General features: G+C 60.0%; 91 protein-coding genes, 3 tRNA genes, 1 other RNA gene and 2 pseudogenes (1 of these 97 running past the window's edge). 27 read left to right on the forward strand and 70 right to left on the reverse strand.

Annotated elements, in window-relative coordinates; translation table 11 throughout:
* The 3 genes from ampE to JN524_RS18120 all read right to left on the reverse strand — a co-directional run.
* Positions 1–22, reverse strand: partial view of a regulatory signaling modulator protein AmpE gene (ampE, locus tag JN524_RS18110; RefSeq protein WP_202370218.1) — the 5' portion only. Its footprint begins 818 nt before the window's first position; the window shows 22 of its 840 coding nt (coding positions 1–22); its start codon is at positions 20–22; its stop codon lies off the left edge, out of view.
* The gene (gene ampD / locus JN524_RS18115; protein ID WP_202370219.1) at positions 19–579 is read right to left on the reverse strand and encodes a 1,6-anhydro-N-acetylmuramyl-L-alanine amidase AmpD; all 561 of its coding nucleotides are present in this window, start codon (positions 577–579) and stop codon (positions 19–21) included. Before ampD ends, ampE begins: the two co-directional genes overlap by 4 nt.
* Before the next feature lie 64 nt (positions 580–643).
* A complete protein-coding gene (locus JN524_RS18120; RefSeq protein WP_202370220.1) occupies positions 644–2830 on the reverse strand; it encodes a DUF1631 domain-containing protein in 2187 nt (728 codons plus the stop codon).
* Between the two features lie 292 nt (positions 2831–3122).
* On the opposite strand from JN524_RS18120, the gene nadC reads away from it, so the two are divergent.
* The gene (gene nadC / locus JN524_RS18125; protein WP_003221558.1) at positions 3123–3971 is read left to right on the forward strand and encodes a carboxylating nicotinate-nucleotide diphosphorylase; all 849 of its coding nucleotides are present in this window, start codon (positions 3123–3125) and stop codon (positions 3969–3971) included.
* Between the two features lie 51 nt (positions 3972–4022).
* Here the strand turns inward: nadC and JN524_RS18130 are convergent, their stop codons facing one another.
* Both JN524_RS18130 and JN524_RS27350 read right to left on the reverse strand, forming a co-directional pair.
* The gene (locus JN524_RS18130; protein WP_098967158.1) at positions 4023–4322 is read right to left on the reverse strand and encodes a DUF6388 family protein; all 300 of its coding nucleotides are present in this window, start codon (positions 4320–4322) and stop codon (positions 4023–4025) included.
* 245 nt (positions 4323–4567) lie between these two features.
* Positions 4568–4696, reverse strand: coding sequence for a hypothetical protein (locus tag JN524_RS27350; protein WP_272929688.1), 129 nt, complete (start codon positions 4694–4696; stop codon positions 4568–4570).
* Between JN524_RS27350 and JN524_RS18135 the strand changes: the two genes are divergently transcribed.
* Positions 4659–5093 (forward strand): hypothetical protein, encoded by a 435-nt coding sequence (locus JN524_RS18135; RefSeq protein WP_442964285.1) that lies wholly within the window; start codon positions 4659–4661, stop codon positions 5091–5093. The two genes, JN524_RS27350 and JN524_RS18135, sit on opposite strands and share 38 nt — an antisense overlap.
* Before the next feature lie 6 nt (positions 5094–5099).
* Here the strand turns inward: JN524_RS18135 and JN524_RS18140 are convergent.
* The 16 genes from JN524_RS18140 to rlmE all read right to left on the reverse strand — a co-directional run bounded on the left by JN524_RS18140 (position 5100) and on the right by rlmE (position 20653).
* Positions 5100–5175, reverse strand: a tRNA-Thr gene (locus tag JN524_RS18140).
* Positions 5176–5367: 192 nt separating this feature from the next.
* A complete protein-coding gene (pnp, locus tag JN524_RS18145) occupies positions 5368–7473 on the reverse strand; it encodes a polyribonucleotide nucleotidyltransferase (RefSeq protein WP_007961443.1) in 2106 nt (701 codons plus the stop codon).
* 193 nt (positions 7474–7666) lie between these two features.
* Positions 7667–7936, reverse strand: coding sequence for a 30S ribosomal protein S15 (gene rpsO / locus JN524_RS18150; protein WP_003221553.1), 270 nt, complete (start codon positions 7934–7936; stop codon positions 7667–7669).
* Positions 7937–8051: 115 nt separating this feature from the next.
* Positions 8052–8969, reverse strand: coding sequence for a tRNA pseudouridine(55) synthase TruB (gene truB, locus JN524_RS18155; protein ID WP_024011571.1), 918 nt, complete (start codon positions 8967–8969; stop codon positions 8052–8054).
* A 4-nt stretch (positions 8970–8973) separates the two neighbouring features.
* Positions 8974–9372, reverse strand: coding sequence for a 30S ribosome-binding factor RbfA (gene rbfA, locus JN524_RS18160; RefSeq protein WP_003221549.1), 399 nt, complete (start codon positions 9370–9372; stop codon positions 8974–8976).
* Between the two features lie 160 nt (positions 9373–9532).
* Positions 9533–12052 (reverse strand): translation initiation factor IF-2, encoded by a 2520-nt coding sequence (gene infB, locus JN524_RS18165; RefSeq protein WP_202370222.1) that lies wholly within the window; start codon positions 12050–12052, stop codon positions 9533–9535.
* A gap of 27 nt (positions 12053–12079) precedes the next feature.
* Positions 12080–13561, reverse strand: a complete 1482-nt coding sequence (nusA, locus tag JN524_RS18170) for a transcription termination factor NusA (protein WP_202370223.1) — start codon at positions 13559–13561, stop codon at positions 12080–12082.
* 47 nt (positions 13562–13608) lie between these two features.
* Positions 13609–14067: a ribosome maturation factor RimP gene (rimP, locus tag JN524_RS18175; protein WP_007973115.1), complete on the reverse strand. Its 459-nt coding sequence runs from the start codon at positions 14065–14067 to the stop codon at positions 13609–13611.
* Positions 14068–14205: 138 nt separating this feature from the next.
* Positions 14206–14282, reverse strand: a tRNA-Met gene (locus JN524_RS18180).
* A 97-nt stretch (positions 14283–14379) separates the two neighbouring features.
* Positions 14380–14465 (reverse strand) — tRNA-Leu (locus JN524_RS18185).
* 22 nt (positions 14466–14487) lie between these two features.
* The gene (gene secG / locus JN524_RS18190) at positions 14488–14874 is read right to left on the reverse strand and encodes a preprotein translocase subunit SecG (protein ID WP_027610782.1); all 387 of its coding nucleotides are present in this window, start codon (positions 14872–14874) and stop codon (positions 14488–14490) included.
* A gap of 4 nt (positions 14875–14878) precedes the next feature.
* A complete protein-coding gene (gene tpiA, locus JN524_RS18195; protein ID WP_202370224.1) occupies positions 14879–15634 on the reverse strand; it encodes a triose-phosphate isomerase in 756 nt (251 codons plus the stop codon).
* Between the two features lie 65 nt (positions 15635–15699).
* Complete coding sequence (gene glmM, locus JN524_RS18200) at positions 15700–17037, reverse strand: phosphoglucosamine mutase (protein ID WP_027610781.1); 1338 nt, start codon at positions 17035–17037, stop codon at positions 15700–15702.
* 16 nt (positions 17038–17053) lie between these two features.
* Positions 17054–17905 carry a dihydropteroate synthase gene (folP, locus tag JN524_RS18205; RefSeq protein ID WP_027610780.1) on the reverse strand — a complete coding sequence of 284 codons (852 nt, stop codon included), beginning with the start codon at positions 17903–17905 and terminating at the stop codon, positions 17054–17056.
* 8 nt (positions 17906–17913) lie between these two features.
* On the reverse strand, positions 17914–19821 hold the full coding sequence (gene ftsH / locus JN524_RS18210; RefSeq protein WP_045122149.1) for an ATP-dependent zinc metalloprotease FtsH: 1908 nt from the start codon (positions 19819–19821) through the stop codon (positions 17914–17916).
* A 202-nt stretch (positions 19822–20023) separates the two neighbouring features.
* A complete protein-coding gene (gene rlmE, locus JN524_RS18215) occupies positions 20024–20653 on the reverse strand; it encodes a 23S rRNA (uridine(2552)-2'-O)-methyltransferase RlmE (protein ID WP_003221536.1) in 630 nt (209 codons plus the stop codon).
* A gap of 101 nt (positions 20654–20754) precedes the next feature.
* Between rlmE and JN524_RS18220 the strand changes: the two genes are divergently transcribed.
* Positions 20755–21063, forward strand: coding sequence for a YhbY family RNA-binding protein (locus JN524_RS18220; RefSeq protein WP_003221534.1), 309 nt, complete (start codon positions 20755–20757; stop codon positions 21061–21063).
* 9 nt (positions 21064–21072) lie between these two features.
* Here the strand turns inward: JN524_RS18220 and JN524_RS18225 are convergent, their stop codons facing one another.
* The 8 genes from JN524_RS18225 to grpE all read right to left on the reverse strand — a co-directional run bounded on the left by JN524_RS18225 (position 21073) and on the right by grpE (position 31544).
* The gene (locus JN524_RS18225) at positions 21073–21477 is read right to left on the reverse strand and encodes an MFS transporter (RefSeq protein WP_202370225.1); all 405 of its coding nucleotides are present in this window, start codon (positions 21475–21477) and stop codon (positions 21073–21075) included.
* 28 nt (positions 21478–21505) lie between these two features.
* The gene (gene greA, locus JN524_RS18230; RefSeq protein WP_003221530.1) at positions 21506–21982 is read right to left on the reverse strand and encodes a transcription elongation factor GreA; all 477 of its coding nucleotides are present in this window, start codon (positions 21980–21982) and stop codon (positions 21506–21508) included.
* Positions 21979–25200: a carbamoyl-phosphate synthase large subunit gene (gene carB / locus JN524_RS18235; protein WP_202370226.1), complete on the reverse strand. Its 3222-nt coding sequence runs from the start codon at positions 25198–25200 to the stop codon at positions 21979–21981. Before carB ends, greA begins: the two co-directional genes overlap by 4 nt.
* A 126-nt stretch (positions 25201–25326) precedes the next feature.
* A complete protein-coding gene (gene carA / locus JN524_RS18240; RefSeq protein ID WP_027610776.1) occupies positions 25327–26463 on the reverse strand; it encodes a glutamine-hydrolyzing carbamoyl-phosphate synthase small subunit in 1137 nt (378 codons plus the stop codon).
* A gap of 257 nt (positions 26464–26720) precedes the next feature.
* Complete coding sequence (gene dapB, locus JN524_RS18245) at positions 26721–27527, reverse strand: 4-hydroxy-tetrahydrodipicolinate reductase (RefSeq protein WP_202370227.1); 807 nt, start codon at positions 27525–27527, stop codon at positions 26721–26723.
* Between the two features lie 9 nt (positions 27528–27536).
* Entirely contained in the window at positions 27537–28661 is a 1125-nt protein-coding gene (gene dnaJ, locus JN524_RS18250) for a molecular chaperone DnaJ (RefSeq protein ID WP_003221522.1), read from the reverse strand.
* A gap of 297 nt (positions 28662–28958) precedes the next feature.
* Positions 28959–30875, reverse strand: coding sequence for a molecular chaperone DnaK (gene dnaK / locus JN524_RS18255; protein WP_003221521.1), 1917 nt, complete (start codon positions 30873–30875; stop codon positions 28959–28961).
* A 102-nt stretch (positions 30876–30977) separates the two neighbouring features.
* Positions 30978–31544, reverse strand: a complete 567-nt coding sequence (gene grpE / locus JN524_RS18260; RefSeq protein ID WP_007961425.1) for a nucleotide exchange factor GrpE — start codon at positions 31542–31544, stop codon at positions 30978–30980.
* A 240-nt stretch (positions 31545–31784) separates the two neighbouring features.
* Between grpE and recN the strand changes: the two genes are divergently transcribed.
* Positions 31785–33458 carry a DNA repair protein RecN gene (recN, locus tag JN524_RS18265; protein ID WP_202370228.1) on the forward strand — a complete coding sequence of 558 codons (1674 nt, stop codon included), beginning with the start codon at positions 31785–31787 and terminating at the stop codon, positions 33456–33458.
* Between the two features lie 75 nt (positions 33459–33533).
* On the opposite strand, the gene fur is transcribed toward recN, so the two are convergent.
* The gene (fur, locus tag JN524_RS18270; RefSeq protein ID WP_003221515.1) at positions 33534–33938 is read right to left on the reverse strand and encodes a ferric iron uptake transcriptional regulator; all 405 of its coding nucleotides are present in this window, start codon (positions 33936–33938) and stop codon (positions 33534–33536) included.
* Between the two features lie 97 nt (positions 33939–34035).
* Here fur and JN524_RS18275 point away from each other — a divergent pair, with 97 nt between their 5' ends.
* On the forward strand, positions 34036–34563 hold the full coding sequence (locus tag JN524_RS18275) for an outer membrane protein assembly factor BamE (protein WP_182403794.1): 528 nt from the start codon (positions 34036–34038) through the stop codon (positions 34561–34563).
* A gap of 61 nt (positions 34564–34624) precedes the next feature.
* Here the strand turns inward: JN524_RS18275 and JN524_RS18280 are convergent, their stop codons facing one another.
* The 3 genes from JN524_RS18280 to JN524_RS18290 are packed head-to-tail and all read right to left on the reverse strand — an operon-like array spanning position 34625 to position 36777.
* Positions 34625–34939: an RnfH family protein gene (locus JN524_RS18280; RefSeq protein WP_202370229.1), complete on the reverse strand. Its 315-nt coding sequence runs from the start codon at positions 34937–34939 to the stop codon at positions 34625–34627.
* The gene (locus JN524_RS18285; protein ID WP_003221509.1) at positions 34932–35366 is read right to left on the reverse strand and encodes a type II toxin-antitoxin system RatA family toxin; all 435 of its coding nucleotides are present in this window, start codon (positions 35364–35366) and stop codon (positions 34932–34934) included. The genes JN524_RS18280 and JN524_RS18285 overlap by 8 nt, the downstream gene beginning before the upstream one ends.
* Before the next feature lie 7 nt (positions 35367–35373).
* A complete protein-coding gene (locus tag JN524_RS18290; RefSeq protein ID WP_007961408.1) occupies positions 35374–36777 on the reverse strand; it encodes a sodium-dependent transporter in 1404 nt (467 codons plus the stop codon).
* A gap of 119 nt (positions 36778–36896) precedes the next feature.
* On the opposite strand from JN524_RS18290, the gene smpB reads away from it, so the two are divergent.
* Positions 36897–37379 (forward strand): SsrA-binding protein SmpB, encoded by a 483-nt coding sequence (gene smpB, locus JN524_RS18295; protein ID WP_003221505.1) that lies wholly within the window; start codon positions 36897–36899, stop codon positions 37377–37379.
* A 102-nt stretch (positions 37380–37481) separates the two neighbouring features.
* Here the strand turns inward: smpB and JN524_RS18300 are convergent, their stop codons facing one another.
* Positions 37482–38249, reverse strand: a complete 768-nt coding sequence (locus JN524_RS18300) for a GntR family transcriptional regulator (RefSeq protein ID WP_103367755.1) — start codon at positions 38247–38249, stop codon at positions 37482–37484.
* Positions 38250–38510: 261 nt separating this feature from the next.
* Here JN524_RS18300 and JN524_RS18305 point away from each other — a divergent pair, with 261 nt between their 5' ends.
* From JN524_RS18305 to ssrA, 7 genes are all read left to right on the forward strand, one after another.
* Complete coding sequence (locus JN524_RS18305; protein ID WP_202370230.1) at positions 38511–40205, forward strand: lactate permease LctP family transporter; 1695 nt, start codon at positions 38511–38513, stop codon at positions 40203–40205.
* A 150-nt stretch (positions 40206–40355) separates the two neighbouring features.
* Positions 40356–41180 (forward strand): (Fe-S)-binding protein, encoded by an 825-nt coding sequence (locus tag JN524_RS18310; RefSeq protein WP_202370231.1) that lies wholly within the window; start codon positions 40356–40358, stop codon positions 41178–41180.
* Complete coding sequence (locus tag JN524_RS18315) at positions 41177–42631, forward strand: LutB/LldF family L-lactate oxidation iron-sulfur protein (protein ID WP_202370232.1); 1455 nt, start codon at positions 41177–41179, stop codon at positions 42629–42631. The genes JN524_RS18310 and JN524_RS18315 overlap by 4 nt, the downstream gene beginning before the upstream one ends.
* Positions 42631–43302 (forward strand): LutC/YkgG family protein, encoded by a 672-nt coding sequence (locus JN524_RS18320; RefSeq protein WP_202370233.1) that lies wholly within the window; start codon positions 42631–42633, stop codon positions 43300–43302. Before JN524_RS18315 ends, JN524_RS18320 begins: the two co-directional genes overlap by 1 nt.
* The gene (locus tag JN524_RS18325; RefSeq protein WP_202370234.1) at positions 43299–46109 is read left to right on the forward strand and encodes an FAD-binding and (Fe-S)-binding domain-containing protein; all 2811 of its coding nucleotides are present in this window, start codon (positions 43299–43301) and stop codon (positions 46107–46109) included. The genes JN524_RS18320 and JN524_RS18325 overlap by 4 nt, the downstream gene beginning before the upstream one ends.
* A gap of 129 nt (positions 46110–46238) precedes the next feature.
* Positions 46239–46517: a hypothetical protein gene (locus JN524_RS18330; RefSeq protein WP_007961392.1), complete on the forward strand. Its 279-nt coding sequence runs from the start codon at positions 46239–46241 to the stop codon at positions 46515–46517.
* Positions 46518–46613: 96 nt separating this feature from the next.
* Positions 46614–47003, forward strand: a transfer-messenger RNA (tmRNA) gene (ssrA, locus tag JN524_RS18335).
* A 177-nt stretch (positions 47004–47180) separates the two neighbouring features.
* Here ssrA and JN524_RS18340 read toward each other — a convergent pair.
* Both JN524_RS18340 and JN524_RS18345 read right to left on the reverse strand, forming a co-directional pair.
* Entirely contained in the window at positions 47181–47858 is a 678-nt protein-coding gene (locus JN524_RS18340; RefSeq protein ID WP_337248661.1) for a hypothetical protein, read from the reverse strand.
* Between the two features lie 33 nt (positions 47859–47891).
* Positions 47892–48932, reverse strand: coding sequence for a DMT family transporter (locus JN524_RS18345; protein WP_202370235.1), 1041 nt, complete (start codon positions 48930–48932; stop codon positions 47892–47894).
* 205 nt (positions 48933–49137) lie between these two features.
* On the opposite strand from JN524_RS18345, the gene JN524_RS18350 reads away from it, so the two are divergent.
* Both JN524_RS18350 and JN524_RS18355 read left to right on the forward strand, forming a co-directional pair.
* Positions 49138–49572 (forward strand): hypothetical protein, encoded by a 435-nt coding sequence (locus tag JN524_RS18350; protein ID WP_202370236.1) that lies wholly within the window; start codon positions 49138–49140, stop codon positions 49570–49572.
* A 95-nt stretch (positions 49573–49667) separates the two neighbouring features.
* On the forward strand, positions 49668–51074 hold the full coding sequence (locus JN524_RS18355; RefSeq protein WP_202370237.1) for a DUF2252 domain-containing protein: 1407 nt from the start codon (positions 49668–49670) through the stop codon (positions 51072–51074).
* Positions 51075–51164: 90 nt separating this feature from the next.
* On the opposite strand, the gene JN524_RS18360 is transcribed toward JN524_RS18355, so the two are convergent.
* Complete coding sequence (locus JN524_RS18360) at positions 51165–51737, reverse strand: GNAT family N-acetyltransferase (protein ID WP_202370238.1); 573 nt, start codon at positions 51735–51737, stop codon at positions 51165–51167.
* 142 nt (positions 51738–51879) lie between these two features.
* On the opposite strand from JN524_RS18360, the gene rimJ reads away from it, so the two are divergent.
* Both rimJ and JN524_RS18370 read left to right on the forward strand, forming a co-directional pair.
* Positions 51880–52467 (forward strand): ribosomal protein S5-alanine N-acetyltransferase, encoded by a 588-nt coding sequence (gene rimJ, locus JN524_RS18365; protein ID WP_202370239.1) that lies wholly within the window; start codon positions 51880–51882, stop codon positions 52465–52467.
* Positions 52468–52497: 30 nt separating this feature from the next.
* Entirely contained in the window at positions 52498–53976 is a 1479-nt protein-coding gene (locus JN524_RS18370; RefSeq protein ID WP_202370240.1) for an ArnT family glycosyltransferase, read from the forward strand.
* Between the two features lie 77 nt (positions 53977–54053).
* Here JN524_RS18370 and JN524_RS18375 read toward each other — a convergent pair whose 3' ends face one another.
* The gene (locus tag JN524_RS18375) at positions 54054–54725 is read right to left on the reverse strand and encodes a histidine phosphatase family protein (RefSeq protein WP_202370241.1); all 672 of its coding nucleotides are present in this window, start codon (positions 54723–54725) and stop codon (positions 54054–54056) included.
* A 288-nt stretch (positions 54726–55013) separates the two neighbouring features.
* Between JN524_RS18375 and JN524_RS27565 the strand changes: the two are divergent.
* Positions 55014–55994: pseudogene (locus tag JN524_RS27565) on the forward strand (methyl-accepting chemotaxis protein); the annotation flags it as partial.
* 309 nt (positions 55995–56303) lie between these two features.
* Positions 56304–56900: pseudogene (locus JN524_RS27570) on the forward strand (methyl-accepting chemotaxis protein); the annotation flags it as partial.
* A gap of 291 nt (positions 56901–57191) precedes the next feature.
* Here the strand turns inward: JN524_RS27570 and JN524_RS18385 are convergent.
* The 6 genes from JN524_RS18385 to JN524_RS18410 form a co-directional block, all read right to left on the reverse strand.
* Positions 57192–58565 carry a DUF1329 domain-containing protein gene (locus JN524_RS18385; RefSeq protein ID WP_097090452.1) on the reverse strand — a complete coding sequence of 458 codons (1374 nt, stop codon included), beginning with the start codon at positions 58563–58565 and terminating at the stop codon, positions 57192–57194.
* Positions 58566–58713: 148 nt separating this feature from the next.
* Positions 58714–60672 (reverse strand): DUF1302 domain-containing protein, encoded by a 1959-nt coding sequence (locus JN524_RS18390; protein WP_202370242.1) that lies wholly within the window; start codon positions 60670–60672, stop codon positions 58714–58716.
* A gap of 47 nt (positions 60673–60719) precedes the next feature.
* Positions 60720–62009 carry a phospholipase gene (locus JN524_RS18395; protein WP_202370243.1) on the reverse strand — a complete coding sequence of 430 codons (1290 nt, stop codon included), beginning with the start codon at positions 62007–62009 and terminating at the stop codon, positions 60720–60722.
* A 229-nt stretch (positions 62010–62238) separates the two neighbouring features.
* On the reverse strand, positions 62239–63807 hold the full coding sequence (locus JN524_RS18400) for an FGGY-family carbohydrate kinase (protein WP_202370244.1): 1569 nt from the start codon (positions 63805–63807) through the stop codon (positions 62239–62241).
* Between the two features lie 20 nt (positions 63808–63827).
* Positions 63828–65423, reverse strand: a complete 1596-nt coding sequence (locus tag JN524_RS18405; RefSeq protein ID WP_202370245.1) for a glycerol-3-phosphate dehydrogenase/oxidase — start codon at positions 65421–65423, stop codon at positions 63828–63830.
* Positions 65424–65428: 5 nt separating this feature from the next.
* Positions 65429–67024: an FAD-binding oxidoreductase gene (locus JN524_RS18410; protein WP_202370246.1), complete on the reverse strand. Its 1596-nt coding sequence runs from the start codon at positions 67022–67024 to the stop codon at positions 65429–65431.
* Between the two features lie 211 nt (positions 67025–67235).
* Here JN524_RS18410 and gliR point away from each other — a divergent pair, with 211 nt between their 5' ends.
* On the forward strand, positions 67236–68252 hold the full coding sequence (gene gliR, locus JN524_RS18415; RefSeq protein WP_202370247.1) for an AraC family transcriptional regulator GliR: 1017 nt from the start codon (positions 67236–67238) through the stop codon (positions 68250–68252).
* A gap of 514 nt (positions 68253–68766) precedes the next feature.
* Entirely contained in the window at positions 68767–69132 is a 366-nt protein-coding gene (locus JN524_RS18420; RefSeq protein ID WP_202370248.1) for a DUF6124 family protein, read from the forward strand.
* Between the two features lie 256 nt (positions 69133–69388).
* Here JN524_RS18420 and JN524_RS18425 read toward each other — a convergent pair whose 3' ends face one another.
* From JN524_RS18425 to JN524_RS18450, 6 genes are all read right to left on the reverse strand, one after another.
* Positions 69389–69757, reverse strand: coding sequence for a glyoxalase superfamily protein (locus JN524_RS18425; protein ID WP_041066674.1), 369 nt, complete (start codon positions 69755–69757; stop codon positions 69389–69391).
* A 151-nt stretch (positions 69758–69908) separates the two neighbouring features.
* Positions 69909–71366: an N-acyl-D-amino-acid deacylase family protein gene (locus JN524_RS18430; RefSeq protein ID WP_202370249.1), complete on the reverse strand. Its 1458-nt coding sequence runs from the start codon at positions 71364–71366 to the stop codon at positions 69909–69911.
* 25 nt (positions 71367–71391) lie between these two features.
* Positions 71392–72030 carry a YdcF family protein gene (locus JN524_RS18435; RefSeq protein WP_202370250.1) on the reverse strand — a complete coding sequence of 213 codons (639 nt, stop codon included), beginning with the start codon at positions 72028–72030 and terminating at the stop codon, positions 71392–71394.
* Positions 72031–72452: 422 nt separating this feature from the next.
* Positions 72453–73346 (reverse strand): NAD-dependent epimerase/dehydratase family protein, encoded by an 894-nt coding sequence (locus tag JN524_RS18440; protein WP_202370251.1) that lies wholly within the window; start codon positions 73344–73346, stop codon positions 72453–72455.
* A 103-nt stretch (positions 73347–73449) separates the two neighbouring features.
* A complete protein-coding gene (locus JN524_RS18445) occupies positions 73450–74361 on the reverse strand; it encodes a LysR family transcriptional regulator (protein ID WP_135294911.1) in 912 nt (303 codons plus the stop codon).
* Positions 74362–74549: 188 nt separating this feature from the next.
* A complete protein-coding gene (locus JN524_RS18450; protein WP_202370252.1) occupies positions 74550–75140 on the reverse strand; it encodes an NAD(P)H-dependent oxidoreductase in 591 nt (196 codons plus the stop codon).
* 182 nt (positions 75141–75322) lie between these two features.
* Here JN524_RS18450 and JN524_RS18455 point away from each other — a divergent pair, with 182 nt between their 5' ends.
* Positions 75323–75637, forward strand: coding sequence for a putative quinol monooxygenase (locus tag JN524_RS18455; protein WP_103367737.1), 315 nt, complete (start codon positions 75323–75325; stop codon positions 75635–75637).
* Here JN524_RS18455 and JN524_RS18460 read toward each other — a convergent pair.
* Complete coding sequence (locus JN524_RS18460) at positions 75627–76391, reverse strand: sulfite exporter TauE/SafE family protein (RefSeq protein ID WP_202370253.1); 765 nt, start codon at positions 76389–76391, stop codon at positions 75627–75629. The two genes, JN524_RS18455 and JN524_RS18460, sit on opposite strands and share 11 nt — an antisense overlap.
* Before the next feature lie 215 nt (positions 76392–76606).
* On the opposite strand from JN524_RS18460, the gene JN524_RS18465 reads away from it, so the two are divergent.
* The 3 genes from JN524_RS18465 (at position 76607) to JN524_RS18475 (ending at position 78729) form a co-directional block, all read left to right on the forward strand.
* A complete protein-coding gene (locus JN524_RS18465; RefSeq protein ID WP_202370254.1) occupies positions 76607–77488 on the forward strand; it encodes a LysR substrate-binding domain-containing protein in 882 nt (293 codons plus the stop codon).
* A 55-nt stretch (positions 77489–77543) separates the two neighbouring features.
* Positions 77544–78119, forward strand: coding sequence for an NAD(P)H-dependent oxidoreductase (locus JN524_RS18470; protein ID WP_007911589.1), 576 nt, complete (start codon positions 77544–77546; stop codon positions 78117–78119).
* A gap of 199 nt (positions 78120–78318) precedes the next feature.
* On the forward strand, positions 78319–78729 hold the full coding sequence (locus JN524_RS18475) for a MerR family transcriptional regulator (protein WP_202370255.1): 411 nt from the start codon (positions 78319–78321) through the stop codon (positions 78727–78729).
* A 69-nt stretch (positions 78730–78798) separates the two neighbouring features.
* Here JN524_RS18475 and JN524_RS18480 read toward each other — a convergent pair whose 3' ends face one another.
* Genes JN524_RS18480 through JN524_RS18530 form a run of 11 tightly spaced genes read right to left on the reverse strand, consistent with a single transcriptional unit; the run spans position 78799 to position 93484 of the window.
* Positions 78799–81414 carry an MMPL family transporter gene (locus JN524_RS18480; protein WP_202370256.1) on the reverse strand — a complete coding sequence of 872 codons (2616 nt, stop codon included), beginning with the start codon at positions 81412–81414 and terminating at the stop codon, positions 78799–78801.
* Positions 81415–81447: 33 nt separating this feature from the next.
* A complete protein-coding gene (locus JN524_RS18485) occupies positions 81448–82284 on the reverse strand; it encodes an outer membrane lipoprotein-sorting protein (RefSeq protein ID WP_093442334.1) in 837 nt (278 codons plus the stop codon).
* Between the two features lie 57 nt (positions 82285–82341).
* The gene (locus JN524_RS18490; RefSeq protein WP_202370257.1) at positions 82342–83640 is read right to left on the reverse strand and encodes a DUF1302 family protein; all 1299 of its coding nucleotides are present in this window, start codon (positions 83638–83640) and stop codon (positions 82342–82344) included.
* A 2-nt stretch (positions 83641–83642) separates the two neighbouring features.
* Positions 83643–84407: an SDR family oxidoreductase gene (locus JN524_RS18495; RefSeq protein WP_202370258.1), complete on the reverse strand. Its 765-nt coding sequence runs from the start codon at positions 84405–84407 to the stop codon at positions 83643–83645.
* Positions 84404–85141 (reverse strand): 3-oxoacyl-ACP reductase family protein, encoded by a 738-nt coding sequence (locus tag JN524_RS18500; RefSeq protein WP_202370259.1) that lies wholly within the window; start codon positions 85139–85141, stop codon positions 84404–84406. The genes JN524_RS18495 and JN524_RS18500 overlap by 4 nt, the downstream gene beginning before the upstream one ends.
* Positions 85142–85150: 9 nt before the next feature.
* Entirely contained in the window at positions 85151–88021 is a 2871-nt protein-coding gene (locus JN524_RS18505; protein ID WP_202370260.1) for an aminotransferase class III-fold pyridoxal phosphate-dependent enzyme, read from the reverse strand.
* 54 nt (positions 88022–88075) lie between these two features.
* Positions 88076–89284: a beta-ketoacyl synthase N-terminal-like domain-containing protein gene (locus JN524_RS18510; RefSeq protein WP_202370261.1), complete on the reverse strand. Its 1209-nt coding sequence runs from the start codon at positions 89282–89284 to the stop codon at positions 88076–88078.
* Entirely contained in the window at positions 89277–90575 is a 1299-nt protein-coding gene (locus tag JN524_RS18515) for a beta-ketoacyl-[acyl-carrier-protein] synthase family protein (protein WP_202370262.1), read from the reverse strand. Before JN524_RS18515 ends, JN524_RS18510 begins: the two co-directional genes overlap by 8 nt.
* Positions 90572–91630: a beta-ketoacyl synthase gene (locus JN524_RS18520; RefSeq protein WP_202370263.1), complete on the reverse strand. Its 1059-nt coding sequence runs from the start codon at positions 91628–91630 to the stop codon at positions 90572–90574. The genes JN524_RS18515 and JN524_RS18520 overlap by 4 nt, the downstream gene beginning before the upstream one ends.
* A 1-nt stretch (position 91631) precedes the next feature.
* Positions 91632–92906: a beta-ketoacyl-[acyl-carrier-protein] synthase family protein gene (locus JN524_RS18525; RefSeq protein ID WP_202370264.1), complete on the reverse strand. Its 1275-nt coding sequence runs from the start codon at positions 92904–92906 to the stop codon at positions 91632–91634.
* Between the two features lie 8 nt (positions 92907–92914).
* Positions 92915–93484: an acyl carrier protein gene (locus JN524_RS18530; RefSeq protein WP_202370265.1), complete on the reverse strand. Its 570-nt coding sequence runs from the start codon at positions 93482–93484 to the stop codon at positions 92915–92917.
* Between the two features lie 522 nt (positions 93485–94006).
* Between JN524_RS18530 and JN524_RS18535 the strand changes: the two genes are divergently transcribed.
* Entirely contained in the window at positions 94007–94351 is a 345-nt protein-coding gene (locus tag JN524_RS18535) for a cupin domain-containing protein (protein ID WP_003177747.1), read from the forward strand.
* Positions 94352–94593: 242 nt separating this feature from the next.
* Here JN524_RS18535 and mmsB read toward each other — a convergent pair whose 3' ends face one another.
* On the reverse strand, positions 94594–95481 hold the full coding sequence (gene mmsB, locus JN524_RS18540; RefSeq protein WP_007962098.1) for a 3-hydroxyisobutyrate dehydrogenase: 888 nt from the start codon (positions 95479–95481) through the stop codon (positions 94594–94596).
* Positions 95482–95490: 9 nt separating this feature from the next.
* Complete coding sequence (locus JN524_RS18545) at positions 95491–97017, reverse strand: CoA-acylating methylmalonate-semialdehyde dehydrogenase (protein WP_202370266.1); 1527 nt, start codon at positions 97015–97017, stop codon at positions 95491–95493.
* Between the two features lie 150 nt (positions 97018–97167).
* Here JN524_RS18545 and JN524_RS18550 point away from each other — a divergent pair, with 150 nt between their 5' ends.
* Positions 97168–98115: a LysR family transcriptional regulator gene (locus JN524_RS18550; RefSeq protein WP_202370267.1), complete on the forward strand. Its 948-nt coding sequence runs from the start codon at positions 97168–97170 to the stop codon at positions 98113–98115.
* Here the strand turns inward: JN524_RS18550 and JN524_RS18555 are convergent.
* The 6 genes from JN524_RS18555 to recC form a co-directional block, all read right to left on the reverse strand.
* Positions 98112–98567 carry an OmpA family protein gene (locus JN524_RS18555; protein ID WP_177416206.1) on the reverse strand — a complete coding sequence of 152 codons (456 nt, stop codon included), beginning with the start codon at positions 98565–98567 and terminating at the stop codon, positions 98112–98114. The genes JN524_RS18550 and JN524_RS18555 overlap by 4 nt on opposite strands.
* 44 nt (positions 98568–98611) lie before the next feature.
* Complete coding sequence (locus tag JN524_RS18560) at positions 98612–99880, reverse strand: diguanylate cyclase domain-containing protein (protein WP_202370268.1); 1269 nt, start codon at positions 99878–99880, stop codon at positions 98612–98614.
* Complete coding sequence (locus JN524_RS18565) at positions 99877–100452, reverse strand: YfiR family protein (protein WP_202370269.1); 576 nt, start codon at positions 100450–100452, stop codon at positions 99877–99879. The genes JN524_RS18560 and JN524_RS18565 overlap by 4 nt, the downstream gene beginning before the upstream one ends.
* Before the next feature lie 119 nt (positions 100453–100571).
* Complete coding sequence (recD, locus tag JN524_RS18570; protein ID WP_202370270.1) at positions 100572–102680, reverse strand: exodeoxyribonuclease V subunit alpha; 2109 nt, start codon at positions 102678–102680, stop codon at positions 100572–100574.
* On the reverse strand, positions 102677–106366 hold the full coding sequence (gene recB, locus JN524_RS18575) for an exodeoxyribonuclease V subunit beta (RefSeq protein WP_202370271.1): 3690 nt from the start codon (positions 106364–106366) through the stop codon (positions 102677–102679). The genes recD and recB overlap by 4 nt, the downstream gene beginning before the upstream one ends.
* The gene (gene recC / locus JN524_RS18580) at positions 106363–109815 is read right to left on the reverse strand and encodes an exodeoxyribonuclease V subunit gamma (protein ID WP_202370272.1); all 3453 of its coding nucleotides are present in this window, start codon (positions 109813–109815) and stop codon (positions 106363–106365) included. Before recC ends, recB begins: the two co-directional genes overlap by 4 nt.
* Positions 109816–109909: the final 94 nt, after the last annotated feature.

Raw genomic sequence — 109909 nt, forward strand, 5'->3', positions numbered from 1 at the left:
GCAGTAACACCAGAAAACTCATTGTCCTTCCTCTTGTGCCAGGGCTGCGCGGTAACGCGCCCAGTCGAATGCCGGGCCAGGATCGGTCTTGCGGCCGGGTGCGATGTCGCTGTGCCCGCAGATACGGGCGCCGGTGATAGCCGGAAATGCTGTTTGCAACTGACGCGTCAACGTGATCAGCGCCTGATACTGCGCATCGGTAAAGGGCAGATCATCAGTGCCTTCGAGCTCGATGCCCACGGAAAAATCGTTACAGGTTTCCCGGCCTTCGAACATCGACACGCCAGCATGCCACGCCCGCTCAAGACAGGAGACAAACTGGGTGACGCTGCCGTCACGTTCGATCAGAAAATGCGCCGAGACGCGCAGGTCGGCAATCCCTGCAAAATAGGGATGTTCAGTGACATCCAGACGATTCTGGAAAAATTCATGCACCTTGCCGGTGGCGAACTGCGCCGGCGGCAGGCTGATGTTGTGGATCACCAACAGGGAGATTTCGCCCGCAGGGCGTTCATTGAAGTTGGGCGATGGGCAGACCTGTACCCCGTGACACCACCCGCTAGCGGGATCCAACTGCATACCGATTCCTTCAACGCCGACTGTGTTGGCGCCCAGTATGCCGTGATCGGCCCCCGGCGCGCGATCACTTGCCGCGATTGAGTCGCCGCAGATTGCCAAGCACCGACTCCAGCGCCCGATCGAATAGCAAGGTGTCATCCAGTGCCCGCACCGCGCCACGGCGGAACTCAAGGGCCAGATCGACGCGGCTGCGCTCCAGTACTTTCATCCCGGTGCGGTCGACAAACACGTACTTGCCGGTGGCTTCGATGATCGCTGCCAGTTTGCAGCGCAGGCTGTGCTCGTCGTCTTCCTGGAAGGCGACCCAACTGCCAAGACGCAGTTGCTGTACCTGACGCAGCCCCGGGTCGTCATGCGCCAGGCCGCTAGCATTCACGCCGATCGCGCCCTCATCAGCACTGCGCAGGGTGATGTGCTGCGACACCTCCACCAGCGTCGGCGCATCGGCCGGCGGCTGCTCGGTGAGCGGTTCAAGCACCCGCACATGCAGGGCTTCCAGCTCGCTGAAAAATTCGCTGGTGGCGAACGGATCAAACGCCGAGCTGCTCAGGCCATCACGCAATGATTTGAGCAACCCTGGCACCAGCGCCAGCAACTGCAGACCGGCGTCCGCTTCGTCGTGACGCTGTACGCTCCAGATCAATTGCTCCATGGTCTGCACATCGGCCTGCCATTCAGCACAGTGGTCGCCATGTTTGAGGCAGGTCAGCAGCAGCACTTTGCTCCACGCATCACGCACAAAGGTCACCACCGACGGCGGCAGGACTTTACCCAGCAACGCCTGGTTCAGCACATGCTCGACTCGCTGCCGAGCCAGTTCAGTTTTCGCCCGCCCTTCCTCGGCATCGCGCAAACGCTGCTCCAGCAACTCGCTGCGCCGCCGCTCATCACTGGTGAACGCCAGGAAATCGGCGAGCAACTCGGAGAAAATCGCCGGGTCGTCGACGAAGTCGCTCAGCAGGCGCTGCACCACTTGTTCGATGCGCAGATACAGGCTGTCACGCGCCTCGCCATTGCAATCGCCCCAACCCATGGCGGCATCGGCGATTTCATTGAGCAGGCGCCGCGCCGGGTGGCTGCTGCGGCTGAAGAAACTCTTGTCGAGTACTGCCACCTTGAGCATCGGAATCTGCAAACGCGCGATCAACGCCTTGAGCGAATCCGGCAGATTACGGTCTTCGAGGATGCAATCGAAGACCATGGCGATCAGGTTGATCACGTCTTCATCCGCGCCGTCGACAATGCGTGATTTGCCGCTCCTGACGCTGACCCGCGTCAGCAGCTGCTCAAGCTGATTGCGCAGATCGAAATCGTCCTGCGCCGCCAGTGCCGGGACGTATTGCTGCAAGTGTGAAAGCAGCCGCAGTAGATCGCGGGTGCTGATCGGTTGCGCCGCCGCACTCGGCTCCAGGGTCGGCGCGACGCTGCCGCGCACGTGCAGCAGCAGTTCCTGCAACGCGGCGAAGACTTCCTGCACGCCTTCGTCGGCGGGCGCGGGTTCGTCACTTTCTTCGCTGCTGATGCTTGCTGCCGCACGCTCGATTGCGCGGCGTGCGGGGGCCGGTTTCAACTCAGGCAACACGCCGGTGGCGACCAGCAATTGATTGGCTTCGGCATACAACTGCTCGGTATCGGCCAGCACATAGCGTTCGAACAGTTTGAGCAGGATCAGCTTGACCTTGATCTCCACGCCCAGGTTACGTCCGGCCTGCAGAAAAAACTCGCAGAGCATCGCCGGGCCAAGCGGGTTGTGTTGGTTATCGAAATTCTTGCCCAACAACACGTTGAGGCGCGCGGTCAGTTGATCGAGGGCAAAACCGTCGCGCTTGAGCACCCGACCGACCATGGTTTCGACCGCCACGCTGCGCTCCATGTCATCGGTACGCGGTGCCGAATCCTCGAATATCAGCGTGCCGGGCAATGCGGGTTGCACGACTTCGTATTGAATCAGCGCGACAAAGGCTTCGAAGAATTGCTCGAGAAAACCCCGTTCGATGTTTTTGCGCTTGAGGCGCAGGTCGCGCATGGCTTCGAAAAAGATGTTCTGTTCGACGTCATTACGCGCCCGGTCAGCCATTTCGAACAGGGTGTCGTCGGCGTTATCAAACAACTCCTGCAAGCCGTGGCGCAGTTGTTGGGCAGCCTTGTCGCGGACCTGAAGCAGAATCACAGGCAGGCGGGCGAGCGGCGAGTGATTCGCCTGATCGGTAGCGGCCTTGTGCAAAGGCACTACATTCCCGTCGTTGTGCATCCAAGCCTCCTGAAACGGTGATTCCACTGGTCAGTTACAACACAGGTCCCTGTGGGAGCGGGAGACGTCAAAGCTATGACGTCAAACGCAAGGCGGATTATCTTGCAAAACTTGTCCCCGGCGCTATAGCCGTCAGGGTTTCCCCTATGTCCACGACACCTTCCAGTGACCACGAAAAACGGCGCTTTGCTCACAGGAAATCGACCAGCTGCAGTCAGGCACGCGCGTTCTCGCCTTGGGTTGGCTCCTGCCATGCCCCTATAATCGGCGCACTTAGTTTGTGGAGCCCGTTATGCCGAATCTACGTCTCGCCGATCTGACCGCCGAAATCGAAGCCAACGTGCGCCGTGCGTTGCTCGAAGATGTCGGCAGCGGCGACATCACCGCACAACTGATCCCGGCCGAACGTCTGGCCAAAGCCACCATCATCACTCGCGACGAGGCGGTTATCTGCGGCACGGCGTGGGTCGACACGGTGTTTCGCCAGCTCGATCCGCGCGTCGCGGTGCACTGGCAGGTACGGGACGGTGAACGGGTCAAACCCAACCAGCCGTTGTTTCATCTGGAGGGCCCGGCCCGTTCGTTGCTGACTGGCGAACGCAGCGCGCTGAACTTCCTGCAACTGCTGTCCGGCGTGGCCACGCGTGCGCAATATCTGGCGGACTTCGTGGCGCAGACCCAGGTCAAGCTGCTGGATACCCGCAAGACCTTGCCGGGCCTGCGTCTGGCGCAGAAATACGCAGTGACCTGCGGTGGTTGCCACAACCACCGCATCGGTCTCTACGACGCGTTCCTGATCAAGGAAAACCACATCGCCGCCAGTGGTGGCATCGCGCAGGCCATCGCCGCCGCGCACAAGATCGCGCCGGGCAAACCGGTGGAAGTCGAAGTGGAGAGCCTGGAGGAGCTGAAGGAGGCGCTGGCAGCTGGCGCCGACATCATCATGCTTGATGAACTGAGCCTGGACGACATGCGCGAAGCTGTCCGCTTGAACGGCGGCAAGGCCAAACTGGAAGCCAGCGGCGGCATCAACGAAAGCACGCTGCTGCCGATCGCCGAAACCGGCGTGGATTACATCTCGATCGGGGCGATGACCAAGGACGTGAAGGCGGTGGACCTGTCGATGCGTCTGAGCCTCTGAGGCTGTCACGCAATAAAAAACGCCAGCCCGATTGAGGCTGGCGTTTTTGTATCAGACCACCAGATTATTCATCTCGCAGTACTCGTCCCACTCGACGCCCAACACCTCGGCCGCCTCCTTGTGCAGCTCCAGGCGCTTGGCCTCAAACTCTTCAGGGGTGCTGGTGTACTTGAGCGTCAGCTCCCACGGCTGCAAGCCCTGGGCTTCGGCTTCGTCCTCGAACGCCCACTGGATCTGATCTTTCTGATCATCAGGGCTCAGGTCCTTGATCTCTTCTTTCAAGTCCGGTACGTCCAGAATGTACTTTGCCAACGCTTGTTCGTGTCGTTGCTCTTGAGTTAATTCGGTCATGGCGTTCTCGCTGATCGTAAGAATGGAGGATGGATCTGGATCATCAAGGATCTCTCTGACGCGGATTGTCCGGCCTTCGGAACCATTCGGGATCATCTGAAAACTGCTAAGCGATGCTCATGCAGGCACCGAATATAGGACGTTTGCATGACGAATTACACGGCTCTTTACATCTCTCCCACAAAAAGTTGACTTGTGGAACATAAATCCGCATTTCGAGTCATAGCGATGTGCCACTTCGGCATTCACTCTTGCTGTTCACAAGGAAAACCAGTGATGCGCAGCTTTTCGAAGATTTGTTCCGTTGTGCCTGCCAGTGCCTTGCTCGCCGCCATATTGTCGCCAGCAAGCGCCATGGCGCTTGAATTGAGCAACAGCAGCTCATCCTATGGCGACAAGGTTTCGCTGATTCACAATGACTACGGCAAGGATGTTGTCATCAAAAGCGATATCAGCATCGACGAACTGCAAAAGATCCGCGATACCGTCCGCGATCAGTCACGCCAGATTGAAGAGCTCAAACGCAGCAGTGGTTCGAGCTCAAGCTCCAGCGGCAAGGAAATCGACGACTTGAGGAACAAGGTCAAGGATCAGGACCGGCAGCTGGATACCCTCGGACGCCAGGTCGAAGACCTCAAGCGCAACAGCGGCTCGAGTTCGAATTCCGCCAGCAGCGAGATTTCCAGCCTGAAGCAGAAAATCAATGATCAGGATCGCGCCATGGATCAGCTCAAACGTACCGTCGAGGATCTGAGCCGCAAGGTGAAATAAGGGAAGTGGTGCCCGAGACAGGAATCGAACCTGCGACCTTCGCGTTACGAGTGCGCTGCTCTACCGGCTGAGCTACACGGGCGGTGGGCTAAACCTAGCACCGGTTTTCATAAAAGCAAAGATCGCAGCCTGCGGCAGCTCCTACACAACAGGTGTGTAAACGATCGTGTAGGAGCTGCCGCAGGCTGCGATCTTTTGATCTTTAAGCCCGATAAAAAAATGCCCCGCCGTTTTCACGGCGGGGCATATTCATTGCACTAAAGCTGCGGGCTGATTAAACGCCCGAAGCCTTGGCCGCTGCCACGTCTTTGATGGACAGCTTGATACGGCCGCGGTTGTCCACGTCCAGTACCAGCACTTCCACTTCCTGGCCTTCTTTCAGGATGTCGGTGACTTTCTCTACGCGAGCATCGCTCAGCATCGAGATGTGTACCAGACCGTCCTTGCCCGGCAGGATGTTGACGAATGCGCCGAAGTCGACGATGCGCTCAACCTTGCCGACGTAGATCTTGCCGATCTCAGCTTCTGCAGTGATGCTCAGAACGCGCTGACGAGCAGCTTCTGCGGCATCCTTGGTTTCGCCGAAGATCTTGATCGAGCCGTCGTCTTCGATGTCGATCGAAGCCTTGGTTTCTTCGCAGATCGCACGGATGGTCGCGCCACCTTTACCGATAACGTCACGGATCTTGTCGGTGTCGATCTTCATCGCGATCATGGTCGGAGCGTTGGCCGACAGCTCGGTACGCGACTGACCGATGATCTGGTTCATCTGGCCGAGGATGTTCAGGCGCGCTTCCAGGGCTTGGCCCAGAGCGATTTCCATGATCTCTTCGGTGATGCCCTTGATCTTGATGTCCATCTGCAGCGCAGTAACGCCTTTGGCGGTACCGGCTACTTTGAAGTCCATGTCGCCCAGGTGGTCTTCGTCACCCAGGATGTCGGTCAGGACGGCGAACTTCTCGCCTTCTTTAACCAGACCCATGGCGATACCGGCAACCGGCGCCTTCATTGGCACACCAGCGTCCATCAGGGCCAGGGAAGCGCCGCAGACGGAAGCCATCGAGCTCGAACCGTTGGATTCGGTGATTTCCGAAACCACACGGATGGTGTACGGGAACACGTCAGCGGCTGGCAGCATGGCCGAAACCGAACGACGGGCCAGACGGCCGTGACCGATTTCACGACGACCGGCACCACCCATGCGACCGCACTCGCCCACCGAGAACGGAGGGAAGTTGTAGTGCAGCATGAACGGGTCTTTTTTCTCGCCTTCCAGGGTGTCCAGCAGCTGTGCGTCACGGGCGGTACCCAGCGTCGCAACGACCAGAGCCTGGGTTTCGCCACGGGTGAACAGCGCCGAACCGTGAGTCTTCGGCAGAACGCCGACTTCGATGTTCAGCGGACGTACGGTGCGGGTGTCGCGACCGTCGATACGTGGCTTGCCGTTAACGATGTTTTCGCGAACGGTGCGGTATTCGATTTCGCCGAAAGCGGCTTTGACGTCAGCAGCCGAAGGCTGGCCTTCTTCGCCGGACAGCTTGGCAACGACCTGGTCTTTCAGCTCGCCCAGACGTGCGTAGCGGTCAGCCTTGACGGTGATGGTGTAAGCCTGAGAGATCGCTTCGCCGAACTCGGCACGGATTGCGCCCAGCAGTTCGGTGGCTTCTGGAGCAGGCGCCCAGGTCCAGGTTGGCTTGGCAGCTTCAGCGGCCAGTTCTTTGACGGCGTTGATCACCACCTGGAACTCGTCGTGAGCAAACAGTACCGCGCCCAGCATCTGGTCTTCGGTCAGCTCTTTGGCTTCCGATTCAACCATCAGTACGGCGTCGGAGGTACCGGCAACGACCATGTCCAGGCTCGAAGCAGCTTGCTGCTCGTAGGTCGGGTTCAGCAGGTAGCCGGTGCTTTCGTGGAAAGCGACGCGAGCGGCGCCAATCGGGCCGTCGAACGGAATGCCCGAGATGGCCAGGGCAGCCGAGGTACCGATCATCGCAGCGATGTCCGGATCGGTCTTCTTGCTGGTGGAAACGACGGTGCAGACAACCTGCACTTCGTTCATGAAGCCTTCCGGGAACAGCGGACGGATCGGACGGTCGATCAGTCGGGAAGTCAGGGTTTCTTTCTCGGAAGGACGGCCTTCACGCTTGAAGAAACCGCCAGGGATCTTACCGGCAGCGTAAGTCTTTTCCTGGTAGTGAACGGACAGAGGGAAGAAGCCCTTGCCTGGATCGGCTTGCTTGGCACCGACTACGGTCACCAATACGCTGACGTCGTCGTCAACGGTGACCAATACTGCGCCGGAGGCCTGACGGGCGATACGGCCAGTCTCGAGGGTAACGGTCGACTGACCGAACTGGAATTTTTTGATTACCGGGTTCACGGTGTCCTACCTTCTTTGTGGCTCTTGGGGGAACTGGTTTCTTGCGAAATTCTTGGGCAATGTCGGGAATCGGCCCGCTGACTGTCCGGGTAAAACGGTAGTGCAGATAAAACTTGAGGCTGGAAGCCTGCCAGCCACCAGCGGAAAACCGCTGATGCCTGACAGACAACCAACCTCATAGCGCAATCGCTGATTAGCGACGCAGACCCAGGCGGCCGATCAGAGCGCTGTAACGGCTCAGATCTTTGCCTTTCAGGTAATCCAGCAGCTTGCGACGCTGGTTTACCATGCGGATCAGACCACGACGGGAGTGGTGGTCTTTACCGTTGGCCTTGAAGTGACCTTGCAGTTTGTTGATGTTGGCGGTCAGCAGTGCAACTTGCACTTCTGGCGAACCAGTATCACCAACAGCTTGCTGGTAGTCGGCAACGATTTGAGCTTTTTCTTGAACGTCGAGAGCCATGAGGCAATCCTTTTATCAGGAAACTGTTTCAAAAACAGTTTCAACAGGCCAGGGACAAATCCCTGTATCTATAAATGAGTAGTGACCGTGCCTGTTAACAGCCACACTCGTTCGGTCATTCTGACCGAATCAGTCGACGCGGCGCGATGCGCCCGTCTTCGCTCACTTCACCGATACCGATGAAGCGACCATTGTGATCCTGTACCCGTACCATGCCGAACTTCGGAGCATCCGGGGCGCGTACCGGCTGGCCGTTGAGCCAGTAGAACGCACTCGCTTCGGAGAAGTGCAGCAGCGGCCAATCCTGCAGGCCGCTGTCCGATGGCATCAGGAAGCGGTCGACCGCTTCGTTGCCGCCTTCGGCATGTACCGCTTCCAGCTCTTCGAGGGTCACGGTCTGCGCCAGGGTGAAAGGCCCGGCCTGGGTACGACGCAGTTCTGCGACGTACGCACCACAACCGAGTTGCTCACCGATATCCTCCACCAGGGTGCGGATATAGGTGCCCTTGCTGCAATCCACCGCAAGACGCGCAGTATCGCCTTCGAAGGCCAGCAATTCCAAGCGCGCAATAGTAACAGAACGCGGTTCGCGCTCCACTACTTCGCCTGCACGGGCCAGCTTGTACAGCGGCTGACCGTCACGCTTGAGTGCCGAGTACATCGGCGGTATCTGACTGATTTGCCCACGAAATTTCGGCAGAACCGCTTCGACATCGGCGCGACCAACGGTCACCGGACGCTCCTGCAAAACCTCACCCTCGGCGTCCGCCGTGGTAGTGGTCTTGCCCAGTTGCGCCAGGGTTTCGTAACCCTTGTCGGAATCGAGCAGGTACTGCGAGAACTTCGTTGCCTCGCCAAAGCACAGCGGCAATACACCAGTGGCCAGCGGGTCGAGACTGCCGGTGTGACCGGCCTTCTCGGCGTTGAGCAACCAGCGAACCTTCTGCAACGCGGCGTTGGAGGTGAACCCCAGCGGCTTGTCGAGCAGGATGATACCGCTGACGTTACGACGGATACGTTTGACCTGAGCCACCGAATTACTCCTTGGTGTCTTCAGGTGCAGCGGCCAGGTGCTGATTGTCCTCAGCCACGGCGCGCTCGATCAGGGCCGACAGGTGCGCACCACGCACGACGCTTTCGTCGTAGTGGAAGTGCAATTGCGGCACGCTGCGCAGCTTCATTTCACGGGCCAGCTGCATGCGCAGGAAACCTGCGGCAGCGTTGAGCACCTTGATGCTTTGCGCGATGTCTTCGGCGTTGTCCTGCCCCATCACGGTGATGAAGATCTTCGCGTGACCGACGTCACGGCTGACTTCCACAGCGGTAATGGTGACCAGGCCGACGCGCGGGTCTTTGACTTCACGACGGATCAGCTGGGCCAGCTCACGCTGCATCTGATCGCCGATACGTTGGGTACGGCTGTATTCTTTTGCCATGATTTTGTTACCTGTTACTGCCCCACGGTGAAACCCGCAAGGTCTGAAAGCGGCAAACGCCCGGCCTGACAAAAGCCAGACCGGGCGTTGCGTTTAGAGTCCGGACGCCGTGGCGCGCATCTGCATGCGGCGGCTCGGCGTGGCCCTTGAAGTGCGCGAGTCAGAGGCTGCGAGCAACCTGAACCTTCTCGAAGACTTCGATCTTGTCACCGACTTTGACGTCGTTGTAGCTCTTCACGCCGATACCGCATTCCATGCCGGCACGTACTTCGGAAGCGTCATCCTTGAAGCGGCGCAGGGATTCCAGCTCGCCTTCGAAGATAACGATGTCTTCACGCAGTACACGGATCGGACGGTTACGGTGCACAACACCTTCGATCACCATGCAACCGGCGATCGCGCCAAACTTCGGCGAACGGAACACGTCGCGCACTTCGGCCACACCCAGGATGTTCTCGCGAACATCGCTGCCGAGCATGCCGGTCAGGGCTTTCTTGACGTCTTCGATGATGTCGTAGATCACGTTGTAGTAACGCATGTCCAGACCTTCCTGCTCGACGATCTTCCGTGCGCCAGCATCGGCACGCACGTTGAAGCCGAACAGTACAGCGTTGGAAGCCAGTGCCAGGTTGGCGTCGGATTCGGTGATACCACCGACACCGCCACCGACTACGCGCACTTGCACTTCGTCGTTGCCCAGGCCGTTCAGAGCGCCCTGCAAAGCTTCCAGCGAACCACGGACGTCGGATTTGAGGACGATGTTGAGCGTCTTCTTCTCTTCCTGGCCCATGTTTTCGAAGATGTTTTCCAGCTTGCCGGCGTGAGCGCGAGCCAGTTTGACTTCGCGGAACTTGCCTTGACGGAACAGAGCCACTTCACGGGCTTTCTTCTCGTCGGCAACCACGCTCATCTCGTCGCCAGCGTCCGGCGTACCGTCAAGACCCAGGATCTCGACCGGAATGGCCGGACCTGCTTCCTTGATCGGCTTGCCGTTCTCGTCGAGCATGGCGCGCACGCGGCCATAGTTCGAGCCGACCAGCACCATGTCGCCTTGACGCAGCGTACCGTCCTGAACCAGAACAGTGGCTACCGGGCCACGGCCCTTGTCCAGACGCGATTCGACGACTACGCCACGGCCAGGAGCCGATGGAGTGGCGGTCAGTTCGAGTACTTCGGCCTGCAGCAGAACCGCTTCGAGCAGCTCGTCAACGCCGGTACCCATTTTCGCCGAGACCGGTACGAATGGAGTGTCGCCACCCCAGTCTTCGGAGGTCACGCCGTGAACCGACAGTTCGCTGCGGATGCGATCGAGGTCGGCACCCGGCTTGTCGATCTTGTTCACCGCAACCACCAGAGGAACGCCAGCCGCCTGAGCGTGCTGAACAGCCTCGATGGTTTGCGGCATCACGCCGTCGTCCGCCGCAACCACCAGAATCACGATGTCGGTCGCCTTGGCACCACGGGCACGCATTGCGGTAAACGCAGCGTGACCCGGGGTGTCGAGGAACGTCACCATGCCGCGGTCGGTTTCAACGTGGTACGCACCAATGTGCTGGGTAATGCCGCCGGCTTCGCCCGCTGCTACCTTGGCACGACGGATGTAGTCGAGCAGGGAAGTCTTACCGTGGTCAACGTGGCCCATTACGGTCACGACTGGCGCACGGGAAACTGCCTCACCTTCAAATTTCAGGGACTCGGCCAGGGAATCTTCCAGGGCGGTGTCGCTGACCAGGGTCACTTTGTGGCCCAGCTCTTCAGCTACCAGTTGAGCAGTTTCCTGATCGAGTACCTGGTTGATGGTCGCTGGAGTGCCCAGTTTGAACATGAACTTGATGATTTCAGCAGCCTTGACCGACATCTGCTGAGCGAGATCGCCAACAGTGATGGTCTCGCCGATCTTCACTTCACGCACGACAGGACCGGTAGGGTTCTGGAAACCGTGAGCGTTGCGTTTTTTCAGCTTGGCCTTGCCGCGACCACCACGACGGAAGCCATCGCTTTCTTCGTCGGTAGTGCGTGGTGCCACACGTGGAGCCGGCGCTTTTTCTTTGACCGATGCGCGATGCGGAGCGTTTTTGCGCTCGCCATCGCCACCACCGCCGCGACGATTGTTATCGTCGGCACGTGGCTTGTCCGGACGGCGCTGTTCGTCACGCTTGCGAGTGTCGGCAGCCGGCGCAGCAGCAACCGGCGCGGCGTCGCGCACGGGTTCAGCGACTGGCGCAGGTGCAGCAACAGCTTCGGCAGACGCGGACGGCGCAGCAGCAGGCTGGCGACGCGCTTCTTCTTCAGCGCGCTGCTTGGCTTCTTCTTCAGCCTTCTGACGAGCAGCATTTTCTACTGCGCGACGCTCTTCCAGTTCACGCTTGCGCTCGGCTTCGATTTCTTCCGGGCTACGCTGTACGAAAACTTTCTTTTTGCGAACTTCAACGCTGATGCTCTTGCTACCAGCCACACGCAGGGTGCTGGTGGTTTTACGCTGCAGCGTGATCTTGCGTGGTTCTTCCACTTTCGCCTTGTGGCTGCTCTTCAAGTGAGTCAGCAGGGATTGCTTCTCACTGTCAGTCACATTTTCTTCGGCGGCGGTGTGCGGCAGACCTGCCTCACGCATCTGCTGCAACAGGCGCTCTACCGGTGTTTTGACCTCATCGGCCAGTTGTTTCACCGTGACTTGCGTCATGCACTTCTCTCCTCAGGCCGCGCCTAATTACTCGAACCAGTGGGCTCGGGCGGCCATGATCAACTTGCCGGCACGATCATCGTCAATGCCGTCGATGTCGAGCAGGTCGTCAATAGACTGCTCGGCCAGGTCTTCGCGGGTAATTACGCCGCGCACCGCCAGTTCCATCGCCAAATCCTTGTCCATACCCTCAAGCGAGAGCAGGTCTTCGGCCGGATGGGCGTCTGCCAGCTTTTCCTCAGTAGCGATGGCTTTGGTCAACAAACGATCCTTGGCACGAGCGCGAAGCTCGTTGACGATATCTTCGTCAAAGCCGTCGATGTTGAGCATTTCTTCCAACGGTACGTAGGCAATCTCTTCCAGGCTGGTGAAGCCTTCATCTACCAGCACCTGAGCCAGTTCTTCGTCGACTTCCAGCTCGTCAATGAAGTTGCGCAGGATGTCACCGGTTTCTGCTTGCTGCTTAGCCTGGATGTCCGATTCGGTCATCACGTTCAGGGTCCAGCCAGTCAACTGGCTCGCCAGACGCACGTTCTGACCACCTCGACCGATGGCCTGAGCCAGATTGTCTGCGCCAACGGCGATGTCCATTGCATGGGCATCTTCGTCAACGATAATGGCCGCCACTTCTGCCGGCGACATGGCATTGATCACGAACTGCGCCGGGTTATCGTCCCACAGGACGATATCGACACGCTCGCCACCCAACTCGCCCGACACGGCCTGGACGCGCGAACCGCGCATACCGATGCACGCGCCCTGCGGGTCGATGCGTTTGTCCTTGGAACGGACAGCGATCTTGGCACGCGAACCCGGATCACGGGACGCCGCCATGACTTCGATCAGGCCTTCAGCGATTTCCGGCACTTCGATGCGGAACAACTCGACCAGCATTTCCGGCGCGGTACGCGACAGGATCAGCTGCGGGCCGCGGTTCTCGGTGCGGATTTCCTTGAGCAGTGCACGCAGACGCACACCGACACGGAAGGTTTCGCGAGAAATGATGTCCTCACGGGCCAGCAACGCTTCAGCGTTGTTGCCCAGATCGACGATCACGTTGTCGCGGGTGACTTTCTTCACGGTGCCGGAGATGATTTCCCCCAGGCGCTCGCGATAGGCGTCGACCACTTGAGCGCGCTCGGCTTCACGCACTTTCTGCACGATGACCTGTTTGGCGGTCTGTGCAGCAATGCGGCCGAACTCGATGGATTCGATCTTTTCTTCGACGACGTCGCCGACCTTGGCGCCCGGATGCGTTTCGGCAACCTTGCTTGGCCAGGTTTCGATCGCAGGATCGTCGAGATCATTCTCTTCGACGACTGTCCAGCGACGGAAAGTCTCGTAGGAACCGGTGTGGCGGTTAATTTCCACACGCAGGTCAACTTCGTCTTCAAAACGCTTTTTGGTAGCAGTGGCCAGAGCCAGCTCCAGCGCTTCAAAAATCACGCTTGCCGGTACGCCCTTTTCATTGGATACCGACTCAACAACCAGCAGTACTTCTTTGCTCATCGTACGCCTCGCCTTTCGCAAGCCATTGGATCCGCGGGATCCGCGTCTCAGTCAAAACTGGGAATAATGTTGGCCTTGTCGATCATATCGATCGGCAACAGGAATTCATGGTCTTCTACCTGCACCACGACATCCTGTTCTTCTACACCGCGCAGAAGGCCCTGAAAGTTGCGTCGACCTTCAAAAGGCGAGCGCAGCTTGATCTTCACTTGTTCACCGGCAAATTTTGCAAACTGCTCAAGAGTGAACAGTGGGCGTTCCATGCCAGGCGAGGAAACTTCGAGGGTGTATTCAACGGAGATCGGATCTTCAACATCCAGGACACCGCTGATCTGACGGCTGACAATGGCGCAATCGTCCACCAGCACGCCACCCTCTTTATCGATATAAACACGCAACATCGAGTGACGACCCTGAGCCGAAAACTCGATACCCCAGCATTCATAGCCTAGGGCCACGACCACCGGGGCCAACAAGGCCTGCAACTCTTCTAGCTTGCTCGACACCTGAACCCCCTCGTGCATGTAAATGCATGCGCTGCAAAATAAAAAAATGGGCTAAACGCCCATCCTTGAAACGCCGTCGAACAGCGGCGCAGAAAGTGTCCAGCTAACAAAAAGCCCCTGAAAAGGGGCTCCTTAAACTGGTTGCGGGGGCCGGATTTGAACCGACGACCTTCGGGTTATGAGCCCGACGAGCTACCAGACTGCTCCACCCCGCGACAAAGCTGGGGCGGAAGTATACGACCGATCCCTTATAGGGTCAATGTAACCTTCCACCTGCAAGAAAGCCCGCAACAGCGGGCTCTCCTGACTAATTGGTACCGAGAAGGGGACTCGAACCCCTACACCCTATGGGCACAACCACCTCAAGGTTGCGTGTCTACCAATTCCACCACCTCGGCAAAACTACGTTTGAAACCCTTCTTACTTCTGCTCTTGAGCTGGAGGTACGTCAGTCGCTGGAGTAGCCGACTTTTGCTCTTGAAGCACCGGGACATCATCAGAAGCCGGTTGTTGCTGCTTAGGTACTTCCAACACTGCTGGATCTGGCAAACCTGCTTGAGTCAGCTGATGAGCCTTCTCTTTAGCAAAGTAACCTAACCCCAAGCTGGTTATGAAGAAACCGGCGGCAAGTATAGCAGTAAACTTACTAAGAAAGGTAGAGGAACCTTGGCTTCCGAACACAGTATTTGAAGCACCTGCTCCGAAAGACGCGCCAGCGTCCGCACCTTTACCCTGCTGCAGCAAAACCAGCGCAACTACGCCCAATGCACCCAGCAGATGAAAAACGACTACGACTGTTTCCAGCATTTTTTCAGTTTCCCGCGGCGCGACAAATCGCACCGAACTCATCTGCATTCAGGGAAGCTCCACCAATGAGCCCCCCATCGATATCCGGCATGCCGAACAGTTCGACCGCATTGGCCGCCTTCACGCTGCCGCCGTATAGAAGCCGCACACCTCGTGCGACTTCAGAATTCTCTGCCGCCAACTGCTCGCGAATGGCTTTATGCACATCCTGAGCCTGTTGCGGCGTTGCAGTCATTCCGGTACCAATGGCCCAGACAGGCTCGTAAGCAATGACTGCCTTGGCAAAGGCACCAACACCCAGCTCCTCGATGATGCTGCCCAGCTGACGCCCGACAACTTCAAGAGTCTTTCCGGCTTCGCGCTGTTCGAGGGTTTCCCCTACACACAACACCGGAATCAAGCCACATGCCTGTGCCGCTGCGAACTTGCGATTCAGCATCCCGTCTCGCTCGCCCATTATCTGGCGGCGTTCGGAGTGCCCGACAAGCACCAGGGAACAACCTGCATCCACCAACTGACTCGGTGCAATTTCACCGGTCAACGCACCTTGCATGGATTCCACTGCAGAATTCTGCGCACCGACCGAAATCGATTTGCCTTTCAAGCCATCAATCACTTGATTGATATGCAAGCAAGGCGGGAATACCGCGACATCAACACCGCTTGGCAAGGCCAGATGACGAAGGCCGTTGATCAGCTCAGCGACGCTGGCGCGGGTACCGTGCATCTTCCAGTTACCAGCTACCATAGGGCGACGCATGCTGTACCTCGTCGGTCAAAGTGGGCGCAGATGTTACCCAACACAATCATGACTGGCAAGCCGAATCAGGCAGAAACTTCACTTACCAGTTTTGCCAGTTCTTCGGCATAGCTGCGAACCTGAGTTTCATCCTCACCTTCGACCATCACACGCACCAAAGGCTCTGTACCGGACTTGCGCAGAAGTACCCGGCCACGCCCCGCCATTGCCTGGGTGACACGCGCACTGGCTTCCTTGACCGCCGGATGCTCAAGCGGACTTTCACCGCCACCAAAACGCACATTGATCAGCACCTGAGGACACTTGCGCAAGGCCTGACGCGTTTGCGCAAGACCTTCATTGCGGGCCTTCAGTGCCATCAGCACCTGGAGCGCAGCAATGATCGCATCACCGGTGGTGGTGTGATTGAAGCAGACGATATGCCCCGAGTTTTCACCGCCTACCAGCCAGTCGCGCTCCAGCAGTTCGGCGATCACATAACGGTCACCGACATTGGCACGAATGAATGGAATCGAGAGCTCTGCCAGCGCGAGTTCAAGACCCAGGTTGCTCATCAGCGTACCGACTACGCCGCCCTGCAATTTGCCCCGCCCGTGCAGATCGCGCGCAATGATGAACAGCAACTCATCACCATCAACGATGGCGCCAGTGTGATCAACCATCAACACCCGATCACCGTCACCATCAAAGGCGATGCCCAGATCAGCGTGCTCGGCCAGAACCGCGGCCTGCAGCTGACCCATATGGGTCGAGCCGCAATTATCATTGATGTTCAGCCCGTTGGGCTGCGCCGACAGCACGACCACTTCAGCACCCAGCTCACGGAACACACTCGGAGCAACCTTGTAGGTCGCTCCGTGCGCACAATCGATCACGATCTTCAAACCGGAAAAACTGGTACCGGTCGGCACACTGCTTTTGCAGAATTCGATGTAGCGGCCGGAGGCGTCATTGATGCGCGACACCTTGCCGATCTTGCTCGACTCAACCACAGTCATTGGGGTATCGAGCAGCTCTTCGATCATCAGCTCCAGCTCATCAGGCAACTTGGTGCCCTTGCCGGAGAAAAACTTGATGCCGTTATCGTCATGCGGATTGTGCGAAGCACTGATCACGATCCCGGCTTCAGCCTGGAACGTGCGCGCCAGATAAGCAATGGCCGGCGTCGGCATCGGACCGAGCAGCATCACGTCCGCACCAGCCGAGGTCAGGCCTGCTTCAAGTGCCGATTCGAACATGTAGCCAGAGATGCGCGTGTCCTTGCCGACCAGCACCTTGCAGGCGCCCATCTTGCGAAAGGCCATACCCGCCGCCCAGCCGAGCTTAAGCATGAAGTCAGGAGTGATCGGATATTCACCGACACGACCACGAATACCGTCAGTACCAAAGTATTTCTTGCTCATAAGTGCTCCATCATTCTTATTCGGCTGATTCCACGGCCGCGAGCATGCGCACCACGTCTACCGTTTCCGCCACATCATGGACGCGCAATATACGCGCTCCTTTAACCGACGCGAGTGCTGCGAGAGCCAGACCACCATAAAGACGCTCACCCACGGGGCGGTTCAATGCGTGGCCGATCATGCTTTTGCGTGAGACACCGACCAATAGCGGACGCCCCAGCGCATGCAGGGCTTCCATATGCTTGAACAAGCTTAGATTGTGCTGCAGGGTTTTCGCGAAACCGAAACCGGGATCAAGAATGATCCGTTCGGCAGGAATGCCCGCCGCCGCACATTGAGTCATGCGCTCTGCCAGAAACTCACCCACTTCCCGGGTAACGTCCTGATAGTGCGGATTGTCCTGCATGTCACCCGGTTCGCCGAGCATGTGCATCAGGCAGACCGGCAACCCGGTCGCGGCTGCGGCATCCAGCGCGCCATCGCGGCGCAGCGAGCGCACATCATTGATCAACCCCGCACCCAGGCGCGCCGTTTCACGCATCACCGCTGGCGTCGAAGTATCGACCGAGATGACCACATCCAGCTCGCGATTGATCAACTCCACGATCGGAGCTACGCGCTCCAACTCTTCCAACGGCGAAACCGCTCGAGCGCCAGGCCGGGTCGATTCGCCACCGACATCGATCAGCGTCGCACCAGCAGCCACCATGGCTTCGGCGTGACGCAAGGCCACGTCGAGCTGATTGTACCGGCCACCGTCGGAAAAGGAATCGGGAGTGACATTGAGAATACCCATGACATGCGTCTGGGCCAAATCAAGAACCCGGTTGCCGCAAGGCAACCGGGTCAGGGACTGTACAGAAGTCATTTCAAACCTTAAACGTCAGCAGCCGGACCGCCGATCGGTGTTTCCGGGCGCTCATCCTGAATCACTGGAGGCGGGGGCGTACCCGTGCCACCAGTCCAGTCACGTGGCTCACGAGGTGTACGACCGGCCATGATGTCGTCGATCTGCTCGGCATCGATGGTTTCGTACTTCATCAGCGCATCGGCCATGGCATCCAGCTTGTCACGGTTGTCCGTGAGGATCTGCTTGGCCGTGCCGTAGCACTGATCGATGATACTGCGCACTTCGGAGTCGATCAGTTTGGCCGTTTCACCAGAGAAGCTTGCGGCCTGACCGCCACCGCCGCGACCGAGGAACACTTCACCCTCTTCTTCGGCGTACATCAGCGGACCGAGTTTTTCCGACAGACCCCACTTGGTCACCATGTTCCGCGCAATCTGACTGGCACGCATGATGTCGTTGGAAGCGCCGGTGGTCACACCGTCGAAACCAAGGGTCATTTCTTCAGCGATACGGCCACCGTACAGCGAGCAGATCTGACTGATCAGCGCACGCTTGGACAGACTGTAGCGATCTTCTTCCGGCAGGAACATGGTCACACCCAGCGCACGACCACGCGGAATGATCGAGACCTTGTAGACCGGATCATGCTCAGGCACGACGCGACCAACAATGGCGTGGCCAGCTTCGTGATAAGCGGTGTTCTGTTTTTCTTTCTCGGACATGACCATCGATTTGCGCTCGGCGCCCATCATGATCTTGTCTTTGGCCAGTTCGAATTCTTTCATTTCAACAATGCGCTTGCCGCTGCGTGCAGCGAACAGCGAAGCCTCGTTGACCAGGTTGGCCAGGTCCGCACCGGAGAAGCCCGGGGTACCACGTGCGATAACGGCCGGAGCAACGTCGTCGCCCATTGGCACTTTACGCATGTGAACCTTGAGGATCTGCTCGCGACCACGGATATCCGGCAAACCTACAACCACCTGACGGTCGAAACGGCCCGGACGCAGCAGCGCAGGGTCGAGTACGTCAGGACGGTTGGTCGCCGCAATCACGATGATGCCGTCATTCATTTCGAAGCCATCCATCTCCACCAGCAACTGGTTGAGAGTCTGCTCGCGCTCGTCGTGACCACCGCCCATGCCGGCGCCACGGTGGCGACCGACGGCGTCGATTTCGTCGATGAAGATGATGCACGGTGCGTGCTTCTTGGCCTGCTCGAACATGTCACGAACGCGGCTTGCGCCGACACCCACGAACATTTCAACGAAGTCGGAACCGGAAATAGTGAAGAACGGTACCTTCGCTTCGCCGGCAATCGCCTTGGCCAGCAAGGTTTTACCGGTACCCGGAGGACCGACCATCAGTACACCGCGAGGAATACGACCGCCCAGACGCTGGAACTTGCCCGGATCACGCAGGAACTCAACCAGCTCGCCGACTTCTTCCTTGGCTTCGTCGCAACCGGCAACGTCAGCCAAGGTGGTTTTCACCTGATCTTCGGAGAGCAGGCGCGCCTTGCTCTTGCCGAAGCTCATCGGTCCACCCTTGCCGCCGGCACCGCCCTGCATCTGGCGCATGAAGAACATGAACACCGCGATGATCACCAGGATCGGGAAGCTGGCCACCAGGAGCTGGGTCCAGATGCTTTGCTGTTCAGGCTGCTTGCCCTCAACCACAACGTGGTTGTCGACCAGGTCGCCGATCAGGCCATTGTCCTGAATCGCCGGACGAATGGTCTTGAAGCTGTCGCCATCATTGCGCTTGCCGGTAATCACATAGCCGTCAACGGCTACGCGCTCGACCTTGCCATCCTTGACCTGCTGGATGAAGTCGGAATAGTTGAGGGTCTGCGGCTCGTTAGGGCTGGAGAAGTTGTTCATCACCGTCACGAGGACTGCCGCGATGATCAACCACAGGATCAGATTCTTTGCCATATCGTTCAATTAACTACCCTCTGAAGCAAGCTCCGCTACTGGCGCGCGCTTCGCATGATATTCACCGGCCTAACTTACTACATTACCTACAACTCTGGCAGGCGCCGTCTGTAACCCTTTGTGAAACACTTTCTACACAATATTCGCTTATGCACGCGGGGCAAAATACGAAAAACCTATCGCCCCACCGAAAAACCTCGTTTTACTCGTTACCGCCGCGATAACCCCAAGCCAGCATGTATTGCTCTCGCGAGCTGCCACGGGAAGAATCCGGCTTGATCATCTGGATCTTGTCGAATTTCTTGCGGGCGTCTTTCAGGTAAACATCGAAACCTTCGCCCTGAAAAATCTTGATCACGAAATTGCCACCCGGTTTGAGTATCCGCTCCGCCAGATCAAGCGCCAGCTCACAAAGGAACATGGCTTTGGGCATGTCCACTTCAGGCGTACCACTCATATTGGGGGCCATATCGGAAATCACAAGGTCCACCTGCGAATTACCCACCGCTTCAAGGATTCGCGCGAGCACTTCGTCCTCGGTGAAGTCACCTTGAATGAAGGTCACGTCCGGAATGCTGTCCATTTCCAGGATGTCCGAAGCGATCAGACGCCCCTGACCACCGATCAGCCGGCTGGTGACCTGCGACCAGCCGCCGGGCGCTGCGCCCAGATCGACAACGCTCATGCCGGAACGGATCAGCTTGTATTTCTCCTGGATCTCCAGAAGCTTGTAACTCGCACGCGAGCGGTAGCCATCCTTCTGCGCCTGCTTCACATAAGGATCGTTGACATGTCGTTTCAGCCAACCAAGGCTTGTCTTGGAACGCGCCATTGGGCACCTCGATAATAAGGGTCGTGATTAATTGGGCGGATCCACGAACCCTCGGGTAAAATGGCCGCCATTTTACAGAATCCAGACGAAAGGGTCAGATTATGCCGCTCACTCCAGAGCAGAAGAAACAGTACAAATCCATTGGCCACCACCTGAAACCAGTTTTGACGGTGGCGGACAACGGTCTGACTGAAGGTGTATTAGCCGAACTTGAACGCGCCCTGGCGGATCACGAGCTGATCAAGATCAAGCTCAACATCCTCGATCGCGAGTCGCGCCTGGCGCACATTGCAGAGTTGTGCAAGGTCGGCAAGGCTGACCTGGTTCAGGTCATCGGCAAGATGGCACTGGTTTATCGCAAGAACTTCAGCGTCAACAAGCAGCTGTCGAACGTTCATCGCTTCAAGTGATGACAGGGGTCAAGGGTGTGCTTCGCGCACCCTGCCACTCCATCCCGGCAGCGGCTGCAACACCAGCACCAGCCCGGAGAAGCCCAGCAGCAGAAAACTGAATTCCTGCCAGTGCTGCGCTTGCGGCCAGCCGACATGCACGACGACAAACATCGCACACGCAAGCAACGCCATCAGCAACACCTGCCCGCGAAAATCCCGCCATAGACTGGCAAGGCCATCGGCCTGTACCAGCACCAAAGCCTGAAAAATCACGCACGCCGCGGCAAAACCCGCCACCGGCACTTCGAATGCATCGGCAACTTCATCGATCAGCAACGGTGCCAGGCCAATCTTGCCCAACACCGGTCGCAAACCGAGATGTATCAACCAGAAGCCGCCGACCCACAACATCTGGGTCAGCTGCCAAAGCATGGCGCCCGCACGTAGCGGGCGCCTGCCTTCAGATGTGACGGACTTCGACAATCTCGTACTCGATAACGCCGCTTGGCGTTTTCACGGCGACCACATCACCCTCTTCCTTGCCGATCAAGGCACGGGCCAGAGGCGAGCCAACCGAAATCTTGCCGAGTTTGAAGTCAGCCTCATCCTCACCCACGATGTGGTAAGTGACGCTTTCATCAGTCTCGACGTTGGCGATTTCGACGGTAGTACCGAAGATCACTTTGCCGGTGTGCGGGATAGTCGTGACGTCGATGATGACCTGATTCTGAATCCGGCCTTCGATGTCACGGATCCGCGCCTCGACCATGCCTTGCTGTTCGCGGGCGGCATGGTACTCGGCGTTTTCCTTCAGGTCACCCAACTCGCGAGCGGTACCGATGTCCTGGCTGAGCTTCGGACGAACGACCTTGGTCAGGTGAGCGTGTTCTTCTTCCAAGGCTTTCGCGCCCTGGACGGTCATTGGGTATTTGATCATGCCTTCAATCCTGCGTGTAGATCCTGCAAGCGACGCACGGTCTTCTCGGGACCGAACTTCAGCGCTTCGCAGATAGCTTCGCCCGCAGCAATGGTGGTGGTGCAGTAGATCTTGTGCTGCAGGGCATTACGACGAATGGAGTAGGAATCAGCGATCGACTGACGGCCTTCGGTGGTGTTGATGATCAGAGTGACTTCGTCATTCTTGATCATGTCGACCACGTGCGGACGCCCCTCGGTCACCTTGTTCACACGGCGCACTTTCAGGCCTGCAGCTTCGATCAGCTTGGCAGTGCCGGCAGTGGCGACCACTTCGAAGCCCAAGTTGATCAGATCACGGGCCACACCTGCAACCAGCGGCTTGTCATCGTCACGCACGCTGATGAATGCGGTACCGCCGGTCGGCAGCACTTCGCTGGCGCCCATCTGGGCCTTGGCGAATGCTTCACCGAAAGTGTCGCCGACGCCCATCACTTCACCGGTGGACTTCATCTCTGGGCCGAGGATCGGGTCAACACCAGGGAATTTGGCGAACGGGAACACCGCCTCTTTCACGCTGTAGAAGTTCGGGATGATTTCCTTGGTGAAGCCGATTTCCTTCAGGGTCTTACCGGCCATGACGCGAGCCGCAATCATTGCCAGGGAGACACCGATGCACTTGGACACGAACGGCACGGTACGCGAAGCGCGCGGGTTGACTTCGATGACGTAGATGTCTTCGCCCTGCAGCGCCAGTTGCACGTTCATCAGGCCGACAACGCCCAGTTCCAGGGCCATTTTCTTGACCTGTTCGCGCATCTCGTCCTGAATGTGTGCCGGCAGCGAGTACGGCGGCAGCGAGCACGCGGAGTCACCGGAGTGAACACCCGCCTGTTCGATGTGCTGCATGATCGCGCCGATCACCACGTCCTTGCCGTCGCAGACCGCATCCACGTCCATCTCGATGGCGCAGTTGAGGAAGTGGTCGAGCAGCACCGGGCTGTCGTTGGACACTTGCACCGCATCACGCAGGTAGCGCTTGAGTTCGTCTTCCTTGTAAACGATTTCCATCGCGCGGCCGCCCAATACGTAGGACGGGCGCACCACCAGCGGATAACCGATTTTCGCGGCAGCGCGAACGGCTTCGTCTTCGCTGCGCACGGTAGCGTTTGGCGGCTGACGCAGGTTCAGGCGCTCAACCATTTGCTGGAAGCGCTCACGGTCTTCGGCACGGTCGATGGCATCAGGGCTGGTACCGATGATCGGCACGCCAGCGGCTTCCAGGGCACGCGCCAGTTTCAGCGGAGTCTGGCCGCCGTACTGGACGATCACGCCTTTCGGCTTCTCGACGCGGCAGATTTCCAGCACGTCTTCCAGGGTTACCGGCTCGAAGTACAGACGGTCGGAAGTGTCGTAGTCGGTGGAAACGGTTTCCGGGTTGCAGTTGACCATGATGGTTTCGTAGCCGTCTTCGCGCAGTGCGAGAGCAGCGTGTACGCAGCAGTAGTCGAACTCGATGCCCTGGCCGATACGGTTCGGACCGCCACCCAGAATCATGATCTTGTCGCGACCGGACGGTGCGGCTTCGCACTCTTCCTCGTATGTCGAGTAGAGGTAAGCGGTGTCGGTGGCGAACTCGGCAGCGCAGGTGTCAACACGCTTGTAAACCGGGAACACTTCCAGTTTTTGACGGTGAGTACGCAGGTTCTTCTCGGTCACACCCAGCAGCTTGGCCAGACGCTGGTCGGAGAAGCCTTTGCGCTTGAGCTTGAACATCAGGTCGCGGTCGATGGCGGACAGACCGAGGGTCTTGACCTTCTCTTCGTCCTTGATCAGATCTTCGATCTGTACCAGGAACCACGGGTCGATCATGTTCATGCCGAAAATGTCTTCGACGGTCATGCCGGCGCGGAATGCGTCCGCCACGTACCAGATACGCTCGGCACCCGGCACGGTCAGCTCGCGCTTGAGGATGCTCATGCTTTCCGGGTTGCTCAGGTCGAGCTTCTCGTCCAGACCGCAAACGCCCACTTCCAGACCGCGCAGGGCTTTCTGCAGGGATTCCTGGAAGGTGCGGCCGATGGCCATGACTTCACCCACCGACTTCATTTGAGTGGTCAGGCGTGCGTCAGCGTTGGCGAACTTCTCGAAAGCGAAACGTGGCAGCTTGGTGACGACGTAGTCGATCGACGGCTCGAAGGACGCCGGGGTCTTGCCGCCGGTGATGTCGTTCGACAGTTCGTCGAGGGTGTAGCCCACCGCCAGCTTGGCTGCGACCTTGGCGATCGGGAAACCGGTGGCTTTCGAAGCCAGTGCAGAGGAACGCGATACACGCGGGTTCATCTCAATCACGACCATGCGACCGGTGTCCGGGCAGATACCGAACTGCACGTTGGAACCGCCGGTCTCGACGCCGATCTCGCGCAGTACCGCCAGCGAGGCGTTACGCAGGATCTGGTATTCCTTGTCGGTCAGGGTCTGTGCCGGAGCAACGGTGATCGAGTCACCGGTGTGCACGCCCATCGGGTCGAAGTTTTCGATCGAGCAGACGATGATGCAGTTGTCCTTTTTGTCGCGGACAACTTCCATTTCATATTCTTTCCAGCCGATCAGCGATTCGTCGATCAGCAGCTCTTTGGTCGGCGACAGGTCCAGACCGCGGGCGCAGATTTCTTCGAACTCTTCACGGTTGTAAGCGATACCGCCACCGGTGCCGCCCATGGTGAAGGACGGACGAATGATGCACGGGAAGCCCAGGCGCTCGAGGACGGCGTTGGCTTCTTCCATGCTGTGGGCGATACCGGAACGCGGGCATTCCAGACCGATGGCTTTCATCGCCTTGTCGAAACGCGAACGGTCTTCAGCCTTGTCGATGGTGTCGGCGTTGGCGCCAATCATTTCCACGCCGAATTTTTCCAGAACGCCTTCGCGCTCCAGGTCCAGGGCGCAGTTCAGAGCCGTCTGGCCGCCCATGGTTGGCAGCACGGCATCCGGACGCTCTTTTTCGATGATCTTGGCCACGGTCTGCCACTTGATCGGCTCGATGTACGTGGCGTCAGCCATGTCCGGGTCGGTCATGATGGTGGCCGGGTTGGAGTTCACCAGGATGACGCGGTAACCCTCTTCGCGCAGGGCTTTGCAGGCCTGGGCGCCGGAGTAGTCGAATTCACAGGCCTGGCCGATAACGATCGGGCCAGCGCCGAGAATCAGGATGCTTTTAATGTCTGTACGTTTTGGCATGGGTTTGTCACTCAAATCCGCAGGTCAGTCGGCAAGCCGTCTTGATCGATTTCTGAAGTCCCGAGGGGGCCGCCGGTTCCGGGGCCGCCCTCGAAGGGCTTCTCGCTACAGTCTCAAGGCGAGCGCTTAGCGTCGCTTGGCCATCTCGTTGATGAAGCGGTCAAACAGAGGGGCCACATCGTTCGGGCCCGGGCTCGCTTCAGGGTGACCCTGGAAGCTGAACGCGCTCTTGTCGGTGCGCTCGATACCTTGCAGGGTGCCGTCGAACAGCGACTTGTGGATCGCGCGAACGTTGGCTGGCAGGGTCGCTTCGTCAACCGCGAAACCGTGGTTCTGGCTGGTGATCATCACGACGCCGGTGTCCAGATCCTGTACCGGGTGGTTGGCACCGTGGTGGCCGTGGCCCATTTTCAGGGTCTTGGCGCCGGAGGCCAGAGCCAGCAGCTGGTGACCGAGGCAGATACCGAATACCGGAATCTCGGTTTCCAGCACTTCCTTGATCGCCTTGATCGCGTAGTCGCAAGGTTCCGGATCACCAGGGCCGTTGGACAGGAACACGCCGTCCGGCTTGAGTGCCAGCACATCGGCAGCCGGGGTTTGCGCCGGCACCACGGTCACGCGGCAGCCGCGCTCGACCAGCATGCGCAGGATGTTCAGCTTGACGCCGTAGTCGTAGGCAACCACGTGATAGGGCAGCTCGGACGCTTCGATGGTCGCGTGGCTGTCGGTCTTCAAGTCCCAGACAGTGGAGCGCCATTCGTACTTTTCCTTGGTGCTGACGACTTTCGCCAGATCCATGCCCTTCAGGCCAGGAAAGCCTTGCGCGGCGGCAATTGCCGCTTCTTCGGAAATGTTGTCGCCGGCCATGATGCAGCCGTTCTGTGCGCCTTTTTCACGCAGGATGCGGGTCAGGCGACGGGTGTCGATACCGGCGATTGCCACAACGTTGTTGGCTTTCAGGTAGTCGGACAGGGACATCGTGTTACGCCAGTTGCTCGCTACCAGCGGCAGGTCACGGATAACCAGGCCAGCGGACCATACGCGGTCAGACTCGGCGTCTTCCGGCGTGGTGCCGGTGTTGCCGATGTGCGGGTAAGTCAGGGTAACGATCTGTTGGGCGTAGGAAGGATCGGTAAGGATTTCCTGATAGCCGGTCATTGCGGTGTTGAACACCACCTCACCAACGGTTTGACCGTCGGCTCCAATGGCTTCGCCGCGAAAAATGCTGCCATCAGCAAGGGCGAGTATGGCTGGCTTAGTCAAGAAGACCTCCCGTAAATAACGCATGAAAGGGCAATCGCAGGTTGTAAAAAAGCGGAGTGACGTATGGACACGTCACCCCGCTTCTTCACTGAATTATTCTGCGCGCTTTTAGTGGACACACTAAAGCTGTAGCTTACAGAAAAAGGCTTTTTTGGTCCACCGCTAAAGAGCCTAAAAGGCCGGAGAATGCGACAGGCCGTCGCGCGGTGCAGAAAAACCAGCGCAAACCGGGCGTTTGCGCTGGGTAAAACAGTCAATCAATGCAGGTCGAGCACGTCCTGCATGTCGTACAGACCCGGCTCGCGACCATCCAACCACAACGCCGCACGCACCGCACCCTTGGCGAATGTCATGCGACTGGAAGCCTTGTGCGTGATCTCCAGGCGCTCGCCTTCGCAAGCGAACAGCACGGTGTGATCGCCGACCACATCACCACCACGCACGGTAGCGAAACCGATGGTTTCCCGCTCTCGCGCACCGGTATGGCCTTCACGACCATAGACCGCAACCTTCTGCAGATCACGATCCAGCGCATCGGCGATCACTTCACCCATGCGCAGCGCCGTGCCCGAAGGCGCGTCAATCTTGTGCCGGTGATGCGCTTCGATGATTTCGATGTCGGCATCATCGCCCAGCACCCGGGCGGTCATTTCGAGCAGCTTCAGCGACAGGTTGACCCCGACACTGAAGTTGGCCGCGAACACGATCGGAATATCCTTGCCCGCCTCGGCCAGCAGCTGCTTCTGCGCAGCGTCGAGCCCGGTGGTGCCGATGACCATGGCCTTGCCAGCCTCGCGACAGAACGCGAGGTTTTTCAGCATGACTTCCGGCAGGGTGAAATCGATCAGCACATCGAACTCTTCAGCCACCGATTCGAGATTGCCGGACAACGGCACACCGATGCGACCCAGCGAAGCCAGCTCACCGGCATCTACCCCGATCAGCGTACTGCCGGGACGAACGATCGCCGCGGTCAGGCCGGTCAGCGGCGCACGCTGCTGCACGGCCTCGACCAGAATCTTGCCCATGCGCCCGGCGGCGCCCATCACAGCTATACGTCGCATGCCGACTCCTTACAGATCGCCGAAGAAGCGCTTCACACCATCGAACCAACCGGTGGTTTTTGGCGAGTGGCTGTTGTCATCCGCCAGCGAGCTGCGGAATTCTTCGAGCAGTTCGCGCTGACGACGATTCAGATTGACCGGGGTCTCGACCGCTACACGGCACATCAAGTCGCCCGCACCACCGCCACGCACCGGCGCTACGCCTTTGCCGCGTACGCGGAACTGCTTGCCGGTCTGGGTGCCTTCAGGGATTTTCAGTTTGACGCGACCGTCGAGGGTCGGGATTTCCAGTTCGCCGCCGAGCGCCGCATCAACGAAGCTGATCGGCACTTCGCAGAACAGGTGCTTGCCATCGCGCTGAAAGATGTCGTGCTCGCGCACGTTGATCACCACGTACAGGTCGCCAGTCGGGCCACCTTGAGTACCCGCCTCGCCTTCGCCGGACAGACGAATGCGGTCGCCGGTATCAACGCCAGCCGGCACTTTGACCGACAGTGTTTTGTACTCTTCGACGCGACCGTCGCCGTGGCAGGAATCGCACGGATCGGAAATGATCTTGCCCTGGCCATGGCAACGCGGGCAGGTCTGCTGCACCGAGAAGAAGCCCTGCTGCATACGCACCTGACCGATGCCGCCGCAGGTCGGGCAGGTCGATGGTGACGAGCCTTTCTTCGCGCCGGAACCATCGCACGGCTTGCAGTTGACCAGTGTCGGAACGCGGATATTCACGGTAGTGCCGCGCACCGCTTCTTCCAGATTCAGCTCCAGGGTGTAGCGCAGATCGCTGCCACGCTGGGCGCCGCCACGGGAACCGCCACGACCGCCACCGAAGAAGTCACTGAAGACATCGCCAAAGATGTCGGAGAAGTTCTGCCCGCCGAAACCGGCGCCACCGCCACCCATGCTTGGGTCGACGCCAGCATGACCGTACTGGTCGTACGCCGCGCGCTTGCTCGAATCGGACAATACTTCGTAGGCCTCGTTGGCCTCTTTGAACAGTTCTTCCGACGCTTTGTCATCGGGATTACGGTCCGGGTGATGCTTCATCGCCAGACGACGATAGGCCTTCTTCAGGTCTGCATCGCTTGAACCACGCTCTACACCCAATACTTCGTAATAGTCACGCTTTGCCATAAGTCTTTTGCACTCTTGAGGACGTTCGGCAAACCCCTCCTGAGGATGGCCAAACTCGTTGAGCCCCAATACAGGCCCGGACCCAACTCACGTCAATTCAACGATCCTGGTCTTTGTTTCATTTGGTACTTGCGGCGCGAAAAGCAGGAGCATTCCCGGCCATACCAGCAGCAGGCGAACCTTGTCGCATGCTGTAAAAATTCGTGTATTCCAGATACGCCAACGCGGGAGCAAGCTCCCGCGCGGCGACATCCTACCAGTCACCGCCGCAAGGCAGTCAACCGGCCGACCAACAACTTACTTGTGGTCTTTGACTTCTTCGAACTCGGCATCGACAACATCGTCAGCCTTTTCAGCTTTCTCGTCGTGCGGCGCCGCGCCTTCAGCAGGCTGAGCCTGTTCGGCGTACATCTTCTGAGCGACCGGAGCCGAGACTTTCGACAGCTCTTCGATCTTCGCTTCGATGGCAGCCTTGTCGTCGCCTTTCACAGCGGCTTCCAGTGCAACCACAGCTGCTTCGATCGCGGTCTTCTCTTCAGCGCTGACCTTGTCGCCCGCTTCGGTAACCATTTTGCGAGTCGAGTGAACCAGTGCATCACCCTTGTTACGGGATTCAGCCAGTTCAGCAAACTTGCGGTCTTCCTCGGCGTTCAGCTCGGCATCGCGAACCATCTTCTGAATTTCTTCATCCGACAGACCGGAGTTGGCCTTGATGGTGATCTTCTGCTCTTTACCGGTCGCCTTGTCTTTCGCCCCAACGTGCAGGATGCCGTTAGCGTCGATGTCGAAGGTCACTTCGATCTGTGGCACGCCACGTGGAGCTGGTGGAATGTCGGCCAGGTCGAACTTGCCCAGGGACTTGTTCTGTGCGGCTTGCTTACGCTCACCTTGCAGAACGTGAATGGTCACAGCGCCCTGGTTGTCGTCGGCAGTCGAGAACACTTGCGATTTCTTGGTAGGAATCGTGGTGTTTTTCTCGATCAGCGCGGTCATCACGCCACCCATGGTTTCGATACCCAGGGTCAGCGGGCTGACGTCGAGCAGCAGAACGTCTTTCACGTCACCGGCCAGAACGGCGCCCTGGATCGCAGCACCCATGGCAACCGCTTCGTCCGGGTTCACGTCTTTACGTGCTTCTTTACCGAAGAAATCGGTCACCAGCTTTTGTACCAGCGGCATACGGGTCTGACCGCCGACCAGAATCACGTCGTTGATCGCGCCAACGTCGATACCGGCGTCTTTCATGGCGATACGGCAAGGCTCGATGGTGCGCTGAACCAGGTCTTCAACCAGAGCTTCGAGCTTGGCACGCGAAATCTTCACGTTCAGGTGCTTAGGACCGGTGGCGTCTGCAGTGATGTACGGCAGGTTGACGTCGGTCGACTGCGCGGACGACAGCTCGATCTTGGCTTTCTCAGCGGCTTCTTTCAGGCGCTGCATGGCCAGCGGGTCACCTTTGAGGTTCATGCCGCTTTCTTTCTTGAATTCGTCAACGAGGTAGTCGATCAGACGAATGTCGAAGTCTTCACCGCCGAGGAAGGTGTCACCGTTGGTGGCCAACACTTCGAACTGGTGCTCGCCGTCAACTTCAGCGATCTCGATCACGGAAACGTCGAAAGTACCGCCACCCAGGTCATAAACGATCACGGTGTGATCGCCCTTCGCCTTGTCCATACCGTAAGCCAGAGCAGCCGCGGTTGGTTCGTTGATAATACGTTTAACGTCCAGACCGGCAATGCGGCCGGCGTCTTTGGTCGCCTGACGCTGGCTGTCGTTGAAGTAGGCCGGAACGGTGATTACCGCTTCGGTCACAGGCTCGCCGAGGTAGTCTTCGGCGGTCTTCTTCATCTTCTTCAGAATTTCAGCCGAGATTTGTGGTGGCGCCATTTTCTGGCCGTTCACTTCAACCCAGGCATCGCCGTTGTCAGCCTTGGCGATTTTGTACGGGACCATCTTGATGTCTTTCTGTACGACTTCTTCGTCGAACTTGCGACCGATCAGACGCTTCACCGCGTACAGAGTGTTGTGCGGATTGGTCACTGCCTGACGCTTGGCCGACTGACCAACGAGGATTTCACCATCGTTGGCGTAAGCGATGATCGACGGCGTGGTACGCGCGCCTTCGGCGTTTTCGATAACTTTGGCTACGCCGTTTTCCAGCACGGAGACGCAGGAGTTGGTAGTCCCCAGGTCGATACCGATAATTTTGCCCATGTTCACTCTCCCGAAACTTTGGATTTTGTTGCCGCAGCAGTGGTGGCTAACTGCGGTAATACTTAAACGCTTGACTTCTAAATGGGGGCCTTGCGGCTAATTTCAAGCCTTCTCGTCAATCGAAGGCGAAATTGGCGCCGGCGCCTTGCTGACCACAACCATGGCCGGACGCAACAGGCGTCCATTGAGCTGGTAGCCCTTCTGGAACACCTTCAGAACGCTGTTCGGTTCGACGTCGGCGCTCTCCTGCATGGCCATCGCCTGATGGTGAACGGCGTTGAACGGTTCGCCATGCGGATCGATCGCTTCAAGCTGATAACGCTTGAGGGTGTCGTGGAACATTTTCAGGGTCAGCTCGATGCCTTCGCGCATCGGACGGATGCTTTCGTCGTCCGGGCTCGACAGCTCGAGGCCGCGCTCCAGGCTGTCAACGATCGGCAGCAGGTCACCGGCGAATTTTTCCAGCGCAAACTTGTGCGCCTTCTCGACATCCTGCTCGGCACGGCGGCGGACGTTCTGCAGATCGGCAGCTACGCGCAGCGACTGATCCTGCGCGGCGGCCAACTGCTCTTCGAGCACTTGTACACGGGTCGCCAGGTCGTCACCCGAAGTTTCGGGCGCCTGATTGGCTTCTGGATTTTGCGTATCTACTGTCTGTTCGTCAGCCATAGAATTCTCCTTTCAATTACGTCCGCGAGCTGTACTCGCGCTTCTGCCCCGATATATGGGGCCGCAAAATCAGGCTTCAAGGGCCTGCAATAATTAACCCTACAAAAAAGTGCTGCATTGTCATTCCCGCTCGGACTAAGCATTTGATCGGATCAAGCAAATCGAGCTAAGCGAGGGCATTGTCAGCCTGAAACAAAACACTGTATAAATAACCAGACCTAAAGCCTGGGAGCGGCCTTTATGCTGGTGCACCTGTCCGTACATAACTACGCCATCGTTGAACATCTCGATCTCGAACTCGATCGCGGGATGAGCGTGATCACAGGGGAAACCGGCGCCGGCAAGTCGATCATGCTCGACGCCCTGGGCCTGACCCTCGGCGATCGCGCCGACAGCGGCGTAGTTCGCCCAGGCGCCGACAAGGCCGATATCCTGGCCACCTTCGACCTGGTCGACATTCCCGAAGCCCATGCCTGGCTGGCCGAGCGCGACCTGGAAAACGATGGTCCGTGCATCCTGCGCCGGGTGATCACCGCCGAAGGCCGTTCACGCGGCTATATCAATGGCACGCCCTGCCCCCTCGGCGATCTCAAGGCTCTCGGCGAACTGCTGATCGATATCCACAGCCAGCACGAACACCAGTCCCTGCTGAAAACCGACACTCACCGGCGCCTGCTCGACGAATATGCCGGCGCTACCGATCTGGCCCGTCAGGTGCAACTGGCCGCGCAGCGCTGGCGTCAGACCCGCCAGGAGCTGGAGCGCCTGTCCAATTCCGGCGACGAACAACGCGCGCGCCACCAATTGCTCAGCTACCAGCTCGAAGAACTGGAAAACCTCGGCCTCGGCGACAACGAGCTGGAACAGCTGGAGCAGGAACACAAGAACCTGACCAACGCCGAAACCCTGCTCGGCATTTGCCGACAGGTGGTCGAGCAGTGCAGCGAAAGCGATTCCGGCAACGTACTGAACGCACTGACCGCCAGCCTCAATCGCCTGTCGAGCGTGAACAACTCGGTTGGCGCACTGGGCGAAGCCAGCAGCCTGCTGACCAGCGCGCAGATCCAGGTCGAAGAAGCCGTGGGCGAACTCAATCGCTTCCTCGACAACTTCGATGCCGACCCGGCGCGCCTGCAATATCTGGAAGAACGCCTCGACGCGATTTACACCCTGGCCCGCAAACACCGGATCCAGCCAACTGAAGTCGCCGAGATGCAGCAGAAGTTGCTGGATGAAATCGAAACCCTCAATGCCAATGACGAATCCATCGAGCGCCTGGGTGAAGAACTGGCTTCCTACGCGCGCCATTATCAAGAGAAGGCCCGAGAGCTGAGCGACTTGCGTCATCAGGCCACCGGCAGCCTTGCCAGCGCCGTGGAGCAGGAAATCCAGCGCCTGGGCATGCCGGGCGGGCGCTTCACCATCGAACTGCGCGCCAACAGCAGCGACGAATTGCTGCCCAATGGCCTGGAACAGGTCGAACTGCTGGTCAGCGCCAACCCTGGCCAGCCACTGAAGGCATTGGCCAAAGTAGCCTCCGGTGGCGAGCTGTCGCGGATCAGCCTGGCGATTCAGGTGATCACCGCGCAGACCTCACGGGTGCCGACCCTGGTATTCGACGAAGTGGACGTGGGCATCGGCGGGCCGACCGCCGAAATCGTCGGCCAGTTGTTGCGGCGTCTTGGCGATCGCGGGCAGGTGCTGACCGTGACGCACTTGCCGCAAGTGGCGGCGCAGGGTCATCAGCATTTATTCGTGCACAAGGTACGGGGCGAACAAGCGACTCACACCGCCGTGTCCAAGCTGAGCAAGAACGACCGTATAGAGGAAGTGGCGCGGATGCTGGGCGGCATCGACCTGACCAAAGAATCTTTGGCTCACGCAAAAAAAATGGTGGTCACCGCAAAAGTTTAAGAGCAGCAGAAAGCACGAAGGCGACCCTTGGGTCGCCTTCGTTCGTTTCGCGAACCTGAAATTCGCGCGACATGCTTACTTTTTCTTGCGTACGTACAGCACCAGATTGTGATCTACCAGATCAACACCGTGCTCCTCGGCGATTGCCTTCTGGAGCTTTTCGATTTCCGGACTGACGAATTCGACGACTTCACCGGTTTCCACGTTGACCATGTGGTCGTGGTGGCCACCGTCGGCCAGTTCGAATACCGCGTGGCCACCGTCGAAGTTGTGACGGACCACGAGGCCAGCGGCTTCGAACTGGGTCAGAACACGGTAAACCGTGGCCAGACCGACGTCCTCGCCCGCCTCCATCAACGCCTTGTAGACGTCTTCGGCACTCATGTGACGCTGCTCGGTAGAGTCGAGCATTTGCAGGATCTTGACCCGTGGCAGGGTCACTTTGAGGCCGGCTTTGCGTAGTTCGCTATTTTCAACCATGGTCAGCTTTCTCGCGATGCTGCTTCGCAGCTTCTCTTAATGCGGGTATGATCGGCGTTTACGTTGTCCCAGCCAAGATAGTGGAAGTCGCCCACCGATGCAAAACACCAAGCTCTTGCTAACCAGTTTCACCTTTGTGGGACTGCTCGCACTCGCCGGTTGTTCATTCCCCGGGGTTTACAAAATCGACATCCAGCAGGGCAATGTCGTCACGCAGGACATGATAGACCAGTTACGCCCGGGAATGACCCGTCGGCAAGTACGGTTTATCATGGGTAACCCTCTGCTGACCGACACGTTCCATGCCGATCGCTGGGATTATCTGTACAGCCTGCAACCTGGTGGCGGTGAACGCCAACAGGAACGCGTGAGTGTTAATTTCAACGCCAACGACCAGCTTGTCAGCCTGTCCGGTGACTTCATGCCGGGCGTAAGCCGTGACGAAGCCATTCTCGGCAAGGACAGTGGCACCAGCGTGACCGCCCCTGCTGAAAACGCCGAGAAGCCGAAGCCGGAACAACCAGCCAAACCAGGCTCCTTGCTGGATTCGATCCAGAAGGACGTGGACGGTGTTGAAACCGTTCCGGTTCCGACGCCTGAGCCGCTGGACACCTCGCCGCAGTAAGGTGCGAGGCAATAAAAAACCCGGAATTTCCGGGTTTTTTATTGCCTGCGATTTGCTCGTCCTACTGATTTCGCGCCTTGGCTTCGGCAGCCTTGGCCGCCCGCAAGCGTCGAACCTCTTTCGGATCCGCCAGTAACGGCCGGTAAATCTCGATGCGATCCCCCGTCTGAATCAAGCGGGCCTGTGGATCAACCACCACCTTTCCGAAGATCCCCAGTGGACAATCACTCAGATCCAGCTCAGGAAATTCACCGCCGATACCTGACTTGAGCACCGCCTCACGCACTGTCGTCCCTTGAGGAACGCTCAAAGAGCGCAGAACCTGGCGATCCACGGCGGCATACACCACTTCAATCTCGATCACCGGATCAACCATGCATCTGCTTGGCACGCTGGCAGAACGCATCCACCAACGTATTCGCCGCCTGATTGAACAGCGGGCCGAGTGTCGCACGCACCAGAGGGCCGGCGTAGTCGAAAGACAGGTCAAGACTGATCTTGCAGGCCTTCTCGTTCAACGCCTTGAAGACCCAGACGCCATGCAGCTGGTTGAACGGGCCTTCTTCCAGGTTCATCTCGATCGATTGCCCCGGCACCAGCGTATTGCGCGTGACGAAGTGCTGACTGAGACCGCCCTTGGCCACGCCAACGCTGGCGCGCATGTGCTCGGGCGAACTCTCCAGCACCTCGGCGGACGAGCACCACGGCAGGAATTCCGGGTAACGCGCGACGTCGTTGACCAGGTCGTAGAGGAATTGCGCCGGGTATGGCAGCAACGCCGAACGTTGAATATGTGTCGTCATGTAAGCGTTACTTCCAGAGCTGAGCGGCAAACACTACAAGAATGCCGATAGGCGCCACGTAGCGCATCAAGAACAAGGACAGGGCAAACAGCGCCGGGTTACGAATCGACAACTCGTCACGCACCGCCTCACGCCCCATCACCCAACCGGCAAACAGCACGAAGCACAGGCCACCGAGCGGCAACATGATCCGCGAGGTGAAGAAATCGATCACGCCGAAGAAGTCCAGACCGCCCGCCGCACCCCATTGGTAGAGGTGGAACAGGCCGCCATCGTTCACGAAAAATTTGGCTTCCTTCCAGATATTGAAGGAGAAAACCGTACCCAGACCGACGAACCAGCAGATGAAGGCAAGCCAGAAAGTCACCCAGCCACGGCTGATTTTCGTGCGTTCAACCAGATAGGCAACCATTGGTTCGAGCAGGGAAATCGCCGAACTCCAGGCGGCAATTGCCACCAGGACAAAGAACACCACGCCCATCAACTGGCCGAAAACCACGTTACCGAAGGCAAATGGCAGACTGACGAACATCAGGCCCGGGCCTTCGCTAGGGTTCAAACCGCCAGCAAACACAATCGGAAACAATGCCAGCCCCGCCACCAGCGACACGAAGGTGTCGAGCAGTGCCACACCGACCACGGTGCCGGACAACGAGGCTTCCTTGGTCATGTAAGCGCCGTAGATCATGATCGAGCCGACGCCCACGCTCAGGGAAAAGAACGCATGACCCATGGCGGGCAGCAAGCCGTCGAGGACTTTTTCCGGGTGGAAATCGAACATGAAATGCACGCCTTCCATGAAATGCCCGGTGGTCATGCTGTAACCCAGCAACACCAGCACCATCACGAACAGCAGCGGCATCATGATCCGCAGACTGCGCTCAAGCCCGGCAACCACGCCTTTGGCGATCACCACGGCCGACAACAGCATGAAAACTGTGTGCCAAAGTGTCAGGCGCCAGGGATCGGAGATGACATTGCCGAAATAAGCGCCGACCTGCTCCGCCGTGGCGCCCTGGAAGTCGCCGCGCCCCATGTCGATGATGTAATCCAGCGACCAGCCGCCAACCACACTATAGAAAGACAGGATCAGCAACGCCGTGATCATCCCGGCAAATGCGCCCCACGACCACTTGCCCGAATGCCCGGCTTCCAGCGCCAGCACCTTCAGGGCGTTCGCCGGACTCTGCCGTGCGCGGCGGCCGATCAGGGTTTCAGCCAGCATGACCGGGATCCCGATCAGGGCGATGCAGGCCAGAAACATCAGCACGAAGGCGCCGCCGCCGTAGACCCCGACCATGTAGGGGAATTTCCAGATGCTGCCCAGTCCCACGGCCGAACCGGTCGCGGCGAATATGAAAACCCAGCGGCTAGCCCAACTGCCGTGGACAGAAACCTTGTCTGTCGACATTGAATATCACGCCCAAGCGTTAGAAAAAGAGGCCGCATTGTCCGGGATTCACTCAACGTGCTCAAGCACGCAGCATCACCGTAGCCGAGGACCGTTTATCTCCATATAATGCCGCCCCTATGGCTAAACAGAAGAAACACCCAACAGGGACTATCGCGCAGAACAAAAAGGCGCGACACGATTACTTCATCGAACATCGTTTCGAGGCTGGTCTGGTCCTGGCCGGCTGGGAAGTAAAAAGTCTGCGGGCAAGCAAGCTGCAACTGGTCGACAGTTACGTGCTGCTCAAGGATGGCGAAGCCTGGCTCCTCGGCAGTCACATCACGCCGTTGATGACCGCCAGCACCCACGTCATCGCCGATCCGACCCGCACCCGCAAACTGCTGCTGAACAAGCGCGAGCTGGAAAAACTCGCCGCTGCCGTGCAACAGAAAGGTTACGCCTGCGTGTGCCTGTCCTTCTACTGGAGCAAGCACATGGTCAAGTGCGAGATCGCTCTGGGCAAGGGCAAGAAGGAATACGACAAGCGAGACACCGAGCGCGAACGCGACGCCGGTCGCGAGTTGCAGCGCGCAGTGCGCAACAAGGGCAAGGAAGAATAATTTTCCTGCTTTAAAAGATCGCAGCCTGCGGCAGCTCCCACACAGGAATGAGAATTTCCCTGTAGGAGCTGCCGTAGGCTGCGATCTTTTTGCTTCTAAAAGCTACATCCCCTTGCGCCGCTCCGCCCGAGCCATGCGCTGAACCTCCTGCCGCACCTCTTCCAGCACTTCCTGCACATACAGAATGTGTCGACTGGAAACCTCGCGCGCCTGCTCCGCGCGCCCCTCGATAATCGCCAGATACAACTCCCGGTGCTGAGAGATCAGCATGTCGCGGGTTTCCGTGCGCTGCTTGTACATGCCGCCAATGTTGGTCACCACGTTGCGCTTGAGCAGATCGAACAGACCGCGAATGGTGTGCAGCAGCACCGCGTTATGACTGGCTTCGGCGATCGCCAGATGAAACCTGGCATCCGCCGCGCCCTCTTCCGCCCGGCTCACTTCGTCATGCCGCGTATAGCAATCCTGCAGCTCGTTGAATGCCGCGGTCAGGCGTTCACGATCCACGTCCGTAGCGCGCAATGCTGCGTAATAGGCACACGATGCCTCCAGAGTATGCCGAAACTCCAGCAAATCACGCTGCGCCTCGGGATTGCTCTCCAGCAGCAATAGCAAGGGATCGCTGAAGGTCGAGCCGAGCGTTTCCACCACATAGTTGCCGCCGCCCTGGCGACTGACCAGCAAACCTTTGGCCGCCAGTTTCTGAATCGCTTCGCGCAACGACGGACGCGATACGCCGAACTGCTCGGCCAAGGCGCGCTCGGCCGGAAGCCGCTCACCGGACTTCAGCGTGCCCTCGAGGATCATCCCCTCGAGGCGCTCGACAATATCGTCAGACAAACGGCGCTGACGAATCTGATCAAACCCCATAACTCATTTCTCCACGATCCCGACCGCTCGCCGGGCTCTCTATTCTGGCCTATCGGCGCCCCGCCGACACCTGTCAACGCACATTCGCCCGACCGGATCAGATGCCCTCTGCACCGCTTATTCGACAAAAGTTTCAGGGCGACAAATTGACACACCGACATCAAGGCTTTTACCCTAGCCAACAGCGATTGTAAATTGGTATTACCAATTAACCAAGAACGCTGACAGTGCCTGACCAACAACAATTAGGGGCCACCCCATATGCAAACCTGGCAACAGCTCTATACCCCGCTCGGCAGTCTCGGCGTCTCCGCACTCGCGGCCGTCATCCCCATCGTTTTCTTCTTTCTGGCTCTGGCGGTGTTCCGCCTCAAGGGGCATGTGGCCGGCAGCATCACGCTCGCCCTGTCGATTGCCGTGGCGATTTTCGCCTTCCACATGCCGGTCGACATGGCCTTCGCCGCCGCCGGATACGGCTTTGCCTACGGTCTGTGGCCGATTGCCTGGATCATTGTCGCGGCGGTGTTCCTCTACAAACTGACAGTCAAGAGTGGCCAGTTCGAGGTCATTCGCAGTTCGGTGCTGTCGATTACCGACGACCAGCGTCTGCAGGTGTTGCTGATCGGTTTCTGCTTCGGTGCGTTCCTTGAAGGTGCTGCCGGCTTCGGCGCGCCTGTAGCGATCACCGCCGCGCTGCTGGTCGGCCTCGGCTTCAATCCGCTGTACGCCGCCGGCCTGTGCCTGATTGCCAACACCGCGCCAGTGGCGTTTGGCGCACTGGGCATTCCAATCATTGTTGCCGGGCAAGTGACCGGCATCGACGCGTTCAAGATCGGCGCCATGACCGGCCGCCAACTGCCACTGCTGTCGCTGTTCGTGCCGTTCTGGTTGGTGTTCATGATGGACGGCCTGCGTGGCGTGCGTGAAACCTGGCCGGCAGCACTGGTCGCAGGCCTGAGTTTCGCCGTGACCCAGTACTTCACTTCGAACTTCATCGGCCCGGAGCTGCCGGACATCACCTCGGCCCTGGCCAGCCTGATTTCCCTGACTCTGTTCCTTAAAGTCTGGCAGCCAAAACGCACCGCCGGTGCACAGATCGCCGGCGCCACCTCGAGCGCAGCGATTACCGCCAGCGTCGGCGGTTTCGGCCAGAAGCGCACCACCGTCGCTTCGCCTTACAGTCTTGGGGAAATTTTCAAAGCGTGGTCGCCGTTCCTGATCCTCACCGTGCTGGTGACCATCTGGACCCTCAAACCCTTCAAAGCCATGTTCGCCGCCGGCGGATCGATGTACGCCTGGGTATTCAACTTCGCCATCCCGCACCTTGATCAACTGGTGATCAAGACCGCGCCGATCGTCGCCACCCCGACCGCGATTCCTGCGGTGTTCAAACTCGATCCGATTTCCGCAACCGGTACAGCAATTTTCTTCTCGGCGCTGGTCTCGATGCTGGTGCTGAAGATCAACTTCAAAACTGGTCTGACCACTTTTAAAGAGACCTTCTACGAACTGCGCTGGCCAATCCTGTCGATCGGCATGGTGCTGGCCTTCGCCTTCGTCACCAACTACTCGGGCATGTCTTCGACCATGGCTCTGGTATTGGCCGCGACCGGCGCAGCCTTCCCGTTCTTCTCGCCGTTCCTCGGCTGGCTGGGCGTGTTCCTCACCGGCTCGGATACCTCGTCCAACGCGCTGTTCAGTTCGCTGCAGGCGACCACCGCGCACCAGATCGGTGTCAATGACACCCTGCTGGTAGCCGCCAATACCAGCGGCGGTGTGACCGGCAAGATGATCTCGCCACAATCGATCGCCGTTGCCTGCGCCGCGACCGGGCTGGTGGGTAAGGAATCGGATCTGTTCCGCTTCACTCTCAAGCACAGCCTATTCTTTGCCACGATTGTCGGCCTGATCACTCTGGCCCAGGCCTACTGGTTCACCGGCATGCTGGTGCACTAAACCTATAAACAAAACGGAAATAACCGACGCCGGCTGGTGATTCCGGCGTCAGCAATTCACACCCCGGTCTGTAAGGCTGCTGAAAGCAAGGCTCTTTATATTCAGCAGTCTCAACAGACGGATAACCGGGCCCACCCGGAGACACGCCTGATGAGCGAGCTTTTTTACAACGCTGTGCCCAACGCCACCCGCGTCGCACCGCCACTGCCCGAACCTCGGCAGTACCCCAGCGAGAAACCGTCGCGGGTCTACCTGTTCGGCACCTGCGTGGTCGACCTGTTCTACCCCGAAGCCGGGATGGACGCGATCCACTTGCTGGAGCGCGAAGGCATCCGCGTCGAGTACCCGCAGGGGCAGAGCTGCTGCGGGCAACCGGCCTACACCTCGGGTTACACCGAGCAGGCGCGGACGGTGGCGCGCTCGCAACTGGCGCTGTTTGCCGGGGATTATCCGGTGGTGGTGCCGTCGGGTTCCTGCGCGGGCATGCTGCGCGAGCATTACGCCGACTTGTTCAAGGACGAGCCGCAAACGTTGAAACAGGTGCAGGCACTCGCGGCCCGCACCTATGAGCTGGCCGAGTTCCTGCTGTTCGTCTGCAAAGTGCAGCTCAAGGACAGCGGCGAGCCAGTCAAAGTCGCGCTGCACACCTCGTGTTCGGCACGCCGCGAAATGAACACCCACCTGCATGGCCGCGAGTTGTTGGCGCAGTTGAGCAACGTGGAACGGGTCAACCACGACCACGAAAGCGAATGCTGTGGCTTCGGTGGGACATTCAGCGTCCGTATGCCAGATATTTCCGGCGCGATGGTGGCGGACAAGACCCGGGCGTTGAAGGAATCCGGTGCGCATAAGGTGTTGAGCGCCGACTGTGGCTGCTTGATGAACATCAACGGCGCATTGGAGAAACAAAAGGAAGCGCTGCGCGGGCAACATCTCGCCAGCTTTCTGTGGCAACGAACCGGAGGTGCGCAATGAGCACCTCGACGATTATTCCTACGGTTGCCGTAGAAGAAGATTTCCGCACCCGAGCACACAACGCCTTGGGTGATCAGCAGCTACGGAACAACTTCCGCACTGCGATGGATTCACTGATGACCAAGCGGGCAGCGGCTTTCAGCGATGCCCACGAAAGAGAACACTTGCGCGCCCTGGGCAACTCGATCAGGGCGCGTGCGCTCTCCAAGTTGCCCGACTTGCTCGAGCAACTGGAACAGAACCTGACCCGCAACGGTGTGACAGTGCACTGGGCGGAAACGGTGGACGAAGCCAATGGCATCGTCCTTTCGATCATCCGCGCTCACGAGGCGCGGCAAGTGATCAAGGGCAAATCGATGGTCAGCGAAGAGATGGAGATGAACCATTTCCTCGAGGCTCAAGGTGTTGAATGCCTGGAGTCCGACATGGGGGAATACATCGTCCAGCTCGACCACGAGAAGCCTTCACACATCATTATGCCGGCGATCCACAAGAATGCCGGTCAGGTCGCGTCCTTGTTCCACGACAAACTTGGCGTGGAGTACACCAAGGACGTTGACCAACTCATTCAGATCGGTCGCAGAGTCCTGCGGCAGAAATTCTTCGAAGCGGACATCGGCGTTTCCGGCGTCAACTTCGCCGTGGCCGAAACCGGCACCCTGCTGCTGGTGGAAAACGAAGGCAACGGACGCATGACCACCACCGTGCCGCCGGTGCACATCGCCGTCACTGGCATCGAAAAGGTTGTGGAAAACCTGCGCGACGTAGTGCCACTGCTGTCGCTGCTGACCCGCTCGGCGCTGGGCATTCCGATCACAACTTACGTCAACATGATCTCCGGCCCGCGCAAGGAACATGAACTCGACGGCCCGCAAGAAGTGCATCTGGTGCTGCTCGATAACGGTCGCAGCCAGGCCTTTGCCGACAGCGAACTGCGCCAGACCCTCAACTGCATCCGCTGCGGCGCCTGCATGAACCATTGCCCGGTTTACACCCGCGTCGGTGGTCACACCTATGGCGAGGTGTACCCGGGACCGATAGGCAAAATCATCACCCCGCACATGGTCGGTCTGGCGAAAGTCCCGGATCACCCGAGCGCTTCGTCGCTGTGCGGCGCCTGCGGTGAAGTGTGCCCGGTGAAAATTCCTATCCCGGCGATCCTGCGGCGCCTGCGCGAAGAAAACGTCAAAGCCCCGGACTCGCCGCATCAAGTGATGCGCGGCCAAGGCAGCAAGTATTCGCGCAAGGAACGCTTCATCTGGAACGCCTGGGCGAAACTCAACAGCTCGCCGACGCTGTATCGCTTGTTCGGGTTCTTCGCCACGCGCCTGCGCGCCCTGACCCCGAGCAATGTCGGGCCATGGACGCAAAACCACAGCGCACCGAAACCCGCCGCCCGCTCACTGCACGACATGGCCAGCGAGCATCTGGCCAAACAGGGAGATCGCTGATGAGCGCCAAGCAAAACATCCTCGCCAAGCTACGGAAAAGTCTGACCGGCGCCACACCGATTGCCGACGAGTTCGACGTCGATCTGGTGACCCAGCCTTACACCTACAGCACCGAGCAACGCATCCCGCAGCTGCGCAAACTGATGGAAGCGGTACACACTGAAATCCATCTGACCTCTGACGCAGACTGGCCGGTGCTGCTCGCGCAATTGCTGCGTGACCGTCAGCTACCGAGCCTGCTGATCGCACCGACTACACCCCATGGGCAGCGCATCACACAACACTGGGCGAACAATCCTGATCTGCCGACGCTGAAGTCCTACAACCGGCCGATGGAAGAATGGAAAGCCGAGCTGTTCAACGACACCCCGGCCAGCCTCACCGGCACCCTCGGCGCCATCGCCGCGACCGGTAGCCTGATCCTCTGGCCCACTCGTGAAGAGCCGCGATTGATGAGTCTGGTGCCGCCGGTGCATTTCGCCCTGCTCAAGGCCAGCGAAATCCGCGACAACTTCTATCAAGTGCAACAGGAATTCGAGTGGGCCCAAGGCATGCCGACCAACGCGCTGCTGGTGTCCGGCCCGTCGAAAACTGCCGACATCGAACAAGTGCTGGCCTACGGCGCCCACGGCCCGAAAGATCTGGTGGTACTGATCCTGGAGGACCAATGACGCTTCCGGTGAATTTCCTGCGTGATGCGCAGCAACTGATTCCTGCGGATCGCCGTTTCGACGATCCACTGTCGACCTTGGCCTTCGGCACCGACGCCAGTTTTTATCGGCTGATTCCCAAACTGGTGATCCGCGTCGAGTCCGAAGACGAAGTGGTGGCGCTGCTGAAACTGGCCCAGCGCGATCAAGTCCCGGTGACCTTCCGCGCCGCCGGCACCAGCCTTTCCGGGCAGGCGATCAGCGATTCGGTGCTGATTGTGCTGGGGGATAACTGGAACGCTCGCGAGATTCGCGGCCAGGGCATGCAGATTCGCCTGCAACCGGGCGTGATCGGCGCGCAGGCCAACGCGTGGCTGGCACCGTTCGGGCGCAAGATCGGCCCCGACCCGGCGTCGATCAACGCCTGCAAGATTGGCGGCATCGTCGCCAACAACGCCAGCGGCATGTGCTGCGGCACCGCGCAAAACACCTACCACACCCTGGCCGGGATCCGCCTGGTACTCGCCGACGGCACCCGTCTCGACACCGAAGACGCCGCCAGCGTCGCCGCTTTCCGCGTCAGCCACAGCGATCTGCTGGAGCGCCTGGCGACATTAAGCCGCGAGACCCGCGCCAATGCCGAACTGGCCGCGAGAGTCCGCCACAAATACCGTCTGAAAAATACCACCGGCCTGTCACTCAACGCCTTGGTGGATTTCGACGAGCCTGTGGATATCTTGAGCCACCTGCTGGTCGGTTCCGAAGGCACCCTTGGCTTCATCAGCGCGGTGACCTACGACACGGTGATCGATCACCCGCACAAGGCCTCGGCGCTGATTGTGTTCCCGGATGTGGAAACCTGCTGCAACGCGGTCACCGTGCTGAAAAGCCAACCGGTGTCGGCGGTAGAACTGCTGGACCGGCGCAGTCTGCGTTCGGTGCAGGACAAACCGGGCATGCCGAATTTCGTACAACATCTGTCGAACAATGCCTGCGCGCTGCTGATCGAATCCCGCGCCGCCTCTTCCACTTTGCTACAGGAACAACTAGCGCAGATCATGGCTTCGCTGGCCAGTTTCCCGGTGGAAAAACAGGTCGATTTCACTGAAGACCCGGCCGAGAACGCCAAACTCTGGGCCATCCGCAAGGACACCTTCCCCGCTGTCGGCGCCGTGCGTAAAACCGGCACCACGGTGATCATCGAAGACGTGACCTTCCCGGTCGAGCAACTGGCCATCGGCGTCAATCGACTGATCGCGCTGTTCGACAAACATTCCTACGATGAAGCGATCCTTTTCGGACACGCACTGGAAGGCAATCTGCACTTCGTCTTCACCCAAGGCTTCAACAGCCCGGAAGAAGTCGCACGCTATCAAGCGTTCATGGACGACGTCGCGCAACTGGTGGCGGTGGAGTTCGGCGGTTCGCTGAAGGCCGAACACGGCACCGGGCGCAACATGGCGCCGTTCGTTGAGCTGGAATGGGGCAGCGATGCCTATCAGTTGATGTGGCAGCTTAAACGTCTGCTCGATCCCAACGGCATCCTCAACCCGGACGTGGTGCTCAGCGAAGATCCGCAGATTCACCTCAAGCACCTGAAACCGCTGCCGGCAGCGGACGAGATTGTTGATAAATGCATCGAGTGCGGCTTCTGCGAACCGGTCTGCCCGTCGAAAGGCCTGACCCTGAGTCCGCGCCAGCGCATCGTGATCTGGCGTGACATTCAGGCGAAAAAACGCGCCGGCGTTGACACCACCGAGCTGGAACAAGCCTACGAGTATCAAGGCATCGAAACCTGTGCGGCGACAGGTTTGTGCGCTCAGCGTTGCCCCGTAGGCATCAATACCGGCGAGTTGGTGAAAAAGCTCCGCGCCCGCAACGCCACGCATCAGAAAACCGCTGACTGGATCGAAGGAAATTTCGCCAAGACCCTGCAAGGCGCTCGTTTCACCTTGCACGTGGCCAACGGCGCACGAATGCTGCTTGGCGCACCGCGTCTGGCCAAGCTTTCGGCGACCCTGACACGCTTGTCCAAAGGTCAGGTACCGCTGTGGACCAACGCGATGCCGCAACCGGAAAAAGCCATTCGCTTCAGCCCGAGTGTGTCGGATCAACGTCCGCGCGTGGTCTATCTGGCAGCCTGCGTTTCGCGGGTGATGGGCCCGGCAGCCGGCGACAAAGAGCAAATGTCGCTGTACGACAAAACCCGTGGCCTACTGGAAAAGGCCGGTTACCAAGTGGTGTTCCCGGACAATCAGGACAACCTCTGCTGCGGTCAGCCGTTTGCCTCCAAAGGCTACGCCGAGCAGGCCGAACACAAACGCCAAGAACTGATCAGCGCCCTCCTCCATGCCAGTCGTGGCGGGCTCGATCCGATCTATTGCGACACCAGCCCCTGCACCTTGCGCCTGGTGCAGGACGTGGGAAATGTGCGCCTGGATCTGTACGACCCGGTGCGCTTCATTCGTACGCATCTTCTCGATCGACTGGAGTTCACCCCGCAAGAGGCACCGATTGCGGTTCATGTGACCTGCAGCACCCAGCATCTGGGCGAGAGCCAGGCGCTGATCGATCTGGCGCGCAAATGCAGCAAAACCGTGGTGATTCCGGAAGGCATTCATTGCTGCGGGTTTGCCGGTGACAAGGGCTTCACCACCCCGGAGTTGAACAGCCATTCGCTGCGCACCCTCAAGGACGCGGTGCAACATTGCAGCGAAGGCATTTCCACCAGCCGCACCTGTGAGATCGGCCTGACGCAACACGGCGACATCGACTATCACGGACTGGTCTATCTGGTGGATCGGGTGACCCGGGCCAAGGCCTGCTGAAGAAAAATAGAACCCTTGCGTGCGACCGTAGTCCACAGAACAGACCCCGAAAATCGGGGCTTTTCTTCCACTCGGTTGCCCGTCCTGACGGCCAGCGCAGTCTGGATCCCTCAGTTCAAGGAGATACACATGAAACGTTCTGTACTGTTAGGTCTGTTCGTTACTGCCTCGATGATGGCCTCCACCTCGTTCGCCGCCGACAAACCTGCCGACCTGTGCGATGCCAATATCCAGACCATCAACAATGCCAAGGGCCAGCTGTCAGCGAACCCGGAACTCAGTCAGCGTGCCGAAGCCAGTGTGAGCAAGGCACAGGCGCTGAAAGCCCAGGGCAAGATTGATGACTGCGTAGCGGAAACCTCGCAAACCATCATAGAACTGCGTAAATCCACCGGCACCAACAACTGATTCACGCCCCGGCCAACCTTCGGGTTGGCCTCGTGGGCCGTTTGGCGTACACTGCGCAGGCTTGTTGCCTCATCCGATGTACGAGGCAATGAGTTCGGGGCCGATTAGGATTCGACGCCGGTGACGAAACTTTAGGTGCATGCCGACTTGGTAACAGAAGTCGTAAATCCACTGTTGCAACTTCTTATAGTTGCCAATGACGACCAATACGGTGCTGCTCTCGCTGCTTAATTGCAGCTGACATGCACTCCTGGTGCCTTCGGGCCCAGCAATCATCAGGGGATGTCTGTAAACCCGAAATGATTGTCATATAGAACAGAATCGCCGTGCAGTACGTTGTGGACGAAGCGGCTAAAACTTACACAACTCGCCCAAAGCACCCTGCCCGTCGGGTCGCTGAGGGTTAACTTAATAGACACGGCTACGCATGTAGTACCGACAGCGGAGCACTGGCGGACGGGGGTTCAAATCCCCCCGGCTCCACCAACTTTCAACGACAAAGCCCGCCTAGTGCGGGCTTTGTCGCATCTGGACATCAGCCAAACCGGGCACACAAACCCACAGCCTGCAGGCGATCAAACTCGACAACCCTGGCAATGCTCTGCCTACTCACAAAAAAGGACGACACGATGTCGTCCTTTTTTGTACCTGCATTCATCAAAATCAATGAGCCGCGCTGAGCAGATCCGGACGACTGGATTTGAGCATTGCCTCATTGACCTTGCCTTGAATCGAGCAGGTAAACATCCCCTTGCTGCCAGTCGTCAGCTCTTGCGGAGCAGGCTCGATCAGGAACACGCGCTCGGCACTGTCGACAACCAGCTTGCCCGCCGTTGCGGATGGGTCTTCCGGCTGCCAGTTGGATTTGCCGTGGGACCAGATTTCCGCGCGTGCGTAGAGTCCCTGCGACATGTCCATACGCGGCCCGCCCGCTTTTTCCAACTGGGTGTGGAGTTCATTCGGCGTCTGTTTGGCGTAGAACCCCCAACTGATGATGCGAGTGCCCATCAGGTCTGTATCTTCGGCGTAGAAGCCGGTCAACGACATGCCGTCAATTTCGACCGGCTTGGCGAACATCCAGCGCTGCCCCATATCGCTTTTGGTGCCGCCGGACAATTTGATCTGGCCATTTTCGACAGTGCTCGGCACCAGATCCTTGAACAAAGGTGATTGCACGACTGCCAGGGAATGATCGTCACAAGCGGCAAACGACGCCACCGGCGAAGGTGCAGCGGCAACGCTGAAAGCAGAAAAAAGGGCCACAATGGGCAACAACAGGAAAATTGGTTTCATGGAATGACTCGAATGAAAGACTGAAGAAATCGACAGGGACGATATCACAATGACATCAATCGACAGACTTCAGAGTTTCAATCAATGCCCATGCCGATGATGCACATCCGGAAAATGCGCATGACTGTGCCGCATCGGCGCATGCACATGCGGATGGCTATGCGGCTCCACCCCATCCCACTCAAACCCATGCGTGTGCTGGTGATGCTCATCGTGTGTATGCCGATGATCATGCTCAAGCAGTTCGTGCTGATGCTCATGAACATGGTTTTCCATCAGATGAATCCATACCCCCACGGCCATTAACGCCGCTGCGAGCAGGAACATCAGCGATATCGATTCGCCCAGCAGCAGAATCGAGATGCCTGCGCCGAGAAACGGTGCGGTGGAAAAGTAGGCGCCGGTGCGTGCGCTGCCGAGGCCGCGCAGGGCGAGGACGAACATTACCAGGCTGACGCCGTAGCCGAGAAAGCCGACCAGCATGATCGGCACCAGCGAGGTGGCGGCGGGTAGTTGGGTGCCGATGAACAGGGCCAGTGTGCAGTTGACCAGACCGGCCACGAGGCCTTTGCTGCCGGCGATGAACAATGCGTCCGAGGCCGAGACTTTACGAGTGAGGTTGTTGTCGATGGCCCAGCAAAAGCAGGCGAAGGCCACGGCCAGTGGGCCGGTCCAGTCTTGCGCCGAGACGGCCTCTTGTGGCCAGGACAGCACAACACCGCCGGCGACGATGGCGAGCATGCCGATCACGATTCGTCGGTCGGCATTTTCCTTGAACACCACCCACGCCAGCAGCGCCGTGAGCACTGATTCGAGGTTGAGCATCAGTGACGCGCTCTCGCCGGACGTTCGGGTCAGACCGAACATCAGCGCCACCGGCGCCAGCACTCCGCCGAAGCCGATGGCACCGAGCAGCCATGGCCATTCACCGGTGCCGAGCCCGGAGGGTTTCCAGCCACGATCGCGGGCAAAACGCAGGACGGTCAAGCCCAGACCGCTACCGAGATAGAGCAACCCGGCCAGCAGAATCGGCGAAATCTGTACCCCCAGCAGTTTGGCGAGGGGTGTACTGGCGCCAAACAGCGCTGCCGCAATCAATGCGTAGAGAACGCTCACATTCATGCCGGGATCACTCGCTCGGGCCGATGGAATACCGGCTCCTATCATAGAAAAAATCAGGTGAGAATTATGTGAACAGCTGATTCGTGTCAGCGAACATCACCTCTGGCACGTGCTCAAATCCAGCAACATTTAATCCGCGCAATCTCTGGGCGGTCGCTCGAAGCAGGCTCTATGCTGCGAACATCGAGATGTAATGGAGTTGAAGATGAAGAGCTTGATTGCCGCAGCGCTGGCCGCGCTGATTTCCTTGTCCGTCCATGCGGCCGACGCCCCCACCGTGCACGTCGAACCGATCGCGTTCACAACCAGTGTCGACAGCGTCCAGCGCAAACAGTCGATCAAGGGTGACCAGACCGCGCAGTACACATTCAACGCCAAGGCCGGCCAGATACTGACCGTCGACTTCAAACCGTCCAACGCCTCCGCTTACTTCAACATCCTCGCCAAGGGTGCCGATTACGCGCTGTTCAACGGCTCGATCATGGGCAATCACTTCCTCGGTCCATTGCCCAGTGATGGCGAGTACACGGTTCAGGTCTACCTCATGCGCAACGCCGCGCGACGTAATGAAGTGGCCAAGTACGACTTGTCTCTGAAGCTGGTTAATGACGATGCTCGATCTGGCGCGAGGACAAAGTGACGGAGTTCTGAAGTGACATCGCTCATTGTCGCCGGCGGATAAACCCCTGAACCACTTCTACACTCACACCGCCCCCACTGCCACGACGAGCCCCCATGACAACCCTCCAAACCCGCATGAAGCAAGGCAAGAGCGCCCGCAAGCATTGCTCGCGCAGCGCCCACGCCACCACCGGCAAAATGAACCGCGATCCGATCCCGCTGATCAAGGCCTCCAGTCAGGGCCGCGTCGCCTCGCTGGTGGAACTGCGTTACGGACGGATGCTGGTGTCGCCGTTCGCCTTCTTTCGCGGCAACGCGTTGGTGCAGGCGCACGATCTGTCGGACACCGAGAACATGGGGCTGGTCGGGCCAATCTGCGGTGACGCGCATTTGATGAATTTCGGCGGATTTGCCACGCCCGAGCGCAATCTGTTGTTCAGCGTCAACGATTTCGACGAGGCTCACCCAGGGCCGTGGGAGTGGGATCTGAAGCGTCTGGCGGCCAGTTTTGTGATCGCCACCCGTGATTTGCGCCATGGTGATTCGGTTCAGGAAGAGGTGTGCCGGCAGATGGTGGGCGCCTATCAGGCGACGATGCTGGAGTGCGCCGAGCAGAGTGCGCTGGAAACCTGGTACGAATCGATCAAGTACGAAGACTTGCTCGATCAGGCGCGCAAGAGTGCGTTGGAGCATGTGCAGCGTGCCGTCGATAAAGCCGAGCGGCGCACCCACGCCGAGTTGCTGCCGAAGATCAGCGAGCGCGACGCGAATGGGCGGCTGGTCATTCGTGACGATTTGCCGGAGATTTTCCACCTGCACAAGAACACCACACTGCTCGACGCCGATGATGACTGGCTGCGGCTGGCGGATTGGCGGCCGTTGTTCGATACGTTCATGCGTGACTATCGCACCACGCTGCAGGCTGACCGGCGGGAATTGCTCTCGCGGTTTCACGTGCAGGATTTGGCGTTTAAAGTGGTCGGCGTGGGCAGTGTCGGCACTCGGTGTCTGGTGGCGCTGCTGACCGACGATCAGGAGTTTCCGTTGTTCCTGCAGTTCAAGGAGGCGCGGCGCTCGGTACTCGCCGACTATGTGAAGGCCAAGTCCCGCACGCGCCATGAGGGCCAGCGGGTGGTCGAAGGGCAGCGCTTGATGCAGTCGGCGAGCGATCTGTTTCTCGGCTGGACCACCGGTCCCAACGGTCGGCATTTCTATGTGCGGCAGTTGCGCGACATGAAGATCTCCGCTGAGCTGGAAAACTTCGACGCCGAAACCTTCGCCGCCTATGCACGGGTCTGTGGTCGCGCGCTGGCCCGAGCGCACGCCAAAGCCTCGGGTAATGCGGCGGTCATCAGCGGCTACATCGGCAAGGGCGATGCCTTGGCTGACGCCCTGTTCAAATACGCCCGCAGTTACACCGCGCAGAACGAACGCGACTTCGAACGCTTTCAACAGGCCTGTCGCAAGGGTCGGCTACGGGCACGTTCGGAAGCCGATTTCGCTGCGGATCACTTGCCTTGATGCGTTGCAGAGCGGTCGCTGCCGAGATGAATTTTTCTTCACTGCCCCCGTTCGATCAACACGGTACAGTCCGCTCGCTCATTCAAGAAACTACGGTTCGCCCGCGCTCTCCCGCGGGCTTTTTTTTGTCTGGCGTTTGCTGCCGAAGCGATACACCCAAGTGTCCTGCACGCCGTGCTGTGACGATTGCCGCGCCTCTGGGTGAACCCTGATCAGCGTAAATCCCGCCGCTTCAGCCAGACGCTGACTGCGGCTGTTGGCCGACGATGTGGTCAGGTAAAAGGTGCACTCAGGCAGGCGCCTGACCAGTTGCTGGAGCACTTCGCGCATGTAGCCCTTGCCGGCAAACGCGCTGTTGGCCCAATAACCGACGACATAACGCTTGCGTCGACGCGGCACGAGGCCGATGCAGCCAACGACGGCTTGTCCGTCTTCAGTCACGATGAATAAGCGCCGCTCACCGGTCTCGCTGGCGAAATCATCCCGCGCCTGCAGCATGGACGACAGCGCCCGCTCCTCACTGGTGTGTTCAACCGCCCACTCGAGAAAAGGCGCATGCTCACGGTAACTTGCGTTCAGCGCCTCCCGCACCGGAGCGACCAGCGCTGGGTCCGGTGCCCGAACACACAGTGCCAATCCATTCACCGTCAATGCAAATTCCATTGCTTGTTCCTCCAACCCCAGAAATGCCGCAGTCGATAACCCTGTGCACTCCACCAAAGAAATTTACAGAGCGCCAGCGCGGTTTGTTTTTTTCCATCTCCTAGGCAATCCTGTCCATCGACCCTGCCCTCCGGAGCGCCCGATGCCGCTGCTGACCTTGCCATGCCAACGCCTGACGCTCGCCATCCTCGCCCCGGAACAGGCCGAGCTGGAAAGTGACTTCTATGCACGCAACCAGCGCCACCTCGCGCCATGGTCGCCGATCCGCACCACCGAATACTTTTCCACCGAGCAGATTCGCCGACGCCTTGAAGTTCAGGCCAGTGCTTTCGAGGCCGGGCTGGCGATGCATTTCGCCCTGCTGACGGCGGACGGCCAACAGATGATCGGCGCGTGCAATTTCAGCGGGATCATTCGCGGTGCATTTCAGGCGTGTTATCTGGGTTATCACATTGACCACGCGCATCAGGGTCAGGGTTTGATGCAGGAAGGCCTGGAGGCCGGCATCGGCTATATGTTCGACACGCAGAACCTGCACCGGATCATGGCCAATTACATGCCCTGCAACGAGCGCAGCGCGCGCTTGCTGGAGCGCCTGGGTTTCGAACGCGAGGGCTACGCCAAGGCCTACCTCAACATCGCCGGGCGCTGGCAGGACCATGTGCTGACGGCGCTGGTCAATCCGCTGTTTGAAACGCCGGAGAAGCGTTGGTCGCGTCAACTGGCGTGAGTTTCACAATTTGTTAAGCATTGGCGAAGTATGCTCAAGGCTCCTGCCCTTTCCGGTTGCCTGAAATCCATGCCGCGTGCCGCCACCTCCCTGTTTCTACTCGCCGCCCTGCTGTTTTTTTTCGCTTTGGGTAACCACCAGTTGCAAGGCTCCACCGAAGCCCGGGTCGCCGGGATCGCCATGGAGATGCATCTGGACGATGACTGGGTGACGCCGCGCCTGTTCGGCGAACCATTTCTGGAAAAACCGCCGCTGAGCCTGTGGCTGGATGCTGGCGCCATGCGCGTGTTCGGCGTTTCGCCGTGGGCGGTGCGGCTGGCGTCGGCGGTGGCCGGGTTGCTCAGCGTGATGCTGCTGTACGGCATGTTGCGCCGTTTCGGACGCCCGAAAGCGGTCGCGTGGACGGCGGGGATTCTGCTGGCGACCATGGCCAGCTACTGGAGCAACGTGCGCGGGGTCGGCGAAGATGCACTGCTGGCGCTCGGCGTAACCACCGCGCTGCTGGCGTTCTTTCAGGCGCAACGCGCACCGAACGCCGGTAGCTCGCTGCTGTTTATAGTCGGGATCGCCATCGCTACGTTGAGCAAAGGCGTGCTCGGCCTGGCGATGCCCGGGGTGGTGATTTTTGCCTACCTGCTGGCCGACAACCTGATCGACAAACGCCTGAAGATCGGCGCCTGGCTGCGTCCCGGCCTGCTGACGGCGGTGGGTCTGATTCCGTTGCTGATCTGGCTCGCCGTGCTCTATCAACGCGGTGGTTCGCACGCTGTCGCTGAAGTGCTGCTGACCAACAGCGTCGGTCGCTTCAGCGGCTCGTTCGTCGAGGCCGGGCATTACGAGCCGTTCTATTACTATCTGGCCAAACTGCCCGAAGCATTCCTGCCGTGGAACATTCTGGTGTATCTGGGGCTGTGGCATTTCCGCAAGGAGCTGAAGGCCAACCGTTACCTGCTGTTTTTCAGCCTGTGGATCGTGGCGCAGTTCATCATGCTGACCCTGGCTTCGAGCAAGCGCACGGTGTACCTGATGTCGATGACCCCGGCGGCGGCGGTGATTGCCGCCGAGTACGTGCGCGTGTTGTTCGAGCGCCTGCAGGCGCGCGAAACCACTGACCGTTTCATCGGAAAAGTCGCCCGTCATCGTCAGGCAATTGCCGCAGGACTGCTCACAGTGGTGATCGCCAGCTACCTCGGCGCCGCGCAGTGGGCACTGCCCAACGCCGACAAGGAGCTGTCGTTCCTGCCGTTGACCGAACACATTCAGAGCTTGCAGGCCAACGGTCAGCAGGTCGCACTGTTCCAGGCCAATGAGCGGGTTGGCGGCGCCAGCGTGTTCTACACGCAACACGTGCTCAAGGGCCTGGACACCGACGCACAACTGCACGATTTCCTCAGCGCCTCGCCCGCCAACGTCGCGGTGATCTCGGCAGACAGCGAACCCGCCGCGCCACTCAAAGTGCTCAAGACCATGATGGTCGGGCGTCAGGCGTATTACTTCGTCGGCTACTGACGCCCTTCGTGCCAGGCAATAAAAAACCCGCCGTCACTGGCGGGTTTTGTTTGCGCTGACGCTAGGCAAACGTCAGTTCATCGGGTGCTCACTGAGTGCCAGTCGGAGGCTTCGATGAAGCCAAGCACCCGCGGGTCTGCTTTGTTTGCGGCAGACACAAACAGTGAGGAGCCGTAGCCAGGGTCAGAAACCGGCGTATTCAAGTCCTTTTCCAGCTCCGCCATGCACTCGCTGTGGGTCACCAGGATCAGGTTGCGCCCCGGAAGCTTGTGCGCCAGCGCTTCCTGCAGGATGTGGCCCTTGCAGCTGATCAGCCAGTCTTCGCCGCTGGCCGCGCGGTTGAACATGTAACCGGCGGTCTGCACGGTGCGCAGCATCGGGCTGTTGTAGATATCGGCGTTATTCAGGCCCAGATGCTCGAACTGTGCGCCGACACCAACCGCAACACTGCGCGAGCGGTCGGTGATGCCGTCGTCGCCACTCAGGCACGGCGCCGGCGAGTGATCGCAGCGTTCGACGTGCCGCACCAGCACAATCATGTCGCCCTTGGCCCATCCGGCCGCCAGCGCGCGGGCCCCGGACACATTGCCATGGGCCAGATCCGGCACCGCCGCCGGGGCGAGCAGCCACAGGGTCAGCGGAATCACCAACAGCGATGCGCCAAGCACGGCCCAGGTATTGCGATAGCGGGCCAATCCGCTCAGGGAAATCGAGCGTTTGACGCCGAACAGACTCAGTCTCAATTCCACATCGGGCCGCCTCGTCGGCATCCATCACAGTCAATTCGATGCGGCGAGGGTAGAGAAGCGGGCGTAAGTGGCGAGTGAAACGCATGTGAAAAAAGTCTTGAAGCGCCCTTGTTACAAATTCCGTAGGACAAAATCCTTTCAGCTCTCGTGTTTGCGGCCGATACAAACCTGCTAACACCCTTGCTGGCTCAAAAAAACAACAATCTTCCAGCCTGACCGACGATCAAGTAGCTCTACGTTCCTGGAGGAATTGTGATGAATAGCTGGTTCGGCAACATCAGCGTGAACATGAAATTGGGCCTGGGCTTCGGCCTGGTCCTGGCCCTGACCTGCGTGCTGGCCCTGACGGGCTGGACCAGCCTCGGCGGCCTGATTGACCGCAGCAACTGGATGAGCGACATCACCCAGCTCAATGCCGGTCTGACCAAGCTGCGCGTGGTGCGCCTGCAATACATGCTGACCAACGGCGACGAAACCGCCGCGCAGAATGTACAGACCACCCTCGAAAGCTTTGCTGCGCAACAGCAAGCACTGATCAACAAGTTCAAGAGTCCGGAAAACGTCAAACTGCTGAAAGAGCAGGCCGCGACCATCGCCGAATACCAGACCTCGCTGAACAAGATGCGCAACGCCTACCGTACCGGCAACAGCGCCCGCGACGTGATGGGCACTAACGCCGACACCGCTTACAACCTGATCGAAACGATCAGCAAGCGCGTGCAGCAAATGGACATGAGCGAGCAGCGCTTCGAGCAGTTCCAGGCCATCACCCAGGCCAAGGAAGCCTTCATCCTCGCGCGCTATGAAGTGCGTGGTTACACCGCCACCACCAACGCCGAAACCGAGCAGAAAGCCGTCGGCCAACTGGACGCGGCGATTGCCAGCCTCAAGCAACTGAACGTGCATTTCGCCGCCACCCAGCAAGACGCCCTGCGTCAGCTGGAAACCGCCCTGAGCAACTACCGCAGCGCGTTGCAGGCCTACAAGAACGCCAACAGCGAAGCGGTGCAGGCGCGTAAAGAGATGACCGATCAGGGCACCGCGATCGTCAATACCAGCGAGCAGCTGTACCAGATCCAGCTCGACCGCCGTGACATCGAAAGCGCCCAGGCCCGTACCTTCCAGCTGATCAGCACCCTGCTGGCGCTGTTGGTCGGTGTGATTGCCGCGGTGATCATCACCCGTCAGATCACCCGTCCGCTGCAGGAAACCCTGGCCGTGGTCGAGCGCATTGCCAGCGGTGACCTGACCCAGAACGTCACGGTCACCCGCCGCGACGAACTCGGCGTGCTGCAACAAGGCATCGCGCGCATGGGCGTGACCCTGCGCGACCTGATCAGCGGCATCCGCGACGGCGTCACCCAGATCGCCAGCGCCGCCGAAGAACTCTCGGCCGTGACCGAACAGACCAGCGCCGGCGTGAACAGTCAGAAGGTCGAGACCGACCAGGTGGCCACCGCCATGCACGAGATGACCGCCACTGTGCAGGAAGTCGCGCGCAACGCCGAAGAAGCCTCGCAAGCCGCTGCCGCGGCTGACGGCGAAGCCCGTGAAGGCGACAAAGTGGTCAATGAAGCCATCGCGCAGATCGAGCGTCTGGCCAGCGAAGTGGTGCGCTCCACCGAAGCCATGAGCGTGCTGCAACAGGAAAGCGACAAGATCGGCAGCGTCATGGACGTGATCAAGGCCGTGGCCGAACAGACCAACCTGCTGGCACTCAACGCCGCGATCGAAGCGGCACGTGCCGGTGAAGCCGGGCGTGGTTTTGCCGTGGTCGCCGACGAAGTCCGTGGTCTGGCCCAGCGCACGCAGAAATCCACCGAAGAAATCGAAGGTCTGGTCGCCGGTCTGCAGAACGGCACCCAGCAAGTGGCGGCGGTGATGAACAACAGCCGCGCCCTGACCGACAGCAGCGTGGCCCTGACCCGCAAGGCTGGCGACTCCCTGGAAAACATCACCCGCACGGTGTCGAACATCCAGTCGATGAACCAGCAGATCGCCGCCGCGGCCGAGCAGCAAAGCGCCGTGGCCGAAGAAATCAGCCGCAGCATCATCAACGTGCGCGACGTGTCGGAACAGACCGCCGCGGCCAGTGATGAAACTGCAGCGTCCAGCGTGGAACTGGCGCGCCTGGGCGGTCAGTTGCAGCAGATGGTCAGCCACTTCCGCGTCTGATCTTCAGTCAGCGCCAAAGGGTAAATCCAATCGCGGGCAAGCCCGCTCCCACAGGAAACGAGTCGAACACAAAATATGTGAACGACCGAAAAACCTGTGGGAGCGGGCTTGCCCGCGATTGCGTCAGCCCGACCACCCTGATGTCCCAGACAACTCGCCTTCGTGTAGGAGCTGCCGCAGGCTGCGATCTTTTGATCTTGTTTTTAAAATCAAAGTCAAAAGATCGCAGCCTGCGGCAGCTCCTACATGGGTGGCGTTGGATCAGCAGGCCGGTGCGCGTGTTGCCTGACTCTAGCGAGTCCCGCGCTGGCGCAACGCCGAGGGCATGAAATACGCGTCTTCCGGCACCGGTTGCGAGAAGTCCACGGTGGAGGCTTCTTCGTTGTCGAGGTTCTGCACGTAGTAACGTCGGGCTTGCAGGTCGTGGAACACGTCCAGTGCGCTCCAGGTGGTCGGCAGGTCGTAGAAGTTTTTCAGGTAGGCCATCGACACCCGCCACAACTCCCCTCGCCCATCGTATTGATCAACCAGCGCCGCGCCCCAGCTGTCCTCGTCGAGAAACAGCACGCGCTTGGAATAGACGTGCCGCGCACCCGGTTTCAGGTTGCCTTCGACCACCCACACGCGGTGCAGCTCATAGCGCGTGAATTGCGGGTTGAGGTGGCCGGGGGTCAGCAGTTGCGCGTACTTCACGTCCGGGCTGCCAACCTTGTAGTTGTTGTAGGGGATGTAGATTTCCTGCTTGCCCTTGAGCTTCCAGTCGTAGCGGTCCGGCGCGCCGTTGAACAGGTCGGTGTCATCGGCGGTGCGCAGGCCATCGGACGAGGCGATCGGCGTGTCATACGCCAGGTTCGGCGCACGGCGCACACGGCGTTGGCCGGCGTCGTAGACCCAGGCCTGGCGCGGGTCCTTGAGCTGATCGAGCATCTCGTGCACCAACGCCGCACCACCGGCCAGGCGCGCCGGACTTTTCACGAAGGCGAGGTAGTAGAACAGGATGTTTTTCAGGTCGGCGTACTGCCCGCCCGGACGGTAGAAGTTGAACAGCGCTTCCTGCTGCGAGGTCACCAGCGCAAAGCTGCCGTTGCGCTGCACCGGGGCTTCGGACGCGCGACGTACCACGTAGATTCCGCGATAACGGGTGATGTGGTTCCACAGCACTTCGATGCCGTCCTTGGGCACCGGGAACGGTACGCCGCCGTAGGCATCGGCGAATCCGCTGCCGCCCTCCAGCAGCTTGGCCGAGGTCGCATTCTTCAGGGTGTTGTCATACAGCCACTGCGGCGCCGAACCGGAACGACGCGACGGATAGACCGGCATCTGGAACGTGTCGGGGTAGCTGTTGAACAACGCGATCTGACCGGGGCTGAGGTGGGCCTTGTACTGGTCGAGATTGGCCTTGGTGATGGTGAACAAAGGCTTGTCCGCTGCATACGGATCCGGGTGATGTTGGCCCGGTTTGTAGCCGGCCGGCGCCTGGGTGATGCCGCCGGTCCAGGCGGGAATGGTGCCGGCGGCGTTGCCGGCGCGCTCGGCGCCCATGGGCGTGAGGGTGGTTTTCAGTTGTTCGGCTTGTTGTGGGGTGATGGCGGCCAATGTGCTGCTCGCGGCGAGACCCAGCACGAGTGCCAGCGTTGTCTTCGTCAATCTTGAAATATGAAACATGTTCTTCTCCAGAATGCGTACCCTGTGGGAGCTGGCTTGCCAGCGATAGCGGTGGGTCAGCCACCATTGATGTCGAATTTGCTGCCGTCATCGCGGGCGAGCCCGCTCCCACAGGGGGATGAGTTGTCCCGGGATCTGCGTCTGAAACTCACAAGAAATACTTGAGATTGAACCCGACGTTGTCGCGGTCGCGAATCCCGTTGTTCTGCCCGCCGCCCCAGAAGTTGGTGTATTGCACCTCGGCTTCGAGCTTGTTCTGATAATTGGCCTTGATCCCCAGGGTGTAGGCCTTGCGACCTTCGATGGTGTTGCCGGCCTGATAGCTGTTGCCCTTGAAGTCGTCCTTGTAGACGACGTAAGGCGAGACGTTGACCCCGGCGTACACATCGTTCCAGGTGCCGTTGAGCATCACCGTGTAGCTGTAGGAATTGCGGTTGACCTGATCGTCACGATCACCGCCGGAGACATAAGAGGTGTTGCCGGTACCGGCGTAATAGCGCGTGCTGCCGTCGTAAGCGGTGTATTGCAGACTGCTGCCGCGCAGGTGTTCGGAGGCCAGTTCGAAGATGCCGAACATCGAGTCGAATGACAGCGTCGGGCCGAAGTTGTAGATGCTGCCCAATGAGGTGTTGAACGCCTCCACGCGCTCGGCGTTGTTGATCTCGCTGTCGAGGGTGACCATCTGCCCGCCGACGTTGATCGCCTTGCCGGTCACCGCCACAGCGGCACCGTTGGCCAGATCGCCGATCAAGTCGTTAGTTGCGGCGATGCCGATCGGCAGGTTCGGCCGGTAGGCAATCTCGCCGAACACCGAGGCCTGGCCCAAAGTGGTATTGAAGCTGAAACCGTACATGCGGATGTCTTCGGCATAGCGCCGATGCGCCTGAATATTGCCCATCACGTCGGCTGTCGCCAGACCGTTGGCCAGCGCCCCGGCCTGACTGCCAGCGACGCTGGAGAGCATGTTGGTCAGGGCATTCATGTCGATGCCTTTGTAGCCACCGAGGTCAGCGGCGATGGTCGGTTCCTTGGCGTGGTAGTTGACCAGATACAGGCCGAACTCGGTGCTGTTGAGCTCCTCGGCGATGTAGCGAAACGCAAAGCCAAACTGACCATCGTTGCGCGCGTTGTAGTCCTTGCCGATCGACGCCACTTTCAGCGTGTTGCCGTAGGCCGGGGTCACACCGTTGGCGTACAGGCCGGTGCTTTTCAGCGCCGGGCCGAGCAATGGGTTGTTGCCCAGTGCGCTGTACAGGCCGATGACGTTGCCGAAGCCCGGCACCGAGGTGTCGAGCGCGGTGCCGCTGAAGTTGTTGTAACCGGTGTTGCCGCCATCGGCGAACAGGTCAGTCTGCGAGTAGAACGTGCCGACCGGGTCGATGCGGGTTTCCTTCCAGTTGGTCTGGTAGAAGCTCTCCAGGGTCAGCGAATCGCTAAGGCCGATGTTGAAGCTCACCGCCTCCACCGGCATCAGCACTTCCTTGACCTCGGCGCCCGGCAAACGGTATTTGGCCGCGTCCACCGGGTTGGTGGTGTTGATCCCGCCGCGATAGAAAATCCCCTCGCCCCAGTTGAACACCTGACGCCCGACCCGCGCGGTGACCGGCATCTGCGCCACGTCCCAGTTGCCGTAGACATAGGCGTCGAGCATCTCGATCCGGCTGCCGGCGATGTCGCGGGTCTGACTGGTGAAACGGTCGTCCTGCGGATAGCTCTGGCTCGGCTGCGCCGGGTCGTTGTTGCGGTAGTAATCGTTGCGCTTGTCCATCAACTGGGTGTCGTAGAACGCCGTGCCGCGCAGGAACATCCCGTAGTTCTGGTAGTTGGCCTCCAGCTCCGAAGTGATCTTGTACACCTCGGAAACCAATCCGGTGTCGAAGTTGCGATTGCCGTCGTTGGTGTTGACGTCATCGTTGTTCTTGTCGCGGCCCTGCACCCGCCACAAACGGCCATAGGACAGCGTCGTGTCGATCGAGCCGGTGACCTGATTGTCCAGCACGCTGAACTCGGCAGCCTGCACCGCATCCACCGCGCAGAGCTGCAGCAGCCCTGCCAGGCCGACTCCGGGAAGTGCCACGCCGGTGAGGCGAAATCGAGTGTTGATCATGGGTTCCTCCTTCCTTGTTCTTATTGTTTTTTGCGTGGCCGCGATGGCTACGGTGCCAGTCCAGCGCGGACATAAATCCGGCTGTGCGCGCCGAAATGCCCGAGCAGTTTGAACAGCTGCTGATTGAGTGCCGGATGCTCGAAGGTCTCGCGCTGCAACTGATTGCCGCTGCTGAAATCACTGGTCACCGGGGCCGTCTTCAGCCACTGGCCGATGGCCTCTTCGAACGCCGCCGACTCCTCGACCGACTCGGCGCTGACCACGTCGCGCAGGTAGTCCACCGAGTACGGTGGATACTGTTGGTCTTGAGCGACATCGGCGTAGGCCGCGAGCATCGGATGCGCCTGACCGGTGCGCAGCACGCGGCGCAACCAGGTCGATTGATACTTTTCGATTTCCATATGGCGGGTGGCGACGCGTTCGATCGAGGCTTTTTTATCATCGGCAAAACCGGCCAGCGCCTTGCCTTCCAGCAACAACAGACTCGGCAGCTCGACCCCGGGCAGCGGCTTGGCGTGATACGGCTGGGTCAGGTCCTGCACGTGGTGCACGCCCCAACCGAGGAACCGGTAGCCCCAGTAAGGATGGCCACTGGCGAACGCCAAACGCGCTAAGCCCAAGTACTGATAAGCGCGCCAGTCCGGCCAACTGCGCTGGAGAAATCCGGCAGCGGCATACACCACCGCGCTTTCATGAAAGAAGCCCATGTGGAACGGCGCCTGCGAGCTGTACTGAAAACGCGCATCGCCGAACGGCTGCGGGCCGAAGCCATACAGCGCGCCGACCTCGCCGGGGTTGTCGCTGAACAGGTTGATGTCGTGACCGTAATCCGGCTCGTCGGCGGCGCTTACCAGTACCGCCAGCGGCGCGATTTTTTCGCCGTCCGCCACACGAATGAAACGCTGACGATTCCATGGCGACAGCGTCTGCTCGACCATCACCTGATCGACGCTGAGATGTTCGCGCTCGGGCAGGTCTTGGCCCGGCAGCGGCTGAATGACCATCGCCAGATGAATGCGCGGATTGAGCCGCAACGCGGTGAGAAAATCGTGGCGCAGATTGTCGCTCGGTACCGCGGGCAGCTTCAGGTTGTCGGGGCGCGGCGGGTACTGGGTGAAGTGTTCACGGGCGAAGCTTTCCTGTTGCTCCAGCAGCGCGACCACGGCCGGATACTGCTCGGCGAGAAAACGCTCCAGCGGCTCAACCTCGACCGACGGCGCATCGCGCAGCGCCGGCAGTTCCTGCAAAGCCAGATAGCTGCCCACCGTGTGGTTCGACCAGCCCCACGCCGTCGGGGCCATTGCACAAAGCAGCAACAGGAGAAAGGTCAGCTTCATTGCTTTTAATTCTTATTGGAGGTGCTGTGGGGGTTGAGCCTAACAACCGACCCAGGCGCTGACACTGTCCGATCTCACCAGAAAAGTTCTCCGATAGCGCCATATGCGAATCACCACACCCCCCTGTAGGAGCTGCCGAAGGCTGCGATCTTTTGACTTTGATTTTGTAAAAACAAGATCAAAAGATCGCAGCCTTCGGCAGCTCCTACAGGGGATTGGTGGTGTTTTTTCAGGCGGGGTAACCGGTGATTTTGCGGATGCTCTGATAGAGCGGTTTGAGCTGGCGATACATGCGCAGGTACACCTCTTTGTACAAACGCTCATAGACCTGCTGTGCCTCGGGCTGCGGGGTGAATACCGTGCCGACGCGGGTCATCGCGGCGATTGCCGTGGGGAAATCCGCATACAAGCCCAACCCCACCGCACAACAGATCGCCGCGCCCAGCCCGGACGCTTCGTACACATGCGGGCGCTCCGCCGGCAGGCCAAAAATATTCGCCGTAAGTTGCATCGCCGCATCACTTTGCGAACCGCCACCGGCCACCCGCAGACGCTTGACCGACACCTTCGAACGCCTCTCGATGTTCTCCAGGCCCTGGCGCAACGCATACGCCAGCCCTTCCAGAATCGCCCGGTAAATATGCGCGCGGGTGTGCACGTCGCCGAAGCCGATCATCGCGCCTTTGGCTTCGACACCCGGCTCACGAATCCCCGGCGACCAATACGGTTGCAGCATCAGCCCCATCGATCCCGGCGGCACCGCGTTCACCAGCGCATCGAACAGTTGCTCAGGTTCAATGCCCTGCTCTTGCGCCTGCTGCATTTCACGCAGGCCGAACTCGTTCTTGAACCAGCTGACCATCCAGTAACCGCGATAAATCATCACCTCGCAGTTGTACTGATCCGGCACCGCCGAGGGGTACGGCGGGATCAACGGGACGATTTCCAGATAGCGCGAACGGGTGCTGGTGATCGTCGCGGTGGTGCCGTAGGACAGGCACACCGTACTCGCATCGACCACGCCGGAACCGACCACTTCGCAGGCCTTGTCGGCGCCCGCGGCGATCAGCGGCAGCCCCTCGGGAATCCCCGTGTGGCGGCTCGCTTCGGCGCTGATGTAGCCAAGGGTTTCGCCGGGTTTGTGCAAGGTCGGCAATTGCTCGGGACGCACCGCCAGCGCCTGCCATTTCCAGTCACTGGGCGCGGCCCATTTCAGGCGTTTGAAGTCGAACGGCAAATAGCCGACGCAGCAACCCACCGAGTCGACAAAGCGCCCGCACAGACGATGAGTGAGAAACCCCGAGAGCAGCAGAAACTTGTCGGTCGCCGCCCATACTTCAGGCTGGTGTCTGGCGATCCAGTTGGCCTCGGCCTGCGCGCGAAAGTAATCCACCGTCGCCTGCGCGCCGACCAGTTTGAACAGCCAGCCCCACGGCCCCTTGATCCCGCCCTCGACTTCGCTCTGGCGCTGATCGAGCCACAGAATCGCCGGGCGCAGCGGCTTGCCCTGAGCATCGACGTTGATCACCGTGCCACGCTGGGTGGTCAGCGACACCCCGGCAATCTGCGAGCGATCAATCCCGGTTTGTGCCCATACCTGCTGGCACGCCTCGCCGAGTTTCGCCCAATAATATTCCGGGTCCTGCTCGGCCCAGCCCGGTTGCGTCGAGTAGTAGGCCTGCAACTCGACCTTGCCTTTGCCCAGCAGATTGCCCTGCAAATCGAAAAGCAATGCGCGCACGCTCTGGGTGCCGTTGTCGATCGCCAGCAGGTAGCGCTTGTTCGAGTGATTATCCATGGCGCTCTCTTCAAGGGGCATCAAGGCGTGGCATCCGGCAGACCGTGATGGCGTTGCCACAACGCCCGGTAACGCTGCAACTCTTGCTGCCAGTGTGCATCGTCCCAGCCCAGACGTGGCTGGCAGAGTTGGCGGATGGCGGCGAAATGCGCTTCGCCACCGCGCGCCAGCAACAGGCCCAGACGGGTGCGGCGCAGCAACAGATCATCGAGGTGCAGCACCATTTCCGCCTCACAGGCGAAGGCCAGTTCGGCCCACAAGGTGTCGGTGTTGCCGACCGTTTCGTGGCCCAACTCGGCGATCAACTGCGCCAGTCGCGGCAGATCGCGGCCGTGCCTGCCGGCCAGACGTCGCCCCTGTTGCGGGCTGAGTCCGGGGATCGGCCGTGGTGCTACGGCGGCAAAAACCGCTGCGCCATCATCTTCGAAATCGCGGCCAAGCATGTCGGCACAGGCCTTGAGCACTTCGATGGCTTGCGGGCGAAACGTCGTCAGCTTGCCGCCGGCCAACGTGACGCAACCCGGCTCCTGCCACAGCACATGCTCACGGGTTTCATTCGACGGCTTGCCTTGCTGTTGACCCGCCGCGCTGCCGACCACCGGACGCACGCCGGACCAGGTCGACAGCACATCGCTCGCCGTCACTTCGGCACCTGGAAATTGTTGCGTGCAGGCCGCCAGCAGATAGTCGAGTTCGTCGGCGCTGATGCTCGCGCTCTGATCCAGATTCTCGCGATGATCGAGATCCGTAGTGCCAACCACCGTCGCCCCTTCCCACGGAAAAACGAACACTGGCCGACGGTCGCGCTCATGCAAAAAAGTGAAGGCCTGCGCCACCGGCAAACGCCAGCCCGGCAACAGCAGATGACTGCCGCGCAGCGGGCGCAATTGTCGCGGCGCCTCAGGCAAACGCAGGCGCTCAGCCCATGCCCCGGTCGCCACCGCCAGCACGCCGCAACGCAATTGCAGCGATCCACCCGCTTCGCAGTCCTCTATCTGCACCCCACACACCCGACCGTTTTCGCGCAGCAAATGTTCGACGCGCACCCCGTTGAACACCGCCGCGCCATCGGCCCGCGCTTCGTGCAACACGCGCATCACCAGCCGTGCGTCATCGGTCAGCGCATCGACAAAACAGGTGCCGCCGAGCAGGTGATTTTCCTTCACCCCCGGCGCCAGAAAACGCAATTGCTGCGCGTCATGAAAACGATGGCTGCGGCGTCCCGCCAACGCGTCGTACACCGACAACAAGCCACCGAACACACGCGGCCCGGGAAAGCCACCGCGATAGTGCGGCATCATGAAACTCATCGGCTCCACCAGTCCCGGCGCTTCGTCGAGCAGACGCTGACGCTCGCGCACCGAATCGCGGGTCAGGCGCCACTGGCCCTTGGCGATGTAACGCAAACCGCCATGGACCATTTTCGACGATCGGCTGGAGGTGCCCCAGGCGAAATCCCGTTGCTCCAGCAACAGACAACGCCAGCCGCGCCGCGCCGCTTCGCGCAGGATGCCGGCACCGCTGATACCGCCGCCGATGACGATCAGATCCCAGCTTGCGTCGGCCAATGTCGGCAAGGTTTGCTGGCGCCACGCGGCGTTCCAGTCCGGGTGCATGACCGTCACTCCTGCAACAGCGTGCCGGGGTTGAGGCGCCCGGCCGGATCGAAGTGCTTGCTCAGCGCCTGCAAAGTGTCCATCGCCAGCGCGCCTTTTTCGCGCGGCAGGTACGGCGCATGATCCTTGCCGACCCCATGCTGGTGGCTGATGGTGCCGTGGTTGTCGACGATGGTCTGGCTGGCCGCGTGCTTGAGTGCCTGCCAGCGCGCCAGCGTCGCCGGGTAATCCGCCGCCGGGCGAAACACGTAAGTGGTGTAGATGCTCGAACCTTCGCCGTAGACGTGGGACAGATGGGTGAACACATGCACCCGCTCGCCTTGCGCTGCCAAGGCATCGCGCAAGCTGTTTTCGATCAGGTTGAGCAGATTGTCGACGTTGCTCCAGTCGGTGGCGGTTTCCAGGGTGTCGACCACGTAGCCGGCGTTCCACAGGTTCTCGCGCAGGTAGGGGAAACGGAAGCGGTTCTGCGCCCACTTCTTGCCGAGCAACGTACCGGTAAACACGCCACCGAAGGCTTTCAGATGCTGGCGCGCCTGGCTCAGCGACAGCGCGTTTTGCCGACGGTTGCCGGTCACGCCGAAGGTCAGCAGGCACTTGCCTTCACCGGCACCGCGCAGGTTCAGATACTTCTCCAGCCAGGCGATCTGCTGCGGATGCCCGGCCAGCGCCAGTTGGGTTTCGGTCTCCACCGCGTTCGACAGGCGCAGCATCGACAACGGCACTCGCGCCTGGGCCAATTGGCGGATCGCTTGCAGCGCCTTGCTCCAACTGGGCAGGAACACCCCGTAAAAACGCTCATCGGTGGGTAGCGGACTGACCCGCACTTTGACTTCGGAGATGATCCCGAAACGGCCCTCGCACCCGAGCACCACTTCGCGCAGATCAGGCCCCGCTGCCGAGGCTGGAAAGGTCGGAATTTCCAGAGGCCCGGCAAAGGTTTCCAGGGTGCCGCCGGCGAACAATTGCTCGATACGCCCATAGCGCAACGACTGCTGACCGCTGGAGCGACTGGCGACCCAACCGCCCAGCGTCGACAACTCCCAGGACTGCGGGAAATGCCCCAGCGCGTAGCCGCGAGCGCGCAGCTGACTTTCCACCTGCGGGCCACTGGCACCGGGGCCGAACGTTGCCAATTGGCTCTGCTCGTCGAGGTCGATCAGGCGATTCATCCGCGCCAGCGACACGGTCACCACCGGCCGCGCCGAATCCGGCGGATTGATGTGCCCGGCCACTGAGGTGCCGCCGCCGTAGGGAATCAGGCACAGGTCCTGCTCATGGGCAAGGACCAGCAATTGACGGATCTGCCCGGCGGTTTCCGGGAACGCCACCGCGTCCGGATAGATGCCCAGCGCACCCTCGCGCAGCGCCAGCCAATCCGGCAGGCTCTGACCCCGGGCGTGCAGCAGACGGTCATGGGCATCGACGCTGTACAAGGTGTGCGCCGCCAATCGCGAGAGCGGCACTCGCGCCAATGCCGACTCCAGCGTGGCATCGGGCAACGCGCGCCCGGCCCCCAGCCGTTCATGGAGAAAACTCGCGCCCTGGGCCGGCAGTTCGACCATCGTTGTTGCCTCTCCCCAGCCGTTCCAGCGTCGCATGCGTGTGTCCTTCTTATGCAGTCTGATCAGTGATGTGGCAGGCCTCCATACTAGTCAGCGGCCCAAAAGTGTCACGGTCGCATCCGGCCAGTTCGAGTAGCCAATTGAGTCAAACGTCGCGCAAGTGCCAGCCATTTACTTTAGTCGGGGTTTCAAATTACCTTTCAGCCATTCATTCGCTCACGCTGGCCTTGATCAAGGAATTCGGATCATGCAATCGCTCGGCTTCACCTCGGTTCCGCCGCTGCTCAAATACGTGCGCCATGCCGAGCAACTGGGCATGGCCATCGAGCCGGCGTTGGCGGCAGCCGGATTGCAGGCGCAGCAACTGAGCGACAACAGCCTGCGCTTGCCGGGCGAAACCCATGAGCGCCTGCTCGATTATTTCTGCGCGCACTCGGGCGATCCGCTGTTTGGTCTCAACGCGGCAAACTTCGTCCTGCCCAACTCCTGGAGCGTGCTCGGTTACATCACCATGAACTGCGCGACTCTGGGCGACGCCATGAGCCGGATCATGCCGTTCGAAAAACTGGTGGGCGACATGGGTGTCAGCCGTGCCGAGGTGCAGGACGGTCATGTGCACCTGATCTGGACTTGCCGCTATCAACGCCCAAGGATTCGCCGGCATCTGGTGGAAAACGTCCTTGGCTCGTGGCTGCAATATGCACGCTGGATTGCCGACACACAGATGTCACCCGCCGCCGTGTGGCTGGAACATCCATGCCCGACAGACGCCAGTCAGGCGCAATACGAAGCGTTTTTCGATTGCCCGGTGCTGTTCGAGCAGGCGTATTCGGCGCTGATCGTGCCGCTGGCGTATCTGCAATTACCGCTGCGCCAGGCCGATGCGCAGTTGCTGCGCACCCTGGAAGAACACGCGATGGGTTTGATGGCGACGCTGGAGGATGCGTCGCTGGAACAGCGGGTCAAAAGCATCCTGCGCCAGTTGCTCAAGGAAGGCTTGCCGCGCAAGGAACAGGTGGCCGAACAGCTCGCGGTGTCGGTGCGCACGTTGCAACGCCAGTTGCATCAGGCGGGGACGTCGTATCAGCAGATTCTGGATGACTTGCGTCAGGAGCTGTCCGAGCATTACTTGCTCAACAGCACGTTGCCGATTCAGGACATTGCGCAGTATCTGGGGTTTACCGAGCCGCGGTCGTTCCATCGCACGTTCAAGAGCCGGCGCGGGATGCCGCCGGGGGAGTTTCGGCAGATGCATCGGGGGTGATTATTCTGGCCTCATCGCTGGCAAGCCAGCTCCCACAGTGACCGGGTCGTACACAAAATCTGCGGCTCGCACATAACCCTGTGGGAGCTGGCTTGCCAGCGATGGCGCCAGTGGCCACACCAAAAACCCGACAGACAATTCCTCAATTTCAGCCGTCCGATAAACCCACTGCAGCCCCCGTGTTTAAAGACACTCAGTGTTACGCCCTACTGCCTACAAATCCTTGCGCCGCTGCCTACGGCTAAGCCAGAATCCGCCGGCTTGTGCGCCCCGGAGGCCGTCGGTAACTTGAGTCCGTCACTGATTTCCAGTGATCGGGTTTAGTAGCCCGAGGTAATTCGGCTGGTCGTACATTCATCACAGGTGCTGCATACCTGAGCTTGATGGTGGCTGTACGTAGGGCGCTTCGGCGCGCCGGCTTAAGCTGAGTTCCCCGGTCTACTAACCTGCGTACAGCTGCCACCCTTTCGTTTAGTAGCAAAGGGGCTGGCGCTCAATGACGGGAACACAGCCTATGTTCAAAGTTACGCCAAACCCACCGGACACCGGTCCGGCCTCCCTCTACGAATCCCCCGATTCAAGGAAATTCCACGAAGCCGCCGAGCGCGCCCTCGACCACTACCTCGGCCCACCGCGGCCCGCGATCATGGCCACCCCGTACCAGCCCAATCGTCTCTACATGGCCAACCCGGCCAGCGGCACCGAACCGTTGCTGGCCGACGCCAGCGAAACCCTGGGCTCGGCCACCGTGATGCTCAACGACTTTGCCGGCCTGCTTGAAGGCTCACACCGCAAGACTCTGCAAGGCATCGCGCAGGTGGTGATGGTGGCGGAGATCGCCGTCAACCGGGTGCTGGATCAGTTAGTGCCAACGGAGTAACGAAAAAGCCCGCGGCAAAACCTTAGTGGTTTGGCAGCGGGCTTTTTTGTATGGCGTGAATCTTTTTCCCTCACCCCAACCCTCTCCCGGAGGGAGAGGGGGCCGATCGAGGGATGCTCGCGAGACACACCGACCTGAAAATGCTGCTGTGAATGCACAATCGCAGCGGATCATTCAGGTCGATGTACAGCGCAAGACACCTCGGTCAGTCCCCTCTCCCTCTGGGAGAGGGTTAGGGTGAGGGGCTCTTCTCAGCTCAAACACTGATCGCGTTGGTAAACACCAACCGATTACCGAACGGATCAGCAATCGTCATGTCCTGACTGCCCCACGGCATCGCCTGAATCTGTGGGTGCGAGAACTTGTAATCCTTGGCTTGCAACTGCTGCTGAAACGCCTCCAGCTCATCGGTCTCGATGCGCAACGCCGAGCCCGGGGTCGCATCGCCATGATGCTCGGACAGGTGCAACACGCACTCGCCACGCGACACCTGCAGATACAGCGGGAAGTTCGCTTCGAAACGATGCTGCCAGTCGATCTTGAAGCCGAGGAAGTCGACGTAAAACTCCAACGCCTTGGCTTCATCGAAGATCCGCAGGATCGGGGTGGTTTTGCCGAAGCTCATGGGGTGCTCCCTGACTGGTTGGCCCAAGAGTTTAGCTGGGCTGGATGTCAGCAATTCGGCTTGGTTTCGACATTCTTTAATCTCAGAGTGCCACCATGAGACGCAGATCAAAAGATCGCAGCCTTCGGCAGCTCCTACAGGGGCTTGGCAATCAATGAAACCCTTCGCGCAAATCCCCATTCCTCGCCAGAAACCGCCCTTTTCGACGCCCGTTCGCCTGTCCGTCGCGATAACTCAACCCCCCATTGACCCACACCCCATCAATCCCCTGCGCCGCTCGCTGCGGATCATGGAAATCCGCCACATCTCGCACCGTCAAAGGATCGAACAGCACCAGATCCGCCCAATAGCCTTCACGAATCTCGCCGCGCCCTTTCAAGCCAAACCGTGCCGCCGACAGACCGGTCATCTTGTGCACGGCCGTATGCAGCGGAAACAGCCCGACATCACGGCTGAAATGTCCCAATACCCGTGGGAAAGCGCCCCACAGGCGCGGATGCGGGAACGGGTCTTCCGGCAGGCCGTCAGACCCGACCATCGACAATGGATGCGCGAGGATTTTTCGTACATCGGCCTCGTCCATGCCGTAGTACACCGCCCCCGCCGGTTGCAGGCGCTTGGCGGCTTCGAGCAGTGGCACGTTCCATTCGGCGGCGATGTCGATCAGCTCGCGTCCGCTGACTTCAGGATGCGGTGTCGACCAGGTGATGGTGATGCGGTGGGCGTCGGTGACTTGCTTCAGATCCAGCGTCGAAGAACTCGCCGCGTAGGGATAGCAATCGCAGCCCACGTGCTGGGTTTTCGCCGCTGCTTCCAGCGATGCGAGCAACTGCGGACTACGCCCCCAGTTGCCGACGCCGGCGCATTTGAGGTGGGAGATGATCACCGGGGATCGCGCGTGACGGCCGATGCTGAACGCTTCCTCCATCGCCTCCAGCACCGGTTCGAATTCACTGCGCAGGTGGGTGGTGTACACCGCGCCAAATGCGGTCAGTTCTTCGGTCAGTTGCTTCACTTCGTCGGTGGAGGCGTTAAAGGCGCTGGCGTAGGCCAGACCTGTGGATAAGCCGAGCGCGCCTTCTTCAAGGCTTTCACGCAGTTGCTCGCGCATGGCGGCGATTTCATCTGGCGTGGCGGTGCGGAACAAGTCGTCGAGGTGATTGCTGCGCAGTGCCGTGTGGCCGACCAGTGCAGCGACGTTCAGCGTGGTGTTCGCCGCTTCGACGGCGGCGCGGTAATCGCTGAAGCGCGGATAGACGAACGCCGCTGCGCTGCCGAGCAGGTTCATCGGGTCCGGCGGATTGCCTTGCAAACTGACCGGCGAGGCGCTGATCCCACAGTTGCCGACAATCACCGTGGTCACGCCCTGGCTGAGCTTGGGCAGCATCTGCGGCTGGCGGATGACCACGGTGTCGTCGTGGGTGTGCACGTCGATGAAACCCGGGGCGAGCACGCGGCCGGCGGCGTCGATTTCTTCCGTGGCGCGAGCATCGTGCAAGTCGCCGATACGTTCGATGCGCCCGTTGAGAATCGCCACATCGGCGCGGTAGCCGGGCGTGTTGCTGCCATCGATGACGGTGGCGTTGCGGATCAGCGTGTCGTATTGCATGTCTGTCTCCCGGCGGGAGTCAGCGTCAACTCCTGCCCTTGATCAAATGGTGATCGAAGCCTTGCTCCACCAGATACCGCCAGGCTACCTGAACCTCTTCGGGGATGACCTGCTCGACCTGAAAACCCAACGAAGGGTAAACCATGATGCGGTGCACATCGCCGACCATTTCGTCGATCAGGCCCAAGACCCCGATCAGATTGCTGACGTCATCGGGAAATCGGAACGACGGCGCATCCACAAAGGCTTCCAGGCCGGGCCATTGCACGGGCAAGGTCAACGCCACGCGCCGGATCGAATTGGGCTTGGTCAGAAAGGTCGCGCGACGCACGTCGGGAAACATCGCCCGGGCAAACGCAATGTTTTCGGCAAAATTGGTCGCGCGGGTTTCCAGGGTGAACTGCTCTGCCCTCACCCCTTGCATCAACGCGTGTTGGGCAAAAATATCGGCTTCGATGCGTTCCCACAAATGCCTGGTCCAGTTGCCGGTATTGCCGGTGAACAACAGGTGGGGGGCCACGCCGTCTTTCAGGAGTTGGCAGGCGTAATCGCAGACCCGCAGGTCGTAGGAGCCGCAGACTACGATCAGTTCACAAGGGCTGTGTTGGCGCCCCGCACCGAGGAATTTCCAGAGCACGCTGGCGTGCTGCAACGTCAATGTCATGACCGGGCAAACCTCTGGGTCGAGTCGTCACCAATGCAATACACAGTGCGCCGCTGCCGACCGCCGACAGCACGCCGCTGACGGAGTCCTGAAACGAGCCTCATGCCTGCAAAACGTTTTGGGCGACATTCATCGCAGCCGCCTTCGTTGCACCGGGGTAGCAGCCTAGTCGGTAATTTCCCGAGCACCCGGCGAAGTCCTCGCTAAAAATCAAATTTCACTGGTAGCCGCTGTGTTTGTAGGGGGTACCGGGACAAAAAAACGGACGATGACGGCGTGCCATTCAACTTTTGTGTTGTTTGATCCAGCGCTTTCGCGAGCAGGCTCGCTCCCACAGGTTGATCGCATTGCTTCAGTCAGAATGCGTTCTATTTGTGGGAGTGAGCCTGCTCGCGAAGGGCTTGATGCGGCGCAGCGTGAACTCACACCATCTCGTTACGGATCCAGTCCACCACCGACGTACGCTTCGGTACCCAGCCAAGCAGTTCGCGGGCGTGTTTGCCGCGTACCCGGCTGTTGGAGCCGAGGCCGTAGTTGGCCATTTCGTAGCCCCACTCGGCTTCGGCATCTTGCAGCGGCCAGTCTTGTGGCTCGCCGAGATTCAGCGCTTCGGCCATAGCGGTGGTCATGTCGATGAACGAGGCTTCGCCGCTTTCGACGAAGTAGAACGTGCCCGGTATGTTCTTGGTCAGCGCCAGCAGGTACAGGGCGACGACGTCTTCGATGTGCACGTTGGACCAGATGTTCTGGCCAGTGCCGACATGGCGCACCACGCCGCTTTTGCGCGCTTGTTTGAGCAGACGCGGCAACTGCACGCTGTCGCGATTGACGCCCAGACTGTGGCCATAGATCAGGGTGTTGCAGATCACAGCCGAGTTCACGCCGTCCTTCGCGGCGGCGAGGATCAGGTTGTCGATGGCCACACGGGCAGCCTTGTCAACGGTGGGTTCCGGCAGGTTGTCTTCGTAGTAGATGACGTCGCTGGACTTGCCGCCCGAGGCATCGCCGACGATGCTCGAACCGCTGGTGTGCAGGAATACTTTGTTCGAGCCGCGCAGGGCATCGAGCAAGGCTTCGACCGCGCCGCGATGGTCGCTGCTGGCGGCGTTGATCACCGCATCGGCGGCGCGGGCCTGTTCAGCCAGCAATGTACTGTCTTCAAGGGTGCCGATCACCGGGGTGATGCCCAATGCCTTGAGCTCTTCGGCCTGTTCGGCGCTGCGCACCAGGCCGGTGACATTATGGCCGGCCTGGACCAGACCGGTGGCGATGGAACCGCCGATAAAACCGGCGGCGCCGGTGATGAATACGTTCATGGAGAAACTCCCTGCGTGAATAAGTGATGCAGCGAGTATCGACCAGTCACCCCGATGGAAAAACCCGCCCTCGCCCAAATCACTGTTGCGCAGGGGTCACGAATCAGCCCTTGAAATCGGCGCTGGCGTAAGCGGCGAGTTTGCTCTGGATAAAATCGAGGAAGCACTGAATGCGCAGCGCCAGTTGCGAGTTCCGGTAGTACACCGCGTTGATCGGCTGGCGATAACCGCTGTTGAACTCCGCCAGCAAAACCTTGAGGCGCCCGGCGCGGATGTCGTCGATGGTCATGAAGTGCGACAGGCAGGCAATGCCCTGGCCTTCCAGCGCCAGATGGCGCACGGTCTCGCCGCTGGAGGCGCTGATGGCCGGAGTGATTGGCCAACGGTCGCCATGTACGTAGCGCAGCGGCCACTGGTTGAGGCCTTCGTTGTGGGTGAAGCCGAGCAGGGTGTGGTCACTCAAGTCGGCGACCTGCTGCGGCGCCCCGTGTTTCTCAAGATAGGCCGGGCTGGCGACGATCAGCAGCGGACTGCAACCCAGCGAGCGCGCATGCAAGGTCGAATCGGCAAGGGTGCCGATGCGGATGGCGACGTCGGTGCTTTGTTCCAGCAGATCAATGATCAGGTCATTGCTGTTGAGTTCGAGCTGGATGTCCGGGTACAGGCCACGGAACTCGTCGATGTACGGCACGATGGCGTGCAGCATGAAGGGCGAGGCGGCGTTGATCCGCAGGCGTCCGGACGGGGTTTGCTGGCGTGAGGACAGTCGCTCTTCGAGCGCATCCATCTGATCGAGAATCAGCTTGGCCTGCTCGAAGAAATACTTGCCCTCCTCGGTCAGGTCCATGCGCCGCGTGGTGCGGTTGATCAGCGTGGTGTCGAGCTTTGCTTCCAGCCGCGACAGTGTGCGGCTGACCGCCGAGGGGGTCTGGCCGACCTGCTCGGCAGCAGCGGAAATCGAACCGCACTCGATCACGCAGACGAAAATCTGCAACTCATCGGATCTGGCTTTCACGGGTGTCCCTTATTGATCGACTGCACAAATCCATTGTGGAGAGAGAACCCCCCTGTGGCGAGGGGATTTATCCCCGATGGACTGCGCAGCAGGCCCCCGCTTTTTGAGATCAAGATCGGGGGCCGCTGCGCGACCCATCGGGGATAAATCCCCTCACCACAGTTAAAACCCTCACCGAATGAATCACCTCACGCCTTGAGACCAAACACCTGTTTCAGATGCGACTCATACCGCGCCACATCATTCTCGATGTTCGGGCGCTTCATCACGTCCACACAGAGAAACGTCGGCAGCCCGCTCATGCCCAAAAACTCGTTGGCCTTGTGGAACGGGAAGTACACCGCATCCACACCTTTGGCTTCAAAGAAATCGCTCGGGTCATCGAACGCCTGCTGCGGTGCGTTCCAGGTCAGCGACAGCATGTATTGCTTGCCCTGAATCAGGCCGCCGCTGCCGTACTTCTGCGACGCATCGGACCGGGTCCGGCCATCGCTGGCATAGAGGCTGCCGTGGCCTTCGGTGAAGACTTCGTCGATGTACTTTTTCACCGTCCACGGCGCGCCCATCCACCAGCCCGGCATCTGATAAATGATCACATCGGCCCAGAGGAATTTGGCCACTTCTTCAGCGACGTCGTAACCCTCGTCGATGAACGTGGTTTTGACATCCAGACCGCCACGATCCAGTACGCTCAGCGCGGTTTCGTGCAAGGTCGCGTTGTAACGACCGTCGGAGTGGGCGAATTTCTTGCCACCATTGAGCAACAACACTTTTTTCATCAGAACGCCTCGCGCAGCCATTGGGCTGGAGAAAGATGGGAAAACGAATGGCGGCAGGTTAACCATCCATCTCGCGCGGAATAAGCCGCGTCGGCGCAAAATACATTTGATCAAAAAGCACGAATCGAATGCCGATTGTTGCAATAGCATTCCCGGCCATCTGCATTTGAGGAGTTGTTTCGATGAGTGAACGCCACGGTTTCATCCTGCACGCCAAGACCCGCCCGGAAAAAGCCGAGGCTTTCGAAGCGCTGTTTCGCGCCTATGTCGAACCGAGCCGCGCCGAGCCCGGCTGCATTGAGTACCACATGCTGCGCGACAAGGAAGACCCGACGCTGTTCATCTTCTACGAGATCTGGGAAAGCCAGGCGCACCTCGACGTGCATTCGAACCTGCCGCACATGCGCGATTTTTTCGACAACCGCATGACGTATCTGGAGCGCGATTTCGATATCCGTCGCATCGACATGCTGAGCGCCTCGTCGGCTAGCCGCTGATCAGCAGATGGGCGCCGAGTGCGCCCAGTCCGATGAAGAACACCCGCTTGAACAGCACGGCACTGATGCGCTGACGCAGCCATTGGCCGAACCACATGCCCAGCATCGCCGGGATCAGCACCAGCAGCGACGCACTTAATTCGCCACTGCCCAGTGCGCCGCGCCAGAAGAGGCCTCCGGCCAGCGCCAGGGTCGACACGGTGAACGACAGGCCCAGCGCCTGCACCAGTTCATCGCGCTGCAAACCCAGCGCCTGCAGGTACGGCACCGCCGGAATCACGAACACGCCGGTGGCCGAAGTGATGACCCCGGTGATCAGTCCGCACAGCGGACCCAGCCACGGCTCATGCCGAGGATTGACCTGCAGCGTCGGCAGCAGCAACCCGCTCAATGCATACAGCAGCAACGCCGCGCCCAGCCCACGCACCACCCAATGCCCGCCTGCCATGCCGATCGACAACGTGCCGACGGCGGTGCCGAGGAAGATCATCAGCAACAGCGGCCACAGGCGTTTGATCAGCCCTTTTAAATGTCCGCCGAACGCCAATTGCCAGACATTGGTCAGTGTCGCCGGAATGATCAGCAGCGCGGCTGCCTGCGACGGGGCCATAGCCAGACCGAGCAGGCCCATGGCGACGGTGGGCAGGCCGAGGCCGATCACGCCCTTGACCAGCCCGGCCATGATGAAGGTGGCGACGACCAGCAGGGACAGGGCCATGCCAAGGTTCTGGTAGAAATCTGCGAGTGCGTTCATGGCGCTACTGTGCGCTTTGGATGGAGTGTTGAAAATCTGCCATATACTGAGGCTGCCTCTGCCAATGCAAGAGGCTGAATTATTCATTGGAGCGACCGGCCTCATCGCGAGCAGGCTCACTCCTACAGGTTGGCGTTCACCTCCGATCCAATGTAGGAGTGAGCCTGCTCGCGATAGGGCCAGTGCTGCCCCTACAAAAATTTGAGGCTGCCCCGATGCACTTCGACCTCACCGACCTGCGCCTCTACCTGCACATCCTCGACACCGGCAACATCACCGCCGGCGCCGCCCGCAGCCATCTTTCACTGGCCGCCGCCAGCGCCCGCATCCGCGCCATGGAAGCCTCGCTGGGCACCGAATTCCTGCAACGCGGTCGCCGTGGCGTGAGCCCGACGCCGGCCGGCAAGGCTCTGGCGCAACACGCGCGCATTCTCCTGCAACAGGCCGAACGCATGCAGCAGGATCTGGCCGAATACGCGCAGGGCGTCAAAGGTCAGGTGCGGCTGTTGTGCAACACCACGGCGATCACTGAATACCTGCCGGAAGTGCTGGCGGACTTTTTGCGAGAGCATCCCAACCTCGACATCGATCTGCAGGAACTGCCCAGCGCGCGCATCACCCACGCCTTGCGCCAGGGCGCGGCGGACCTGGGGATCGTTTCCGATGCGGTCGACACCCTCGGTCTGCAAACCCGGCCCTTTCGCGACGATCCATTGATACTGATCCTGCCTCCTGAACATGCTTTGGCGAGTCAGGCGTCGCTAACGTTTGGTGAAACCCTGGCGCACGACTATGTGGCGCTTGGCAGCCACAGCGCGCTGGCGATTCATCTGGAGGAACAAGCGCTGCACATCGGCCAGCGCATGTCGATCCGGATCCGCGCTGATGGCTTCGAGGGCGTCATGCGCATGGTGGCGCGAGGTGCGGGGCTGGCCATCGTGCCCAAGGTGGCCATCGAGCGCTGGGCCTCGGTGCACTCGATAACGTGCCGGCCGCTGGCCGAAGTCTGGGCGCATCGCACCTTGCAACTGTGCGCACGGGACTTCGACCACCTGCCAGGTTACGCCCGGGCCTTGTTTGATGCGCTGGTGCCTTGACTCTACCGCTAGGGGCAGACTCTATCCTGTGGGCTTCATTTCAGGAGTACACACAATGAGCAAACGAATGCTCGTGATACTGGGCCACCCCTCCACCGACAGCTTTTGCGGGGCATTGAGTGAAACCTACGTTCAGGCCGCCAAGGATGCCGGGCATGACGTGCGGCTGCTGCGACTGGATGCGCTGGAGTTCGACCCGGTCCTGCACGAAGGCTACAACAAGGTGCAGCCACTGGAGCCGGATCTACTGCAAGCGCAGGCCGATATCACCTGGGCCGAACACCTCACTTTCGTCTATCCGATCTGGTGGGGCGGGATTCCGGCACTGTTGAAAGGCTTCGTGGACCGGATTTTCCTGCCGGGTTTCGCCTTCAAATATCGCGAAGGCAAAGCCTTCCCCGACAAGCTGCTCAAGGGCCGCACCGCGCATTTGCTGGTGACCATGGACACGCCGTACTGGTACTACAAATGGATCTATGGCATGCCGGGGCTGCATCAGATGCGCAAGACCACGCTGGAATTCTGCGGCATCAAGCCACTGAAGACGCTGACTTTCGGGCCGATCCTCGGCTCCAAGCCAAACCAGCGCGATGCCTGGCTGGAACAGGCGCGCGTGACCGCCGCCGTCTAAGGCTTTCCAGCCGCCTCAGCTGACGGCGCACACGCCGCCGTCAGTGCCTCTGCTGGCTCCCTTCACGAGCCCGTCCGTCGCCTGTGCGCGTCATTTACGCGCAGTTGCAATTTTCCGATGGTATTGGACATATAATCGCCGCCGATCCGGCATGACGCCCGATCGCGCTACGCTATGTTTGATCATCGAGACGGACCTTATGTATATCGGCAAAGCCGCCCAGCTGTCGGGCACCACAGTCAAAAGCATTCGCCATTACGAAGAAATCGGCCTGTTGCCCGAGCCCAAGCGTGAAGGCAAATACCGCATCTACAGCCAGCAAAGTGTCGAGGTGTTGACGTTCATCAAGTGCGCCCAGCAACTGGGTTTCAAGCTCAAAGAGCTGCAGGTGATCCTCAACAACTACCGCGGCGACGAATTCCCGTGGGACATGGCACAACGAGCCATAGCCGAAAAAAAAGCCGAACTGGTGACCCAGATCGGCGATTTGCAGCAATTGCATGATGGCCTCGAGGCGTTTGAGAACAATCTCAATGACGCCCGCCAGGAATGTCAGTTCGAGCGCATTGCCCGCTACGGCGAAAAAAACCCGGTCACTACACTGAACTGAAAATCCTGCTGCGCCGCATGAGCGGACTCGCCTGCCGCCTCAGAGCCGGCGTGCCTGCGCGTTGGCGAATCAGCCCGGCACCGGCTCCCCCTCTGTGCGCACTGTTGGGGCCGGCGCATGCACCGGCGCAATCGCCGCAAAGAACCACGGCGATACCAGCGTCACCAGGACAATGGTCATGACCCCGCTGGAAAACAGCGCCATCGCCACCAGTGCGCCGAGATCGACAATCGGCTTGAAGTCGGAAAACAGCAACGCCATGAAGCCTACGGAGAAGATCACCACGTTGATCACCGTCGAGCGGCCGACGCTGTGCATCGCCTGCAAAATAGCCGCGTCGATCTCAATGCCCTGCTGCACCAGCAACTTGATGCGCGACAGCAGGTGCACCGCATAATCCACCACCCCGACCACCAGGAACGTCACCAGCGTCGTGCCGATGTTCAGCTCGATGCCGAACAGGAACATGAAGCCGTAAACCGTCACTGAGGTGGTCAGCAAGGTCAACATGCCCAGCACCCCGAGGCGAACCGATTTGAGCCAGTACATCATCATCAGCGTGACCACCAGCAACGCCAGGGAAAAACTCAGCACCTGACCCTGAGTGATTTCCTGCAGCACCCCGGTCCAGATCAACGGCGTGCCGGCGTGGGTCACTTCCAGGTTGGCCGGTTTATTCACCAGCAGCCAGGCATCGAGGCGGTCGAGCATGCCCTGATAGTCGCTGGCGACCGACGAGGTCATGGTGTACAGGGTCAAGGCCTTGGAAAAGTCGGCATTGAGCACGTTGTTCAGGTCCGAACCACCACCGTTTTCGAACAGCATCACGTGCTGCTCGATCAGCGAATTGCCCGGCACTTCAAAACGCTCGATCTGCCCGTCGTCATTGATTGATGTCACTTTCTCCACGGCATTCGGCACCCGCAGATAATCCGGGTTCATGTCGTTGAGCACCAGGTTCATGCGCTTGACGTACGTGGCCAGCGAGTAGCCGTAACTGACGTTCGGTTGCTGCTTGATGAAGTGGTCGAGCTTGTCGATGAACTGCACCACTTCAGTGGTCAGCACGCCGCGCGGCTCTTTGCTGTCGATCGCGATCCAGCCCGGCGCCGTGCCCGCCACTTTGGCGTGGTTGATGAACTGATCGGACACGCGAATGTGGCTCTCAGGCTTGAAGTAAGCGATGCCGGAGTCTTCGATATCGACGCGGAACGTGAACACGGTAGCCAGCGCCAGCAGCGGCAACATGACCATCAGGATCGGTTTGCGAAAGCGGATCATCCAGGCACAGAACGCAACCAGGTACCGCGAGATAATCGATTCCTTGTGCACCTCAGCCTTGGCCTGCTGCGGCTGATCCTTGCCCCAGATCGCGATCCACGCCGGAATCAGCAGCAGCGAAATGATCAGCGCCGCGGTCAGACCGATGGACATGAACACACCGAAATTGCGAATGCTGACAATGTTGTTGGTGGTGGAAATCATGAACGTGGCGATGGTCGTCACGGTCGTCAACACCACCGGTACCACCATCAAGCGCTGGGTTTCGCGGTTGGCCTCGCGATTGCTCTTGCCAGCGTTTTTCTGCTCGTAATATTCAGCCATCACATGGATAGCATCCGAGCAGCAGATGGTGAACAGGAACACCGGCAGCACACTGGTCAGCAGGTCAAACGGCACCCGCAACAGTGCCATCAGGCCCAAGGTCCAGATGGTGCAAAACAGAATGTTGAACAGCGGCAGCAGCACGCCCAGTGGTTTGCGGAAGAAGAAAATCAGCAGCAAGGTAATCAGCAGAAACACGATCGGGAACAGCACGGCCAGGTCGTGATCGATGATTTCCTGCTGCGCGGCGATAAATATCGGCATGCCGGCAATGAAGATTTCGTCCTTGTACTCCGGGTGTTCGGCCTGATATTGCGCGACGATGCCGCGCACGATCTGATAAGCCCGCAATTGCGCCTGAGCGTCGTCCTGCTTGGTGCCGAGTTCGGCCACCAGCATCGCGACCTTCTTGTCCCTGGACACCACCCCGTCGACCATCAACTCGTTGCCCATGATCTGCGACTCGACCAGCGCCGGGTCGATGTCATAGGCATTCAGGGTCTTGTGGATCAACAGCTCGCCGTCGTCGGTCAGGACGATGTTTTCCAGGTCGCCCATCGAGGCCATTTCGCGGATCGGATTGATCCGTTCGGCGAGAAAAGTCAGGAACAACTGATCATGGGCATCCCAGTTCTGACTGTGGGCATGATCACGCAATGCCTTGGCGTTGGCGTAATCGTTCTGCGAAAAACCACCCTCGAGAATGTCCCGGGTCAACAACTGCGCACGACTGTCGTCTGGATGCCGGGCGACGATCTGCACCAACTGCTCCTTGTCGGCATCGTTGGCCAGAATCATCTTGCGCACCGACTGCGACATCGAAAACAGCGCGTTGAGCGTCGATTTGTTGAACACCGTTTGCGGGTTGTTCAACGCCACCATCACCGAGTCGAACGTGCCGGTGAACTCACCCTGCAAATCGATGATGGTCTTGCGCGCCGGGTGGCTTTCCTTGAGCAGGTAAGGGTTGGTGTCGGACACCAGCGCGCCCAGCGTATAAGTGAAATACGCGGTAATCGCCACCAGCAGGAAAACAATCGCCCGCGCATAGCGCTCGACGAAATTCAGATATCTTTCCATGATCATGCGGTTCCAGGTCGTCGGGGTCGGCGCTTAGCGGGCAGACACGGCAAAGTCCGGCAGGTCACCGGTTTTCAGCCCGCGCTTGATGGCGGTCTGGGTGAACAGGCGATCTTCCAGGGAGACGTTGTACTGCAACTGGTTAAAGCGCATTTCCGAACGCGTGCCGTCGATGAAATGCTCGGTTTCACTGAGCACAATGCTGTCGATCGAGTCGATGGTCGCGACTTTCTGCGTACGCATCTGCTTGATCAGCACACCTTTGACGTCGAAAAAGTCCTGACGCATGACCAGGAAATTCTGCTTGTCGATCCACACCTTCAGCTTGTTGTAACCGGTCTTGGCCAGCACCTCCGGGGAGGCCGGTTCGCGCTCGATCACGTAGCAGTCGCGGCCCTTGATCTGTTCCTCGCCAACGAGTTTCTGCGAGTAATCCTTGACGCGGATCTTGTCCAGATCGGCATACGAATACTCACTGCCCATGAACGAGCCGCGCTTGTCAGTGGTGGAGATGCGGCGGGTCTGACGGCTGACTGGCAGGTACATCCACTGGCTGTCTTCCAGGCCGAGGGTTTCGTGCGGGTTTTCAATGTGGAAGGCAACGTCACGCACGTCCGTGGGCGCGGAAAAGTACATGCTGAACTTGTCGCTGTCCGGGTAATCCTTTTGCAGGTAGGTGAACTCGCGAACGCGGGTATTGCCTTTCTTGTCATGCAGGATCAGCGAAACCTGGGACATGAAGCTGTTCCCGTCATTGCGATCGCGTACCTGACGGATTATCTCATCGGCATTGCCAGCCTCGGCGGCACTGGCGCAAGCACTGCCGAGGATCAATGCGGCGGTGGTCAGACTTTTCAAAAACGGCAACATGACAACTTCCTTTTCGTTGGATAAGTGCACCTGCACGAGCGCGGCAGGCGTGATGGGTCAGAACAGATAACCGGCCGACAGCCGCACTTGATCGCGCTTGCTGTACTCGCCGAAAGACCTGTCTGGTTTGCCGAAGAACACATCCACTTCCAGGCCGAGCTTTATGTAGTCGACCGGCTTGTAGGTGAAGATGCCTTGCAGCAATGCGTTGTCCTGAAACGGTGGCGAGGCAGCAGCGACCAGACGACTCTTGAGACGGTCCTGCCAATGGGTGCCTTCGGCCGACAGGGTGAACAGCGGTTCGCGTTTGTTCTGCAACATGCCGTCCTGCCAGTCGAGCAGCACTTGTTCCTGCCACTGCGCGGAAATCAGCCAGTCGCGCAACAGGTAATCGACACCCAGCAGCGACTTGACCATGGGCGTACTGTCGGCGCCGTGGGCACGCGTCGGGTTGGTCACTCGCCAATTGTCGAAATACGCTACTTCGCTGCGCACCACGATGCTGTGTCCGGCGTCGATCGCCAGCCCGGCACCGCCCATGGTGTAACGGGGAAACTGCCGTTCCAGTCGCGTACGGCCGTCATCGGCGAGGCCCTCGACCGCGTATACCGGGTCTTGCTGACGGGCGCTCAAGGCAACAAAACTGGTGTCCACTGCACCGATCCGGCCATTGGCGCTCAGGCCATAGGCATAGCCCTTGTCGCCGTCATAGCCGGGCTTGGAATCGAGCAGGAAATACTGCGGGTCCGGCGTGGCAAACAGTGGCGCGGCAAATTCACTGCCCTCAACCGGCGCCTGGTTTTTCACGAAGTCCGTGATCCACAGCGCCTCCAGCTCCCATTCGCCCACCGGTTGCGCAAAGCGCACCATGGGCACGGCGATGCGGCTGTCTTCCAGCAGCGGCGTCAAACCATCGCGATAGTCCAGCGGGTTGATCTGATCGAGCACGCGCAATTCATCCGCGCGGCCCCAGACCACCTGCTGCCAGCCCACCGTCACTTCGCCGTCACCCAGCGAATGGCCGACGTAGAGGTGCCGCCAATCAGCGTCGAAACGGTACTTGTCGCGCGCCCGTTCGCTGTACGGATTGTTGCCGTCATAGCGCGCGTCGTAACGCACGCGTCCCTTAGCCTTGTAGTACCCGCCCTCCCAGTTGTCTTCCAGGCTGGCTTTGAAATACATGGCTTTTTGTGTGACCTGATCATCGCCGTGCAGACGCATGGCCGTGGCCACGCCGACTTCACCGTCGGCGTAATCGGGCTTCAGATCATCAACGGCAAATTCGGCCAATGCGCCGGGCGCAGCCATGCACGCCCACATCGCACACACGATGTGACTGTTGTGAAATCGAGGCATCGCTACATTCCCAACCCGACACCGCCATCGATCACCAGACTCTGGGCAGTCACCCCGCCAGCCTCGGGGCTGGCCAGGTAACGCACCATCGCCGCCACTTCTTCGCTCTGAATGAAACGGCGCATCGGCAGTTTCTTCTTCGCGTTGCGTACGATCTGTTCCTGGGTCAAACCGGCGATTGCCGCCTGCGTCGCCAGTTCACCCTGCAACATCGGCGTATCGATCCAGGCCGGCAGAATCGCGTTGACGGTGATCTGCCGAGAAGCCAGATCCAGCGCCAGCGCCTTGGTCATGCCGACGATGCCGTGCTTGGACGCGCAGTACGCGGTGTTGCGCACCTTGCCGGCACGGCCGAGGATCGACGACATGTTGATGATGCGCCCACGGTCAGGCATCAGCGCCAGACACAGCGAGGTCACGTAGAACGTGCCGTTGAGGTTGACCGAAATCACCTTGTGCCAGTTGAGCAGATCCTCCGGTTCGTTCTCGTTGCAGATGCCGGCGCTGTTGACCAGCACATCGACGTATTCGACTTGCGAACCGAGGGTCTTGAACAACGCTTGCATGGCCGGCAGATCGGCAATGTTCGCCACATGGGTGTCGACCCGCGCCTTGATCTGCTCCTGACGCTCGTCGACCCAGCGTTGTAGTTCGGCCAGATCGAGATCCAGCAGGATCAGGCGATTGTCGGCATCGGCGGCAAAATCCTCGGCCACCGCGCGACCGATGCCTTTCGCCGCACCGGTGATCAGAATGGTTCGGCTCATGGCATTTTCAACCCGCCGTTGACCGACAGGACCTCCCCGGTCAGGTACAAACCGCGATCGGCGAGGTACAGCACGGCTTGGGCAATTTCTTCTGGTTCGGCGTAGCGTTTGATCAGCAGACGCGACTGGATTTCTTCCTCCTGACTGCCGATCAGCGCGGTACTCATCTCGGTCTTGACGATGCCCGGGGCGACCGCGTTGACACGAATGTTGCGCGGCGCCAGCTCCACCGCCAAGGCACGGGTCAGCGACTCGACCCCGCCCTTGGCGGCGGCATAGTTGCTCTGCCCTTTACCGGGTTTCTGCGCAGCCACCGAACTGATGTTGACGATGCAACCGCTGCGCTGGCGCAACATGCCCGGCACCACCTGCTGACAGCACAGCATCGGGCCGATCAGATTGGTCTGGATCACCTCGACCAGGTCGCGCGCCGACATCGTCGCGAGCAAGCCGTCACGGGTGATGCCGGCGTTGTTGACCAGCAGATCGATACGCTGGAAATGCGCCTCGACCCGTTCGAAGAACGACTTGATGCTGTCACCACTGCTGACATCGCACTGCAACGCCAGGCAATCGATCCCCAACGCCTGCACCTCATCGCGCAAGGCCATCGCCGCGACTTCATCGCGCACGTAACTGAACGCGATCTGATAACCCGCTCCGGCCAGGGTCTGGACAATCGCCCGACCAATGCCACGACCGCCACCGGTCACCACTGCTACTTTATTCGGCATGACCATTCCTTAGAGCGAGTTGTCGGTTTTGAACTGCGCGAGGCTGAAGCCGTGGGTCGCCGCCAGTGCACGAATCTGCTGAACCTGCTCGCGGCTGATGTCGCCATAGGAGTAGTGCTGTTTCATACCGGACAGGCCCATCAGCACCGATTCGGCCATGCACGCGTACAACTGACCTTGCTTGAGATAGGCACGAACGTTTTTCACCAGGCCATCACCCAGCGGCGTCTGCACGATGCCGCCGTGCATGTAGAGCACGTCGGAGCGTTGGCTGGCGAGGTTCTGGTCAACGTTCAGCGGAACGGCGATGTCGCAGATCACGCTGTTTTCGGCGAAGTGCTCGGCAAAGAGAAACGGCTGCGGCGCGTTCGCCGCGCAGAGCACGATGCGCGCCTGTTTCAGCACTTCAAGATCATTGCTGACGGTGATGAAGGCGTTCGCGCCCAGGCGTTCTTCAACCAGTTTCGCCACGCGCAGCCCCAGATCGGCGCTGCTGCCGAGAGCCTGCAAGAGTCCATCGATTCCATCAATTTGCTGCAGGCGACGGGCCAGGCGATCGTGTTCGGCGCCCCCCTTGAGGATCGCGCGGGCGGCTTCGGCGTAAATCTGTTGAGCGGTTTTTTCCAGACGACGCAGGGAACCGTCGCGGCCACTGCCGATAAGGATCAGGTGCTCGACGCTGGTCGACAACAGCGAGGCGTAGGTCGAGGCAATATTGCCCGCCGCACCGACCACCGCTGCAGTCTGCTCGCCCAGCTCAAGGCCTTGCTGCCTGCAACCCTGCTCGATGGCTTCCAGGCCCATGCCGATGGTCAGCGCGTTACCGGAGGTCAGTGCCATGTCAGGAATCTGCAAGGCCTGGCAGTTGTTGGTGACGATCGAGGTGTACATGCCCAGCCCGGCGACGGTGTAGCCATCGGCGCGGGCATCCTTGATGCGATTGCCGACTTCTTCGCGGATGGTTTGCAGATCGCCGCTGGCGATGTACGCGGCCATCGCATCGGAGTCCATGCACAGCGGGTACAGGGTGAATTCCACGGCAGTGCCCAGTTTCGAGCGAATCTGCACCGGGCCGATTGGCGCGGCACGGCGCTCGGGCGCCATGCGTTTGATGAACTCGCGTTTCTGTTCAGCGCTCAGGGTCCACAGTGAAGGATCGACATCGCTGAGCATGTCCGAATCAATCAGATGGTTGATGAACGCCACGCGAGCCACCACGCGCACGTTCTCGTCAGACTTTGGGCGAGTTTCGGTCTCCTTGAAGCTGACCTCGCGCGTCGGCACATCCGCGATGCTGTCGGCGCACACTCCGGCGGCCAGCGGGAAGGCATCGCGGCGGCGCAGCATGTCGCAGACTTTCTGCAACGAAGCGATCAACCCGTCAATTTCCGCAAAGGTGATGCACACCGGCGGCTCCAGACGGATCACATTGGCGTTGCTGCCCGACGGCGCCACGCGCAGCGATTCGAATTGCAGCAGGTAGCCGGCGATGATGTAGCCCAGCGCATCGTTGTACTGCGCCGATGCCTGAACCAGTGAACTGGTGCCGGTCAGGTCGTGCAGTTCGAAACCCAACAGCAAGCCGCGCCCACGCACGTCGGCGATGACGTCCGGATAGGCCGCCTTGAGTTCCAGCAGCGAAGACTTGAGGTATTCGCCCTTCCTGTTCACGTCCTTGAGCATCGCGCTGTCGTTCTCGAACAGACGGCGCAAGGCCGCCAGAGCGATATGGCAGGACGCATCGTCTTCGGCAAAAGTCGAGCTGTGGATGTAGCTGAAATCGTTTTCGTAGTGACTGGCACGAATCACCGTCGCGGCGATTTTCATCAGACCACCGCCCAGCGCTTTCGACAGGCAGTAGTAATCACCCTGCAGGTTGAAATGGCTGGCGCCGAGCAAGGTGCCGGTGCGGCCGAAACCCGATTGCACTTCGTCGATGATCAGCGGGCATTGCTGCTCGTTGCACAGGCGTCGCAGGCCCAGATAGAACTCAGCGGCGAACTCGTTGATCCCGCCTTCGCCCTGGATCGGCTCAAGCAATACGGCGGTGATCGCACTGAACGCCTCACGGCGCACCTGCAGGGTTTCGCCGCTCCATTCCAGGCTCAGCCAGTGACGCACGTGACGGGCCGGCAGCTCTTGCAATTGCTGGGGTTGCTGCGGGTCGATGAACTCGACGTTGAGGCCGAAACGGGCGAACGGCTTGCGGTACTGCTTGCCGTACGTCAGTTGAACGGTGTTCACCAGTTTGCCGTGGAAGCTGCCGCGCACAGCCAGGAACACCGGCTCGACATGCAACTGCGCCAGGTTGTGCTGACGCACCGCTTCGGCCACTTGGCGCACGGTGACGCAGGACAGATTCTGCGGCAGCAGACCGGCAGGCAAATCGAGATCGTCGATGTCCAGTTCGACGTAAGCCTTGTCGCTGGCAACCAGATTGGCGAGGGCGAAATCGCGCTCGTCGAATTGCTTCTGCAGGTTTTTCTGACGACGGTATTCGGCGTGCTTGACGGCGATTTCCACCGACTCGGCGCCACTGTTGGAGAAGGTCGAAATGTAGCGTTCGCTGTTGTTCAGCTCACGGTTGAACGCTTCACTGAGCTCACGCCCCAATTGACCGGCCGCACCGCGCACCGACATCTGCGCATTGAACGGCACATCGGCACGCAGCAGGTCGACGAGTTGATCGACAAATTGCGGATCGTTGTGGCCATACAGCGCGGCGCCGTAACCGCCGAGGAAGTCAGTGACAGTCACCTCTTCGCCCTGCCGATCGCGGTAAAACAATTTACTGCCCAGCGCTCTGTGGAACTGGCACTCCAGGCCCAGGGCCTGCATCAATTCAACGAATTTCGGCCGTACGTAATCGCGGTAATCCATGACAGTTCTATCCCTTGAGTAAAAAATCAGATGCGTTTCGTTGCGTGCCGACGGTCAGTCGGCCGCGTGAAATTCGAGTTGGTAACCGGCGCTGAAACCGTTGTCGTCGCGGTTGATCACCAGGCAATCGTGCAGCACGGCATCGCGCGGCCCGCCGATCACAAACGGCAGATGCGCATCCAGCGGTTGCTCCAGGCCACTCACCGGCGCAATGCTCTGCGCCTGCAAGGCCTGCCGGGCAAAGATCAGATCAACCAGACTCGGTGCACCACTGAGCATGCCGGTCAATGGCGTGCTGCTGGTGATGTGCGCGGCGCCGGTTCGTGCCAGCGTGCGGGCCAGATCGGCATCCTTGTGCGGATCGCCAGAGGCGCTGCTGATCAGCAGATCCACCTGTTTGTCCGGCAGGTTCAGCGAATCCAGACGAGGATGTGCGAACAGTGCGCTCAGGCAGGTTTGCGGCCCTGCCGGCAGGTCATCGGCGCGGCGCAGTACCAGCGCCGCCGCACCTTCACCGGCAATGCCGCCACAGCCCTGGCGATCAAAGGCACGCAGGCTTGGCGAACCGTCGGTGCTGATCACCCCCGCCTCGGCCAGTGCGGCGAGGGCCAGCGGATCCAGTTCACTGCCCGCGCCCACCACAATGGCCGCGTCGATCCGACCGCTTTGCAACGCCGCGCACGCTTCACGCAGCGCCGCCAGATTGCCGGCCACGCCTTGCATGTAGGCGTTGCATTCACACTCAAGCTTCAAGGCCAGACTGACAACGCCGAGCAAACCGTTGCTCAGGCTCTTGAGGACCAGAAACGGATCGAGTGCACGCTCCTGCAACACGCGTTTGGCCAGACGCTGCATGTCGGCACCGGTCTCGGTCTGACATTCGTGCAACAGTTCGCCGTAAGACGCGAGCGAGGGATGGGTGTAACCGCCCTGGCAGCAATAGAGACCAAAACGCGCGTTGTCGCGGCCCGGTTCAAGCCCGGCCTCGGCCAACGCCTGGCGCACCGCACTGACGCCCCAGATCACCGCCGGCGGGCAGTAACGCTGGAGGTTTTGCGCAACGTCCTGACGGCTACGTTGATGATCTCGATCAGCGATGTGCCCGAATGCAATGACCCGCTCGCTGTGGAACAGCGACGAGTTCAGGGGCGAGATTGCGCTGCGCCCTTCGCGGGCCGCCGACCAGAACCCCTCAACGCCCCAGCCGGTGGGCAACACACAACCGCTGCCGGCGATCGCGACACGTACAGTGGCGTCAGTCATGTCCATGCTCCCGATATTTGCCAAGGGCCAGCGAGGTATTGAGGCCACCGAAACCGAAGGAATTGCTCAGCGCGTAATCCACTCGGCGGCTGACGGCTTGACCGGCGCAGTAATCCAGATCGCACTGTTCGTCCGCGTCATGCAGGTTCACCGTTGGCGTGACCAGATCGTTGAGGCAGGCCAATGCCGTGACGATGCATTCCGGTGCGCCAGCGGCAGCGATCAGGTGACCGAACTGTGATTTGTTGGCGCTGACGGCCAGGGTTCGATAATGCTTGTGCTCGGCGAACACGCTTTTGATCGCCAGGGTCTCGGCCACATCATTGAGCGGAGTCGACGTGCCGTGAGCGTTGATCAGATCAATCTGCTGCGCACGCAAACCGGCGTCGTCCAGCGCGGCCTGCATCGCCAGTGCCGCACCGCGTCCTTCCGGTTGCGGTGCGGTGACTTTGTAGGCGTCCAGGCTGCTGCCGAACCCCAACACTTCGGCATACGGCGTCGCGCCGCGGGCCAAGGCATGTTCGAGGCTTTCCAGCACCAGAAAACCACCGCCTTCACCGGCAATCAGACCGCTGCGGTCACGATCAAACGGACGGCACAGATCCGCTCCCCAGCGCTGCTCACCCGACGCGGCACCGAGTAGATACAACGCCGCCATGGTGTCGAGGTTGAGCACCGAGTCGGCGCCACCCGCCAGCGCTACGCTGACTTCTCCGCGACGAATCATCTGAAAGGCATTGCCAATCGCTTGGGAAGCACCGGCACAGGCACTGCTGATGTTGATCACCGGCCCTTCACAGCCCAGGTCGTCGGCGATTACCCGCGCCAGGCGGTCGTTGCTCTGTCGCAGCGAGCCATCGGCATTCACTTGCCCGGCCCGCGACATCAGGCAGGACCAGTTCGGGGTACCGCCATTCGGGGCTTCGGTCAGCAGCATGTCAGCGAGCATGTGCTGCGGTGCTCCCGAGGCACACAGCACCGCAGCGCCCCGCAACTGTTCCGGCTGCAACCCGCTGTCGCTGACGGCTTGTGTGGCGGCGACCCAGCCAAAGCGGCTGCGTTTCTCCAGTGGCATCGTCCATGCCGGATGGTTGTGCAGTTTTTCCGGCAACAGGCTCATGTCGACCGGCGCAGCGTAGCGCACCGCGAATGACGCCTCTTGCAGGTCGTCGGGTTGCCATGGCCGCACGCAATGTTCGGCGCCGAGCATTTTTTCCCAGAGGGTCTGCCATTCGAAACCGAACCCGGTAACGGCGCCCAATCCGGTGATCACAATCCGTGTCGCACTCATGCGTGCTTCTCCATGGTTTCGCTGGCCAACAGCAATGCGCCCCAGTGACCGGCGCGTGTGTGGCTGACAAGCAACGTGTAACCCGGCGTCGCCGCCGTATCGCGGCTGAAATGCAAAGTCAGTGCGACCTCGGTCAGCAAGCCGCTGGCGCCCAGCTCACCGGTCATGGGGCGGGTGCTGCGAATCTCGCGCGGGAAAGCTTCGAGCAGCTTCATCACGTGCCCGTCAGCACAATTGCCGACGATATGCTCGACGTCACCGACCCGCAGTTTCTCCACACTCAGGACCTGGTCGATCACGCGCCGCCCCACCGCAACAGAGCGATGCGGATCCGTGCTGTAACCACGGGCAAACCCGGCAATGCGCACGGCGTGTGCCGCACCCGGCGGCGGTGTCGACGCCAGCAACAGCGCGGCGGCGCCCTCACCGAAAATCGGTTCGCTCGCCTGAGCGGGCTCGCGCAGGTACAGGGCCGGCGTCAGGTTCGGGCTGCTGCTGACCACCAACGCGGCGTCGGCATGTCGCTCGCCAATCTGCTGGCAGGCTTCGATCAGCGCATCCAGCCCGGCGTTGTCCTGAGAACAAAATCCGCCCATTGGTCCATGGCAATTCAATGCTTCAGCCACATAAGCCATGACACTGCTGTTGAGCAGAGTCAGCGCATGCAGGGGCGGTGTGTTGGCCAATAACTGCGCCAGTTGTTTTTGCGGCTGTTCGATGATCGCCTGCACCGCATCCCAGCAAGGACTCGGCGCGTCGACTTCAGGAATGGCCGCTGTCAGGGCAATGCGTGACGCGGGCAATTGCAGCGCCGCCAGTGCCGGCGCCAGCCGTGCGGCGCAATGCAACAGGCGCAAGCCCTGCGGTTCGACGCTGCGCTGGATCTTGCGATCAAACAGGTCACTGGCCAGTCGCGGCGTCGGCAAGGCAAACGCCCGACGCTGCGAGTCAAAGGCCAGCGGTTGCGCCGCGCAGGGCGTGCCGAGCAAGTCCGCGCATTCACTGCCCGCCACATTCAGCACCGCAGCGGCATTGAGGTAGATGGCTCGGTTCATGTCACGCCCTCCCCAAAACCAGCGAGCTGTTGATGCCGCCAAAGCCGAACGAATTGGACATCACCACGTTGATCGGCTGTCGTACCGGCTCGTTCAAGAACTTCAGCGAAGGGTATTCGGCACGCTCTGGGTCGTAATTCAAAGTGGGCAACAGCACACCGTCACGCAGGCTCATCAGCGACAGCACCGCTTCGATCGCGCCACTGCCTGCCAGGGAATGACCGATGGCGGACTTGTTGGCGGTGAAGGTCATGAAGTCCTGACATCCGCCGAACAGACGCTGCAGCGCCAACGCTTCACAACTGTCATTGGCCTGCGTGGAGGTGCCGTGGGTGTTGACGTGTTGCACGGCGCTGCGCAGCAGCCCGGCGTCTTCGATTGCTGCTTCCATGCATTCCTCGTATTTACTGCCGTCGCGGCTGCTGGAGGTCATTTTCTGTGCCTCGCAGACATTCGCGTAACCCAGCACCCGGCCCAGTGGCGCAGCCTTGCGCCGCTGGGCGTGGTCGGCGGATTCGAGAATGACCATCGCCGAGCCTTCGCTGAGGACGAAACCGCTACGGTCAGGCATGAACGGACGGCTTTGTTCGCCCGCGGGCAAATCAGCCTGACAGAGCGCGCCGAGGCTGTTGAACATGTAATAAGGCAGTTCGTTGGCCATCAGTTCGACGGCGCCACAGATAGCCAGATCGATCTCTCCGCGCTCGATGGCCCGGTAAGCACTGCCGATGGCCATGGTGCCGGCGGCACAGGCATCGGAATGAGTCGAGATGTGATCGCGGATGCCGAGCCGATCGGCCAGGTGCTGCGTCTGTTGATCGACCCGCCGGATAAAGGGCGCGCCGGACGCTGCCGGACTGTCCAGCAGACGGTCGAGGTCGACACGTCCGGCTTCATCCATGCAACGGCTGAGTCGCTGCAGATCGTGGCTGTCGGCACAGTACTTGTTGGCGCCCAGAAACAGACCGCTGCGACTGTGGGCAAAGTCTGCCGGCGTCAGACCGGCATGCTCCAGCGCCTGCCGGGCAACGTATTCGGCCAGCACACTTTGCCGTGGGTGCAGCGCCGCGTTGCCGCCGAAACCGGCCCCGATCCGCTGCCACTGCGTATCGTCGATAAATCCGGCTGCGCTGTTGTTGAATCCCAGCGCCTTGAACCGAGGATGTTCGCGGACACAGGATTGCTTCCGGCAAATCCGCTCGAACAACGTGGCAGCGTCCAGCGCCATGGGCGCCACCAGACCGAACCCGCTCACATAGACTTCTCGTGCCCGCATGAGAACTCCTACACCGCTTCTTTGGCGTGAGTGGTGACAAACTGCTCAACCAATTGACGGGACACTTCATCGCCATCCGCCGGCAGCAGACGTGCACTGCACGCGCCGCACACCACTTGTTGGCGCTCGTTCAGAACAGCCTGGTGAGCGCTGCAATCCGGGCACGTTGCCGGCAGGTAGTTGAAGAGATTGCGGCACTGGTTGGCCCAGTTACGCACGGTGGTCGCGGCGAACACTTGAGCCGGTTGCATGCCCGCCTTCAGTTGATCCGGGGTGTAGGCGCTCAGGCTTTGCTCAAGCAGGTGCTTGCCGCTTTCGGTGATGCGCCCGTTGGCGAGAAACTCGCTGGCATCACCGCAAACCGCCACCGCATGGTCGAGCACGCTGGTTTTCGGCAGTGTGCAGCCATATTGGCGGCCCAGTTGGAAGCTCAGGTCGACGATGTCCAGCGAGTCGGCACCAAGATCTTCGACAATGCTGCTGTTTTCTTCGATGTCATTCGCATCCATCACTAACAGCTGCGCGAGGATTTCGCGAGTGCTGGCAATAACATGTTCCAAGTCCAATGGATTGTTCATTTCTATCTCCCTATATGTCGTGACTACTTCATGAATTCGACTTATGAAAAGTAACTTTTCCCACAGCAACTTCTCACGCGGCGGAAATCTAAACTCTGCCCTTAAGGGGAGAGTCAACGAACTATTCAAGGTTTTTTTACAGCTCGAAAAAAGTCTGCAACCCCCCACAGATACCGAACCTGCCTGGTGCAGCCAATCGCCGCACACGACATATTTACTTAACAAACACGGGGTATGGTGGGGCGCCCGCGCTATAAGGCAGGCCGGCTGTCAAAACTAACTAAGGACGCGGCGGTACTGACGTACTCAAAAGCAAAACCAGACAAGTAAAATAGTTATAACTTCATAACCGTTGTTTCAGATCAATACTGCCGTTAATTGAGTTTGCTGGAAGGTTTACGCCTCCATCCGTAAAACCTGGCAGCGTGTATGGATATCTGAATGTCGAGCACAGACATCTCGGCCAGGGCAGGCCGCTATAGGGTGCAGCTTCCGTTTGATCGCCTTGTCTGGAGCCGACACATGACCGCCCCTATCACCGTTCTACGCGACACTCATCCGCTGCCGGTACTCGATGCCTGCAAATGGGAAAAACTCGAAGGCGACCCGCACACCGTCAACCTCAACGCCTACACCAGCGAAGACGGCAGCAAGATCATGGGCACATGGATCTGCACACCGGGCAAATGGCGCGTCGATTATGTGAAGTGGGAGTACTGCCATTTCCAGGAAGGCTACTGCGTCATCACCCCGGACGGCATGGCGCCGATTCACCTGCGTGCTGGCGACATCTTCGTGGTTGAACCGGGGATGAAAGGCACTTGGGAAGTGGTCGAGACTGTGCGCAAATATTTCGTCTTCGCCTGACATGCAAAAGATCGCAGCCTTCGGCAGCTCCTACATGGGCAAGATGTACACCCTGTAGGAGCTGCCGAAGGCTGCGATCTTTTTTGCCTCACAAAAAACCTGTGGCGAGGGTGCTTGCTCCCGCTCGGCTGCGCAGCAGTTGTAAATTCAGGAAGCGCGTTTACCAGGTTTGGGTCTGCCATGCAGACCAGCGGGAGCAAGCTCCCTCGCCACAGAAGCTCGCCCCGCAATTTGATGCCTGTTTATTGCGGTTTGCGATAGCTGTTGATAATCGCCGAGAAGTCCTTGCCCCCCTCCCCGCGCTGGCTCATCGCCTGATACAACTGCTGCGCCACCGCACCGAGCACCACCGGTTGGTGTGCCTGACGCGCCGCTTCGGTTGCCAGCCCCAGATCCTTGAGCATCAGTTCGGCGCCGAAGCCACCGGTATAACCGCGCGAGGCCGGCGCCGTTTCGACGATGCCCGGCCACGGGTTGTACATTTCCGAACTCCAGCAACGCCCGGTCGAGCTGTTGATGATCCCGGCGAGCACCGAGGTGTCGATCCCCAGTGCATCGCCCAGCGCCATGGCTTCACTGACACCGACCATCGAGATCGCCAGCAGCAGGTTGTTGCAGATCTTGGCGATCTGTCCGGTGCCGACTTCACCGCAATGCACGATGTTGCGGCCCATCTGCGCCAGCACCGGTTGCAGGGTGGCGAACAGTTCCGGGGTGGCGCCAACCATGAAGGTCAGCGTGCCGGCGGTCGCGCCGCCGGTACCGCCGGAGACCGGTGCATCAGCCATGGCCACGCCTTGTTTGGCGGCAGCGGCGGCCACATCGCGGGCGGTCTGCGGATCGATGGTGCTGCAATCCACCGCCGGCACACCTTTGCCGATACCGGCGAGCACACCGTCCTCACCCAGCCAGACGCTGCGCACATGGACCGCCGCCGGGAGCATGGTGATCACCAGTTCGGCGTCTTCGGCGGCCTCACGGGCCGAGGCGCGGATAGTGCCGCCCAATTGCTCGAGTTCCGCCAGCACCGTCTTGTTCAGGTCCACCAGATTCAGTGAATGGCCGGCCTTGATCAGGTTGCGCGCCATCGGCGCGCCCATGTTGCCCAGACCGATAAATGCAATTTTCATGGCCATTCCTCAGCGCAGGTTGATGGTGGTGTTCACGCCGTCATTGACGCTGTCGTCATCGAACCAGCGCGCCGTAACCGTTTTGGTCTGGGTGTAGAACTGCACCACTTGCTTGCCGTACGGGCCGAGGTCGCCGAGTTTCGATCCGCGCGAACCGGTGAAGCTGAAGAACGGCACCGGCACTGGAATCGGGATGTTGATACCGACCTGACCGACGTCGATTTCCGTCTGGAATTTGCGCGCTGCTGCACCGCTCTGGGTGAACAGGCCCGTGCCGTTGCCGAACGGGTTGGCGTTGACCAGCGCGATGGCCTGATCGAGGGTGTCGACTTCCAGCACCACCAGCACCGGGCCGAAGATTTCCTGGGTGTAGATCTGCATTTCAGTGGTCACACCCGAGAACAGGGTCGGGCCGACGAAGTTGCCTTGCTCGTAGCCCGGCACCTTGATGTCGCGACCATCGAGTTCAAGCTTGGCGCCTTCCTTGATGCCGCTTTCAATCAGCTCGAGAATCCGCGCCTTGGCTTTCTTCGAGATCACCGGACCAACATCGGTACCCGCCTCGCTGCCGGCGTTGACCTTGAGTTTCTGCGCCAGCGCTTTCAGGTCCGGCAGCCACTGTTTCGCCGCACCGACCAGCACCACCACCGAGGTGGCCATACAACGCTGACCGGCTGCACCGAAACCGGCGCCGACCAAGGCATTCAACGCTTGCTCGCGATTGGCGTCCGGCAGCACCACGGCATGGTTCTTCGCGCCCATCATCGATTGCACGCGTTTGCCGTGCTTGCCGGCCAGGTCGTAGACGTGAGTACCGACCGCCGTCGAACCAACGAACGACACCGCTTTGATGTCCTTGTGGGTGCACAGACCATCAACCACGTCTTTACCGCCATGAACCACGTTGAGCACACCGGCCGGAACGCCCGCCTCAATCGCCAGTTCCACCAGCAGCATGGTCGACAGCGGATCCTGTTCCGACGGTTTGAGCACGAAGGTGTTGCCGCAGGCAATGGCCATCGGGAACATCCACAGCGGAATCATCGCCGGGAAGTTGAACGGGGTGATGCCGGCGCACACGCCGATCGGCTGGCGCAGGGTGTAGGTATCGACGCCACCCGCCACGTTTTCGGCGAACTCGCCCATTTGCAGGGTGCCGATGGAACAGGCGTGTTCGACCACTTCCAGGCCACGGAAAATATCGCCCTCGGCGTCGGCAATAGTCTTGCCCTGCTCGGCGCTCAGGACCACGGCGATGCGTTTGGAGTGCTCGCGGATCAGCGCCTGCAGCTTGAGCATGATGCGCATGCGCGCGCCGATCGGGGTCAGTTTCCAGGTCTGGAACGCGCGGTGCGCGGCACTGATGGCGGCATCGACTTCAGCGGCGGTGGCGAACGGGACCTTGGCCAGCACTTGCTGAGTCGCCGGGTTGACGATGTCGTGCCACTCGGTGGTCTGCGATTCGACCCACTCGCCGTCGATCAGCAGCTTGACCTTCTGGACCGTGGTTTCGTTGGGCGTAAGCGATGCGTTCATGCTGGTCTCCGAAACTTGTTGTTATCGTAGGAGCCAAGGCGAAGGGGTTCGCCTTGAGATGAGGCGTATGTCGCGAATTGGTTGTCGGACTGTTTTTGGAGTATAGATGTGCAAACTTCTAATAAGAACGCACATATAAGCCCGTCCATCATGCAAAAAAACATCACCTCCCTGGGGTCGCTGAATTGGGACGACCTGAAGTTTTTCCTCGAAGTCGCCCGCACCCGCAAGGCCAGCACGGCGGCCAAACGCCTGGCGGTGGACTACACCACCGTGTCGCGGCGCATCAGTTCGCTGGAAGCGGCGCTGGGTACATTGCTGTTCGAAAAATCGCGTACCAGCGGTTTTGTGCTGACCACCGAAGGTCAGCGTCTGCTGGGTTATGCCGAGTCGATTGAAAGCACGTTGCACATGGCTTGCGAGCAGGTTTCGGGGTCTGGTGTGGCGCTTTCCGGGCATGTACGCATGGGCTGCACCGAAGGTTTCGGCAGCTTTTTCATCACCCCGCAGCTGAGCCACTTCGTCGACGCCTACCCGGCGATTTCGGTGGACATCCTGCCGCTGCCGCACTTCATCAGTCTGTCCAAACGCGAAGCCGATATCGTCATTGCGCTGGAGCGCCCGGAACACGGCCCGTACGTGTGCTGCAAACTCTGCGACTACCGCTTGCAGCTGTACGCAACCCAGGACTACCTCGACCAGCACCCACCGATCCGCCGCCCGGCCGATTTGGGCAAGCATCAATTCATCAGTTATGTGGATGACCTGGCGTTCAGCTCGGAGCTGCTTTACCTGGCGAACGTGCTGCCCGGCGCCAGCGCAAACCTGCGCAGCACCAGCGTCATCGCGCAGTTCGTCGCGGCGCAGCAAGGGCGTTCACTGGCGATTCTGCCGTGCTTCCTCGCGGCCCAGGATCCGCACCTGCTGCCGGTGCTGCCCGATGAAATCGACATCACCCGGCAATTCTGGATGTACTGTAGGGAGGACTTGAGGAAGCTCAAGCGGATCACCCTATTGTGGGATTACATCCGTGAGGTGACCGAGCGCAATCAGGGCCTGCTGATGGGGCAGACCCGCGAGATGCGGTTTGCCGATTAATCGGCGCTGACCACAATCGACACCCGGCGATTCTCGGTGCGTCCGGCGGTAGTGTCATTGGACGCCACCGGCTCGCTGCTGCCCAGTCCGCGCAGCTGGATGTTCTCTTGCTTCATGCCGACGGTGGTCAGCACCTTGGCCACACTTTTGGCCCGACGCAGCGACAGTTGCTGGTTGTAGGTTTCTTTGCCCGAGGCATCGGTATGACCGTCGACCCGCACCCGCTCGATACCGACGCCGAGCAGTGCCTTGCCGATGCGTTCGACGATTTCGGTGCTCTGGTTGTTCAGGCTTTCGATATCGCTGCCAAACAGCACTTTGCCGGACAGGCCAAACTCCCAGCCCTCGTCGGTCGCTTCGAAGCCTTGTTGTTTGAGGACGGCGATCTGCGCCGGGGTCAGGCCTTTCTGCGGTGCGGTCTGGCACCCGGTCAGCGCCAGTACGGCGATCATCAGCAAGGCGGAAAACAGTCGAGCGGGAAATGTGAACACGGGAATCAGCTCCTGGTTTGAAGATTGACGACCGGGCTCTCCGACCCGGCAGTGAATTGAGCGCCACGCGACAGGCGCTTGGCCTGATACATCGCCGCGTCGGCCGCATTGAGCAAGGCGCCTGGCGTGACACCATGGTCAGGGAAAACGGCAATGCCGATACTGAGCGACGTCACCACACTGGTATCGCCCGGCAGCGCGATGGGCACGTCCATGCTGGCAAGAATCTTGTCGGCAATGCGCTCGGCGTCTTCGACCTTGTGCAGCGGCGCCAGCAGTACGGCAAACTCATCGCCCCCCAGCCGCGCCACCAGATCTTCTTCACGCAGTTGCGCGCGGATCCGATTGGCGACCGCCACCAGTACCGCATCGCCTGCGGCGTGACCAAAGTTGTCGTTGATGCCTTTGAATCGGTCACTGTCGAGAAACAGCACCGCCACCCGCTCGTTGAGCTTGCCGGCATTGCGCAAGGCGCGAATCAACCGACCTTCGAAAAACGCCCGGTTCGGCAGGCCGGTGAGGCTGTCGTGGCTGGCCTGATGGGCGAGGGTTTCGTTTTCGCTTTGCAGGTGGGTTTGCCACGATTCGAGTTCGTCGAGCAGGGCATTGAAGTCGTTGCCGAGGTTGTCGAGCTCGGCGATCTGCGCCGGCGGTACGCGCCGATCCAGTGCTCGCTCGCTGCGGGCAGCGTGGGCCACCGCCGCGAGGCTGCGAAGTGGGCCGGTAATGCTGCGCAGCTGGCGGCGCGCCAGATACAGCGCGACCCAGGCACTGATGGCGGTGCAGAGAATGATCCCCGCCAGACCGCTGAGCAAGAAGCGCATCAGGCTGCCGCCGTGACCGACCAGCAGGATGCGTCCGATTTCACGATCCTGATGCACGATCGGCAGGCTGATCGGCTTTTCCAGAATGGTCCGGGCAGCCTGCATTTCCAGCTCGGAAAACAGACCGTTTTCGGGACGCTGCCAACGCGCGAGCAACGTACCCTGGGCATCGAAAACCTGAGCGTCCGCCACCTCTTCGGTGGACGCGATCAAGGCCAGCGCTTCCGTCGCGGCAGCCTTGTCGTTGAACACTACCGCCGCTTCCACGGTGTAGCTGATCGAGCGCGCAATCAGGTGCAGGTTGTGATCGGCGTAGACCCGCAGCGCGAGAACCCCCAGCAGGGTCAGCGACACACTGGCCATCGTCACGGCCACCAGCGCGACAATCAAATGTCCACGGCCGATGACCGAGCCCAGTGTCGGGCGGGTTCTGGAACCGAACAGTTTCATGGCGCCGCCGGTTTGCGGCGCGACAACTGCAGCACGCTCGGGTGGATGCGTACGCCGCTGCGGGCGACGGAGTCGAGATTGACCTCGAAGGACACCTGCTCATCGCCGACGCGCAGGCAGAACAGGCTGCCAACCGTGCACTGATCGCCACCTTCGCTGATGCTCAGCACCGGATGGCCGATCAATGAAGTGAACAGCCGACTGCGTTCATCTGCGGTGAGTTTGCCGATGTATACCGCATCGCATTCACTGACGATGGCCGGATTGTCGGCCAGCAGTCGGCGCACAGTGACCGGACGACCAGTGGCTTGTGTGGTGCCTTTGACCAGATCGTCGGTGTACTCGGTGGGGCCGACGATACACAGGCGCAACTGCGCTGGTTCAACCGGCCAGCGTGCGTAGCTGAGGATGCCCAGCACGACTTGTGTCACTGCCTGAGCGCGTTGCTCGGCCATGCCCGCGGGCGTTTGTGTCTGCGCCATGGCAACGCCCGTCAGCAAACAGAGCAGACCGACAAGCAATGCGTGCTTGCAGCGAACCACGCGCTCTGTCGCCCAGACTGCCACCTTCATGCAGGGATTCTCTTGGATCGTACTGAAATGATGCCGCAACGATAGCACAGCGGAGTAACACCAGCGAGACAGTGCCTTCTGACCGACTGGTCAGTAACCGCCGCCAATCGCCAGATTTTTCATCCCCAAGCCTCGCCACCCTCCTCCAGTTCCAGCATCAATCCACTGAGGCGCTTGACCTTGCGTTGCACGGCCTCTTCGAACACGCCTGCGCGAGGTTCGATCAGGGTGAACCAGTTTTTTGCGCGAGTGATCCCGGTGTAGATCAACTCCTTGGTCAGCACCGGATTCAGGGCATCCGGCAGGATCAGCGCAGTGTGCGCAAACTCCGAGCCCTGGGATTTGTGCACCGTCATGGCGTACACCGTTTCCACGTCGTTGAGCCGACTCGGCAGCACAAAGCGCACGCCGCCCTTGCCATCGTTACGCGGAAACGCCACGCGCAATACCGGTTTGCCCGCGTCGGGGCCTTCACGTTCAGGCAGCTTGAGCGCAATGCCGATATCACCGTTCATCAGGCCCAGGCCATAGTCGTTGCGGGTCATCAATACCGGCCGGCCTTCGTACCATTGCTGGTCACTGTCGATCAGTCGCGCCTTGAGCAAGGCGTCGGTGATGCGCTGGTTCAAGCCTTCTACACCCCAAGGGCCTTTGCGCACCGCGCACAGCAACTGGAACGTATCGAATGCCTGCAGCACTTCACGCGCCCATTGAATCCAGTCCGGGTGTTCCAGCGGTCGGCCTTGTGGTGGTCGTTGATTTCGCAACACGCTCAGGTAATGGCGATAGCCCTGCGGCCCGTCGCCATGGCCTTCGAGCACCAGACGCTCGAACTTGTGGTTGTGTTCGCCATTGAGCGACAGCGAGAACACATCGGCGTAATGACCAGCGCTCAGTAGTTGCCGCGCTTCCTCAGGCAGCTGTTGATTGACCCGCCGCGCGAGTTGCCCGATGCCGCTACCCTCGCCGAATCGCCGGGAGTGGCGCAACATCACCAGTTGCTGCGCCAGTGGATGCGAGCCGTCGTTGTCTTCGTGCAAACCGCTGTCCTGCAGCGATTCGCCACTGACAGACTCCAGCCATTGTCGGGTTTGCGGGTTATACCAGCCAGCCTCGGCATCGCGGCACAGATCGCCGAGCACCGCACCGGCCTCTACAGAGGCGAGTTGATCCTTGTCCCCGAGCAGCACCAGACGCGCATGTGGCGGCAAGGCATCGAGCAGATTGGCCATCATTTCCAGGTCGATCATCGACGCTTCGTCGACCACCAGCACGTCCAGCGGCAAGCGATTGCCAGCATGGTGGCGAAAGTGACGGGTGCCGGGCCGACTGCCGAGCAGACGGTGTACGGTGGTCACGTCACAGGGGATTTTCTCGCGCACGGCTTCGGCGACTTCCAGCGATTGCACTTGCTGGCTGATGGACTCGGTCAAGCGCGCAGCGGCTTTGCCGGTGGGCGCCGCCAGACGAATCCGCAGCGGCTGCCCGGCCTCCACGGCGGGCGCCTGGAGCAACGCCAGCAGACGCACCACCGTGGTGGTCTTGCCGGTGCCCGGGCCGCCGGTGACGATACTGAATGCGCCGCGCGTGGCAAGGGCGCAAGCGAGTTTCTGCCAGTCGACCACTGCACCTGGTTTTCTGGCCCCAAACAGCTCGTTCAAGTGCTGCGGCAAGTCCGCCGGCGGCACTTCGTTCTGCGCCAGACGCAAACGCAATGCGCTGTCGATCCGTCGTTCATAAGCCCAGTAGCGGCGCAGATACAGGCGCTTTCCGGACAACACCAAGGGGCGTTCCTGCGCCGCGGCACTTGTGTCAGCCGCCAGCGCGACCAGTGGACTGCCCGCCAGCACCTTGCACCAATGAGCGCCGTTGAGGGCTTCAAGCAATTGCGACGGCAGCAGCAGAACACCTCCTTGCACATCCCCTTCGGGAGGGAGTGACAAGGCGAAATCCGGCGCCTTGAGGGTTTCGAACAAATCCAGACAAACATGCCCGTGACCGAGCTGATGACTGGTCAACGCGGCGGCGAGCAGCACCAGCGAATCAGCCTCGGGCGACAACTCATGAAGGAACGCGACAAACGCCTTGTCCAGTGAACGTAGCCAGCCCCGTTCGACCCAGCGGGTCAGCAACAGCAGCAGGTCATCGGCGCGGGTCAGCGGTGACAAGGTCGACAGACTGTCGTCTGCCAACGGTGTCGGCAGCAGATCGGCGAAGGTACGGTTCATAGCAGAACTCCCTGTTCCCATGCGGGCTCGGCTTTGGGCGCAGGCTTGCCCTGGAACAAGCGGTCCAGGCTTTCGATGAGTTCTCGTGGCGGACGGGCAAAATACACGCCGCGACTGTCCGACCGTGTGCCGCGCAGGAACAGGTACAGCGCGCCACCCACATGCCGGTCGTAATCGTAATCAGGCAGCCGCGCCTTGAGTTGACGGTGCAGTGCCAAAAGATACAGCACGTATTGCAGGTCATAGCGGCTGTCGAGGATCGAGCGTTCCATGGCCTGCTCTGTATAAGCCATGTCGTCAGCACCCAACCAGTTGGATTTGTAGTCGGCCACATAGTAGCGGCCATCGTGTTCAAAGGTCAGGTCGATGAATCCCTTGAACATCCCGTTGAGCTGCACCGGCTCGGCGGCCACCCGCGCCACGCCATTATGGGTGTGCTGACGCACCAGCTCATCGAGTTTGAGCACATCGACCTGATGGCTGGCAAACCAGAACTCCATCTCGACCCGGTACTGTGTCAGTTGCTCCAGTACCACCGGTATTCGGCCAGCACCTGCCGGCAAAGGAGTCTTCAGCAGATGCTCCAGCCAGTCGCTCAACGTGGTGATCCAGCCTTTCCAGCCACGCAAGTTGCAGCGCCGGGCAATCGCGTCCTCCAGCGCATCGCGCTGCACGGCGAAACCTTCATCGCCCGCCCATTCCAGCAAACCGTGGAGGAATGTTCCCGGATTGGGGCCGCGCGGGAAGCGATGGATATCGCCGCCACCGGCGATGATTTCTCTCGGTGCCTCAGGATCAAGGCGCTCATCATCAAACAGTTTTTGCGCTTGCGGACTGTCAGGCGCTTCATCACTGCCGACACTCAATACATCACTGATGCGCAAGGCGCTGTAGGAAGCAATCCACCAGTTCTCACTGGCCTTGCGCTTGGGCAACAGGGTCGCGCTGAGCGTCGCTTCATTGCGCGGTGGCCGATAATGCTCGTCCGAGGGGTGAGGCATGTCAGCGATGGCGATAGCTGGACAATCCTGTTGCAAGTCGTACAGCCAGCGATTCAATCCGGTGGAGTCGCCCAGCGTCTCGCCACCACCCAGCAAGTATCCAAGCGCAGAAAGATGCAGCACTGAACTGTTGTTATTACCGCGCTTGAGATCGGTCACGCCCAGCCAGCAGGCATGCTGCGCGCGGGTCAATGCCACGTAGAGCAGTCGCAGGTCTTCGGCGAGACGCTCATCATCGGCCAAGGCAATCAATTCGGCAGTCGGGTTCAGACTGACCTGCGCCTTGCCCGAAGCATCGTGATAATTGAGCGGCAAGCGGCTGCCGTCCACCGGTTTTGCCGAGCAGATGAACGGCAGGAACACCAGTGGATATTCAAGGCCTTTCGACTTGTGGATGGTCACGACCTTGACCAGTTGCTCGTCGCTTTCCAGGCGCAGAATCTGTTCTTCACCGGCCTGGCCGGACAATGCCAGGTGTTCGGCCAGATGCCGGATCAGCGCCTGTTCGCCATCGAGTTCGGCAGCAGCCTGTTGCAGCAACTCCGACAAGTGCAGCAGGTTGGTCAGCACGCGTTCGCCGTCGCTGCGTGCCATGAGGATCTGCGGCAACTGGAAATCGTGCAGCAGGCGGCGCAGCATCGGCAGTACACCTTGCTTTCGCCACAGTTCGCGATAACCGCGGAACTGCATGACGCGGCTTTCCCAGACCAACTCGTCCTGGTTCAGGCGTTCCAGCTCGACCAGTGGCAGGTTGAGAGTGATGCAGGCCAGCGCGGCTTTCAGCGAGCGCTCGACGTCCGGCTCGGCACAGGCCTTGAGCCACGACAGCAAGTCATGGGCCTCCTGGGCAGCGAAAACCGAGTCCTTGTCCGAAAGATAGACGCTGCGCACGCCTCGCGCAGCCAGCTCGCCGCGAACGGCCTGCGCCTCCCTGCCATCGCGAACCAGAATCGCAATGTCCGAAGGACGCAGGCCTCTGAATTCCTTGCCGCTTTGCACAAATCCAGCGTTGCCGGCTTGCCCGCCATTGAGCAACGCGGTGATTTGACTGGCACAGGCTGCCGCCAGTTGCTGGCGATAGACGGCACCCGACAGCGGCTGGTCGGTAGGCAGGTGCCAGACGTTCAGCGCCGCAACGTCCTGTCCGGCAAGCTGTAGCCACTCTTTGCGGCCCTGAGACTCGACGGGCTGAAACGGTACCGGGTTCTCACCGGTTTTCTGCCGAAACAGAAACGCGCCGCGCCCCAGATCTCGGGACTCGGCGCGTTCAAATACATGATTGACCGCTTTCACCATGCCGTGGCTGGAGCGGAAGTTGGTATCCAGCGTGTGCAGTCGGCCGGCGGTAGCCTCACGTGCACGCAGATAAGTGTAGATATCGGCGCCACGGAACGCGTAGATCGCCTGTTTGGGATCGCCGATCAGAAACAGACCTGTGTCCGGGCTGTTGTCTTCGATGCGATAGATACGTTCGAAGATCCGGTACTGCACCGGATCGGTGTCCTGGAACTCATCGATCAGTGCGACCGGAAACTGTTCGCGGATCAGTGTGGCAAGCCGCTCCGCGCCATCGGACTGCAGTGCAGTGTCAAGACGCAGCAACATGTCATCGAACCCCATCTCGGCGCGACGACGTTTCTCTTCTTCAAAACGCGCGCCTACCCATTTGGCCGCGTGTTGCAGGACTGCAGCATCAGGGGTCGGCAATGCATCGAGACTCGACTTGAGCCCTGCCATTGCCTCGAGTCCCGGGTGGCTCGGTGCCTGGCCTTTCCAGGCTTCCGCCATGCCGTCGGGCGTGAGCCGGGTGAAGCCGGTGCCGATGTCCAGTTGCTCCAGCGATTCGTCTTCAGCCCAGGCCTTGAGCTTTTCAAACCAGGGTTCAAAGTAACGGGCCTGCATCTTGCGGCCGTCGACGGCCTTGCTCGCAACCCCTTCATGACAGATGACGAGCAGCTCATCGGCCCATTGGCGCCAGGGCATTTTCAGCTCAAGCAAAGCTGCACGGCGCTCCTGCAGGCACTCGTCGATCAGCTCTGCCGGGGGCTTGCCTTCGTCGCCGTCGCGCTCGCTGGCAAACAGACCACGCACTCGAGGCAGCAGCGCCGCGGGTCCGCCCCAGTTATTGCGCACCCAATTGAGCACCTCGCCCTGCATCGGATAGCAGAACAGGCGCCAGTAGTCGCGCAGCACCTCGCCGAGCAAATCGCTGTGATCGGTCTCGAGGGATTGGGTAAACAGGCTGCCGCTATCGAAGGCGTGCTCACGCAACATGCGCTGACACCAACTGTGAATGGTCGAAACGGCAGCCTCGTCCATCCATTGCGCGGCGATATCCAGCCGATTGGCGCAACCGGACCATTGTTGCGGCGCATATTGCTCGCGCAGATCGGCAATCAGGGCATCAGGCGCCGGTATCTCACCACGGAAAAATCGGGCAGCCTCGGCCAGTCGTGTACGAATTCGCTCGCGAAGCTCCTTGGTTGCCGCATCAGTAAAGGTCACCACGAGGATTTGCGGAGGCAACAACTCACGACCGAAGCCGTTCAATTCTCCGCCATGGCCGAGGATCAGCCGCAGATACAGGGCGGAAATGGTGAAGGTTTTGCCTGTACCGGCGCTGGCTTCGATCAATTGGCTGCCGTGTAGCGGGAAGGCCAGTGCAAGCGGAGTTTTCGAACTCATGAGCGCCCCCCTTCGCTTGCGAGTGAGCGCCAAGGCGCTTCGCATAGAGGGCGATACAAGGCGTCGCACCAACCCGAAAATGTCTCATCGCTGAGTAGCGAATCAAAATCGACGAATTGCCGGGACAGCGCCGGGCTCTCACGACGTTCGCCTTCGCTGGTCTGGCCATCACCTTCATAGGCTTTGCGGGCCGCGGCTTCGGCCTTGAGCGGATCGGACTGGGACAGCCAGGCAAATGCCGTTTTTACTGCGATCGGCAGCGGCTGACGCATTCCAGCCTGCCAGGCGAGCAGCAGATCACCGAGGAAACGCAGCGCCCGATCCTGCTCCATGGGCTCGAGCAACAGCGTGTCATCGCTGGCTACAAGCGCAGTGCTCATCGATAGTCCACTGGCACAGGCAACAAGATGATTGACCCACGGCTTGATCAACCGGTGCCATTTTCGACTCTTGATCGAGCCGATGCTGTTGGGAATGGTTGTGACTGATAGCAGTTCACCATCGGCACGCTGATGCAGGCTGGCGAGCCAACCTTCAAGGCGCAGTCCGTGCAATTGGAGACTGATCGGAACTGCGCTGGTCAGCGGTGTTGGCCATAACGTGAGCAGTTGCTGAAAGCGCTGAAGCAAATCCGGCAGCGGTTCGATCAACTCGCGCTGCAGGCACTCACCGAATCCGGCCATGGGCAGCAGACCACTGTTTTGCAGGCGGCGGGCCTGCGCCTCGAGCGCCTGATCGATATTGTCCGGTTGCCGGAGTGCCGCGTCGAGCAGGCTGTCGCTGAGGGTGTAGCGCTGCAATGCATCGAGTACGAAAGGCTCCTCGTCCGCCAGTGGTGCTTCAGCGGCCTCGAAATACACCTTGAGTCGCTGGGTGAAAAAGTGGCGAACCGGGTTGCGCAGGAAGTCCTGGAGCAGGACCAGAGTCAGAGGCTCTTCCTGGACATAGGGATCGAGCAACTGCTCGGCATTTCGGCTCTGAGCGGGTTGATGCAAGACCTGCCATTCTCTGGCATAGCTGAAAAGCTGATTGCCCTCATGGAAGTAACGCGCGCTGAACGGTTGCAACGGGTGCTCCTCGGTTAACGCGTCCAGCAGATTCTTGCTCTCGTCGGCCAATCGCCAGCCACCGGCGAGATGATCGCGCAGTTGCCCGATCAGCACCGACGCCGGGCGCTCGCTGTTGTCGCGAATACTGCGGCCGACCCAACTGATATAGAGCTGATTGCGCGCAGACAGCAACGCTTCCAGCAATAGATAACGGTCGTCCTCCCTTCGGGAACGATCTCCCGGACGGTAGTCGCTGCCCATCAGATCGAAATCCAGCGGCGGCTGCGCGCGTGGATAGTCACCATCATTCATTCCCAGCAAACAGACGAGTTTGAAAGGAATCGCACGCATCGGCATCAAAGTGCAGAAATTCACGGCACCGGCGAGAAAACGCTGGGACAAGCGGCCCTGATCCAGACCGGCAAGCCAGGCCTCACGCACCACTGTCAGCGGCAGTTCATCTGTCAGGCCTACCGATTCGCAGGTTTCCAGCCAGGTCTCGCGAAGCTCCTCCAACTGCGTCAGCAAGAAGTCGTCATGTTCATTGCAGGCCTTGAAGAACAATTGCATCAGCGCCTGAAGACGTAGGCCCCACTCATTGGGTTGTGCTGGTTGCGTAAGCTCCTGATGCGCCAGTTCCAGCGCATCGAGCAACGCGACCAAAGGCCCGATCAGCGCAGCATCCAACCCACCGATTTCATCATAAGGTTCGATGCCCGCACAGGCATTGGAGCTGCCGACAGCGTAACCGAGCAGCATCCGGCGCAAGCCAAAATGCCAGCTGTTTTGTTCGAGTTCATCCGGCAGTCCGAGGCCTGCCCGTTGCTCGGCATTCATGCCCCAGCGCACGCCTGCGCCTTCAATCCAGCGATGCAGAGTCGGCAAATCACGCTCCTCAACACCGAATCGAGCACGCAATGCGGGAACGTCGAGCAAATCGAGGATTTCACTGACCGGAAAACGACTGTCCGGCAGCTTGAGCAGGTGCTCGACGGCAATCAGCAACGGATCGCGACCGCGCTGCCCCTGATCGGCCAGGGTGAACGGGATGAAGCGCGGATCGTGTCGCTCGAGTTGGCCAAACACCGCGCGGATGTGCGGGGCATAGCTGTCGATGTCCGGCACCATTACGATCACATCGCGCGGTCGCAATTCAGGATTGGCGCTGAAGCGGGCCAACAACTGATCGTGAAGAATCTCGACCTCACGCTGAGCGCTATGGGCGATGTGAAAGCGGATCGACTCATCTTGCGTCAGATCGACAGGGGGCCAATGCTCACGCGTTTCATCAAGTGGTCGCAACTCCAGAATGTCGTCCTGAAGCTGATTGAGCAGGTTCTGCGGCTGCGTTTCGCTGAACAAATCGATGCGCCCGTCACGAAATGCCGCGCGATAACTGTTTGGATCATCGTAGCTGTCGAGCAGGTTGATGTAGTCGCGACCTTGTTTGCCCCACGCGGCGAGCAGCGGATGGGCGTGTTGGTGCAACGTTTCAGGATCGAGTACGATCGGCATGCCGTTCTTGCGGCTCTGACGCTTGTATTGATGACGCAGCAGATCCTTGTCGGCGACGATATCGGCCCAGTGGTGACGGCAAGGGTTGTGCACACAAAGCAGGACCTGACTGAAACGTGCGAGTCCGGCCAGGGCCTCAAGCACTTGAGCCGGCAGAGAAGAAATACCAAAAACGATCACACGCGAGGGCAGGCCTGCGGGGGCGACCTCGAGGGTGTTTATTCTTTCGATAAACCGCTGGTGAACACCCGCACGACTCTGGGCCATGCCTTGCTCGCCAACATCCTGCAATAGCGCACGCCACAGTTCGGCCTGCCAGCAACTGGTCGGCGGCAGGGGTTTGATTTCACCCCTGACATTACGTAATTGGTGGAAACCTTGCGCCCAGTCTTCAAGCCAATCCGCGCGATACACCTGATATTGGTCGAAAAGATCCGCCAGGCGTTCAGACAATTGATAGCGCTTGCGCAAGTCGGTGTCGTGGGTGAGGAAGCGCTGGAGCGGCTCGAAATGCGGACGGTCGATCAAGTGGGGTAATAGACGCATCAATCGCCAGGTCAAGGGTGCCTTGTCGAGCAGGGATTTGGCAGGGATTTCATCTCGGCCCAAGACCATGCGGTAGAGCTGCCACATAAAGCTGCCGGGTAATTGCACGTCGATGGCTGCAGCAATTCCGCAACCACCGAGATCATCGTCCTGGGGATCCTCAGCCAATGCCAACTTGAGCCATTGGGCTATACCATTGCTCTGCACCAGAGCGATTTCATTCTCCAAGGGCGCCAATGGATAGCGCCGCATAATGCTGACCACCAGGCTGCGCAGCTCGTCCAGGCTATTGCTCTGAACCACCATGAATGCAGCGTTGAGGGACGAGGCGTCCGGCATAAAAGCTTCCTTGGAAAAGTACAAAAGCCAAGGCAGAACCTTAGCACTGTCGGCAGGCTGTGACAGCCGGAAGGGGCACCTGCTTGTCGTAGGA

This window comes from Pseudomonas sp. MWU318 (genome assembly GCF_016756945.1).
Taxonomy (GTDB): Bacteria; Pseudomonadota; Gammaproteobacteria; order Pseudomonadales; family Pseudomonadaceae; genus Aquipseudomonas; species Aquipseudomonas putida_A.

Bases quoted from the DNA above. Each gene is read 5' to 3' on its own strand.
- secG (WP_027610782.1), bottom strand. From the start codon at position 14,874: ATGCTGGAAACAGTCGTAGTCGTTTTTCATCTGCTGGGTGCATTGGGC.
- JN524_RS18465 (WP_202370254.1), top strand. From the start codon at position 76,607: ATGCACTTCGACCTCACCGACCTGCGCCTCTACCTGCACATCCTCGAC.
- ftsH (WP_045122149.1), bottom strand. From the start codon at position 19,821: ATGGCAAAGAATCTGATCCTGTGGTTGATCATCGCGGCAGTCCTCGTG.
- JN524_RS18505 (WP_202370260.1), bottom strand. From the start codon at position 88,021: ATGGATTACCGCGATTACGTACGGCCGAAATTCGTTGAATTGATGCAG.
- JN524_RS18400 (WP_202370244.1), bottom strand. From the start codon at position 63,807: ATGGATAATCACTCGAACAAGCGCTACCTGCTGGCGATCGACAACGGC.
- JN524_RS18350 (WP_202370236.1), top strand. From the start codon at position 49,138: ATGAAGAGCTTGATTGCCGCAGCGCTGGCCGCGCTGATTTCCTTGTCC.
- JN524_RS18225 (WP_202370225.1), bottom strand. From the start codon at position 21,477: ATGCTTTGGCAGCTGACCCAGATGTTGTGGGTCGGCGGCTTCTGGTTG.
- greA (WP_003221530.1), bottom strand. From the start codon at position 21,982: ATGATCAAATACCCAATGACCGTCCAGGGCGCGAAAGCCTTGGAAGAA.
- JN524_RS18440 (WP_202370251.1), bottom strand. From the start codon at position 73,346: ATGAACGTATTCATCACCGGCGCCGCCGGTTTTATCGGCGGTTCCATC.
- dapB (WP_202370227.1), bottom strand. From the start codon at position 27,527: ATGCGACGTATAGCTGTGATGGGCGCCGCCGGGCGCATGGGCAAGATT.
- JN524_RS18500 (WP_202370259.1), bottom strand. From the start codon at position 85,141: ATGCCGAATAAAGTAGCAGTGGTGACCGGTGGCGGTCGTGGCATTGGT.
- JN524_RS18555 (WP_177416206.1), bottom strand. From the start codon at position 98,567: ATGATCGCCGTACTGGCGCTGACCGGGTGCCAGACCGCACCGCAGAAA.
- JN524_RS18550 (WP_202370267.1), top strand. From the start codon at position 97,168: ATGCAAAAAAACATCACCTCCCTGGGGTCGCTGAATTGGGACGACCTG.
- JN524_RS18450 (WP_202370252.1), bottom strand. From the start codon at position 75,140: ATGAAAAAAGTGTTGTTGCTCAATGGTGGCAAGAAATTCGCCCACTCC.
- gliR (WP_202370247.1), top strand. From the start codon at position 67,236: ATGCAATCGCTCGGCTTCACCTCGGTTCCGCCGCTGCTCAAATACGTG.
- dnaJ (WP_003221522.1), bottom strand. From the start codon at position 28,661: ATGGCAAAGCGTGACTATTACGAAGTATTGGGTGTAGAGCGTGGTTCA.
- JN524_RS18455 (WP_103367737.1), top strand. From the start codon at position 75,323: ATGAGTGAACGCCACGGTTTCATCCTGCACGCCAAGACCCGCCCGGAA.
- JN524_RS18290 (WP_007961408.1), bottom strand. From the start codon at position 36,777: ATGTCGACAGACAAGGTTTCTGTCCACGGCAGTTGGGCTAGCCGCTGG.
- JN524_RS18305 (WP_202370230.1), top strand. From the start codon at position 38,511: ATGCAAACCTGGCAACAGCTCTATACCCCGCTCGGCAGTCTCGGCGTC.
- JN524_RS18490 (WP_202370257.1), bottom strand. From the start codon at position 83,640: ATGCCTCGATTTCACAACAGTCACATCGTGTGTGCGATGTGGGCGTGC.
- JN524_RS18460 (WP_202370253.1), bottom strand. From the start codon at position 76,391: ATGAACGCACTCGCAGATTTCTACCAGAACCTTGGCATGGCCCTGTCC.
- smpB (WP_003221505.1), top strand. From the start codon at position 36,897: ATGGCTAAACAGAAGAAACACCCAACAGGGACTATCGCGCAGAACAAA.
- JN524_RS18325 (WP_202370234.1), top strand. From the start codon at position 43,299: ATGACGCTTCCGGTGAATTTCCTGCGTGATGCGCAGCAACTGATTCCT.
- rlmE (WP_003221536.1), bottom strand. From the start codon at position 20,653: ATGGCGCGTTCCAAGACAAGCCTTGGTTGGCTGAAACGACATGTCAAC.
- JN524_RS18535 (WP_003177747.1), top strand. From the start codon at position 94,007: ATGACCGCCCCTATCACCGTTCTACGCGACACTCATCCGCTGCCGGTA.
- glmM (WP_027610781.1), bottom strand. From the start codon at position 17,037: ATGAGCAAGAAATACTTTGGTACTGACGGTATTCGTGGTCGTGTCGGT.
- JN524_RS18285 (WP_003221509.1), bottom strand. From the start codon at position 35,366: ATGACGACACATATTCAACGTTCGGCGTTGCTGCCATACCCGGCGCAA.
- JN524_RS18510 (WP_202370261.1), bottom strand. From the start codon at position 89,284: ATGACTGACGCCACTGTACGTGTCGCGATCGCCGGCAGCGGTTGTGTG.
- recD (WP_202370270.1), bottom strand. From the start codon at position 102,680: ATGAACCGTACCTTCGCCGATCTGCTGCCGACACCGTTGGCAGACGAC.
- grpE (WP_007961425.1), bottom strand. From the start codon at position 31,544: ATGGCTGACGAACAGACAGTAGATACGCAAAATCCAGAAGCCAATCAG.
- nusA (WP_202370223.1), bottom strand. From the start codon at position 13,561: ATGAGCAAAGAAGTACTGCTGGTTGTTGAGTCGGTATCCAATGAAAAG.
- JN524_RS18480 (WP_202370256.1), bottom strand. From the start codon at position 81,414: ATGGAAAGATATCTGAATTTCGTCGAGCGCTATGCGCGGGCGATTGTT.
- JN524_RS18300 (WP_103367755.1), bottom strand. From the start codon at position 38,249: ATGGGGTTTGATCAGATTCGTCAGCGCCGTTTGTCTGACGATATTGTC.
- JN524_RS18315 (WP_202370232.1), top strand. From the start codon at position 41,177: ATGAGCACCTCGACGATTATTCCTACGGTTGCCGTAGAAGAAGATTTC.
- JN524_RS18405 (WP_202370245.1), bottom strand. From the start codon at position 65,423: ATGCACCCGGACTGGAACGCCGCGTGGCGCCAGCAAACCTTGCCGACA.
- ampD (WP_202370219.1), bottom strand. From the start codon at position 579: ATGCAGTTGGATCCCGCTAGCGGGTGGTGTCACGGGGTACAGGTCTGC.
- JN524_RS18525 (WP_202370264.1), bottom strand. From the start codon at position 92,906: ATGCGGGCACGAGAAGTCTATGTGAGCGGGTTCGGTCTGGTGGCGCCC.
- rimJ (WP_202370239.1), top strand. From the start codon at position 51,880: ATGCCGCTGCTGACCTTGCCATGCCAACGCCTGACGCTCGCCATCCTC.
- rpsO (WP_003221553.1), bottom strand. From the start codon at position 7,936: ATGGCTCTCGACGTTCAAGAAAAAGCTCAAATCGTTGCCGACTACCAG.
- JN524_RS18420 (WP_202370248.1), top strand. From the start codon at position 68,767: ATGTTCAAAGTTACGCCAAACCCACCGGACACCGGTCCGGCCTCCCTC.
- recC (WP_202370272.1), bottom strand. From the start codon at position 109,815: ATGCCGGACGCCTCGTCCCTCAACGCTGCATTCATGGTGGTTCAGAGC.
- JN524_RS18320 (WP_202370233.1), top strand. From the start codon at position 42,631: ATGAGCGCCAAGCAAAACATCCTCGCCAAGCTACGGAAAAGTCTGACC.
- JN524_RS18545 (WP_202370266.1), bottom strand. From the start codon at position 97,017: ATGAACGCATCGCTTACGCCCAACGAAACCACGGTCCAGAAGGTCAAG.
- tpiA (WP_202370224.1), bottom strand. From the start codon at position 15,634: ATGCGTCGCCCTATGGTAGCTGGTAACTGGAAGATGCACGGTACCCGC.
- recN (WP_202370228.1), top strand. From the start codon at position 31,785: ATGCTGGTGCACCTGTCCGTACATAACTACGCCATCGTTGAACATCTC.
- JN524_RS18470 (WP_007911589.1), top strand. From the start codon at position 77,544: ATGAGCAAACGAATGCTCGTGATACTGGGCCACCCCTCCACCGACAGC.
- mmsB (WP_007962098.1), bottom strand. From the start codon at position 95,481: ATGAAAATTGCATTTATCGGTCTGGGCAACATGGGCGCGCCGATGGCG.
- JN524_RS18520 (WP_202370263.1), bottom strand. From the start codon at position 91,630: ATGAACCGAGCCATCTACCTCAATGCCGCTGCGGTGCTGAATGTGGCG.
- infB (WP_202370222.1), bottom strand. From the start codon at position 12,052: ATGACGCAAGTCACGGTGAAACAACTGGCCGATGAGGTCAAAACACCG.
- JN524_RS18430 (WP_202370249.1), bottom strand. From the start codon at position 71,366: ATGCAATACGACACGCTGATCCGCAACGCCACCGTCATCGATGGCAGC.
- JN524_RS18220 (WP_003221534.1), top strand. From the start codon at position 20,755: ATGCCGCTCACTCCAGAGCAGAAGAAACAGTACAAATCCATTGGCCAC.
- JN524_RS18355 (WP_202370237.1), top strand. From the start codon at position 49,668: ATGACAACCCTCCAAACCCGCATGAAGCAAGGCAAGAGCGCCCGCAAG.
- JN524_RS18495 (WP_202370258.1), bottom strand. From the start codon at position 84,407: ATGAGCCGAACCATTCTGATCACCGGTGCGGCGAAAGGCATCGGTCGC.
- folP (WP_027610780.1), bottom strand. From the start codon at position 17,905: ATGACTTCTGTACAGTCCCTGACCCGGTTGCCTTGCGGCAACCGGGTT.
- JN524_RS18390 (WP_202370242.1), bottom strand. From the start codon at position 60,672: ATGATCAACACTCGATTTCGCCTCACCGGCGTGGCACTTCCCGGAGTC.
- JN524_RS18475 (WP_202370255.1), top strand. From the start codon at position 78,319: ATGTATATCGGCAAAGCCGCCCAGCTGTCGGGCACCACAGTCAAAAGC.
- carB (WP_202370226.1), bottom strand. From the start codon at position 25,200: ATGCCAAAACGTACAGACATTAAAAGCATCCTGATTCTCGGCGCTGGC.
- dnaK (WP_003221521.1), bottom strand. From the start codon at position 30,875: ATGGGCAAAATTATCGGTATCGACCTGGGGACTACCAACTCCTGCGTC.
- JN524_RS18515 (WP_202370262.1), bottom strand. From the start codon at position 90,575: ATGAGTGCGACACGGATTGTGATCACCGGATTGGGCGCCGTTACCGGG.
- JN524_RS18330 (WP_007961392.1), top strand. From the start codon at position 46,239: ATGAAACGTTCTGTACTGTTAGGTCTGTTCGTTACTGCCTCGATGATG.
- recB (WP_202370271.1), bottom strand. From the start codon at position 106,366: ATGAGTTCGAAAACTCCGCTTGCACTGGCCTTCCCGCTACACGGCAGC.
- JN524_RS18280 (WP_202370229.1), bottom strand. From the start codon at position 34,939: ATGGTTGATCCGGTGATCGAGATTGAAGTGGTGTATGCCGCCGTGGAT.
- JN524_RS18565 (WP_202370269.1), bottom strand. From the start codon at position 100,452: ATGAAGGTGGCAGTCTGGGCGACAGAGCGCGTGGTTCGCTGCAAGCAC.
- rbfA (WP_003221549.1), bottom strand. From the start codon at position 9,372: ATGGCAAAAGAATACAGCCGTACCCAACGTATCGGCGATCAGATGCAG.
- JN524_RS18425 (WP_041066674.1), bottom strand. From the start codon at position 69,757: ATGAGCTTCGGCAAAACCACCCCGATCCTGCGGATCTTCGATGAAGCC.
- JN524_RS18310 (WP_202370231.1), top strand. From the start codon at position 40,356: ATGAGCGAGCTTTTTTACAACGCTGTGCCCAACGCCACCCGCGTCGCA.
- JN524_RS18130 (WP_098967158.1), bottom strand. From the start codon at position 4,322: ATGACCGAATTAACTCAAGAGCAACGACACGAACAAGCGTTGGCAAAG.
- JN524_RS18410 (WP_202370246.1), bottom strand. From the start codon at position 67,024: ATGCGACGCTGGAACGGCTGGGGAGAGGCAACAACGATGGTCGAACTG.
- JN524_RS18360 (WP_202370238.1), bottom strand. From the start codon at position 51,737: ATGGAATTTGCATTGACGGTGAATGGATTGGCACTGTGTGTTCGGGCA.
- JN524_RS18395 (WP_202370243.1), bottom strand. From the start codon at position 62,009: ATGAAGCTGACCTTTCTCCTGTTGCTGCTTTGTGCAATGGCCCCGACG.
- JN524_RS18435 (WP_202370250.1), bottom strand. From the start codon at position 72,030: ATGACATTGACGTTGCAGCACGCCAGCGTGCTCTGGAAATTCCTCGGT.
- JN524_RS18370 (WP_202370240.1), top strand. From the start codon at position 52,498: ATGCTCAAGGCTCCTGCCCTTTCCGGTTGCCTGAAATCCATGCCGCGT.
- JN524_RS18275 (WP_182403794.1), top strand. From the start codon at position 34,036: ATGCAAAACACCAAGCTCTTGCTAACCAGTTTCACCTTTGTGGGACTG.
- nadC (WP_003221558.1), top strand. From the start codon at position 3,123: ATGCCGAATCTACGTCTCGCCGATCTGACCGCCGAAATCGAAGCCAAC.
- JN524_RS18385 (WP_097090452.1), bottom strand. From the start codon at position 58,565: ATGTTTCATATTTCAAGATTGACGAAGACAACGCTGGCACTCGTGCTG.
- JN524_RS18345 (WP_202370235.1), bottom strand. From the start codon at position 48,932: ATGAATGTGAGCGTTCTCTACGCATTGATTGCGGCAGCGCTGTTTGGC.
- JN524_RS18485 (WP_093442334.1), bottom strand. From the start codon at position 82,284: ATGTTGCCGTTTTTGAAAAGTCTGACCACCGCCGCATTGATCCTCGGC.
- JN524_RS18560 (WP_202370268.1), bottom strand. From the start codon at position 99,880: ATGAAACTGTTCGGTTCCAGAACCCGCCCGACACTGGGCTCGGTCATC.
- JN524_RS18530 (WP_202370265.1), bottom strand. From the start codon at position 93,484: ATGAACAATCCATTGGACTTGGAACATGTTATTGCCAGCACTCGCGAA.
- JN524_RS18120 (WP_202370220.1), bottom strand. From the start codon at position 2,830: ATGCACAACGACGGGAATGTAGTGCCTTTGCACAAGGCCGCTACCGAT.
- fur (WP_003221515.1), bottom strand. From the start codon at position 33,938: ATGGTTGAAAATAGCGAACTACGCAAAGCCGGCCTCAAAGTGACCCTG.